The 112,540-nt window shown below is 55.1% G+C and carries 117 protein-coding genes, 3 tRNA genes, 1 other RNA gene and 1 other annotated feature (2 of these 122 only partly in view); of the genes, 57 read left to right on the top strand and 64 right to left on the bottom strand.

Annotated features, from left to right (window positions below):
- Positions 1-166, bottom strand: the 5' end (the start) of a protein-coding gene (cls, locus tag AB1287_RS05875; RefSeq protein ID WP_312625769.1) for a cardiolipin synthase. 1,295 nt of this gene lie to the left of the window's left edge; the window shows 166 of its 1,461 coding nt (coding positions 1-166); it begins with the start codon at positions 164-166; its stop codon lies beyond the left edge, outside the window.
- A gap of 137 nt (positions 167-303) precedes the next feature.
- Here cls and AB1287_RS05880 point away from each other — a divergent pair, with 137 nt between their 5' ends.
- Entirely contained in the window at positions 304-477 is a 174-nt protein-coding gene (locus AB1287_RS05880) for a YciY family protein (RefSeq protein ID WP_312625768.1), read from the top strand.
- A 46-nt stretch (positions 478-523) separates the two neighbouring features.
- Here AB1287_RS05880 and AB1287_RS05885 read toward each other — a convergent pair whose 3' ends face one another.
- Positions 524-820 carry a YciI family protein gene (locus tag AB1287_RS05885; protein WP_312625767.1) on the bottom strand — a complete coding sequence of 99 codons (297 nt, stop codon included), beginning with the start codon at positions 818-820 and terminating at the stop codon, positions 524-526.
- A gap of 221 nt (positions 821-1,041) precedes the next feature.
- On the opposite strand from AB1287_RS05885, the gene tonB reads away from it, so the two are divergent.
- The gene (tonB, locus tag AB1287_RS05890; RefSeq protein WP_435617298.1) at positions 1,042-1,761 is read left to right on the top strand and encodes a TonB system transport protein TonB; all 720 of its coding nucleotides are present in this window, start codon (positions 1,042-1,044) and stop codon (positions 1,759-1,761) included.
- A gap of 45 nt (positions 1,762-1,806) precedes the next feature.
- On the opposite strand, the gene AB1287_RS05895 is transcribed toward tonB, so the two are convergent.
- The 3 genes from AB1287_RS05895 to pfkB all read right to left on the bottom strand — a co-directional run bounded on the left by AB1287_RS05895 (position 1,807) and on the right by pfkB (position 4,076).
- Positions 1,807-2,664 carry a fructosamine kinase family protein gene (locus AB1287_RS05895; RefSeq protein WP_312625766.1) on the bottom strand — a complete coding sequence of 286 codons (858 nt, stop codon included), beginning with the start codon at positions 2,662-2,664 and terminating at the stop codon, positions 1,807-1,809.
- Positions 2,665-2,750: 86 nt separating this feature from the next.
- Complete coding sequence (gene ghoS, locus AB1287_RS05900; RefSeq protein WP_312625765.1) at positions 2,751-3,053, bottom strand: type V toxin-antitoxin system endoribonuclease antitoxin GhoS; 303 nt, start codon at positions 3,051-3,053, stop codon at positions 2,751-2,753.
- A 90-nt stretch (positions 3,054-3,143) separates the two neighbouring features.
- Entirely contained in the window at positions 3,144-4,076 is a 933-nt protein-coding gene (pfkB, locus tag AB1287_RS05905) for a 6-phosphofructokinase II (protein ID WP_435617223.1), read from the bottom strand.
- A gap of 314 nt (positions 4,077-4,390) precedes the next feature.
- Here pfkB and AB1287_RS05910 point away from each other — a divergent pair, with 314 nt between their 5' ends.
- Positions 4,391-5,149 carry a DUF481 domain-containing protein gene (locus tag AB1287_RS05910; RefSeq protein WP_312625761.1) on the top strand — a complete coding sequence of 253 codons (759 nt, stop codon included), beginning with the start codon at positions 4,391-4,393 and terminating at the stop codon, positions 5,147-5,149.
- Positions 5,150-5,189: 40 nt separating this feature from the next.
- On the opposite strand, the gene AB1287_RS05915 is transcribed toward AB1287_RS05910, so the two are convergent.
- Entirely contained in the window at positions 5,190-5,720 is a 531-nt protein-coding gene (locus AB1287_RS05915; RefSeq protein WP_435617224.1) for a DedA family protein, read from the bottom strand.
- An 84-nt stretch (positions 5,721-5,804) separates the two neighbouring features.
- Here AB1287_RS05915 and AB1287_RS05920 point away from each other — a divergent pair, with 84 nt between their 5' ends.
- Positions 5,805-6,581 (top strand): LamB/YcsF family protein, encoded by a 777-nt coding sequence (locus AB1287_RS05920; protein WP_435617225.1) that lies wholly within the window; start codon positions 5,805-5,807, stop codon positions 6,579-6,581.
- A gap of 111 nt (positions 6,582-6,692) precedes the next feature.
- On the opposite strand, the gene AB1287_RS05925 is transcribed toward AB1287_RS05920, so the two are convergent.
- Positions 6,693-7,415 carry a LexA family protein gene (locus AB1287_RS05925; protein WP_435617226.1) on the bottom strand — a complete coding sequence of 241 codons (723 nt, stop codon included), beginning with the start codon at positions 7,413-7,415 and terminating at the stop codon, positions 6,693-6,695.
- Positions 7,416-7,521: 106 nt separating this feature from the next.
- On the opposite strand from AB1287_RS05925, the gene AB1287_RS05930 reads away from it, so the two are divergent.
- From AB1287_RS05930 to selO, 15 genes are all read left to right on the top strand, one after another.
- On the top strand, positions 7,522-7,719 hold the full coding sequence (locus AB1287_RS05930; protein ID WP_435617227.1) for a Cro/CI family transcriptional regulator: 198 nt from the start codon (positions 7,522-7,524) through the stop codon (positions 7,717-7,719).
- A gap of 269 nt (positions 7,720-7,988) precedes the next feature.
- Positions 7,989-9,917, top strand: a complete 1,929-nt coding sequence (gene thrS / locus AB1287_RS05935; protein ID WP_312625757.1) for a threonine--tRNA ligase — start codon at positions 7,989-7,991, stop codon at positions 9,915-9,917.
- A gap of 3 nt (positions 9,918-9,920) precedes the next feature.
- Positions 9,921-10,463 (top strand): translation initiation factor IF-3, encoded by a 543-nt coding sequence (gene infC, locus AB1287_RS05940; RefSeq protein ID WP_071777538.1) that lies wholly within the window; start codon positions 9,921-9,923, stop codon positions 10,461-10,463.
- A 96-nt stretch (positions 10,464-10,559) separates the two neighbouring features.
- On the top strand, positions 10,560-10,757 hold the full coding sequence (rpmI, locus tag AB1287_RS05945) for a 50S ribosomal protein L35 (RefSeq protein ID WP_003030583.1): 198 nt from the start codon (positions 10,560-10,562) through the stop codon (positions 10,755-10,757).
- A 51-nt stretch (positions 10,758-10,808) separates the two neighbouring features.
- Positions 10,809-11,165 (top strand): 50S ribosomal protein L20, encoded by a 357-nt coding sequence (rplT, locus tag AB1287_RS05950; protein ID WP_000124852.1) that lies wholly within the window; start codon positions 10,809-10,811, stop codon positions 11,163-11,165.
- 130 nt (positions 11,166-11,295) lie between these two features.
- Positions 11,296-11,419: a sequence feature (Phe leader region), on the top strand.
- Positions 11,301-11,345, top strand: a complete 45-nt coding sequence (pheM, locus tag AB1287_RS05955) for a pheST operon leader peptide PheM (RefSeq protein ID WP_001386830.1) — start codon at positions 11,301-11,303, stop codon at positions 11,343-11,345. (Overlaps the previous feature by 45 nt.)
- 63 nt (positions 11,420-11,482) lie before the next feature.
- Positions 11,483-12,466 (top strand): phenylalanine--tRNA ligase subunit alpha, encoded by a 984-nt coding sequence (gene pheS, locus AB1287_RS05960; RefSeq protein ID WP_312625754.1) that lies wholly within the window; start codon positions 11,483-11,485, stop codon positions 12,464-12,466.
- A gap of 15 nt (positions 12,467-12,481) precedes the next feature.
- Positions 12,482-14,869, top strand: a complete 2,388-nt coding sequence (gene pheT / locus AB1287_RS05965) for a phenylalanine--tRNA ligase subunit beta (protein ID WP_435617228.1) — start codon at positions 12,482-12,484, stop codon at positions 14,867-14,869.
- A 4-nt stretch (positions 14,870-14,873) separates the two neighbouring features.
- On the top strand, positions 14,874-15,173 hold the full coding sequence (gene ihfA / locus AB1287_RS05970) for an integration host factor subunit alpha (protein ID WP_006820203.1): 300 nt from the start codon (positions 14,874-14,876) through the stop codon (positions 15,171-15,173).
- A 101-nt stretch (positions 15,174-15,274) separates the two neighbouring features.
- Complete coding sequence (btuC, locus tag AB1287_RS05975) at positions 15,275-16,255, top strand: vitamin B12 ABC transporter permease BtuC (RefSeq protein WP_435617229.1); 981 nt, start codon at positions 15,275-15,277, stop codon at positions 16,253-16,255.
- A 28-nt stretch (positions 16,256-16,283) separates the two neighbouring features.
- Positions 16,284-16,835 (top strand): glutathione peroxidase, encoded by a 552-nt coding sequence (locus AB1287_RS05980; protein WP_435617230.1) that lies wholly within the window; start codon positions 16,284-16,286, stop codon positions 16,833-16,835.
- 1 nt (position 16,836) lies between these two features.
- Entirely contained in the window at positions 16,837-17,583 is a 747-nt protein-coding gene (btuD, locus tag AB1287_RS05985; protein ID WP_435617231.1) for a vitamin B12 ABC transporter ATP-binding protein BtuD, read from the top strand.
- Between the two features lie 77 nt (positions 17,584-17,660).
- Entirely contained in the window at positions 17,661-18,125 is a 465-nt protein-coding gene (locus AB1287_RS05990; protein ID WP_312625747.1) for an NlpC/P60 family protein, read from the top strand.
- A 277-nt stretch (positions 18,126-18,402) separates the two neighbouring features.
- A complete protein-coding gene (locus tag AB1287_RS05995; protein WP_435617232.1) occupies positions 18,403-19,116 on the top strand; it encodes an EAL domain-containing protein in 714 nt (237 codons plus the stop codon).
- Positions 19,117-19,177: 61 nt separating this feature from the next.
- A complete protein-coding gene (gene selO, locus AB1287_RS06000; protein ID WP_435617233.1) occupies positions 19,178-20,620 on the top strand; it encodes a protein adenylyltransferase SelO in 1,443 nt (480 codons plus the stop codon).
- A gap of 2 nt (positions 20,621-20,622) precedes the next feature.
- Here selO and AB1287_RS06005 read toward each other — a convergent pair whose 3' ends face one another.
- The 8 genes from AB1287_RS06005 to ppsR all read right to left on the bottom strand — a co-directional run bounded on the left by AB1287_RS06005 (position 20,623) and on the right by ppsR (position 28,773).
- Positions 20,623-21,390, bottom strand: a complete 768-nt coding sequence (locus tag AB1287_RS06005) for a heme ABC transporter ATP-binding protein (RefSeq protein WP_435617234.1) — start codon at positions 21,388-21,390, stop codon at positions 20,623-20,625.
- Positions 21,383-22,372, bottom strand: coding sequence for a FecCD family ABC transporter permease (locus AB1287_RS06010; protein ID WP_435617235.1), 990 nt, complete (start codon positions 22,370-22,372; stop codon positions 21,383-21,385). The genes AB1287_RS06005 and AB1287_RS06010 overlap by 8 nt, the downstream gene beginning before the upstream one ends.
- Positions 22,372-23,190, bottom strand: a complete 819-nt coding sequence (locus AB1287_RS06015; RefSeq protein WP_435617236.1) for a hemin ABC transporter substrate-binding protein — start codon at positions 23,188-23,190, stop codon at positions 22,372-22,374. Before AB1287_RS06015 ends, AB1287_RS06010 begins: the two co-directional genes overlap by 1 nt.
- On the bottom strand, positions 23,187-24,215 hold the full coding sequence (locus tag AB1287_RS06020) for a hemin-degrading factor (RefSeq protein WP_435617237.1): 1,029 nt from the start codon (positions 24,213-24,215) through the stop codon (positions 23,187-23,189). Before AB1287_RS06020 ends, AB1287_RS06015 begins: the two co-directional genes overlap by 4 nt.
- A gap of 47 nt (positions 24,216-24,262) precedes the next feature.
- Positions 24,263-26,242 carry a TonB-dependent hemoglobin/transferrin/lactoferrin family receptor gene (locus tag AB1287_RS06025; protein WP_435617238.1) on the bottom strand — a complete coding sequence of 660 codons (1,980 nt, stop codon included), beginning with the start codon at positions 26,240-26,242 and terminating at the stop codon, positions 24,263-24,265.
- Positions 26,243-26,323: 81 nt separating this feature from the next.
- The gene (hemP, locus tag AB1287_RS06030; protein ID WP_435617239.1) at positions 26,324-26,548 is read right to left on the bottom strand and encodes a hemin uptake protein HemP; all 225 of its coding nucleotides are present in this window, start codon (positions 26,546-26,548) and stop codon (positions 26,324-26,326) included.
- Between the two features lie 191 nt (positions 26,549-26,739).
- A complete protein-coding gene (gene aroH / locus AB1287_RS06035; protein WP_435617240.1) occupies positions 26,740-27,786 on the bottom strand; it encodes a 3-deoxy-7-phosphoheptulonate synthase AroH in 1,047 nt (348 codons plus the stop codon).
- Positions 27,787-27,939: 153 nt separating this feature from the next.
- A complete protein-coding gene (ppsR, locus tag AB1287_RS06040) occupies positions 27,940-28,773 on the bottom strand; it encodes a posphoenolpyruvate synthetase regulatory kinase/phosphorylase PpsR (protein WP_312625734.1) in 834 nt (277 codons plus the stop codon).
- A gap of 340 nt (positions 28,774-29,113) precedes the next feature.
- Between ppsR and ppsA the strand changes: the two genes are divergently transcribed.
- On the top strand, positions 29,114-31,483 hold the full coding sequence (gene ppsA / locus AB1287_RS06045) for a phosphoenolpyruvate synthase (protein ID WP_435617241.1): 2,370 nt from the start codon (positions 29,114-29,116) through the stop codon (positions 31,481-31,483).
- A gap of 148 nt (positions 31,484-31,631) precedes the next feature.
- Here ppsA and rprA read toward each other — a convergent pair.
- An RNA gene (rprA, locus tag AB1287_RS06050) (antisense sRNA RprA) lies at positions 31,632-31,739 on the bottom strand.
- Positions 31,740-31,931: 192 nt separating this feature from the next.
- Positions 31,932-33,056 carry an AI-2E family transporter YdiK gene (gene ydiK / locus AB1287_RS06055; RefSeq protein WP_435617242.1) on the bottom strand — a complete coding sequence of 375 codons (1,125 nt, stop codon included), beginning with the start codon at positions 33,054-33,056 and terminating at the stop codon, positions 31,932-31,934.
- Positions 33,057-33,284: 228 nt separating this feature from the next.
- Here ydiK and AB1287_RS06060 point away from each other — a divergent pair, with 228 nt between their 5' ends.
- The 10 genes from AB1287_RS06060 (at position 33,285) to ldtE (ending at position 45,042) form a co-directional block, all read left to right on the top strand.
- Entirely contained in the window at positions 33,285-36,341 is a 3,057-nt protein-coding gene (locus AB1287_RS06060) for a D-2-hydroxyglutarate dehydrogenase YdiJ (RefSeq protein ID WP_435617243.1), read from the top strand.
- Positions 36,338-36,748 carry a 1,4-dihydroxy-2-naphthoyl-CoA hydrolase gene (gene menI, locus AB1287_RS06065; protein WP_312625729.1) on the top strand — a complete coding sequence of 137 codons (411 nt, stop codon included), beginning with the start codon at positions 36,338-36,340 and terminating at the stop codon, positions 36,746-36,748. Before AB1287_RS06060 ends, menI begins: the two co-directional genes overlap by 4 nt.
- A 419-nt stretch (positions 36,749-37,167) precedes the next feature.
- Entirely contained in the window at positions 37,168-38,082 is a 915-nt protein-coding gene (gene lpxP, locus AB1287_RS06070; RefSeq protein ID WP_312625728.1) for a kdo(2)-lipid IV(A) palmitoleoyltransferase, read from the top strand.
- 333 nt (positions 38,083-38,415) lie between these two features.
- On the top strand, positions 38,416-38,790 hold the full coding sequence (gene sufA / locus AB1287_RS06075) for a Fe-S cluster assembly scaffold SufA (RefSeq protein ID WP_312625727.1): 375 nt from the start codon (positions 38,416-38,418) through the stop codon (positions 38,788-38,790).
- 2 nt (positions 38,791-38,792) lie between these two features.
- Positions 38,793-40,280 (top strand): Fe-S cluster assembly protein SufB, encoded by a 1,488-nt coding sequence (gene sufB, locus AB1287_RS06080; protein WP_435617244.1) that lies wholly within the window; start codon positions 38,793-38,795, stop codon positions 40,278-40,280.
- 16 nt (positions 40,281-40,296) lie between these two features.
- On the top strand, positions 40,297-41,043 hold the full coding sequence (gene sufC / locus AB1287_RS06085; RefSeq protein ID WP_312625724.1) for a Fe-S cluster assembly ATPase SufC: 747 nt from the start codon (positions 40,297-40,299) through the stop codon (positions 41,041-41,043).
- A complete protein-coding gene (sufD, locus tag AB1287_RS06090; RefSeq protein ID WP_435617245.1) occupies positions 41,018-42,289 on the top strand; it encodes a Fe-S cluster assembly protein SufD in 1,272 nt (423 codons plus the stop codon). The genes sufC and sufD overlap by 26 nt, the downstream gene beginning before the upstream one ends.
- A complete protein-coding gene (sufS, locus tag AB1287_RS06095) occupies positions 42,286-43,506 on the top strand; it encodes a cysteine desulfurase SufS (RefSeq protein ID WP_435617246.1) in 1,221 nt (406 codons plus the stop codon). The genes sufD and sufS overlap by 4 nt, the downstream gene beginning before the upstream one ends.
- Positions 43,507-43,518: 12 nt before the next feature.
- On the top strand, positions 43,519-43,935 hold the full coding sequence (sufE, locus tag AB1287_RS06100) for a cysteine desulfuration protein SufE (protein WP_435617247.1): 417 nt from the start codon (positions 43,519-43,521) through the stop codon (positions 43,933-43,935).
- Between the two features lie 102 nt (positions 43,936-44,037).
- Positions 44,038-45,042 carry a L,D-transpeptidase LdtE gene (ldtE, locus tag AB1287_RS06105; protein WP_312625720.1) on the top strand — a complete coding sequence of 335 codons (1,005 nt, stop codon included), beginning with the start codon at positions 44,038-44,040 and terminating at the stop codon, positions 45,040-45,042.
- Between the two features lie 99 nt (positions 45,043-45,141).
- Here ldtE and lpp read toward each other — a convergent pair whose 3' ends face one another.
- The 3 genes from lpp to ynhH all read right to left on the bottom strand — a co-directional run bounded on the left by lpp (position 45,142) and on the right by ynhH (position 47,337).
- Positions 45,142-45,378 carry a murein lipoprotein Lpp gene (lpp, locus tag AB1287_RS06110; protein WP_003029373.1) on the bottom strand — a complete coding sequence of 79 codons (237 nt, stop codon included), beginning with the start codon at positions 45,376-45,378 and terminating at the stop codon, positions 45,142-45,144.
- Between the two features lie 308 nt (positions 45,379-45,686).
- Positions 45,687-47,099 (bottom strand): pyruvate kinase PykF, encoded by a 1,413-nt coding sequence (gene pykF, locus AB1287_RS06115; protein WP_312625719.1) that lies wholly within the window; start codon positions 47,097-47,099, stop codon positions 45,687-45,689.
- Between the two features lie 7 nt (positions 47,100-47,106).
- Positions 47,107-47,337: a protein YnhH gene (ynhH, locus tag AB1287_RS22460; protein WP_436799822.1), complete on the bottom strand. Its 231-nt coding sequence runs from the start codon at positions 47,335-47,337 to the stop codon at positions 47,107-47,109.
- A gap of 179 nt (positions 47,338-47,516) precedes the next feature.
- On the opposite strand from ynhH, the gene fumD reads away from it, so the two are divergent.
- On the top strand, positions 47,517-47,729 hold the full coding sequence (fumD, locus tag AB1287_RS06120) for a fumarate hydratase FumD (RefSeq protein WP_312625718.1): 213 nt from the start codon (positions 47,517-47,519) through the stop codon (positions 47,727-47,729).
- Here the strand turns inward: fumD and AB1287_RS06125 are convergent.
- Positions 47,692-48,450: an AraC family transcriptional regulator gene (locus tag AB1287_RS06125; RefSeq protein ID WP_435617248.1), complete on the bottom strand. Its 759-nt coding sequence runs from the start codon at positions 48,448-48,450 to the stop codon at positions 47,692-47,694. The two genes, fumD and AB1287_RS06125, sit on opposite strands and share 38 nt — an antisense overlap.
- Before the next feature lie 103 nt (positions 48,451-48,553).
- On the opposite strand from AB1287_RS06125, the gene AB1287_RS06130 reads away from it, so the two are divergent.
- Complete coding sequence (locus AB1287_RS06130) at positions 48,554-48,943, top strand: nuclear transport factor 2 family protein (RefSeq protein ID WP_312625715.1); 390 nt, start codon at positions 48,554-48,556, stop codon at positions 48,941-48,943.
- Positions 48,944-49,099: 156 nt separating this feature from the next.
- A complete protein-coding gene (locus AB1287_RS06135) occupies positions 49,100-49,825 on the top strand; it encodes a substrate-binding domain-containing protein (protein ID WP_435617249.1) in 726 nt (241 codons plus the stop codon).
- On the opposite strand, the gene AB1287_RS06140 is transcribed toward AB1287_RS06135, so the two are convergent.
- The 3 genes from AB1287_RS06140 to AB1287_RS06150 are packed head-to-tail and all read right to left on the bottom strand — an operon-like array spanning position 49,805 to position 52,612.
- Positions 49,805-50,554 (bottom strand): ABC transporter ATP-binding protein, encoded by a 750-nt coding sequence (locus AB1287_RS06140; RefSeq protein ID WP_435617299.1) that lies wholly within the window; start codon positions 50,552-50,554, stop codon positions 49,805-49,807. The genes AB1287_RS06135 and AB1287_RS06140 overlap by 21 nt on opposite strands.
- Positions 50,554-51,558: a FecCD family ABC transporter permease gene (locus AB1287_RS06145; protein WP_435617250.1), complete on the bottom strand. Its 1,005-nt coding sequence runs from the start codon at positions 51,556-51,558 to the stop codon at positions 50,554-50,556. The genes AB1287_RS06140 and AB1287_RS06145 overlap by 1 nt, the downstream gene beginning before the upstream one ends.
- Complete coding sequence (locus AB1287_RS06150) at positions 51,548-52,612, bottom strand: ABC transporter substrate-binding protein (RefSeq protein ID WP_312625712.1); 1,065 nt, start codon at positions 52,610-52,612, stop codon at positions 51,548-51,550. Before AB1287_RS06150 ends, AB1287_RS06145 begins: the two co-directional genes overlap by 11 nt.
- Before the next feature lie 232 nt (positions 52,613-52,844).
- Between AB1287_RS06150 and AB1287_RS06155 the strand changes: the two genes are divergently transcribed.
- The 6 genes from AB1287_RS06155 (at position 52,845) to AB1287_RS06180 (ending at position 57,414) form a co-directional block, all read left to right on the top strand.
- On the top strand, positions 52,845-53,612 hold the full coding sequence (locus AB1287_RS06155) for a basic amino acid ABC transporter substrate-binding protein (protein WP_312625711.1): 768 nt from the start codon (positions 52,845-52,847) through the stop codon (positions 53,610-53,612).
- 62 nt (positions 53,613-53,674) lie between these two features.
- The gene (locus AB1287_RS06160; RefSeq protein ID WP_312625709.1) at positions 53,675-54,439 is read left to right on the top strand and encodes an amino acid ABC transporter permease; all 765 of its coding nucleotides are present in this window, start codon (positions 53,675-53,677) and stop codon (positions 54,437-54,439) included.
- Positions 54,426-55,148, top strand: coding sequence for an amino acid ABC transporter ATP-binding protein (locus AB1287_RS06165; protein WP_435617300.1), 723 nt, complete (start codon positions 54,426-54,428; stop codon positions 55,146-55,148). The genes AB1287_RS06160 and AB1287_RS06165 overlap by 14 nt, the downstream gene beginning before the upstream one ends.
- Before the next feature lie 88 nt (positions 55,149-55,236).
- Entirely contained in the window at positions 55,237-55,959 is a 723-nt protein-coding gene (pgeF, locus tag AB1287_RS06170) for a peptidoglycan editing factor PgeF (RefSeq protein WP_435617251.1), read from the top strand.
- A 200-nt stretch (positions 55,960-56,159) separates the two neighbouring features.
- Entirely contained in the window at positions 56,160-56,819 is a 660-nt protein-coding gene (locus AB1287_RS06175) for a helix-turn-helix transcriptional regulator (protein WP_312625705.1), read from the top strand.
- Positions 56,806-57,414, top strand: coding sequence for a LuxR C-terminal-related transcriptional regulator (locus AB1287_RS06180; RefSeq protein ID WP_435617252.1), 609 nt, complete (start codon positions 56,806-56,808; stop codon positions 57,412-57,414). The genes AB1287_RS06175 and AB1287_RS06180 overlap by 14 nt, the downstream gene beginning before the upstream one ends.
- 102 nt (positions 57,415-57,516) lie before the next feature.
- Here AB1287_RS06180 and AB1287_RS06185 read toward each other — a convergent pair.
- From AB1287_RS06185 to mdtK, 4 genes are all read right to left on the bottom strand, one after another.
- Positions 57,517-57,593 (bottom strand) — tRNA-Val (locus tag AB1287_RS06185).
- A 16-nt stretch (positions 57,594-57,609) separates the two neighbouring features.
- Positions 57,610-57,686: transfer RNA gene (locus tag AB1287_RS06190), tRNA-Val, on the bottom strand.
- A gap of 2 nt (positions 57,687-57,688) precedes the next feature.
- Positions 57,689-57,765 (bottom strand) — tRNA-Val (locus tag AB1287_RS06195).
- A 138-nt stretch (positions 57,766-57,903) separates the two neighbouring features.
- A complete protein-coding gene (mdtK, locus tag AB1287_RS06200) occupies positions 57,904-59,277 on the bottom strand; it encodes an MdtK family multidrug efflux MATE transporter (RefSeq protein WP_312629656.1) in 1,374 nt (457 codons plus the stop codon).
- A gap of 235 nt (positions 59,278-59,512) precedes the next feature.
- Between mdtK and AB1287_RS06205 the strand changes: the two genes are divergently transcribed.
- Complete coding sequence (locus AB1287_RS06205; RefSeq protein ID WP_435617253.1) at positions 59,513-60,154, top strand: riboflavin synthase subunit alpha; 642 nt, start codon at positions 59,513-59,515, stop codon at positions 60,152-60,154.
- A gap of 32 nt (positions 60,155-60,186) precedes the next feature.
- Here the strand turns inward: AB1287_RS06205 and cfa are convergent, their stop codons facing one another.
- Together cfa and punC are read right to left on the bottom strand one after the other, a co-directional pair.
- The gene (gene cfa, locus AB1287_RS06210; RefSeq protein ID WP_435617254.1) at positions 60,187-61,335 is read right to left on the bottom strand and encodes a cyclopropane fatty acyl phospholipid synthase; all 1,149 of its coding nucleotides are present in this window, start codon (positions 61,333-61,335) and stop codon (positions 60,187-60,189) included.
- Positions 61,336-61,634: 299 nt separating this feature from the next.
- Positions 61,635-62,819, bottom strand: coding sequence for a purine nucleoside transporter PunC (gene punC, locus AB1287_RS06215; RefSeq protein WP_435617255.1), 1,185 nt, complete (start codon positions 62,817-62,819; stop codon positions 61,635-61,637).
- Between the two features lie 110 nt (positions 62,820-62,929).
- Here punC and punR point away from each other — a divergent pair, with 110 nt between their 5' ends.
- Positions 62,930-63,841, top strand: a complete 912-nt coding sequence (gene punR / locus AB1287_RS06220) for a DNA-binding transcriptional activator PunR (RefSeq protein ID WP_435617256.1) — start codon at positions 62,930-62,932, stop codon at positions 63,839-63,841.
- 17 nt (positions 63,842-63,858) lie between these two features.
- On the opposite strand, the gene purR is transcribed toward punR, so the two are convergent.
- Entirely contained in the window at positions 63,859-64,884 is a 1,026-nt protein-coding gene (gene purR, locus AB1287_RS06225; RefSeq protein WP_312629662.1) for an HTH-type transcriptional repressor PurR, read from the bottom strand.
- Between the two features lie 293 nt (positions 64,885-65,177).
- Between purR and AB1287_RS06230 the strand changes: the two genes are divergently transcribed.
- A complete protein-coding gene (locus AB1287_RS06230; RefSeq protein WP_312629663.1) occupies positions 65,178-65,267 on the top strand; it encodes a YnhF family membrane protein in 90 nt (29 codons plus the stop codon).
- Positions 65,268-65,437: 170 nt separating this feature from the next.
- Positions 65,438-66,604 carry an MFS transporter gene (locus AB1287_RS06235; RefSeq protein ID WP_435617257.1) on the top strand — a complete coding sequence of 389 codons (1,167 nt, stop codon included), beginning with the start codon at positions 65,438-65,440 and terminating at the stop codon, positions 66,602-66,604.
- Between the two features lie 36 nt (positions 66,605-66,640).
- Here the strand turns inward: AB1287_RS06235 and sodB are convergent, their stop codons facing one another.
- On the bottom strand, positions 66,641-67,222 hold the full coding sequence (sodB, locus tag AB1287_RS06240) for a superoxide dismutase [Fe] (protein ID WP_435617258.1): 582 nt from the start codon (positions 67,220-67,222) through the stop codon (positions 66,641-66,643).
- A gap of 121 nt (positions 67,223-67,343) precedes the next feature.
- Positions 67,344-68,144: a C40 family peptidase gene (locus AB1287_RS06245; protein WP_312629666.1), complete on the bottom strand. Its 801-nt coding sequence runs from the start codon at positions 68,142-68,144 to the stop codon at positions 67,344-67,346.
- 340 nt (positions 68,145-68,484) lie between these two features.
- Between AB1287_RS06245 and AB1287_RS06250 the strand changes: the two genes are divergently transcribed.
- Complete coding sequence (locus AB1287_RS06250; RefSeq protein WP_097163917.1) at positions 68,485-68,832, top strand: Grx4 family monothiol glutaredoxin; 348 nt, start codon at positions 68,485-68,487, stop codon at positions 68,830-68,832.
- A 47-nt stretch (positions 68,833-68,879) separates the two neighbouring features.
- Here AB1287_RS06250 and rnt read toward each other — a convergent pair whose 3' ends face one another.
- The 4 genes from rnt to AB1287_RS06270 all read right to left on the bottom strand — a co-directional run bounded on the left by rnt (position 68,880) and on the right by AB1287_RS06270 (position 71,933).
- Positions 68,880-69,527, bottom strand: a complete 648-nt coding sequence (rnt, locus tag AB1287_RS06255; protein WP_312629668.1) for a ribonuclease T — start codon at positions 69,525-69,527, stop codon at positions 68,880-68,882.
- 105 nt (positions 69,528-69,632) lie between these two features.
- On the bottom strand, positions 69,633-70,040 hold the full coding sequence (gene gloA, locus AB1287_RS06260; protein ID WP_435617259.1) for a lactoylglutathione lyase: 408 nt from the start codon (positions 70,038-70,040) through the stop codon (positions 69,633-69,635).
- Between the two features lie 77 nt (positions 70,041-70,117).
- Complete coding sequence (locus AB1287_RS06265; protein ID WP_312629672.1) at positions 70,118-71,215, bottom strand: alkene reductase; 1,098 nt, start codon at positions 71,213-71,215, stop codon at positions 70,118-70,120.
- A 118-nt stretch (positions 71,216-71,333) separates the two neighbouring features.
- On the bottom strand, positions 71,334-71,933 hold the full coding sequence (locus AB1287_RS06270) for a TetR/AcrR family transcriptional regulator (RefSeq protein ID WP_435617260.1): 600 nt from the start codon (positions 71,931-71,933) through the stop codon (positions 71,334-71,336).
- 79 nt (positions 71,934-72,012) lie between these two features.
- On the opposite strand from AB1287_RS06270, the gene AB1287_RS06275 reads away from it, so the two are divergent.
- The 3 genes from AB1287_RS06275 to sodC all read left to right on the top strand — a co-directional run bounded on the left by AB1287_RS06275 (position 72,013) and on the right by sodC (position 73,830).
- Positions 72,013-72,282, top strand: coding sequence for a DUF1289 domain-containing protein (locus tag AB1287_RS06275; RefSeq protein ID WP_435617261.1), 270 nt, complete (start codon positions 72,013-72,015; stop codon positions 72,280-72,282).
- A gap of 49 nt (positions 72,283-72,331) precedes the next feature.
- Positions 72,332-73,228 (top strand): aldo/keto reductase, encoded by an 897-nt coding sequence (locus tag AB1287_RS06280; RefSeq protein WP_312629678.1) that lies wholly within the window; start codon positions 72,332-72,334, stop codon positions 73,226-73,228.
- Positions 73,229-73,308: 80 nt separating this feature from the next.
- Entirely contained in the window at positions 73,309-73,830 is a 522-nt protein-coding gene (gene sodC, locus AB1287_RS06285) for a superoxide dismutase [Cu-Zn] SodC (RefSeq protein WP_435617262.1), read from the top strand.
- Here sodC and AB1287_RS06290 read toward each other — a convergent pair.
- The 3 genes from AB1287_RS06290 to AB1287_RS06300 are packed head-to-tail and all read right to left on the bottom strand — an operon-like array spanning position 73,823 to position 77,031.
- Complete coding sequence (locus AB1287_RS06290; RefSeq protein WP_312629682.1) at positions 73,823-75,847, bottom strand: FUSC family protein; 2,025 nt, start codon at positions 75,845-75,847, stop codon at positions 73,823-73,825. The genes sodC and AB1287_RS06290 overlap by 8 nt on opposite strands.
- On the bottom strand, positions 75,847-76,785 hold the full coding sequence (locus tag AB1287_RS06295) for an HlyD family efflux transporter periplasmic adaptor subunit (RefSeq protein ID WP_435617263.1): 939 nt from the start codon (positions 76,783-76,785) through the stop codon (positions 75,847-75,849). The genes AB1287_RS06290 and AB1287_RS06295 overlap by 1 nt, the downstream gene beginning before the upstream one ends.
- A gap of 9 nt (positions 76,786-76,794) precedes the next feature.
- Positions 76,795-77,031: a DUF1656 domain-containing protein gene (locus AB1287_RS06300; protein ID WP_312629686.1), complete on the bottom strand. Its 237-nt coding sequence runs from the start codon at positions 77,029-77,031 to the stop codon at positions 76,795-76,797.
- A gap of 178 nt (positions 77,032-77,209) precedes the next feature.
- Between AB1287_RS06300 and slyA the strand changes: the two genes are divergently transcribed.
- Positions 77,210-77,650: a transcriptional regulator SlyA gene (gene slyA / locus AB1287_RS06305; protein ID WP_312629688.1), complete on the top strand. Its 441-nt coding sequence runs from the start codon at positions 77,210-77,212 to the stop codon at positions 77,648-77,650.
- Positions 77,651-77,698: 48 nt separating this feature from the next.
- Here slyA and AB1287_RS06310 read toward each other — a convergent pair whose 3' ends face one another.
- Complete coding sequence (locus AB1287_RS06310; RefSeq protein ID WP_436799823.1) at positions 77,699-79,066, bottom strand: MASE4 domain-containing protein; 1,368 nt, start codon at positions 79,064-79,066, stop codon at positions 77,699-77,701.
- A gap of 241 nt (positions 79,067-79,307) precedes the next feature.
- Positions 79,308-79,775 carry an outer membrane lipoprotein SlyB gene (gene slyB / locus AB1287_RS06315; RefSeq protein WP_312629692.1) on the bottom strand — a complete coding sequence of 156 codons (468 nt, stop codon included), beginning with the start codon at positions 79,773-79,775 and terminating at the stop codon, positions 79,308-79,310.
- A 279-nt stretch (positions 79,776-80,054) separates the two neighbouring features.
- Between slyB and anmK the strand changes: the two genes are divergently transcribed.
- The 4 genes from anmK to tyrS all read left to right on the top strand — a co-directional run bounded on the left by anmK (position 80,055) and on the right by tyrS (position 83,719).
- Complete coding sequence (gene anmK, locus AB1287_RS06320) at positions 80,055-81,179, top strand: anhydro-N-acetylmuramic acid kinase (RefSeq protein WP_435617265.1); 1,125 nt, start codon at positions 80,055-80,057, stop codon at positions 81,177-81,179.
- A gap of 91 nt (positions 81,180-81,270) precedes the next feature.
- Positions 81,271-81,606, top strand: a complete 336-nt coding sequence (gene mliC, locus AB1287_RS06325) for a C-type lysozyme inhibitor (RefSeq protein ID WP_435617266.1) — start codon at positions 81,271-81,273, stop codon at positions 81,604-81,606.
- A gap of 56 nt (positions 81,607-81,662) precedes the next feature.
- On the top strand, positions 81,663-82,319 hold the full coding sequence (gene pdxH / locus AB1287_RS06330) for a pyridoxamine 5'-phosphate oxidase (protein WP_312629698.1): 657 nt from the start codon (positions 81,663-81,665) through the stop codon (positions 82,317-82,319).
- A 125-nt stretch (positions 82,320-82,444) separates the two neighbouring features.
- Entirely contained in the window at positions 82,445-83,719 is a 1,275-nt protein-coding gene (tyrS, locus tag AB1287_RS06335; protein ID WP_312629700.1) for a tyrosine--tRNA ligase, read from the top strand.
- 138 nt (positions 83,720-83,857) lie between these two features.
- Here tyrS and gstA read toward each other — a convergent pair whose 3' ends face one another.
- From gstA to blr, 13 genes are all read right to left on the bottom strand, one after another.
- A complete protein-coding gene (gene gstA / locus AB1287_RS06340) occupies positions 83,858-84,463 on the bottom strand; it encodes a glutathione transferase GstA (protein ID WP_312629702.1) in 606 nt (201 codons plus the stop codon).
- 140 nt (positions 84,464-84,603) lie between these two features.
- Positions 84,604-86,115: a dipeptide/tripeptide permease DtpA gene (gene dtpA / locus AB1287_RS06345; protein ID WP_312629704.1), complete on the bottom strand. Its 1,512-nt coding sequence runs from the start codon at positions 86,113-86,115 to the stop codon at positions 84,604-84,606.
- A 575-nt stretch (positions 86,116-86,690) separates the two neighbouring features.
- A complete protein-coding gene (nth, locus tag AB1287_RS06350; RefSeq protein ID WP_435617267.1) occupies positions 86,691-87,326 on the bottom strand; it encodes an endonuclease III in 636 nt (211 codons plus the stop codon).
- Entirely contained in the window at positions 87,326-88,030 is a 705-nt protein-coding gene (locus tag AB1287_RS06355) for an electron transport complex subunit E (protein WP_312629706.1), read from the bottom strand. Before AB1287_RS06355 ends, nth begins: the two co-directional genes overlap by 1 nt.
- A 3-nt stretch (positions 88,031-88,033) precedes the next feature.
- Positions 88,034-88,654 carry an electron transport complex subunit RsxG gene (rsxG, locus tag AB1287_RS06360; RefSeq protein WP_435617268.1) on the bottom strand — a complete coding sequence of 207 codons (621 nt, stop codon included), beginning with the start codon at positions 88,652-88,654 and terminating at the stop codon, positions 88,034-88,036.
- Between the two features lie 8 nt (positions 88,655-88,662).
- On the bottom strand, positions 88,663-89,715 hold the full coding sequence (gene rsxD, locus AB1287_RS06365; RefSeq protein ID WP_312629710.1) for an electron transport complex subunit RsxD: 1,053 nt from the start codon (positions 89,713-89,715) through the stop codon (positions 88,663-88,665).
- The gene (gene rsxC / locus AB1287_RS06370; RefSeq protein ID WP_435617269.1) at positions 89,716-91,770 is read right to left on the bottom strand and encodes an electron transport complex subunit RsxC; all 2,055 of its coding nucleotides are present in this window, start codon (positions 91,768-91,770) and stop codon (positions 89,716-89,718) included.
- The gene (rsxB, locus tag AB1287_RS06375; RefSeq protein WP_435617270.1) at positions 91,763-92,341 is read right to left on the bottom strand and encodes an electron transport complex subunit RsxB; all 579 of its coding nucleotides are present in this window, start codon (positions 92,339-92,341) and stop codon (positions 91,763-91,765) included. The genes rsxC and rsxB overlap by 8 nt, the downstream gene beginning before the upstream one ends.
- On the bottom strand, positions 92,341-92,922 hold the full coding sequence (rsxA, locus tag AB1287_RS06380) for an electron transport complex subunit RsxA (RefSeq protein WP_312629716.1): 582 nt from the start codon (positions 92,920-92,922) through the stop codon (positions 92,341-92,343). Before rsxA ends, rsxB begins: the two co-directional genes overlap by 1 nt.
- A gap of 77 nt (positions 92,923-92,999) precedes the next feature.
- Positions 93,000-93,428, bottom strand: a complete 429-nt coding sequence (locus tag AB1287_RS06385) for a DUF2569 domain-containing protein (RefSeq protein WP_312629717.1) — start codon at positions 93,426-93,428, stop codon at positions 93,000-93,002.
- A gap of 78 nt (positions 93,429-93,506) precedes the next feature.
- Positions 93,507-93,722, bottom strand: a complete 216-nt coding sequence (gene ydgT / locus AB1287_RS06390) for a transcription modulator YdgT (protein ID WP_312629719.1) — start codon at positions 93,720-93,722, stop codon at positions 93,507-93,509.
- Positions 93,723-93,946: 224 nt separating this feature from the next.
- Positions 93,947-95,347, bottom strand: coding sequence for a GH1 family beta-glucosidase (locus AB1287_RS06395; RefSeq protein ID WP_435617271.1), 1,401 nt, complete (start codon positions 95,345-95,347; stop codon positions 93,947-93,949).
- Positions 95,348-95,457: 110 nt separating this feature from the next.
- Complete coding sequence (gene blr, locus AB1287_RS06400) at positions 95,458-95,601, bottom strand: division septum protein Blr (RefSeq protein WP_312629722.1); 144 nt, start codon at positions 95,599-95,601, stop codon at positions 95,458-95,460.
- Between the two features lie 203 nt (positions 95,602-95,804).
- Between blr and AB1287_RS06405 the strand changes: the two genes are divergently transcribed.
- Positions 95,805-96,845, top strand: a complete 1,041-nt coding sequence (locus AB1287_RS06405; protein WP_435617272.1) for an oxidoreductase — start codon at positions 95,805-95,807, stop codon at positions 96,843-96,845.
- Positions 96,846-97,005: 160 nt separating this feature from the next.
- Here AB1287_RS06405 and add read toward each other — a convergent pair whose 3' ends face one another.
- The 3 genes from add to malX all read right to left on the bottom strand — a co-directional run bounded on the left by add (position 97,006) and on the right by malX (position 100,938).
- A complete protein-coding gene (gene add, locus AB1287_RS06410; RefSeq protein WP_435617273.1) occupies positions 97,006-98,004 on the bottom strand; it encodes an adenosine deaminase in 999 nt (332 codons plus the stop codon).
- Between the two features lie 98 nt (positions 98,005-98,102).
- The gene (locus tag AB1287_RS06415; RefSeq protein WP_435617274.1) at positions 98,103-99,275 is read right to left on the bottom strand and encodes a MalY/PatB family protein; all 1,173 of its coding nucleotides are present in this window, start codon (positions 99,273-99,275) and stop codon (positions 98,103-98,105) included.
- A gap of 70 nt (positions 99,276-99,345) precedes the next feature.
- Entirely contained in the window at positions 99,346-100,938 is a 1,593-nt protein-coding gene (malX, locus tag AB1287_RS06420) for a maltose/glucose-specific PTS transporter subunit IIBC (protein ID WP_312626283.1), read from the bottom strand.
- Positions 100,939-101,110: 172 nt separating this feature from the next.
- On the opposite strand from malX, the gene malI reads away from it, so the two are divergent.
- On the top strand, positions 101,111-102,136 hold the full coding sequence (gene malI, locus AB1287_RS06425; protein ID WP_435617275.1) for a Mal regulon transcriptional regulator MalI: 1,026 nt from the start codon (positions 101,111-101,113) through the stop codon (positions 102,134-102,136).
- Positions 102,137-102,206: 70 nt separating this feature from the next.
- Here malI and AB1287_RS06430 read toward each other — a convergent pair whose 3' ends face one another.
- Positions 102,207-103,742, bottom strand: coding sequence for a YdgA family protein (locus AB1287_RS06430; protein WP_435617276.1), 1,536 nt, complete (start codon positions 103,740-103,742; stop codon positions 102,207-102,209).
- 96 nt (positions 103,743-103,838) lie between these two features.
- Positions 103,839-105,017, bottom strand: coding sequence for a mannose-6-phosphate isomerase (manA, locus tag AB1287_RS06435; protein WP_312626286.1), 1,179 nt, complete (start codon positions 105,015-105,017; stop codon positions 103,839-103,841).
- Between the two features lie 201 nt (positions 105,018-105,218).
- On the opposite strand from manA, the gene fumA reads away from it, so the two are divergent.
- Both fumA and fumC read left to right on the top strand, forming a co-directional pair.
- The gene (gene fumA / locus AB1287_RS06440) at positions 105,219-106,865 is read left to right on the top strand and encodes a class I fumarate hydratase FumA (RefSeq protein WP_435617277.1); all 1,647 of its coding nucleotides are present in this window, start codon (positions 105,219-105,221) and stop codon (positions 106,863-106,865) included.
- Between the two features lie 204 nt (positions 106,866-107,069).
- A complete protein-coding gene (gene fumC / locus AB1287_RS06445) occupies positions 107,070-108,473 on the top strand; it encodes a class II fumarate hydratase (RefSeq protein WP_435617278.1) in 1,404 nt (467 codons plus the stop codon).
- On the opposite strand, the gene tus is transcribed toward fumC, so the two are convergent.
- From tus to rstA, 3 genes are all read right to left on the bottom strand, one after another.
- Positions 108,463-109,395 (bottom strand): DNA replication terminus site-binding protein, encoded by a 933-nt coding sequence (gene tus / locus AB1287_RS06450; protein ID WP_435617279.1) that lies wholly within the window; start codon positions 109,393-109,395, stop codon positions 108,463-108,465. The two genes, fumC and tus, sit on opposite strands and share 11 nt — an antisense overlap.
- A 72-nt stretch (positions 109,396-109,467) precedes the next feature.
- Positions 109,468-110,772 (bottom strand): two-component system sensor histidine kinase RstB, encoded by a 1,305-nt coding sequence (gene rstB / locus AB1287_RS06455; RefSeq protein ID WP_312626290.1) that lies wholly within the window; start codon positions 110,770-110,772, stop codon positions 109,468-109,470.
- 23 nt (positions 110,773-110,795) lie between these two features.
- Positions 110,796-111,515: a two-component system response regulator RstA gene (gene rstA / locus AB1287_RS06460; RefSeq protein WP_312626292.1), complete on the bottom strand. Its 720-nt coding sequence runs from the start codon at positions 111,513-111,515 to the stop codon at positions 110,796-110,798.
- Positions 111,516-111,640: 125 nt separating this feature from the next.
- Here rstA and AB1287_RS06465 point away from each other — a divergent pair, with 125 nt between their 5' ends.
- Positions 111,641-111,976 (top strand): GlpM family protein, encoded by a 336-nt coding sequence (locus AB1287_RS06465; protein WP_312626293.1) that lies wholly within the window; start codon positions 111,641-111,643, stop codon positions 111,974-111,976.
- Here AB1287_RS06465 and folM read toward each other — a convergent pair.
- Positions 111,973-112,540: the 3' portion of a dihydromonapterin reductase gene (folM, locus tag AB1287_RS06470; RefSeq protein ID WP_435617280.1), read on the bottom strand. The gene runs 155 nt beyond the window's last position; the window shows 568 of its 723 coding nt (coding positions 156-723); its start codon lies off the right edge, out of view; it ends in the stop codon at positions 111,973-111,975. The genes AB1287_RS06465 and folM overlap by 4 nt on opposite strands.

Below are 112,540 nucleotides of genomic sequence, written 5' to 3' on the forward strand. Positions count from 1 at the left end.
GATAAGCGATGATCCCGACCAAAGGCAGAATATAAATGATCAGCAACCATGCCATCGCTGAAGGTACCGCGCGTCGTTTCATCAGGATGCGTAACGTCACCCCCGCGATTAACAACCAGTACCCCAGAATGACCAGCCAACTCACCACGGTGTAGAAGGTTGTCATAAAAAATCCTTTTGAAAGCCTGTTGTTAAGAGTGTACGCGGAAGGCCTCATCTGGCAAACAAAAACAGGGGCAAAACCGCTGGTCACCCGGACGCAAGGGTTTATAATGTGCGCTCTTTCATCTCAGAGATGTGGAAATGAAGCGTAGCAGAAACGAAGTGGGGCGTTGGCGGATGCAGCGACAAGCGAGCCGTCGAAAAGCGCGGTGGCTGGAAGCCCAGTCGCGACGCAACATGCGCATCCACGCGATCAGAAAATGTCTGGTGGCCCGGCAGCGAAATTCACTGCTTTTTGCCATCTACGAATTCTGAAAGCAAAAAAAGGCACCGTTCGCGGTGCCTCATGTTTTTTCAGGCTTCAGAAGACTTTTTTGTAGGGGCGTACTTTAACTTCACCATATACACCCGCCGCGACGTACGGGTCTGCTTCTGCCCAGGCCTGCGCCTTTTCCAGCGAAGCAAATTCCGCAATGACCGTTGAACCGCTAAACCCGGCCGCGCCTGGATCGTTACTGTCCACGGCAGGCATTGGACCGGCCGTCAGCAGACGACCTTCATCCTGCAGCAACTGAAGGCGAGCGAGGTGGGCAGGGCGAACCGATAACCGTTTTTCAAGAGAGTCGGCGACATCTTCAGCATAAATCACGTAAAGCACGGGCACAGCTCCTTATTCATCAATTGTCGAAACACGGTATTTCAAAGCGTCGGCGACTGCAATGCAAAGATTTACCCACTGCGTAACCTGTCGCACAGCTGTACTTATTTTGCCCAACAGCCACAGAAAGTTGACCGAAGATAAGATGGCTTATTGAATATGATTGCTATTTGCATTTAAAATCGGACCATCATTTTTCAACTGCAACGATTATGACTTCAATGACCCTCGATTTACCTCGCCGTTTTCCGTGGCCCACATTGCTCTCTGTGGCTATTCACGGTGCCGTAGTGGCAGGTCTGCTTTATACCTCGGTACATCAGGTTATTGAACTGCCGGCACCCGCACAGCCGATCACGGTAACAATGGTCTCACCTGCGGATCTGGAGCCACCTCAGGCCGTACAGCCACCGCCGCAGCCGGTCGTTGAGCCCGAACCGGAGCCGGAAGTGGTTCCTGAACCCCCGAAAGAAGCCCCGGTGGTTATCCATAAGCCCGAACCGAAACCCAAACCGAAGCCAAAACCAAAGCCGGTGAAAAAGGTGGAAGAGCCTAAGCGCGAACCGAAACCTGTTGAACCGCGCCCGGCGTCGCCGTTTGAGAATTCAACGTCGCAGAGCCGCCCGGCCACCAATACTGCACCTGCCCCCAGCAAACCGGCGGTGACGGCACCAACCGGTCCGCGCGCGCTGAGCCGCGGTGAGCCGCAATATCCGGCACGTGCGCAGGCGTTACGCATCGAAGGTAAGGTGCGGGTGAAATTTGACGTCACGCCGGACGGTCGCGTGGACAATGTCGAAATACTCTCTGCGCAGCCCTCAAACATGTTTGAGCGTGAAGTGAAGACGGCACTGCGCAAATGGCGCTACGAGCCGGGTAAACCGGGCAACGGCATCATCATGAACATTGAGTTCCGCCTGAAGGGCGTGTCCATCAACTAACTTGATGACGGATAAGGAAGAAGCCCCGAATTAACGGGGCTTTTTTTATGCGGCGAGCACGCGATCCAGCGCTTTCTGCGCGGTGACCAGATGCTGACCTCCAAACAGAATCGCGCGGTTCAGGAGCGTATAGAGCTGGTAAATCGGCTGGCGCTCAAGGAAACCCGCTGGCAGCGGGGAAACGGACTGATAGCCATCGTAGATTTGCGGCGGCTGTTCCGGATGCAGCGGGAGCATCGCCAGGTCGCACTCCCGGTCACCCCAGTAGCAGGCAGGGTCAAAGATATAGGGCCCAGAGGGCCCCAGCGCGCAGTTACCTGACCACAGGTCGCCGTGAAGCAAAGAGGGCTGTGGCTGATGTGAGCTCAGGCGCTGGTGAATGTGTTCGACAATGCCGTCTATATTACCGAACGCCAGCCCTTTTTCTGCCGCCAGCTCCAGCTGCCAGCCGATGCGCTGCTCGGCGAAGAACGTTGACCAGCGACGCTGCCAGGCGTTGGGCTGCGGCGTAGTGGAGAGATCGTTATCAAAGTCGAGGCCAAACTGCGGCTGGTCGCTCCACTGATGAAGATGTGCAAGCTGCTGGCCGAGTAAAAAAGCGTTGTGTGCATCAAGCGGGCGGGGCGGCAGAAACTCCATCACCACAAAGCTGTAATCACGGTCGCTGCCGACGGCGTACACCTCGGGTACGGCAACGGTCTCACTTCGGGAAAGCAGCTCAAGCTGATCGGCCTCCGCGGTGAAGATGGGCAGCATTTCCCGCTCATCGCATTTGACGAAATAATCCTGGCCGCTGATACGCAAATGCCATGCGGCGTGGATCTCACCGCCGGGCAGTTCGTTACGCAGCTCAATTTCGCCGTCTCCGTGCTCTTCCAACAGGCTACAGATCGCTTGCCACATGCTCTCTCTCCCCATGTTTTCTGCCAGATCATAAGGTTAGTGCAAAAATGCGGTGGAAAACTCGAACTGACGCACAACTGCGCGTTTTAACTCGCCGTATCGGTAGTACTGGACTGAAGCCATTGCTCAAACGTCGTCACGCTGACGTCGGGCTTTTGCTTGATAGCCGCCTCTGCAAGGGCGAGGGTCAGGGCCTGAACGTCATCTTCACTTTGCGGGCTGACCAGACCAAACGTGTTGGTGCCAAGGTCATGCACTTTGCCCTCATCGTCTGCCAGCGTCAGGGTAAATCCGGCGCGGGTCAGGTGATTATTGAGCTCGTTGATTTCGGTCAGCGCTTGTTCATGAAACTTTACCGCTACCACGTAACGCGTGATATCACCGCTCATCGGGAACCTCTTTGTTAAGCATGGAGTTTTGATAGCATAGCCGATTACTGCTATTTTTCGACTCCTGCCACGTGGGTGGCGGGAAAACGGCTAAGCCCGGCACAAATAGTCGTAAATAGTGCGGGTATTTTCCAGGGAGCATAAGCGGGTACCCTGGTTAAGCGTGGCGGCACTACCTGCAGCGACCCCAAAGCGGACCATTTCTCCAAGTGAAGCTTGTTCCGCCAGCTTTATCACCATCGCGCCCACCATGCTGTCGCCTGCGCCAACGGTGCTCTGGCTTTTGACCGGTGGGGGAACCACCTGCACGCAACCGGTGGCATCAACACCCAACGCCCCTTGCGGGCCAAGTGAAACCACGACGCGTTTTGCTTTTCCACTCTGAACAATCTCTTCAGCGGCTTTTCGTACGTCGTCTGGCAGCGTCAGTTCCCGTTGCACCAGGGCGCTCAGCTCTTTCTGATTAGGTTTAACCAGTTCGATGTTTCCGACATCGAGCGCGGCGCAGAGCGCTTCACCGGAGCTGTCTATTACGCAGCGAATCCCCTGCTGCTGTGCGGCGCGAATCAGGCCGACCAATGTTGTGACGCTGACACCCGGTGGCAGGCTGCCGCTGATGACCAGAAGCGTTCCCGCAGTAAGGCGTAAAACTTGCTGTTCAAGCAGGTGGAATTCCGGAGCGGAAAGCGCGGCACCGGGCATTACAAAGCGGTACTGCTCGCCGCTACTTTCTACATGAACGTGAAGATTCTGCCGCGTCCAGTCACTGGCCTGAACGGTTTGCACGGGGATGTTTTCCTCCGCAAGCAGGGAAATCAGATGCTCGCCGGTTGCGCCTCCTGCCGGAAAGAGGGCGGTGGCTTTCCCGCCCAGAAAGGTAATTGCGCGGGCGACGTTGATGCCCCCTCCGCCGGGTTCAAAGACGGGTGCGCTGCAGCGCAGCTTGCCTTCAGGATAGATTTGCGGGGTGACCGTGGCGCTATCAAGGGATGGCGCCAGAGTAAGCGTACAGATATTAACCATTCGATTACCTCCATTCATGAGCCTGTTGGGCCGTTTCCAGGATGGCCAAGGCTAAGCCTGGCACTTCGGGTGTGTAGAATAAAGTTCAACGATCTGATTTTTCGCATATTTACAATCGCAAATGACGCCTCAGCTATATGAAATAAAACGCCTTTTGAGATCCTTCTTATTCAAAAAATGAAATAAGAATTCATTGCTATGTTATTCACGCCTTTTTATAATTTGTTACCTTTCTTTGGACCGCAATCGTTGCTCCTCGCGAAAGTTTCCGGGACCGTAATGGTCTCTTTTTTTGTTGTACGGACTCTTAATAAATGAAGCTTTTCAAGACAGTACCCGCAGTAGTTGTGCTGGCGGGGGGCCTTTTTGCGTCGCTGCACGCGATGGCCGATAATACCGTTTTTACTGTCATGGATGACCCATCCACTGCGAAGAAACCGTTTGAAGGTAAAATTAACGGGGGTTATCTGGCGCAGTCTGGCAATACAAAAAGTTCTTCCCTGACCGCCGATTCCACGCTGACCTGGTATGGCGACACCACTGCCTGGTCGCTGTGGGGCAACGCCAGTAATACCTCTTCAAACGACGAGCGCTCTTCTGAAACCTATCAGGTCGGCGGGCGCTCTCGTTACAACATGACTGACTATGATTATCTGTTTGGTCAGGCAAGCTGGCTCACCGACCGCTTTAACGGCTACCGCCAGCGCGATGTGTTCACCGCCGGTTACGGTCGCCAGATCCTCAATGGACCGGTGCACAGCCTGCGTTTTGAATTCGGTCCAGGTGTGCGTTACGACGAGTACACCAACGGTGATACCAAAACTCAGCCGCTGGGTTACGCTTCTGGCACCTACGCCTGGCAGATGACGGACACCACCAAATTCACCCAGGGTCTGTCTGTGTTCGGCGCAGATGACACCACAATCAACTCAGAAACCGCGCTGGACGTTGCTATCAACGACAGCTTCGGCCTGAAAGTGGCTTACAATGTGACCTGGAACTCCGAACCGCCGTCATCGGCACCGGAGCACACCGATCGCCGCACAACGGTAACGCTGGGCTACAAGATGTAATGATGCAGGCCGGAGTAATCCGGCCTGGTTGTTTTCAGGCTCACGAAAACAGCGCGGCCAGCTTCGGTATCCCCAATGCGCCAGGCGCCAGAATACCAAAGGCCCACACTGCCGCTGATGCGGCATTCGCTAACTGGAATTTTCCGGAAGGCATTCTGCAAATCCCGGCGACGAGCGGCACAACGGCTCTTAATGGGCCAAAAAATCGTCCGATAAATACTCCCCATGATCCCCAGCGCTCGAAGAAAAGGTGTCCACGCTGTAGCAGCTGTGGCTTCCGCGATAGCGGCCAGAGCGTTGTGATTCGATAGCTGTAGTGATACCCCAACCACCAGGATAGCCAGTTGCCAGCGAATGCACCCGCGGCAGCAGCCAGCCAGACCGGCATGAACCGCAGTTCGCTTTCACCAATCAACGCCCCGGTTGCCAGCAAAATCACCGTGGCGGGCAGAAGCAGAGAAATAAACGCCAGGGATTTGCCAAACGCGAGTAGCGCTATCACGCCCAGCGCAAGCTTTGGGTGAGAGCTGATAAAATCCGTCACGGTCTGAATCAGTGCCGTAAAGTCCATTTTGTCTCCTTCATGGTAAAACGGGTAAAACAGTGATACACCGAAAGAGATTAACGAAAGGCTAACGGCCAGGAGATTTGCATCATGTCGGTTGCGCCATGCATTGATTTAAATAGTGATTCAGGCGAAAGCTTCGGGCAGTGGACGATGGGCGATGACGCCGCGATTCTACCGCTCATCAGCAGCGCCAACGTGGCCTGCGGATTTCATGCGGGTTCACCCGCGGGTATTTTCACGACGCTACGCGCGGCGCAACGGTTGGGTGTCGCCGTTGGGGCACATGTGTCGTATCCGGATCTGGTTGGGTTTGGGCGCCGCAACATGGATGTGGCCAGTGACGAACTGACGGCGGATGTCATTTACCAGATTGGCGCGTTGCAGGGGCTGGCAACGGCGGCAGGCACACGGGTGAGTTACGTGAAACCCCATGGCGCTCTGTATAACACGATTGCGCATGATAAACGCCAGGCGATGGCGGTATTGGCCGCGATTCAGTCCGTTGATGCGTCTTTACCATTAGTCGCGTTGGCTGGCTCGGCGCTGATTGCGTGGGCGAGGGAAGCGGGCATTTGTACAGTGGTGGAGGCATTTGCGGATCGTGCCTACCATCAGGACGGCTCTCTGGTCTCGCGGCGTGAGACGGGGGCAGTGATTCATGACCCTGAGGTGGTCGCGCAGCGAGTGGTTCAGATGATTTTAGAAGGCGGTGTGACCTCCGTGGAAGGTGAGTTCGTTACAATCGAAGCACAGTCTGTATGTGTACATGGCGACAGCCCGGATGCGGTTGAAATGACGCGCTGTATCCGTCAGCGGCTGGAGGCTGAAGGTATCTCAGTCCGGGCTTTTATCCAGGCTGTATAGCATGCCGTGAACCGACCATCAGGCAAGCGCCGGCGGGCGATGCTCCACTCAAAATTGGGTATGTCTGCCAACCTGAAGGTCGTTTGAAGGTTTCTGCATGCACCAGCAGCGTTATGTCTGGAGTAGTCTGAGCCGGGTTTCCAGAGCCACGCCAATCAGCCGACAATCGTCATCAATCGGCACCAGGGGCCATTGAGGATTGAGTCCGGCCAGGTACATTTGACCGCCGTCGACGATCAGCTTTTTAAATGTGACTTCGCTGGCTCCAGGAAGCGTGGCAAGTACCAGGCTGTTATTAACCGGGTCGCGACCGGTGTCAAACAGTACAAAATAACCCTCCGGAACGCTCAGCCCCGTCGGCGCCGTCATCGAATTTCCCTCCATTCTTAGCCAGAAGGCTTCACCGAGAATCTCAATATCGGCGTCCAGCCAGAGCTCAACGTCCCGCGCATCATAGATTTCTGAAATCTCATGCCAGGCTGTCACCGGAAGAGTACGAAGAACAGGATATTTTTTACCGGGGGCAGAGTTAACTCGATATGGCGCAGTGGGATCGTTGACGCTCACCACGCCCATGCCAGCCAGCTCTTTTGCAAGGGCTGGACTGAACGCTTCTACATCCACTTTCAGCAGTCGCGCAAAAACCGAGGCTACAGCCGGATTCAACGGATTACGTCCATTCAGATAATGACCTACCGCGCCCTGGGTAATATCCAGTTCATCAGCAATCGACTGCTGGGTGATTCCGAGCAGCTTTTTCTTTGCCTCATAAAGCGTTTTAAGGCGCCTGGCGGCATCTGCCTGGGCAGGGGTAAGCACTTTTTTCTTTTCCATATTCAAATAGTAATACCCAGGTTATTAAAATAAAAATACCGCCGGTATTGTTTATTTCAATACACATAGTATTGTTGCTTCGGGCCATGCCACGGAGGCACAGAACATGAAAATTTCCCTTGCTCAATACGTCAGCGAAGTCGGTCAGGCAAAAGCAGCAGCAGCCATTGGCGTTCATCAGACGGCGATCAGCAAAGCGGTTCGCATAGGGCGACAGATTTATATCCTCAAGCTGCCAGACGGAGAGGTTAAGGCCGTTGAATATCGCGATTTTCCTCACCGCCGAAAGCCAATTGTCAGGTAGGTGGCCCGGGAACGCTTTTCTGCTCTGAAAGATGAATGCAACGTTATGGCGACATCAATTTACGCCATCCTTTAATAACCACACAATGACGTGTACCATGTACGTTCGTTATCAGCAGGCGAAGGCAGGCGTTACTGGTTTTGTCCATCCATGCGCTCGCGGTTTGCAGAGTGAAGCAAATAAAACCTTCTAACTTGTTGATATGAATAAACTAATCAATTTTGTATGTGCTCTTTCGTGTGGGGCACCACTGCAAATAAGGATATAAAATGCCTGTAATTACTCTTCCTGATGGCAGCCAACGCCATTTCGATCATGCTGTGACTCCAATGGATGTTGCCCTGGATATCGGTCCGGGTCTGGCGAAAGCTACTATTGCTGGTCGCGTAGACGGTGAGCTGGTTGACGCATCCGACCTCATTGAACAGGACGCTAAGCTTTCGCTCATCACCGCGAAGGACGAAGAGGGCCTGGAGATCATTCGCCACTCCTGTGCGCACCTGTTGGGGCACGCTATCAAGCAGCTGTGGCCGAACACCAAAATGGCTATTGGTCCGGTCATTGATAACGGCTTCTACTATGACGTTGATCTTGACCACACCCTGACCCAGGAAGATATCGACGCCCTCGAAAAGCGGATGCACGAGCTGGCGGAGAAAAACTACGATGTCATCAAGAAGAAAGTGAGCTGGCACGAAGCCCGCGACACCTTTGTGAAGCGCGGCGAGAGCTATAAAGTTTCCATCCTTGATGAAAATATCGCTCATGATGACAAGCCTGGCTTGTATCATCACGAAGAATACGTCGACATGTGCCGCGGTCCGCACGTGCCGAACATGCGTTTCTGTCATCACTTTAAGTTGATGAAAACTGCAGGCGCCTACTGGCGTGGCGACAGCAACAATAAGATGCTGCAGCGCATCTACGGCACCGCATGGGCCGATAAAAAAGCGCTGAATGCTTACCTGCAGCGCCTGGAAGAAGCGTCTAAGCGTGACCACCGTAAAATCGGCAAACAGCTCGACCTGTATCATATGCAGGAAGAAGCGCCGGGCATGGTGTTCTGGCATAACGACGGCTGGACTATCTTCCGTGAACTGGAAACTTTTGTGCGCTCTAAGCTGAAAGAGTACCAGTATCAGGAAGTAAAAGGCCCGTTCATGATGGACCGTGTGCTGTGGGAAAGAACCGGCCACTGGGACAACTACAAAGATGCGATGTTCACTACCTCCTCTGAGAACCGTGAGTACTGCATCAAGCCGATGAACTGTCCGGGTCACGTACAGATCTTCAATCAGGGTCTGAAATCTTACCGCGATCTGCCGTTGCGTATGGCGGAGTTCGGTAGCTGCCACCGTAACGAGCCGTCAGGCGCGCTGCATGGCCTGATGCGCGTCCGTGGCTTCACTCAGGATGATGCGCATATCTTCTGTACCGAAGAGCAGGTGCGTGATGAAGTTAACGCCTGTATTCGTATGGTCTACGATATGTACAGCACCTTTGGCTTCGAGAAAATCGTCGTCAAGCTGTCTACACGTCCTGAAAAACGTATTGGCAGCGATGAGATGTGGGATCGTGCGGAAGCCGATCTGGCCGTGGCTCTGGAAGAGAACAATATCCCGTTTGAGTATCAACTGGGTGAAGGTGCCTTCTACGGCCCGAAAATTGAATTTACCCTGTATGACTGCCTCGATCGTGCATGGCAGTGCGGAACGGTACAGCTGGACTTCTCCCTGCCGCAGCGTCTGAACGCCTCTTACGTAGGCGAAAGCAACGAGCGTCAGGTGCCGGTGATGATTCACCGCGCCATTCTGGGTTCTATCGAACGCTTCATCGGTATTCTTACCGAAGAGTTCGCCGGATTCTTCCCAACATGGCTTGCACCGGTGCAGGTGGTGGTAATGAATATCACCGATTCACAGTCTGAATACGTTAACGAATTGACGCGTAAACTACAAAATGCGGGCATTCGAGTAAAAGCAGACTTGAGAAATGAGAAGATTGGCTTTAAAATCCGCGAGCACACTTTACGTCGTGTCCCTTATATGCTGGTTTGTGGCGACAAAGAGGTTGAAGCAGGCAAAGTTGCCGTGCGCACCCGTCGTGGCAAAGACCTTGGGAGCATGGGCGTAGAGGAAGTGATTGAGAAGCTGCTACTGGAAATTCGTAGCCGCAGTCTTCAACAACTGGAGGAATAAGGTATTAAAGGCGGAAAACGAGTTCAAACGGCACGTCCGAATCGTATCAATGGCGAGATTCGCGCCCAGGAAGTTCGCTTAACGGGTCTCGAAGGCGAACAGCTGGGTATTGTGAGTCTGAGAGAAGCTATCGAGAAAGCTGAAGAAGCTGGCGTCGATTTAGTTGAAATCAGCCCTAACGCCGAGCCGCCAGTTTGTCGTATCATGGACTACGGCAAGTTCCTTTATGAGAAGAGTAAGTCTACGAAGGAACAGAAGAAGAAACAAAAAGTTATCCAGGTTAAGGAAATTAAGTTCCGTCCTGGTACCGATGATGGCGATTATCAGGTAAAACTCCGCAGCCTGATTCGCTTTCTTGAAGATGGCGATAAGGCCAAAATCACGCTGCGTTTCCGCGGTCGTGAGATGGCCCACCAACAGATTGGTATGGAAGTGCTGACGCGCGTCCGTGACGATCTGAGTGAACTGGCAGTAGTCGAATCCTTCCCAACGAAGATCGAAGGCCGCCAGATGATCATGGTGCTCGCTCCTAAGAAGAAACAGTAAGGCCTTCAAGTAACAATCGCTGTGGGGCTTTCGGGCCTCACAGATTTTGTTCGCCTACGTTTCGTTTATTAACAATGCGAAGTGGAAGTTATTAAAATGCCAAAAATTAAGACCGTACGCGGTGCTGCTAAGCGCTTCAAAAAAACCGGTGGTGGTGGATTTAAGCGTAAGCACGCAAACCTGCGTCATATTCTGACCAAAAAATCGACTAAGCGTAAACGTCACCTGCGTCCAAAAGGCCTTGTTTCTAAAGGCGATCTGGGTCTGGTAATCGCGTGCCTGCCGTACGCATAAGCCGTTAACGTTTAATTTTTTCATTAAGAATATAGATACAGGAGAGCACATATGGCTCGCGTAAAACGTGGTGTAATTGCACGTGCACGTCACAAGAAAATTTTGAAACAAGCTAAAGGCTACTACGGTGCGCGTTCACGCGTTTACCGCGTTGCCTTCCAGGCTGTTATCAAAGCAGGTCAGTACGCTTACCGTGACCGTCGTCAGCGTAAGCGTCAGTTCCGTCAACTGTGGATTGCGCGTATCAACGCAGCAGCACGTCAGAACGGTATTTCTTACAGCAAATTCATCAACGGCCTGAAAAAAGCCTCTGTTGAAATTGACCGTAAGATCCTGGCTGACATCGCCGTATTCGACAAAGTAGCGTTCACCGCTCTGGTCGAAAAAGCGAAATCAGCACTGGCATAAGCCAGTTGAAGAGGGAGGCTTGCCTCCCTCTTTTCGTTTTAGATTGACCTGTAACACCAGCAATACGTTGACTTTTCAGGGTGAAGACTTTTCAATAAGCACTTCACAGACCTTTTCAGACAAGGTAACGCAAGCATGAATGCTGCTATTTTCCGCTTCTTTTTTTACTTTAGCACCTGACTTCAGGAGGCTAGCGCGTGAAAGACGAAACGGAAAACAGCGCCAGAAAGCCTCCCCAGGGAGGCTTTTTTCGTATATAGATTTCAAGTTATTACGTCCGCAAACGGGTGTTTGCATAGACATTATTGAGGAAAACCATGTCACATCTCGCAGAGCTGGTTGCCAGTGCAAAGGCAGCCATTAACGACTCGCACGATGTCGCCGCACTGGATAATGTGCGCGTCGAATATCTGGGCAAGAAAGGGCACCTGACCCTTCAGATGACAACCCTGCGTGAACTGCCGGCGGAAGAGCGCCCGGCCGCGGGTGCCGTTATCAATGAAGCGAAGGAGCAGGTCCAGCAGGCGTTAAACGAGCGTAAAGCTGCCCTGGAAGGCGCAGCACTGAACGCCCGCCTTGCCGCTGAAACCATCGATGTTTCACTGCCGGGTCGTCGCATTGAAACCGGCGGTCTGCACCCGGTCACCCGCACCATCGATCGTATTGAAAGTTTCTTCGGTGAGCTCGGCTTTACCGTGGCGACTGGCCCGGAAATCGAAGATGACTACCATAACTTCGATGCGCTGAATATTCCTGGCCACCACCCGGCACGTGCTGACCACGACACTTTCTGGTTTGATGCTACCCGTCTGCTGCGTACCCAGACTTCCGGCGTGCAAATCCGTACCATGAAAAACCAGCAGCCGCCTATCCGTATTATCGCGCCGGGCCGCGTCTATCGTAACGATTACGATCAGACGCATACCCCAATGTTCCATCAGATGGAAGGTCTGATCGTTGATACCAACATCAGCTTCACCAACCTGAAAGGCACGCTGCACGATTTCCTGCGTAACTTCTTTGAGGAAGATTTGCAGATTCGCTTCCGCCCTTCCTATTTCCCGTTCACCGAACCTTCTGCGGAAGTGGACGTGATGGGTAAAAACGGCAAATGGCTGGAAGTGCTGGGCTGCGGCATGGTGCATCCGAACGTGCTGCGCAACGTTGGCATCGATCCGGAAGTCTACTCCGGCTTTGCCTTCGGTATGGGCATGGAACGTCTGACGATGCTGCGCTATGGCGTGACCGATCTGCGTGCGTTCTTCGAAAACGATCTGCGTTTCCTCAAACAGTTTAAATAAGGGCAGGACAGAACAATGAAATTCAGTGAACTGTGGTTACGCGAATGGGTTAACCCGGCGATTGACAGCGAAGCACTGTCGGGCCAAATCACCATGGCAGGCCTGGAAGTGGACGGCGTTGAGCCGGTCGCTGGCGTGTTCAACGGCGTTGTTGTCGGGGAAGTGGTCGAGTGCGGCCAGCACCCGAATGCGGACAAACTGCGCGTCACCAAAATTAACGTCGGTGGCGATCGCCTGCTGGACATCGTTTGCGGCGCGCCAAACTGCCGTCAGGGCCTGAAAGTAGCCGTGGCGACTATCGGTGCGGTGCTGCCGGGCGATTTCAAAATCAAAGCGGCGAAGCTGCGCGGCGAGCCTTCTGAAGGGATGCTGTGCTCCTTCTCTGAGCTGGGTATTTCCGACGATCACAGCGGTATTATTGAGCTGCCTGCTGATGCCCCGCTGGGAACCGACATCCGCGAATACCTGAAGCTTGACGACAACACCATTGAAATCAGCGTGACCCCAAACCGCGCTGATTGTCTGGGCATCATCGGCGTGGCTCGTGACGTTGCGGTACTGAACAAGCAGCCGCTGAACGTGCCGGAAATGGCGCCTGTTGCTGCCGCCATCAGCGATACTTTCCCAATCAAGGTTGAAGCCACCGAAGCTTGTCCGCGCTACCTTGGCCGAGTGGTCAAAGGCATCGATGTGAAAGCCGCCACGCCGCTGTGGATGAAAGAGAAGCTGCGCCGCTGTGGCATTCGTTCCATCGACGCCGTCGTGGACGTGACCAACTACGTTCTGCTGGAGCTGGGTCAGCCGATGCATGCGTTTGACCTCGATCGTATCGAGGGCGGCATTGTTGTGCGCATGGCGGAAGAGGGGGAAACCCTGGTTCTGCTGGACGGTAGCGAAGCCAAACTGAATGCCGATACCCTGGTGATTGCAGACCATAACAAAGCGCTGGCTATGGGCGGCATCTTTGGTGGTGAGCATTCCGGCGTGAATGGCGAAACGCAGAATGTCTTGCTGGAATGCGCCTTCTTCAATCCGCTGTCCATCACCGGTCGCGCACGTCGTCACGGACTGCACACGGATGCTTCTCACCGCTATGAGCGCGGCGTGGATCCTGCACTGCAATACAAAGCGATGGAACGTGCCACGCGTCTGCTGATTGATATCTGCGGCGGCGAAGCGGGTCCGGTTATCGACGTGACCAACGAAACCACTCTGCCGAAGCGTGCCACCATCACGCTGCGCCGCAGTAAGCTGGATCGTCTGATTGGTCACCACATTGCCGACGAACAGGTGAGCGACATTCTGCGCCGTCTGGGCTGTGAAGTGATCGAAGGTCAGGACGAATGGCAGGCCGTTGCGCCAAGCTGGCGTTTCGATATGGAAATCGAAGAAGATCTGGTTGAAGAAGTCGCGCGCATCTACGGCTACAACAATATCCCGGATGCGCCAGTGCAGGCGGGTCTGATCATGGGATCTCACAAGGAAGCGAACCTGTCACTCAAGCGTGTGAAAACCATGCTTAATGACAAAGGCTACCAGGAAGTGATCACCTACAGCTTCGTCGACCCGAAAGTTCAGCAACTGATTCATCCTGGTGAAGAGGCGCTGATTTTGCCAAGCCCAATCTCAAGTGAAATGTCCGCCATGCGTTTGTCGCTGTGGACAGGTCTTCTTGGCACCGTGGTCTACAACCAGAACCGTCAGCAGAGCCGCGTGCGCATTTTCGAAAGCGGACTGCGCTTTGTACCTGATACGCAAGCTCCGCTGGGCATTCGTCAGGACGTTATGCTGAGCGGCGTTATTTGCGGTAACCGCTACGAAGAGCACTGGAACCTGGCGAAAGAGACAGTTGATTTCTATGATTTAAAAGGCGATCTCGAATCCGTACTGGATCTGACCGGTAAATTGGGTGATATCCAGTTCAGGGTCGAAGCGAATCCGGCACTGCATCCGGGCCAGTCTGCGGCGATTTATCTGAAAGGCGAACGCATTGGTTTCATTGGGGTTGTTCATCCGGAGCTGGAACGTAAGCTGGATCTGAACGGTCGCACGATGGTGTTCGAGCTGGAGTGGAACAAGCTCGCAGACCGCGTGGTGCCTCAGGCGAAGGAGGTTTCTCGCTTCCCGGCAAACCGTCGTGATATCGCGGTGGTGGTGGCAGAAAACGTCCCTGCAGCCGATATTCTCGCAGAGTGCAAGAAAGTTGGCGTAAATCATGTAGTTGGCGTAAACTTGTTTGACGTGTACCGCGGTAAGGGTGTGGCGGAGGGGCACAAGAGCCTCGCCATCAGCCTGATCCTTCAGGATACCAGCCGTACACTCGAAGAAGAGGATATTGCCGCTACCGTTGCCAAATGCGTAGAGGCATTAAAAGAGCGATTCCAGGCATCATTGAGGGATTGAACCTATGGCGCTTACAAAAGCTGAAATGTCAGAATATCTGTTTGATAAGCTTGGGCTTAGCAAACGGGATGCCAAGGAACTGGTAGAGCTGTTTTTCGAAGAGATCCGTCGCGCTCTTGAAAACGGTGAGCAGGTAAAACTCTCCGGTTTTGGTAATTTCGATTTGCGCGATAAAAATCAACGCCCCGGGCGCAACCCGAAGACGGGCGAAGATATTCCCATTACAGCCCGGCGCGTGGTGACCTTCAGACCCGGACAGAAGTTGAAAAGCCGTGTCGAAAACGCTTCGCCCAAAGCAGAATAATTTCTGATTAACCAAAAAGGCCGCTTTTGCGGCCTTTTTTCTTTCCTGTTATTTGAAGGGACAATAAAATCAGCCACTTCACCTCACGATTTCAGGACACCATGCAACCACTTGCCCAACGCCAGCACCAACGAAACCAGCGATGGCTGGGAGGATTTCTGTTGCTGTTGCTGACGGCGATTTTCGTCAGCCTGTGCGCGGGCGAACAGTGGATAGCGCCGGGCGAATGGTTTACGGCGCGTGGTGAGCTGTTTGTCTGGCAGATTCGCCTGCCGCGTACGGTTGCTGTGGTGCTTGTCGGCGCATCTCTGGCGGTCTCCGGGGCAATCATGCAGGCGTTGTTTGACAATCCGCTGGCAGAACCTGGGCTGCTTGGCGTCTCCAATGGGGCTGGCATCGGGCTGATCGCGGCCGTCTTGCTGGGTAAAGGTCTGTTGCCGGGCTGGGCGCTGGGGCTGTGTGCGATTGCCGGGGCGCTGGTTATCACGGTTATCCTGCTACGTTTTGCTCGTCGACATTTGTCTACCAGCCGCCTGCTGCTGGCGGGTGTCGCGCTTGGCATTATTTGCAGTGCCGCAATGACCTGGGCGGTCTATTTCTCAACCTCCTTTGACCTGCGCCAATTGATGTACTGGATGATGGGCGGCTTTGGTGGCGTTGACTGGCATCAGGGCTGGCTGATGGTGGCGCTGCTGCCGGTGCTGACCTGGATTTGCCTGCAGTCACGACCGCTAAATTTGCTGTCGCTGGGCGAAACGTCAGCCCGCCAGCTTGGCCTACCGCTCTGGCTCTGGCGTCGTCTGTTGGTGCTGGCCACGGGGTGGCTGGTGGGCGTTAGCGTGGCGCTGTCCGGGGCCATCGGCTTTATCGGGCTTGTGGTTCCGCATATTCTGCGCTTATGCGGCCTGAGCGATCACCGCGTCATGCTGCCTGCCTGCGTGCTGGCAGGCGGTTCGGCGCTGTTGTTCGCCGATATTGTGGCGCGCCTGGCGCTGGCCTCGGCAGAGCTGCCGATTGGCGTCGTTACCGCAACCCTCGGCGCACCTGTTTTTATCTGGCTATTATTAAGGGCTGGCCGCTGAGCGCCGGCCGATAACCAAAGAGGACGCTATGCAAGACACTATTCTCAACACAACGGTCACCACTATCGACGGTGAAAACATCAGTCTGGAAAAATACAAAGGTAACGTGCTGCTGGTGGTTAACGTCGCCTCCCAGTGCGGACTCACGCCGCAGTATGAGCAACTGGAAAATATCCAGGAAGCGTGGGGCAAACAGGGCTTCGACGTGCTCGGCTTCCCGTGTAACCAGTTCCTGGGTCAGGAGCCGGGCAGCGAGGAGGAGATCAAAACCTTCTGCAGCACGACCTACGGTGTGACGTTCCCGATGTTCAGCAAAATTGATGTTAACGGCGAGCACCGTCATCCGCTGTACCAGAAGCTCACGACTGCTGCGCCTGTTGCCGTTGCCCCGGAAAGCAGCGGCTTCTACGAGCGCATGGCAAGCAAAGGGCGTGCGCCTAAAGTGCAGGGCGATATCCTGTGGAACTTCGAAAAGTTTCTGATTGGTCGTGACGGCGAAGTGATTCAGCGCTTCTCCCCGGACATGACGCCGGAAGATCCGATTGTGATGGAAGCTATCAAGCTGGCGCTGGCGAAATAACATGCCGCTGATGCAGCTGCAGGAAGTGGAGGAGGCTGGTCGGCTGCGCCTGCTTAACGCGGAAGTCCGACAAGGAGAGTTAGTTCACCTTGTCGGGCCGAACGGAGCCGGGAAGAGCACGCTGCTGGCGAGAATGGCGGGTCTGACGAGTGGGAAAGGGCAGATTGCCCTGAACGGGCAATGTCTGTCAGACTGGCCCGCGGCGGAGCTGGCCCGACATCGTGCGTATCTCACACAGCATCAGACACCACCTTTTGCCATGCCTGTATGGCACTACCTGACGCTGCATCAGCCTGATAAAACGCGGCACGCTTTGCAACAGGGGATTGCTGAGCAGCTGGGGCTGGAAGACAAACTCGAACGGCCGGTAAATCATCTCTCTGGCGGCGAGTGGCAGCGTGTTCGCCTGGCGGCGGTAGTGCTGCAAATCCATCCAAAGGGGAACCCGCAGGGGCAGCTTTTGTTGCTGGATGAGCCAATGAATAGCCTGGATGTGGCGCAGCAGGCGGCTCTGGACAGGCTGCTGGCAGAGCTGAGAGCGGCTGGCGTCACGATTGTCATGAGTAGCCATGACCTTAACCACACTTTGCGCTTTGCGAGCAATACGTGGCTGATGCGGCGTGGGGCATTGATCGCCAGCGGTGATACGGCGCACGTTTTGACGATCGAAAATCTGGCGGCTGCGTATGATATGCCGTTTAAAATGCTGCATGCGGATGGCGTTCAGATGCTGGTTTCTGCGCTGTAACAGGAAGGTTGCTTGCAACTTTGCAAATTCGCGGGCTAAATTATTTCTATAAAAAAATAGCAGAGGAACGCCAGGTTATGCGTCTCTTATTTATTTTCGTGGCCGCATTAATTTTAGCAGGGTGCAGTAGCCATCGTGCGCCGCCACCAAATCCAAGGCTTTCTGATTCCATTACCGTTATCGCTAACCTTAACGACCAGCTTGCAAACTGGCGCGGCACGCCTTATCGCTATGGTGGTTCCGGCCGCGGTGGCGTTGACTGTTCCGCCTTCGTGATGATGACATTCCGCGATAAATTCGATTTACAGCTTCCGCGTGATACCGAGCGGCAGTCGCAAATCGGCACCGAAATAGATAAAGACGACTTATTACCGGGCGATTTGGTGTTCTTCAATACCGGCTCAGGCGGCAGTGGGCTGCATGTCGGCATCTATGACACCGACAATCAATTCATCCACGCGTCCACCAGCCAGGGCGTCACCCGCTCATCGCTGGATAATGTCTACTGGCGAAAGCACTTCTGGCAAGCCAGACGAATTTAACCGGAAAATCAAAAAGGGCTATGGCCCTTTTTTTCTGGGTAAATTAAAAAGTATGCCTTTTTCGAAATAATTACCGTTTCTCATTTTCCCTGCGTAATGGAGCGCCGGATTGTGCGGCTGCCCGAATATGGATTACAATCATTCGAATGATAACGCAAAGGAATGCCTGAATTACAAAGGAACGAATGAAATTAATCTTTTTAAAATCAAAGATTTTGTTTTCTACTGGGATCATGCAGCAACGACCAGGGATGTCCCTTGAGACGAGGGGGACGCAATGATAGTGACGCTGGACAAAGCCTGGAAGACAGAATTGTTATTCCTCCCCGCGAAAAATGGGGAAGGGAAACTGATCGGGCTTGAAATAATCGCTAACTTTGTCGGTTCAGACGATAATGTTCGCACGCCTACGTCTCTGGTGACCTCACGCCTGAATGGCGAACAGGAAGTCGCACTGTTTCGTGAAAAACTGGCATTGCTCGAAAACTGTCAGATCTTTTTTATTCAGCAGCAGTTAATCGCCTGGATTAATATTACCCCTGCTATTTCTGATGCATTGTTAACACAAAAAATGCTGGCCGAAGAAGCCGGACGATTTTCTTTTCTCGAACTGACCGTCGAGGAAAACTTTCCTGGGTTGAACACGCTGGATAAAGATCACCCTCTCGTCCAGCTGGCGACTCTTTTTCCCCTGGTACTGGCCAATTTTGGTGCCGGCGATGCCTCATCGCATGCCGTATTTTCCGGGTTGTTTAAACGCGTAGTGCTCGATAAAAACTTTATTCAGCAGCAGGCGTTATTATTATCGTTCGATCCCTTTATGCGGGCGATAACGGCTCAGCTGGCACCCTCGTGCGAGTCAATGATGGCCGCTGGGGTTGATAACCCGCAGATCTTGGAACGTCTGTTACCCTGGGGTTTCAGTGCTTTCGTTGGGGCTATATGGCCTGCGGTGGAAATGGCCTCGCTCACGCGCCTGATGCAGGAATAACCCTGCATCCCGCCCGTATTTATCTCTTCCCACAGGCACTACACTACAGACAGGAGGATCTATGACCCTGTCTTTTACCCATCACTGGCGCGATGAGCTGCCAGGTTTTTATACCGAACTGTCACCGACGCCGCTCACCAATGCCCGTCTTATCTGGCATAACGCACCGCTGGCTGAAAGCCTTGCGCTACCCGGCTCATTATTCAGCCCGGAAAACGGCGCTGGCGTCTGGAGCGGTGAAGCGCTGCTGCCTGGCATGCTTCCACTGGCGCAGGTTTACAGCGGCCATCAGTTTGGCGTCTGGGCCGGGCAGCTCGGCGACGGGCGCGGCATCTTACTCGGCGAGCAGCAGCTGGCCGACGGGCGTCGCTATGACTGGCATCTGAAAGGCGCAGGCCTGACGCCGTATTCCCGAATGGGCGACGGGCGTGCCGTACTGCGTTCCACGCTGCGTGAAAGCCTGGCTTCAGAGGCAATGTTCGCGCTGGGCATTCCCACTACGCGCGCGCTGTCGGTGGTCACCAGCGATACGCCCGTTTACCGCGAAACAGTTGAGCAGGGTGCCATGCTGATGCGTCTGGCGGAAAGCCATCTGCGGTTTGGGCATTTTGAACACTTCTATTATCGCCGGCAGCCGGAAAAAGTTCGTGAACTGGCGGATTACGCCATTCGCCATCACTGGGCAAATCTTGAGGGCGAAGCTGACGTCTACAGCCTCTGGTTCCGTGACGTTGTCACCAAAACGGCACAGATGATTGCCCGCTGGCAGGCCGTCGGCTTCTGCCATGGAGTCATGAACACCGACAACATGTCACTTCTCGGGCTGACGATGGACTACGGCCCGTTCGGTTTCCTCGACGATTATCAGCCCAATTTTATCTGCAATCACTCGGATCCTCAGGGCCGCTACAGCTATGATAATCAGCCTGCTGCGGCGCTGTGGAATCTCCAGCGGCTGGCTCAGTCGCTTTCTCCGTTCATCGCGGTGGACACGCTCAACAATGCGCTTGACGGTTATCAGGAAGCGCTGCTGGTGGAGTACGGCAAGCTGATGCGCCGCAAGCTGGGATTGTTCACCGAGCAGAAAGGGGACAATGAGCTGTTAAATTCGTTGTTCAGCCAGATGGCGCGTGAGGGCAGCGATTACACGCGCACCTTCCGTATGCTGAGTGAAACTGAACAGCACAGTGTGGCATCACCTCTGAGGGATGAGTTTATCGACCGGGCCGGATTTGATGCCTGGTTCAGCGGGTATCGCGCCCGGCTTCAGGATGAACAGGTGGATGACGTTACGCGCCAGCAAAGCATGAAGCAGATGAACCCGGCAATTGTCCTGCGTAACTGGCTCGCGCAGCGGGCGATAGAGCAGGCAGAACGCGGTGAGTACGAGGAGTTTGCGCGTCTGCATGAGGTATTGCGCGATCCGTTTGCCGATCGTCATGATGATTACGCCAGCCGCCCACCCGAATGGGGCAAGCGGCTTGAAGTCAGCTGTTCAAGCTGAGGCTAGGGGGCAAGAAACACCTGCGGTGCAGATGCGTCGGGATGCTCTCCGATGCGCACCTCGGCGCCATACCAGCGGCTCAGCGTCTGCGCTTGCAGCACCTGCCGGGCGTTCCCCTGGGCGACGATCTCTCCCTGGTGCAATAGCACCAGCCTGTCGGCCCACAGCGCCGCCAGGTTGAGGTCGTGAAGCACAACGCACACGTGCAGCTGCCCGGCGCGGGTCAGCTTTTTCAGCAGACGCAGCAAATGCTGCTGATGGTACAGATCCAGCGCCGAAGTGGGTTCGTCCAGAAACAGCCAGCCCTGCGGCCTGTCATCAACCCATAGCTGCGCCAGCACGCGTGCCAGCTGTACGCGCTGCTGTTCGCCCCCGGAAAGGGCATTGTATTTCCGTCCCGATAGCGGCAAACAGCCTGTCAATGCCATCACTTCGCGAACGATCCTGTGGCTGCCGGTCTGTTCCCACGGCGCGCGGCCCATCGCCACCACATCTTCTACCGGCCAGTCGAAGCCGAGCTGGGTCTGCTGGCGCATCACAGCGCGGTGGCGGGACAAAGCCTGCGGCGACCACTCAGCCAGCGCTTTCCCTTTCAGAGAACATGTCCCGCTGTCCGGCGGCAAATAGCCGGTCAGCGCGCGCAGCAGCGTCGATTTTCCCGCGCCATTGGGGCCGATCAAAGCCACCAGCTCACCGGGCGCGAGCGTCAGGCTGATATTGCGTAAGACGGGGGAATAGCCGAGGTTTACGGCCTGTAAACAGTCAGACATGCTGGCCTCCCCGACGGAAAATCATCCATAAAAACCACGGTGCACCAAGCAGGCTCGTCAATAATCCCACCGGCATTTCTGCGGGGGCCACCAGCGTGCGGGCAACCGTATCCGCCACCAGCAACAGCATTGCGCCCACCAGCACGGAGCCGGGAATAACCGCCCGGTGATCTGCCCCGAGCCACATACGCAGCAGGTGCGGCACCACCAGCCCGATAAAGCCAATCACGCCGCTGACCGCCACTGCACTCGCCACCAGCAGGGCGCTACACATCAGCAGGCGGCGCTGGACTTGCTTCACGTTCACGCCGAGGTAGTGCGCTTCTTCGTCGCCAAGCTGCAGCAAATTCAGCTGTTTCGCCAGCCGCCAGATGATGGCCACCGTCGGCAGCATCAGGGACGCCGTGGCAAACAGCGTTGACCACTGCGCCTGGCCAAGACTGCCCATCCCCCAGAGCGAGAGCTGGCGTAGCTGCGCATCGTTGCTGAGCCACGACAGGACGCCCACGGCGGCGCCGCAGAGCGCATTGATGGCGATGCCGACCAGCAGCAGGCGCGAAAGCGCGTTGTCGTGGCGCTGGCTAAGCACAAAAATGACCATTGTTACTGTCAGGCTGCCGAGAAAGGCCGCCAGCATGGGGGCGTAGAGCATCAGCACCAGCGGGAGCGAGAAGGGCAACACCACCCACAGTGCTACCGCCAGAGCCGCACCGCTGCTGATCCCAAGCAGGCCAGGATCGGCCAGCGGATTGCGAAAAAGGCCCTGCATCACGCAGCCTGCCAGCGCCAGTGAGCCGCCAACGGTCAACGCCAGCAGCACGCGCGGCAGGCGAATGGTGAACCAGATCTGTCGCAGCGTGCCGTCACCGTGCCAGAGCACGTCCAGCGGCAGCTTCATCGCGCCAAAAGTGGTTGCTGCGAGCGTCAGGAGCGTTAACAGCCCGAGCAAAGACCATAGCGAACGGGAAACCCACGGTATCATCAGGGCGTCTGCTCCGCTTTGTTACGTAGCTGGCGTAGCGCGTCGGGTGTACGAATGCTGAAGCCCAGCAGCGCCATATCATCGACCAACAGCACCTGTTTATTGCGCCCGGCGGGGGTTTGCGCGAGCCCCGGTAGCTTCCATAATCCGGCTTCACCACCCATGCTCTGTACGCCATCGGCAGAGATCACCACCAGATCCGGCTGGCTGGCAATCACGCCTTCCTGTGAAAGAGGCTGATAGCGATTGAAGCCCTGCATCGCATTTTGCAGGCCTGCCGCACGAATGGCTGCATCGGCACCGGTTTGCTGTCCGGCCGCCATTGCGGTCATGCCGCCATGGCTCAGGATAAACAGCACTCGCTTGTTCAGCGGGGTTTTTGGCAAGGTCGCTAACGCCTGTTTCATGCTGAGGCGGAGGTTTTTACCTTCGGTTTCTTTATGCAGCGCGGAGGCGACGATCCTGATTTTGTCGTCAATTATCGTCACGTCATTGCTGCCAGGAACGGTGATGACGGTAACGCCGTTTTGTTCAACCTGACTCAGCGCCAGCGACGGCTGTGCCTGAACGCTTGCCAGCACCGTGGTGGGGTGCGTGGCGAGAATGCCCTCCGCGTTCAGCTGCCGCAGGTAGCCGACATCCGGAAGCCTTAACGCTTCCGGAGGCCACATGCTCGTGCTGTCACGGGCAACGAGGGCGCTTTGCGCCCCCAGTGCATAGACAATCTCCGTCACGTCGCCACCAAGCGTCACCACTTTTTGTGCCGCCGCACCGGCAAACAGAGGCAGGGCGGCGATTAACGCGACGACGACTTTCATGCAGCCAGCCCTCTGGCGGTCAGCGCTTCCACTTGAGTGCGCCATTGGGTCTGCTCCGGCTTACCTTCGGTGCGCTGGCCGTATAGCTGCGCAATCTGCGTGCCGTCAGCGGCAAACAGCTCGAGGCTGGTTACGTGCCCGTCGGCAGTCGGTTTGCGGGTGACCCAGGTTTCCGCAATGGTGTCTTCGCGCAGATGCAGGGTAAACGCCGGGTTGAAGATATTCAGCCAGCCCTTCATCGGCACCACTTTCTCGATAGCGCCGGTGAAAATCTGCACGCAGCCGCGGTTGCCGACGAAGATCATGATTTCGTTGGCGTCCTGGTGGGCATTTGCCAGCAGGCGCGCAACGGCATCGTTGTCGACCTGGCAGGCCAGATCGTCACCGACAAGGCGGAAAGTTTGCTGACGGCTAAGGTTATGGCGCTTCAGCAGGGTGAAGAACTGATGGACATCGGTCATCGCGCGCCATTCGGCATCCACAGCTTTGCCGTCGACGGTTGAGTCAGCCGTGGGGGCATCAGCGGCTTTCAGCTCAAGAGCAGGGTTTTCCGCGTGAATGAAACGGGTCAGAATGTCGGCCCATGCGCTCATGTCGGTGGTATCGGTGGTGTAAACCTTCAGTAGCGCATCACCCTGATGGTCGAAAAATTGAATACTCTGGCGTTCGCCGCGAGCGCTGGCTTCGCTGATATGAAACACGCTCGCCCACTGATTGAGGAACAGGCGCAGATCCAGCGCTCGTGGGTTCAGCACCAGCCCGGCGTGGCCGCTCAGATGCTGGTTGGTAAAGGTCCCGACCTGCTCATGAACCGCGTATTCATTACGACAGATGCATTTCACATCGCCCGCAGACTCCAGTGCCGCCAGAACGTCACGGCTTTCTCCCTGCAGGCGCCAGGCGTCGTGCCCCACGCGCGCCCAGGTCAGTTCGGCCTCGCTGATGTGCATCATTGCGGCGATATCACGAGCGTACTTGCCCGGGTTTTCTTCTTTTAGCGCCAGCCAGCGTGTGTAGTGATTCATGGTCTCTTCCTTCCAGATAAAGGCCCCGGTGAACCGGGGCAGGGTGATTACCACTGATAGCTTACGAAAATCTTGCCGTTCTGACCGTCCTGCGGAATACCCTGCGGCGAGTAGTACTCTTTGTCGAAGGCGTTGCCGAACACCAGCGTCGTGGTCAGGCCGCTGAAGGCCTGCTGGCCTTTATAGCTGACGTAAAAGTCATTGACGCCATACCCCGCCTGAGGCGTCGCGCTGATGCTTTTCGTATTGTCAGCGAAGGTACCAATCCAGCCCACGGAGAAGCCCGTTTGCGCCAGCGGCACGTCCAGACGGGAGGTAACGGTGTCCGGGTTAATGGACGTCAGCCACACGTCGGTATCGGTATCCTTTCCGCGTGTGCGGTTGTAGGCCACGTCGAGGCTGAACAGGTCGGTGGTGTATTTGCTCATCACGTCCCAGCCCCAGATTTTGGCATTGGGCACGTTGACGGAGGTCGTGGTTGCCGCCGCGAAATCCACGGAGGTGGTGATGTAATCCTTTGCGTTGGTATCGAAGTAGCTTGCCTTGAACTCAAGGCCGTCGTTCGCCATCAGCAGATCGTCAAAGCGCAGGCCGAAACCGTATTCCTGCGTTTCGTTGGTTTCCGGACGCAGGTTCGGGTTAGGGACCCAGTAGTTGGTGTAGAAGCTGCCAATCGAGAAGTGTTTGGCATCGTTATACATTTCGCCCATGGTCGGCGCGCGGAAGGCCTGCGCGTAGGAGCCAAACAGCATCAGCCAGTCGGTTGGGCTGACGGTCAGGCCTGCGCGAGAGGACCACTTATCGGCATCAACGTCGTCATAACCTTTGCTGCTGCCACGATAGTTGTCATAGCGCGTGCCGCCAAGGATCGTCACCGGCAGATCGCGAAGGGTGATTTCATCCTGCAGCCAGCCGGAGCTGAAATTGATGCGGGCGTCCGGGAAGCCGGTGGTCGTACCGCCAGGATTTTGCTCCTGACGATAGTACTCGCCACCATAGGTCAGAAGGTGAGAGGCAAAGCTGTCTGTAAACAGACGAGTGCGGTTTTCCACTTTGCCGCCTTTGGTGGTTTGCTTGCGGAATTCACCTGTGTCATCGAGGTTTTGCGCATTGATACGCACTTCGGACCAGTAGCCTTTGACGTCGGCGTTAAGCCAGTCATTGCCTTCTGGCGCGAGGGTGTAAGTCACCTGGGCGTCACGCTGGATGGTCGAGCGGTCGGTCATCGGGTTGCTGCCGCTGGAGGCGTCCGGCGTCTGAGGATTTTTTGGCTCCTGGGCGGCGTTGTTGTAATAACGCAGGGAGCCGCTCAGTTTCTGTGCCGGGTCGATTTTCCAGCTGCCTTTGGCAAGGAAGTTGCTGATGCTTTCATCGTTCGGTGCGGTGAATCCGTCGCTTTGTTTCAGATCGCCACGATCGCGGCTGGACCAGGAGATGATCCCGTCCAGCGTATCGGTACGACCGAAGGCGCTGGCACCCATGCCGAGGCTGCTGTCGCCGGTCCCGCCCGTGCCGAATACGCGATAGCCGCTGTTCTGACCCGCATTCAGCAAATCAGCTGCGTCAACCGTATCGTAAGAAATTACACCACCTAATGCGCCGCTGCCGTACAGCAAGGCCGCCGGGCCGCGCACGACTTCGATTCGTTTAATCAGGGCAGGATCGAGAAAGGTGCTGTTGAGGTGGCCGGTGTCAGTGCCCTGACGAATGCCATCGACCAGCACCAGCACGCCGCGGCGATCGTAGCCGCGCAGGTTAACGTCCTGACCGTTAGTGCGGCCCGTTCCGTCAACGGTGAGGCCAGGAACCTGGCGCAGCATGTCGGCGGCGCTGTTCGCCGTCTGACCTTCAGGGGTGTTGGCATCAACCACGGTCACCATCATCGGAGCTTCAAACGCACTGCGCTCGTTGCCGGTGGCGGTGACGGTCATTTGTTCAGGAGCGGCAAGCGCCGGATGGGTGATAGCGCCGAAAACAGCGAGGGCGACCAGGGTTGGGCGCAGTGATGCGGAATGCAGGTGTAGCATGCAACTCTCCATAGGAAGTGAAAAGCGCTGGCTGCCTCGGCATTGGGTCCTGGGTGGCTGGCGAAAAGTTATGTGGCGAAATTATTTTGTCAGGATCAGTTTTCCGGCATGGGTCTGGCGCAGCAGGTAGTGCTGGCCGTCATGCTCGATAATGACCCGGCCTTCCGGGCCCAGCAGACTTTTGCTGCTGATACGGCGATCGTTGGGCTGCGGGTGCGGTTTAGGCGGCGTGCCGTCCGTTGCGGCGATGTTGTCCAGGGATGTCATAGTGTTAAAAATAGTTATCAATGTAACAATGATAATCATTATCAATAAATCAAAAGGCTCAGCAACCCTTTTTGTGAAAAATAGGTGAATGGATCAAAAAAGAGAGGTTACGCAAGGGATTATGGATTTTGTATTACCGGGCTGTACTGCGGTTGCCCGGCCTGGAGGCGTTTTAGGATGAGGTGGACGTTTGTAGGTCAGGTAAGCATAGCGCCACCTGACGACAAAAATTAAAAACGGGTATCAACCGCCGAAGCCAGTTTTTCCAGCAGAAGCTCACTGTCTTCCCAGCTCAGGCAAGGATCGGTAATCGACTGACCGTACACCAGAGGCTGCCCTGAAACGATTTTTTGCGTGCCTTCGCGCAGGAAGCTTTCTGCCATGATCCCGGCAATGGCCGTCGAACCGTTGCAGATCTGCTGGCAGATATCGTCACACACCTCCAGCTGACGGCGGTGCTGCTTCTGGCAGTTGCCGTGGCTGAAATCGACCACCAGATGCTCCGGCAAATCGAACTCGTGCAGCGTATCGCAGGCGGTGGCGATATCTGCCGCATGATAGTTCGGTTTTTTGCCGCCGCGCATGATGATGTGCCCGTACGGGTTGCCGCTGGTCTGGTAAATCGTCATCTGACCGTTTTTATCCGGCGAGAGGAACATATGGCTGGCGCGTGCGGCACGGATGGCATCGACTGCGATACGCGTATTGCCGTCGGTGCCATTTTTGAATCCAACCGGACAGGAGAGCGCCGAGGCCATTTCACGGTGGATTTGGCTTTCGGTGGTGCGCGCACCAATCGCGCCCCAGCTGATGAGATCGGCGATAAACTGACCGGTCACCATATCAAGAAATTCGGTCGCCGTTGGTACGCCAAGCTCGTTAACCTGCAGCAGCAGCTTGCGTGCCTGTTCGATGCCGTGATTCACGCGGTAGCTGCCGTTGAGGTCCGGATCGGAAATCAGGCCTTTCCAGCCCACCACGGTGCGCGGTTTTTCAAAATAGGTGCGCATGACGATTTCGAGGCGTGACTGGTGCTTTTCGCGCAGGGCCTGCAAACGACGGGCATAGTCCATCGCCGCATCCAGGTCGTGAATCGAGCAGGGGCCGATCACGACTAACAGGCGTTTATCTTCGCCGTTGAGTATTTTTTCGATGCGACGGCGGGAAGCGGTCACATGGTTTGCGACTTCAGCGGATACAGGATGGCGCTGTGCCAGTTCGGCAGGCGTGACCAGGCTGTCGATGCGCGCCGAACGCAGTTCATCAGTTTTGTTCATTGGGACTCTCAGAATTGGGTTACTTTCGCGGCCGAAGTGCCGGAAGTGATGCGCATCACGATAAACCAATCCCTGTTTTATTCAAGGCAGAATGTGACGCACATCTAATTACGCGGCTAATATTATCGCATTTTGCTACTTTGTACTAGTGTATTAGTACATGCGGCGGCTGAGTCCCATAATGTCGAGGATTTTGGTGGCGATCTCTTCCACCGAGTAGTTGGTGCTGTTGAGCCACGGAATCTGGTTCTTGCGGTACAGCGCTTCAACCTCGGTGACCTCCATCCGACACTGGCGCATCGAGGCGTAGCGGCTGTTTTCGCGGCGCTCTTCGCGAATGGCGGCAAGGCGTTCAGGGTTGATGGTGAGCCCAAACAGCTTGTGCTGCAAAGGCTTCAGCGCAGCAGGCAGCACGAGGTTATCCATATCGTCGGCGATGAAAGGATAGTTGGCGGCTCGAATGCCAAACTGCATCGCCAGATAGAGGCTGGTGGGGGTTTTGCCGCAGCGCGATACACCGAGCAAAATCACCTGCGCCTGATCGAGATTGCGCAGCGAAATGCCGTCATCATGCGCTAACGTGTAGTCAATGGCGGCGATTCGGGCATCATATTTCGCGAGGTTGCCCGATGTCAGACCATGGGTACGATGGGCAACGGGCGTCGGATCCAGCTTGAGCTCCTGCTGCAGCGGCGCCACCAGCGCCTGCACGATGTCCTGGCAGAAGCCTTCACTTTGCAAAATGATGGTGCGGATTTCCGGTAGCACGATGGAGTAGAACACCAGCGGGCGCACGCCTGACTGCTGGTAAATGGCGTCTATTTGCTCTTTGACCGCCTTCGCCCGGCTTTCGGTTTCGACAAACGGCAGGGTGATGCTGTTCACCGACACCGGAAACTGCGACATCACCGCGTGGCCGAGGACCTCGGCGGTGATGGCGGTGCCGTCAGAAATGTAAAAAACCTGGCGATCGACATTATTATCCATTTTGACCATCCGGTAAAAGTAAGTTAATTCGCTGAAGCATCTGTTTATTTTAATCACAAGTGCCTCAGGCGTGTCTCATAAATAATAATGAAAGTATGTTTTTATTTTTAGTGAAATGGGGTGTTCATTTTTATAAATCCGGGTTATAGACCGCTATTTTATGTGGGATTTTAAATGAATCATAGAGTTACATTGCTGGGGGGGATCTGTCCGAAAAACAGGAAAAATTAATTTGCTTGAACGATTCACCGTTTTTTCAACACGGTTAATTATGGCAGGATAATTAACGACGCCAGTGATGTTTCTGGCACTTTTCTTAATTAATGAAAGGATTGTTTCGATGTCTGACAATGCTCTGGTGCTCTGGTACAACCAACTCGGCATGAATGATGTAGACAGCGTCGGGGGTAAAAATGCCTCCCTGGGTGAAATGATTACTAATCTGTCCGATTTGGGCGTTTCGGTGCCTAACGGTTTTGCCACTACGGCCTGGGCTTTCAATCAGTTTCTTGACCAGAGCGGTGTGAACCAGCGGATTTATCAGCTGCTGGATGAAACCGACATGGACGACGTGACCGCACTGGCGAAAGCCGGGGCGCAGATCCGTCAGTGGATCATCGACACTCCTTTTACCCCTGAACTGGAAAAAGCCGTTCATCAGGCCTATGACCAGCTTTCATCCGACGATGCAGAAGCGTCATTTGCCGTGCGCTCCTCCGCCACCGCGGAAGATATGCCTGATGCCTCCTTCGCCGGACAGCAGGAAACTTTCCTTAACGTTCAGGGTTACGATGCCGTGCTGGTTGCCATCAAGCACGTATTTGCCTCTCTGTTTAACGATCGCGCCATCTCCTACCGCGTGCATCAGGGCTATGATCATCGCGGCGTAGCGCTCTCGGCCGGCGTGCAGCGCATGGTACGTTCCGACCTTGCGTCGTCCGGTGTGATGTTCTCCATCGACACCGAATCCGGATTCGATCAGGTGGTGTTTATCACCTCCGCTTTTGGCCTTGGCGAAATGGTGGTGCAGGGCGCGGTGAACCCGGATGAATTCTACGTTCACAAACCGACTCTTGCGGCAAATCGCCCGGCGATTGTGCGTCGCACAATGGGCTCGAAAAAAATTCGCATGGTCTATGCGCCAACCCAGGAGCACGGCAAGCAGGTTCGCATTGAAGATGTGCCGCAGGCCGACCGCGATCGTTTCTCTTTGACCGACGCGGAAGTGCAGGAACTGGCGAAACAAGCTGTGCAGATCGAAAAACACTACGGCCGTCCGATGGATATCGAATGGGCGAAAGACGGGCATACCGGCAAGCTGTTTATCGTGCAGGCTCGCCCCGAAACCGTACGCTCCCGCGGCCAGGTAATGGAGCGCTATACGCTGCATTCTCAGGGTAAAATCATTGCTGAAGGCCGCGCTATCGGCCATCGCATTGGTGCGGGCCCGGTGAAAGTGATCCACGATATCAGCGAAATGAACCGCATTGAGCCGGGCGATGTGCTGGTGACCGACATGACTGATCCGGACTGGGAACCGATCATGAAGAAAGCAGCGGCCATCGTCACGAACCGTGGCGGCCGAACCTGCCATGCGGCGATTATCGCCCGCGAGCTCGGCATTCCAGCGGTGGTTGGCTGTGGCGATGCCACTGAGCGCATGAAGGACGATGAGAAAGTGACGGTCTCCTGCGCTGAAGGTGATACCGGCTACGTCTACGCCGAAATGCTCGACTTCAGCGTGAAAAGCTCAAGCGTTGACACCATGCCGGATCTGCCGCTGAAAATCATGATGAACGTCGGCAACCCGGATCGCGCCTTTGACTTCGCCTGCCTGCCGAACGAAGGCGTGGGGCTGGCGCGTCTGGAATTTATCATCAACCGCATGATTGGCGTTCACCCGCGCGCGCTGCTGGAGTTCGACGACCAGGACGCGAAGCTGCAAAACGAAATCCGCGAAATGATGAAAGGCTACGATTCGCCGAAAGAGTTCTACGTTGGTCGTCTGACCGAAGGGATCGCTACCCTGGGCGCGGCATTTTATCCAAAACGCGTGATTGTGCGCCTCTCGGACTTCAAGTCCAATGAATACGCCAACCTCGTCGGCGGTGAGCGCTACGAACCGGAAGAAGAGAACCCGATGCTCGGCTTCCGCGGTGCGGGACGCTACGTGGCTGACAGCTTCCGCGACTGCTTCGCGCTGGAGTGTGACGCCGTTAAGCGCGTGCGTAACGAAATGGGCCTCACTAACGTGGAGATTATGATCCCGTTTGTGCGTACCGTTGACCAGGCGAAAGCGGTCATTGACGAGCTTGCGCGTCAGGGACTCAAGCGCGGCGAGAACGGCCTGAAGGTGATCATGATGTGCGAGATCCCATCCAATGCGCTGCTGGCGGAGCAGTTCCTTGAACACTTCGACGGTTTCTCTATCGGCTCGAACGACATGACTCAGCTGGCGCTTGGCCTGGATCGCGACTCCGGCGTGGTTTCTGAGCTGTTCGATGAACGCAACGAGGCGGTGAAAGCGCTATTGTCGATGTCGATTCGTGCAGCGAAGAAGCAGGGCAAGTACGTGGGCATCTGCGGTCAGGGTCCGTCGGACCACGAAGATTTTGCCGCCTGGCTGATGGAGGAGGGCATCGACAGTCTGTCCCTGAACCCTGACACGGTCGTGCAGACCTGGCTCAGCCTCGCTGAACTGAAGAAGTAATATCCCCAATCTATCCCCAATCCCCGGCTTGCCGGGGATTTTTTTGCCTGCTGCTCAGCGATTGTTCCTTACGCCAGCCTGCAACGCACGTAGCTCTCCGTGGGCCCGGTACGCAAATCACCGCTGGGCAATGAACGCTGAAATTTGGATAAAAAAAAGCCCATCGTGGGAGATGGGCAAAGACTACACACAGCAATTCGTTGTTTCACTCAGGGGATTTCCATGCTTATAAATCAAGGTGTTGATTTATAACCGTGACCTAATAGTAGGCATGGACAATTTTTGCGTCGATCGGATTGCTCTTAATCGTTAAAAAAAGGTAAAGAATTTGCGAGCAGGATACGGCCAATGTGCGCGGATTAAAGCTGAATAGCGCTGCTGCAGGGGATTAACAATAAGCAATGCTTAAGTATTGGCCCGGCATAGCGTTTCTGCCGGGCCAGAGTCATCAGCTGTCCAGCTTTTCGTGGCTGGATTCGAGAACCTCGAGTTCCTCAAGTACTTCTTCAGGATCGTTTGACGGCGGCGGTACTTCGCGCACCCAGGCGTCAAACAGTCGCCAGGAGACGGCGAGCAGCACCGGGCCGATAAACAGGCCAATCATGCCGAAGGCAATCAACCCACCGATAACGCCGGTGAGGATCAGCACCATGGGTAAATCGGCGCCCATACGAATCAGCAGCGGCCGGATAAAGTTATCCATCGTGCCGACAACGCAGCTCCACACCAGCAGCACGGTGCCCCAGGTAGTATCCCCGGTCCAGTAGAGCCAGATGATGCAGGGGATGAGCACGATCAGCGGGCCAAGCTGTACCAGGCAAGAGAAAATCATCACCACGGTCAGCAGCGTCGCGTAAGGTACGCCGGAAATGGCGAGGCCAATACCGCCCAGCACCGCCTGCACCAGCGCCGTGACGACCACGCCCAGCGCGACGGCCCGGATGGCCTGGCCTGCCAGCAACACCGCGGCATCGCCGCGTTTGGCTGCCAGACGCGTGGCGAAATAGCGAACGCCCCAGGCGACTTTTTCACCCTGCCAGTACAACAACGCGCTGAACAGCAGCATCAGACCGCAGTGCATCATAAAGCGACCAATGTGCGCAGCCTGGCCCACGAACCAGGTGGTGGTGGTGCCAATATACGGACGTACTTTTGCCATAATAGCGGTGCCGCCCATGTCCAGCAGGCTGTGCCAGCCGGAGTAAAGCTTCGCGCCTACCAGCGGAATACTGTTAAGCCAGGTAAGATCCGGCAGCGTCAGATTGCCGGAGGAGATGGCATGAACCAGCGGCGTGCTACCGTCAACCAGGCTGTTAATCAGCAACGCAATCGGAATGACGAACAGTAAAAACAGCAGCAGAGTCATGGCCAGCACCGCCAGTGAACGGCGGCCGAACAGGATGCGCTGAAGCTTAATCAGCACCGGCCAGGTGGCAATCACAATGGTTGCCGCCCAGGCAAATCCAAGCACAAAGGGCCGCACTATCCACAAACAGGCCACAATCATAAGCGTTAAAAACAGCACCGACAGCAGGATCTGCGGTATATCACGGGGCCGATGAAGGGTTGTCATACGTTTTGTACCTTTAAAAATGCACCCAATTGGGCGCAGAGGATAAATCCGTTTACTGATAATAATATCAACAATTTCGCGAACATGATCGCCATGAAATCCGATAAGCGTATAAGTAAAAAATGTGATACAACGATGAGGCGACACGCAAACGATAAAACAGAAACTAAAGCGTTGTTCAACACACCATCATCTTCAACACAACATAGTCAGGCAGGGTCGAGCGTCATGATCCCACAAATTTCTCAGGCACCCGGCGAAGTCCCGCTGGTGCTGAATTTTTTGCAGGCACTGGAGCAGCAAGGATTTACCGGCGACACCGCCACGCGTTATGCCGACAGGCTGACGATGGCGACGGATAACAGCATTTATCAGCTTCTCCCCGATGCGGTCGTTTTCCCTCGTTCCACCGCCGATGTGGCGCTTCTGTCGCGCATTGCTGACGAAGAGCGCTTTCGAACGCTGGTGTTCACCCCGCGCGGTGGCGGCACAGGCACCAACGGCCAGGCCCTGAATCAGGGCATTATTATCGATTTATCCCGCTATATGAACCGCATCATTGAGATCAACCCTGAAGAGGGCTGGGTGCGCGTTGAAGCCGGGGTCATCAAAGATCAGCTTAATCAATTCCTCAAACCTTACGGCTATTTCTTTGCGCCGGAGCTGTCAACCAGCAACCGCGCCACGCTTGGCGGGATGATCAACACCGATGCATCCGGGCAGGGCTCGCTGGTGTATGGCAAAACGTCTGACCACGTGCTTGGCGTGCGGGCCGTCCTGCTGGGCGGCGATATTCTTGATACTCAGCCAGTGCCGGTGATGCTGGCAGAAACGCTGGCAAAAGAGCAGTCGGCGAGCGGTCGGATTTACCGCACCGTCTATGAACGCTGCAAAGAAAACCGCCAGCTGATTATCGATAACTTCCCCAAACTGAACCGCTTTCTGACCGGTTACGATCTGCGTCATGTGTTCAACGATGAGATGACCGAGTTTGACCTCACGCGCGTGCTCACCGGTTCTGAAGGCACGCTGGCGTTCATTACCGAAGCGCGGCTGGACATCACACGGCTGCCAAAAGTGCGCCGTCTGGTGAACGTGAAGTATGACTCTTTCGACTCCGCGCTGCGCAACGCGCCGTTCATGGTGGAGGCTCGCGCACTGTCGGTGGAAACCGTCGATTCCAAAGTGCTGAATCTGGCGCGGGAAGATATCGTCTGGCACTCGGTGAGTGAACTGATTACGGACGTGCCGGACAAAGAGATGCTTGGCCTGAACATCGTGGAATTTGCGGGCGACGATGAGGCACTGATTGCGGGTCAGGTGAGTTCGCTGTGCCAGCGGCTGGATGCGCTGATAACCGCGGGCGAGGGCGGCGTAATCGGCTGGCAGCTTTGTGACGATCTGGACGGCATTGAACGCATCTACGCGATGCGTAAAAAAGCCGTGGGGCTGCTTGGCAATGCTAAAGGGGCGGCGAAGCCTATCCCGTTTGCCGAAGACACCTGCGTGCCGCCGGAGCATCTGGCTGATTATATCGTTGAGTTTCGTGCGCTGCTCGACGGCCACGGCCTGAGCTACGGTATGTTCGGCCACGTTGATGCCGGGGTGTTACACGTTCGCCCTGCGCTGGATATGTGCGATCCGCAGCAGGAAATCTTGATGAAGCAGATTTCCGATCAGGTTGTGGCGCTGACGGCCAAATACGGCGGCCTGCTGTGGGGTGAGCACGGCAAAGGCTTCCGCGCAGAATACAGTCCGGCGTTCTTTGGTGACGTACTCTACGGTGAGCTGCGCAAAGTGAAGGCCGCGTTTGACCCTGACAATCGCCTCAATCCGGGGAAAATTTGCCCCCCTGAAGGCCTTGACGCGCCGATGATGAAAGTGGATGCCGTGAAGCGCGGCACCTTTGATCGCCAGATCCCGATTGCAGTTCGCTCGTCCTGGCGCGGTGCTATGGAGTGTAACGGCAACGGCCTGTGCTTCAATTTCGACGCTAAAAGTCCAATGTGCCCGTCGATGAAAATCACCAGCAACCGTATGCATTCGCCAAAAGGTCGGGCGACGCTGGTACGAGAATGGCTGCGCCTGTTGGCCGATCGCGGTGTCGATCCGCTCAGGCTTGAGAAAGCCTTACCGGAAACACGCGCGAGCCTGCGCTCGCTGATTGAACGCACGCGCAACAGCTGGCATGCGAAGAAAGGCGAGTATGATTTTTCTCATGAAGTGAAAGAGGCAATGTCCGGCTGCCTGGCCTGTAAAGCCTGTTCCACCCAGTGCCCGATTAAAATCGACGTTCCGGATTTCCGCTCGCGCTTCCTTCAGCTTTATCACACCCGTTATTTACGCCCGCTGCGCGATCATGTTGTGGCGACAGTTGAAAGTTACGCACCGCTGATGGCCCGCGCACCTAAAACCTTCAACTTTTTCATCAGCCAGCCATGGGTCAAAAATCTGTCGAAAAAGCATATCGGCATGGTGGATCTGCCGTTATTGTCCTCGCCGTCGCTTCAGCAGCAGATGGTAGGACACCGTTCGGCGAACATGACGCTTGAGCAGCTGGAGGCACTGAGTCCGGAGCAAAAAGCGAAAACGGTGCTGGTGGTGCAGGATCCGTTTACCAGCTATTACGACGCGCAGGTGGTGGCTGATTTTATTCGGCTGGTGGAGCGCGTGGGCTATCAGCCTGTCGTGCTGCCTTTCTCACCGAACGGCAAGGCGCAGCATATTAAAGGCTTCCTGATGCGCTTTGCGAAAACTGCACAGAAAACGGCGGACTTTCTCAACCGTATGGCGCAGCTTGGCATGCCGATGGTTGGCGTCGATCCAGCGCTGGTGCTCTGCTATCGCGATGAATACAAACAGGTATTGGGAGAAAGTCGCGGTGAATTCCAGGTGCAGCTGGTACACGAATGGCTACCGGAGGCGCTGAAAAACACTGAAACCCGCGACGTCGGCGGTGAGGCATGGTATCTGTTCGGGCACTGCACTGAAGTGACGGCTTTACCGATGGCACCGAAACAGTGGGCGTCGATTTTTGCGCGTTTTGGGGCAAAACTGGAAAGCGTCAGCGTCGGCTGCTGCGGCATGGCGGGCACCTACGGCCATGAAGTCACCAACTACGCCAATTCGCTGGGAATATACGAACTATCATGGCAGCAGGCGATGCAGCGTCTGCCGCGTAACCGCTGTCTGGCAACGGGCTACTCCTGCCGCAGTCAGGTGAAGCGCATAGAAGGCAGCGGCGTTCGCCATCCGTTGCAGGCATTACTGGAGATTATCGGATGATCTGGAAACGACAAGCCACTCTTGATGCGCTTAACGCGATGGGTGAGGGCAATATGGTGGGTCTGCTGGATATTCGCTTTGAGCGACTGACCGGCGACACGCTGGAGGCAACGATGCCGGTAGATCACCGCACGTACCAGCCTTTTGGCCTGCTGCACGGTGGTGCATCCGTGGTGTTGGCAGAAACACTGGGTTCGGTGGCGGGGTATCTCTGTACCGAAGGTGATGAAAAAGTCGTGGGCGTGGAGGTCAACGCCAATCATATTCGTTCCGTCCGTAGCGGGCGCGTGCGAGGCGTGTGCAAAGCGCTTCACGCCGGGCGTCGTCATCAGGTCTGGCAGATAGAGATTTTCGATGAGCAGGATAGATTGTGCTGCACGTCGAGGCTGACCACCGCGGTGGTTTAGAATAACTGAACAATAAAGAAGCGCCCAATCTTCCGAATTGTGGCGCTTTTCTTCACTGTTTCTGCCAAATTGTCTTATTTAACAGCACGCCGGGAATTAATTATCGTTTCTGCGGTAATAAATGGTGCTATCACATCGGATTGCTCCCGATTTATTCGTGAGCACTTAAGGTAAGCTTCAGATTAATTCACTATCTTTTTTTCTACAGATGTAGCATTCTTGATTGCGAAATCTCCCCTGCCCGCAGACCAGCCTTTCTGGCTATAACAATGGACTCAAGGGTCGCGCAGGTTTTTAGACGTTTAAGTTAAAATGGTTTTTAACTCACGTGAAGTTTCACCACGTATCGCTTAATGATTGATGAATTGCTTCGTTTTTTCCTTACGCGCTACAGGTATACACGTACACAGGAATCAACGATGGCAAAAGCCTTCGACACATCTTTACTGCACCCTCGTAACTGGTTGACCTGGTTTGGTTTAGGCGTGCTGTGGCTGATGGTCCAACTCCCTTATCCTCTGCTTTATATTCTCGGTTCTTCATTAGGGCGCGCCTCTCGTCCTTTTCTGAAAAGAAGAGAAAAGATAGCGTCAAGAAATATTACGCTTTGTTTTCCGGATATGAATGATTGTGAAAAAGAGAAATTAATCGAACAGAATTTTATTTCTCTCGGAATGGGCTTAATTGAAACGGGGATGGCCTGGTTCTGGAGCGATGCGCGGGTAAAAAAATGGTTTGACGTGGAAGGTTATGAACACCTGGCCAAAGCGCTGGAAGATAACAAAGGCGTGATGGTGGTCGGGGTACATTTCATGTCGCTGGAGCTAGGCGGCAGGGCAATGGGTCTTTGCCGTCCAATGATGGCGACATACCGACCGCACAACAGCAAGATGATGGAGTGGGTGCAAACCAAAGGTCGTCTGCGTTCGAACAAAGCGATGATCGACCGCCGCAACCTGCGCGGGCTGGTTAGCGCGTTAAAAAGTGGTGAAGCCGTCTGGTTCGCGCCAGACCAGGATTACGGCCCGAAAGGCAGCACCTTCGCACCTTTCTTCAACGTTTCTCAGGCCGCGACCACTAACGGTACCTTCGTGCTTTCCCGCTTGTCTGGTTCGCGCATGCTGACCGTTACCATGGTGCGTAAAGCCTCAAACCGGGGCTACAGCCTGCATATCAGCAAAACCATGTCGGACTATCCGGTCGAAGATGAATTCCAGGCTGCGAGCTACATGAATAAGGTCATCGAGAAAGAGATTCTGCGCGCGCCGGAGCAGTATCTCTGGGTGCATCGTCGCTTTAAAACGCGTCCGGCAGGTCAGGCCTCGCTGTACTGATACGACTCAAAGCGCTAAAGCCTCGAGTGAATCATCCACGAGGCTTTTTCATTTTTCCGATCGCCGCAAATCCTATCTCATAAATAGATATTTTCGATACATCTTTTCTTTACCGCCTTTTCTGCGAACTTCTTCTGCTAAAGCATCTATTTTTCAATGCATTGAACAATTTCAGGTGTGACTGTTCACCTTGCGCATAGGGTCTATGCTTAGTGAAAGCGCCTTAAAAGGTCGTTTCCGCTGAAAGCCCCTGCTGATAAGGGGTTGAAGTGATAATCATTATCACTACCATAGAGGGATGCCCTGGTGGCTTTAACTCAATAAGGTGGACCTATGGAATTGCATTCAGAAACCTTCAATCCTGCCGATTTTGCCTGGCGTGGCATCAGCATGACGCCGGAGGCCGCGGCGCACGTTCGGGAGCTGGCAGACAAACAGCACGTGCTGGGGATTCGACTCGGAGTCAAAACGTCAGGCTGTGCAGGCTTTGCGTACGTGCTGGATACCGTGAGCGAACCTAAACCCGACGATCTGCTGTTTGAGTCCGACGGCGCGAAGCTGTGGGTGCCGCTTCAGGCGATGCCGTTTATCGACGGAACGGAGGTCGACTATGTGCGCGAAGGCCTGAATCAGATCTTTAAGTTTCATAACCCGAAAGCGCAGCACGAGTGCGGCTGTGGCGAAAGTTTTGGGGTGCAGGCGGAGTAATTATGTCACGTAATACTGAAGCAACTGACGATGTCAAAATGTGGAGCTGTGGGCAGCTCAATTATAAAGAAGGGTTCTTCACCCAACTGCAAACCGATGAGCTGGCAAAAGGAATCAGCGAGGATGTGGTGCGCGCCATCTCGGCGAAGCGCAATGAGCCGGAGTGGATGCTGGAATTTCGCCTGAACGCTTATAAAGCGTGGGTAGAGATGGAAGAGCCGCACTGGCTTAAGGCCCATTACGACAAGCTCAACTACCAGGATTACAGCTATTACTCCGCACCTTCGTGCGGAAACTGCGACGAGACCTGCGCGTCTGAACCCGGCGCGGTGCAGCAAACCGGGGCGAACGCCTTTTTGAGCCAGGAAGTAGAAGAAGCCTTCAATCAGCTTGGGGTGCCGGTGCGCGAAGGTCGCGAAGTGGCGGTCGATGCGATTTTTGACTCCGTATCCGTCGCGACGACCTACCGTGAAAAGCTGGCGGAGCAGGGCATCATTTTTTGCTCCTTCGGCGAAGCCATCCACGATCATCCTGAGCTGGTGCAGAAATACCTCGGTACCGTGGTCCCCGGTAACGACAATTTCTTTGCCGCGCTGAACGCGGCGGTTGCCTCTGACGGCACCTTCATCTATGTGCCCAAAGGCGTCCGCTGCCCGATGGAGCTTTCCACCTACTTCCGCATTAATGCCGAAAAAACCGGCCAGTTCGAGCGCACCATTCTGGTTGCGGATGAGGGCAGCTATGTCAGCTATATCGAAGGGTGTTCGGCCCCGGTACGAGACAGTTACCAGCTCCACGCTGCGGTGGTGGAAGTGATCATCCACAAAGATGCTGAAGTGAAATATTCGACGGTGCAGAACTGGTTCCCGGGCGATAACAACACCGGCGGCATCCTGAACTTCGTTACCAAGCGTGCGCTGTGCGAAGGCGAGAACAGCAAAATGTCGTGGACGCAGTCGGAAACCGGATCGGCAATCACCTGGAAATACCCAAGCTGCATTCTGCGCGGCGATAACTCCATCGGGGAATTCTTCTCCGTCGCGCTGACCAGCGGGCATCAGCAGGCCGACACCGGCACCAAAATGATCCACATCGGTAAGAACACGAAATCGACGATCATCTCCAAAGGGATCTCTGCCGGGCACAGCCAGAACAGCTATCGCGGCCTGGTGAAAATCATGCCGACCGCCACCAACGCACGTAATTTTACCCAGTGCGATTCGATGCTGATTGGCCCGGACAGCGGGGCGCACACCTTCCCGTACGTGGAGTGTCGCAACAATACCGCGCAGCTTGAACACGAGGCGACGACTTCGCGCATCGGGGAAGATCAGCTGTTCTACTGTTTACAGCGCGGCATCAGCGAAGACGATGCTATCTCGATGATTGTGAACGGTTTCTGTAAGGACGTTTTCTCAGAACTGCCGCTGGAGTTTGCGGTTGAAGCGCAAAAACTGCTGGCGATAAGCCTCGAACACAGCGTTGGTTAAGGATTAAGGGACACACATGTTAAGCATTAAAGATTTGCAGGTTGCGGTAGAAGACAAAGAGATCCTGCGCGGGCTGAACCTTGAGATTCGCCCGGGTGAAGTGCATGCCATTATGGGGCCGAACGGCTCCGGGAAGAGTACGCTTTCCGCGACGCTTGCCGGGCGCGAAGATTATGAAGTCACCGGTGGGTCAGTGGCGTTTAAGGGCAAAGATTTGCTCGAGCTGGCGCCGGAAGATCGTGCGGGCGAAGGTATTTTTATGGCGTTCCAGTATCCGGTGGAAATTCCGGGCGTCAGTAACCAGTTTTTCCTGCAAACGGCGCTCAACGCCGTGCGTGAATATCGTGGCCAGGAAACGCTCGACCGTTTTGATTTTCAGGATCTGATGGAAGAGAAAATTAAACTGCTGAAGATGCCGGAAGATTTGCTGACCCGTTCGGTCAACGTTGGCTTCTCCGGCGGCGAGAAGAAGCGGAACGATATTCTCCAGATGGCGGTGCTGGAGCCAGAGCTGTGCATTCTTGATGAATCGGATTCCGGTCTTGATATCGACGCCCTGAAAATCGTCTCCGACGGCGTGAACGCGCTGCGCGATGGCAAGCGGGCGTTTATTATCGTCACCCACTACCAGCGTATCCTGGACTACATCAAGCCGGACTTTGTCCATGTGCTGTATCAGGGGCGAATTGTGAAGTCCGGCGATTTTACGCTGGTGAAACAGCTGGAGGAGCAGGGCTATGGCTGGCTTACCGAACAGCAGTAACGCGCTACAGCAGTGGCATCATCTTTTTGAAGCCCGTGGCGAGGCGCGCACGCCGCATTCGGAGCAGCATCTGCAACAGATGCTGCGGCTTGGACTGCCGACGCGCAAGCAGGAAAACTGGAAGTACACGCCGCTCGACGGCCTGCTGAACAGCCAGTTTGTTAACTCTGAAGCGACGATCAACGAAGCGCAGCGTGATGCGCTGGCGCTGCCCGTTGCGGCGCTGCGGCTGGTGTTCGTCAATGGACAATACAGCGAAGCGCTGAGCGACAGTCTGGACGGCACCGGTTTCCGGATTGTTGTCGACAATGTGCGCGAAGCGCTGCCAGCACCCGTTCAGCCTGAAGTGTTCCTGCATCTTACCGAAAGCCTGGCTCAAACGGTGACGCATATTCAGGTGGCGCGAAACCAGCGGCCGACGAAGCCGTTGCTGCTGATGCACCTGACTCAGGGCGTGGCGGGTGAGGAGATGAATACCTCGCACTACCGGCATCATCTGGAGCTGGCGCAGGGTGCGGAAGCGACGGTGATTGAGCATTACGTCAGCCTGAACGACGCACGGCACTTTACCGGCTCGCGGTTGACGATGCAGGTGGCGGACAATGCGCATCTCCACCATATTAAGCTCGCGTTTGAGAATCCTGTCTGCTACCACTTTGCGCACAACGATATTCAGCTGGGCCAGGATGCCAGCGCCGTTAGCCACAGTTTCCTGCTGGGCGGTGCGGTGTTGCGCCACAATACCAGCACGCAGCTGAAGGGTGAAAACACCACGCTTCGCATCAACAGCCTGGCGATGCCGGTGAAAACGGAAGTGTGTGACACCCGCACCTGGCTCGAGCATAACAAAGGCTTCTGCAACAGCCGCCAGCTGCATAAAACCATCGTCAGCGATAAAGGCCGGGCTGTGTTCAACGGGCTAATTAACGTGGCTCAGCACGCCATTAAAACCGACGGGCAGATGACTAATAACAACCTGCTGCTCGGGCGGCTGGCGGAAGTGGATACCAAACCGCAGCTCGAAATCTATGCCGATGACGTGAAGTGCAGCCATGGCGCGACGATTGGTCGTATCGACGACGAACAGCTGTTTTATCTGCGTTCGCGCGGGATTTCGCAGCAGGCCGCGCAGCAGATGATCATCTACGCCTTTGCTGCGGAGCTGACGGAAGCTATCGACGATGAAATCCTCAGGCATGAAATACTGGCGCGCATCGGCCAGCGTCTACCGGGAGGCGGGGTATGACATTTTCAATTGATCGGGTGCGCGCAGATTTTCCGCTGCTTGCCCGTGAGGTCAACGGCCAGCCTCTGGCCTATCTCGACAGTGCGGCCAGCGCGCAAAAGCCCAATGCGGTAATTGATGCGGAAGCGGAATTTTATCGCCACGGTTATGCGGCGGTGCATCGGGGGATCCACACTTTAAGCGCTGAAGCGACAGCGCGAATGGAGCAGGTGCGCCAGCAGGCGGCCACTTTCCTCAATGCCCGTTCAGCTGAAGAGCTGGTGTTTGTGCGGGGCACCACCGAAGGCATTAACCTGGTGGCGAACAGCTGGGGCGGCAGCAACGTCGGCAAGGGCGATAACATCGTCATCAGCCAGATGGAGCATCACGCCAACATCGTACCGTGGCAAATGCTGTGCCAGCGCACCGGAGCCGAGCTGCGGGTGATTCCGCTGAATGCGGATGGCACATTGCAGCTGGATGCCGTACCGGGCCTGTTTGACGCCCGGACTAAGCTTCTCGCAATCACTCAGGTATCGAACGTACTGGGTACGGAAAACCCGGTGCAGGCGCTGATCGAACTGGCACATCAGCACGGCGCGAAAGTGCTGGTGGATGGCGCGCAGGCGGTGATGCATCACACCGTAGACGTGCAGGCGCTGGACTGTGATTTCTACGTTTTCTCAGCGCATAAGCTATATGGTCCGACGGGCATTGGCGTGCTGTATACCAAAGAAGACATTTTGCAGGATATGCCGCCGTGGGAAGGCGGCGGTTCGATGATCGCTACCGTCAGCCTGACCGAGGGAACCACCTGGGCTAAGGCTCCCTGGCGCTTTGAGGCGGGCACGCCGAATACGGGGGGAATAATCGCATTTGGTGCAGCGCTGGACTATGTCTCCCACCTTGGGCTTGAGAGCATCGCTGAATACGAGCAAACCCTGATGCACTACGCGCTGGTTGAGCTGGCGACCGTGCCGGATCTGACGCTCTATGGTCCTGCGAACAGGCTCGGCGTTATCGCGTTTAATCTCGGAAAGCACCATGCCTACGACGTCGGCAGTTTCCTCGATAACTATGGCGTGGCGGTCCGCACCGGGCATCACTGCGCAATGCCGTTGATGGCGTATTATAACGTTCCGGCGATGTGTCGTGCTTCGCTGGCAATGTACAACACCGTTGAAGAGGTGGATCGTCTGGTGGCAGGATTAAAACGCATTCACCGTTTGCTGGGCTGACAGGGAGGCTCCATGGCCGCATTACCGGATAAAGACAAGCTGTTGCGCAACTTCACGCGCTGCGCTAACTGGGAAGAAAAATATCTCTACATTATTGAGCTTGGTCAGCGCTTACCACCGCTTAACGATGAAGCCCATACGCCTGACAACCTGATTCAGGGCTGCCAGAGTCAGGTCTGGATAGTGATGACGCGCAACGCGGAAGGGCGTATTGAACTGCAGGGTGACAGCGACGCCGCTATCGTTAAGGGGCTGATTGCTGTCGTGTTTATTCTTTATGACCAGATGACGGCTCAGGACATTATTGCCTTTGATGTGCGTCCCTGGTTTGAACAAATGGCGCTCACCCAACACCTCACGCCCTCGCGTTCGCAGGGGCTCGAAGCCATGATCCGCGCAATTCGCGCGCAGGCGCTCAGTTTTAGCTAAACTAAAAGTACAGCTTTCATTCTGTTACGCGAGGTGGTGTTTCCGCCTCGCGGGTGGCTCAGCTTTCTGACGGCCTGTCAGTGAATAAAAGGGAAACTCAGTATGAAACGCGCGTCCTTACTCACTCTTATGCTTTTAGGTGCTCTCGGCGCGTCTCAGGCCGCCAGAGCGGTCGAATATACCTTACCGGCAAACGGTAGCCGTCTGGTGGGGCAGAATCAGACCTATACGGTGCAGGCGGGGGATAACAGCCTGCAAACTATCGCCCGGCGTTTTGACACGGCGGCGATGATCCTGCTTGAAGCCAATAATACCGTTGCACCTGTACCACAGCCGGGAACGCAAATGCTGATTCCGCTTCAGCTCCTGCTGCCGGACGTGCCGCGGGAAGGGATTGTGGTGAACCTGGCTGAGCTGCGGCTTTACTATTTCCCACCGGATGGCAATACGGTGCAGGTCTATCCGTTAGGCATCGGGCAGCTGGGTCTTGAAACGCCTGAGATGACGACCCGTGTGGGCCAGAAAATCCCGAATCCGACCTGGACGCCAACCGCGGGGATTCGTCAACGCTCGCTGGAAAAAGGCATTACGCTGCCGCCCGTGGTCCCGGCCGGGCCGAATAACCCGCTTGGCCGCTTTGCGCTGCGTTTAGCCTACGGCAACGGTGAGTATCTTATTCACGGCACTAACGCGCAGAACAGCGTCGGCCTGCGGGTAAGCTCTGGCTGTATGCGGATGTTTACCGATGATATCAAAGCGCTGTTTGCGCAGGTACGTGTCGGTACGCCAGTCAGGGTTATCAATCAGCCGGTGAAATACTCAATCGAACCGAACGGCATGCGCTACATGGAAGTGCATCGTCCGATGACCCAAAGTGAAACGCAGAATCCGCAGACCATTGCTTACGTCCTGCCGGAAGGCTATGCGCAGTTTGCTAATGATAAAGGCACGGATAAGGCTGTAGCGGAAAAAGCGATGCATCGGCGTATGGGGGTTCCGGTAGCAGTTTCTGCCGGAGCGACGCCTGACGTCAGCGGTGCGAATCCGGTGCAGTCCGTATTGAACGGAACGCCTTCATCGGCGACGGAAACTCAGGTAACGCAGTAGAGAATAAGTAACGCAGTAGAGAATAAACAGAGAAGGGAATAACAGGCAAAAAAATGGCGCACAATGTGCGCCATTTTTACAACACAGCTACAAATACTATTACTTACGGTATTTGGTAGCAGCGTTGTCCAGGCGCTGGTTAGCGCGTGCTGCGTCGTCTTTAGCAGCCTGAACGTCGGAACGCATTGCGTTCACGTCGTTGCTCAGCTGGTCAACTTTAGCGTTCAGAGTCTGAACGTCAGAAGACAGCTGATCGATTTTAGCATTGCTGGAGCAACCTGCCAGCAGAGTAGAACCCAAGATTACCGCGCCCAGTACCAGTTTAGTACGATTCATTATTAATACCCTCTAGATTGAGTTAATCTCCATGTAGCGTTACAAGTATTACACAAACTTTTTTATGTTGAGAATATTTTTTTGATGAGAAGACGCTTATTTTTGATCGTTCGCTCAAAGAAGCATCGAAGTGGGCCTGAAGGGGCAAAAATGCTGTGAAAACAGCGCAGTTTAATCGGATTCATCTTAAATAATCTTAAGTTAAATAGTGAATTCCGATTTGATTTTTAAAACGACTCACGGCAAACAAGAATAAAAAAAGCGCCACGAAGGCGCTTTTTTAACATATCTGAACTTAAGTGAAATAATTACAGGACGTGAACAGATGCTGTGTTGGTGGTACCGCTTGGTACCAGAGCACCGGAAACCATCACTACCACGTCACCTTTCTGCGCCAGGCCACTCTGCACAGCAACTTCTTTGCCCAGACGGTAGAAATCATCGGTAGAGGAGATCTCTTTCACCAGCTGCGCGGTAACGCCTTTAGACAGTACCAGCTGACGGGCGGTCAGTTCATTGGTGGTCAGCGCCAGAATGGTCGCGTCCGGGAAGTATTTACGGATAGCGCGAGCAGATTTACCACCCTGAGTCGCCACGACGATCAGCGGAGCTTCCAGTTTCTCAGCTGTTTCTACTGCACCACGGCACACGGCTTCGGTGATGCGCAGCTTGCGGCTGTCGTTGTTGAAGTCCAGACGGCTGGTCATCACGCGGTCAGTACGCTCACAGATGGTTGCCATGATGGTAACGGCTTCCAGCGGGTATTTACCTTTTGCGGATTCGCCGGAAAGCATCACAGCATCGGTGCCGTCAAGGATGGCGTTCGCTACGTCACCGGCTTCTGCGCGGGTTGGACGTGGGTTTTTGATCATGGAATCCAGCATCTGAGTCGCGGTGATAACGACCTTACGTGCGCGGATACATTTTTCGATGATCATCTTCTGCGCGAAGATAACTTCTTCAACCGGGATTTCAACGCCCATGTCGCCACGAGCAACCATAATGCCGTCAGACGCTTCGAGGATTTCGTCGAAGTTGTTCAGGCCTTCCTGGTTTTCGATTTTGGAGATGATCTGGATGTGCTCGCCGCCGTGTGCTTTCAGGTGCTCACGAATTTCCAGCACGTCGGAACGCTTACGGATGAAGGAAGCAGCAACGAAGTCAACGCCTTGCTCGCAGCCGAAGATCAGATCCTGTTTGTCTTTCTCAGCCAGTGCTGGCAGCGCGATGGACACGCCCGGCAGGTTAACGCCTTTGTTTTCGCCCAGGTCGCCGTTGTTCAGCACTTTACAGATAACTTTATTGCCTTCGATGGCGGTTACTTCCATGCCGATCAGGCCGTCGTCAACCAGAATGGTGTTGCCGACGCTCAGATCGCTGGTGAAGCCTTCGTAGGTCACAGCAACGGTTTCGCTGTTGCCGACAACGGTTTTGTCCGTGGTGAAAGTGAAGGTCTGACCTGCTTTCAGGGAGACGTCGTTGCCGCCTTCCAGCTTAATAGTACGAATTTCCGGACCTTTGGTGTCCAGCAGGATAGCGGCTTTCTTGCCGGTTTTGCTCATCACGTTGCGCAGGTTCTGGATACGCTGGCCGTGTTCGGCGTAGTCACCGTGAGAGAAGTTCAGACGCATAACGTTCATGCCAGCGTCCAGCATTTTGGTCAGCATCTCTTCGGATTCGGTTTTTGGACCGATGGTGCAAACAATTTTGGTCTTTTTCATGACAGTCTTAGTCTTTAAGTTGAGAAGGATAGGGGAATCTGTGTTCGTGGGCGCACTGCCACGACGTCAAGCCTGTGTTACGAAAGTTGCTATGCCACGAGTTAAGAATAGGTGACATCAAAAAAGCGTGCAGAGGAAAGTGAGCCTGGTTTACAGCTACGTGGGAAGGATGACATTTTGGGTTGTTTTTTATGCAGTCCAATGCGCTGAAACCATTCAAGAAAGAATCGGGGCGCATTATACGAGGTTACGGGTAAAAAAGAAAATGAAAACGCCGTTTCAGAACAAGACGATAGCGCTTAACAAAATCCCTACGCTTTGATCTTTTCGTTGTAACAGAATCCGGCGCGAAAAGGGCACCGATTCGCGCTATTATCTCTAATGATTTGAAAATTAATGCGTTATCAGGAGCGGGAAATGGGCAATCAAAGTAAAGATGAAGCGCTGTACCAGGAGATGTGCCGCGTGGTGGGGAAAGTCGTCCTCGAAATGCGCGATCTTGGTCAGGAGCCAAAGCATATCGTGATCGCCGGCGTGCTGCGTACCTCGCTTGCCAATCAGAAAATCAAACGCGCTGAGCTGACTCGCGAAGCTATGGAGCGAGTGATAGCCGCGTTGGCGGGTCAGTAAACGTTCTTTCCTGCATGCGGCCGGGCGTCACCCCAAAGCGCAGTCGGAATGCCGCAATAAAAGCGCTGGTATTATCATAACCACAGCGCCAGGCCACTTCACCTACGGGAAGACCTTTATCCAACAGAGAAAGTGACGTAATCAGCCGGGACTGCTGCCGCCATTGGCTGAAGCGCATCCCTGTTTCCTGCGAGAAAAGACGGCTGAGCGTGCGAGGGCTAATCCCCCATTGCTGCGCCAGTTCGGGCTGAGAAAGGCGACAGCCTTCGGGGTTGAATAGCGTATCTGCAATGTTACGCAACCGCCTGTCCGTCGGGAGCGGCAGATGCAGCGGTAAAGTGGGCGTCAGCGCAAGCTCATCGAACAGCAGCGTCATCAGGTGCGAATGATAGTTTTCAGGCTGCGCAGGAGCAGGCGAAGCCAGTCGCAAAAGCAGGGCCCTCAGGAAATCGTTTGCTGCGAAAACTGCGGCAGTGGCAGGAAAATTTGCGCCATCAAGATAAAAGTTCATCCCTTTAACCGACGACGGTACGCGAGCAGCATGGTCTGTACCCGGCGGAAACCAGCCCAGCGTGCCGGGCATTACCGCCCATTGTTGCTCACGCGTTTCCACAAGAATCATTCCCTGTTCAACCACATAAAGCTGAGCTTCAGGATGCTGATGCCAGGGCGTGTTGTGCGCGTGCTGATGCTGAAGCGGCTGGGTATGAAAGCGGATCACAATGGCTGATTATCCGTATTGAATGGCTGAATGTGGATATTATACCTGCCACAGAGCGCAGTATCCTTGTTTTCATCAAACACGGAAAACCCGGAGACCTAAGATGACGGCAACACAGCGTATTGAACAGGCCCTGCTGCAAATAGTTTGCCAACCAGAGCATGATGAATCCCGGATTGCAGACTACTTTTCGCCCCATTATGCGCAGTGGGTTGATGGGAAAATGCTGGACTATGCCGGATTTGTGCAGCATATGGCGGTGGTGAAAGCGGCGACAAGCCGCATCCATATTGACATACAGGCCATTGCCGAAAACGGCAATGAAGTGTTGACCCATCATCGGGTGAGCGTTGTCAAACCCGACAGAAGTGAGGCGGTAATAGATGTATTTGCACGCTTCACCCTCTGCGAGGGAATGATCGTCCGCTGTCAGGAGCTGACCTGGCCGCTCAGCGGCGCGAAAGAAGACCGGGATTTAGGGAGCCGACGCTAGATCAGACAATCCCGCTTTGGTGCGCCACCCGTTGCGGATTGCCAATGAGTTGGAGACGGGGTAAAAGCTGAGGCCATTGAGGTGTAACGCCGGGTAAGGCTGGCATTCCCGGCTGCGGGAGTTAAGATACGCCTTTGATGGATTTGAGGTTTTCATATGAGCATGCCACTGCATATTCTTGCCGCCGGAAGCCTGAAGCGGGCGTTTATTCCTTTATGTCAGCAGTTCAGCGCATCAACCGGTATCCCCGCCAGGGTTGATTTTGGCCCGGCAGGTCTGCTGCGTGAACGCATAGAGGCCGGAGAGCGCTGCGATTTATTTGCATCGGCTAATACACTGCATCCGCAAACGCTGCTAAACAGCGGAAGAGCGCAGGCGGTAGAGACGTTTGCGTTCAATCGCCTCAATCTGACGGCACGAAAAACGACACAGACCGAAAATGCCGACTGGCTGGCGCTGCTGACGAACACGGCGTTGCGTCTGGGCACCTCAACGCCCGGTAGCGATCCGTCCGGGGATTACACCTGGCAGTTGTTCACGCGGCTTGAAGCTCGTTACCCGTCGCTGACGCTAAAAGCCAGGGCGAAAATGCTGGTTGGCGGGAGGGAATCCCTTACTGTTCCGACAGGCGAAATGGCCAGCGCGTGGCTGATTCGTCAAAACCTCACCGATCTGTTTATCGGCTACGCGCATTATGCGCAGGCGCTGGAAAAAACTGACGATCTGCGTATCCTCGCGATCCCGGACGAATTCCAGACGCGCTGCGAGTACCAGCTGGCGCTGATGAATGCGGACGCTGAACCATTGGCGCAGTTCATCGTCGGCCCTGACGGACAGGCATTTTTGCGTGAGGCAGGTTTTCTAACGCTCGATGGCGAATAAAGGTGCTACCACCTGGCGCGGATAATCCTCCAGCGTCAGGGTGCGAACCGGTACGCCGTAGGCGTCCAGCAGATGTTTTTCCGTTACGATTTCCGCCGTTTCCCCGGCCAGCCATTCGCCGTCTGGCAATAGCAGCAGAGTATGGCTTGCTACCTGCAATGCATGCGTCGGATCGTGAGTGGTGAAAATGACGCTGCGCTGCTGGCGATGCGCCAGATGGCTGATGAGCTGCAACACCACCTGCTGGTTTGACAGATCGAGCGCGGAGCAGGGCTCATCGAGCAAAATATTCTGACTGCCGCTGACCAGTGCGCGGGCGATCATCACCAGCTGCTGCTGGCCGCCGGAGAGTGCACCAAACGTCCTGCCCGCCAGTGAACCGATACTGAGCTGTTCCAGGGCAAACATGACCTGCCGTTTATCTTCCACCGTTGGCTGAGAAAAGAGCCCAACGTGACGGGCGCGGCCCATCAGTACGATATCCTGAACCTGCCAGGCAAAGGCCGGATGGAACGACTGCGGGACGATGCTCACTCCACCTTCCACCGTCAGATTGCCACCCAGCGCGGGCAGAGCCCCGGTAAACGTCTCCAGCAACGTGCTTTTCCCGCGCCCGTTAGCACCAAGCACGGCCCAGATATCTCCGGGCTGGCAGGTAAAACTCAGCGGTGAAAATAGCGGGCTGCCGTGGCCGTACAGCAGTTCGCTGACGGATAAAGAGGCGGCGATCATCGTGCACTCCTGCGGTTGCTGTAGATGAGCAAAAAGGTGAACACCGGCGCGCCAACCAGTGCGGTGATGATGCCGATCGGGATTTCTGCGGCGGTCAGCGTGCGGGCCAGGTCGTCTGCCGCCACCATAAACGCGCCGCCGAGCCAGAAGGCGGTCGGCAGCAGGCGACGATGATCGGCCCCCACGAATAATCGCGCCAGATGCGGGATCACCAGCCCGGTCCAGGCAATGCTGCCGCTGACGGCGACCTGAGCGGCGACCAGCAACGCGCAGCAAATCAGCACGACCCGCCGTAATGGCCTGACCGACACGCCAAGCGCGCGGGCATCCTTCTCATCCAGCGACAGCAGATTGATGCGCCAGCGCAGGGCGAACAAAACGCCACCGGTGAGCAGGACCGGTGCCACGATCAGTGAGATTTTATGCCAGTTGGCGGTCGCGAAGCTGCCGAGCAGCCAGAAGACGATATTTGGCAGGACTTCTTCGGTATCCGCCATGTACTGCATCAGGCTCACCAGCGCGGCGAAAAAACCGCTGAGAATAATGCCGGAGAGGATCAGCACCAGCGTGCTTTCACGCCCCTGGAGCGTGGCTATCAGATACACCAGCCCGAGCGCCGTGAGGCCGAAACCAAAGGTAGAGCCCATCATCAGCAAGGGGCTCAGCCCCAGAAGGATCGCCAGCGTGCCGCCGAAAGCGGCTCCGGACGTCACGCCGATAATGTGCGGATCAACCAGCGGATTGCGAAACACGCCCTGCAAAGTGGCGCCACTGAGCCCCAGCGCGGCGCCGCACATAAATGCCATCACTACACGCGGCAGACGTACCGACCAGACGATCTGACTGGCGATGTCCGGTTGTTGCTGGGAATGAAGCAGGCGTGAAATCACTTTGCTCAACGGCAGGTGATACTGACCGAGACAGAGGGAAATCAATGCCAGCAGCAGCGTGAGGAGGATCAGCGCAGATTGCAGGCCGCGAAAGCGGGCTTCACTGAGCATCCGCTTTCCAGTTCACGCGATAAAAGCGCTGATAGTAATCCTGTGCCTGTTTATCCACATCGACGGTGTTGTAGCGTTCCGGATAGAGCTTTTTCGCCATCCACAGTTCGCCAATCGCCAGCGCTTCGGGCATTGGATAGCCCCACGCTTTGGCGTATTCCGGCATAAGCCAGACACGATGATTTTTGACGGCATCAATGGCCTGCCACTGTGGATCGCTTTCAATCTGCTTCACTACCTGCGGATAGCGGTCCTGTACGAAAATCACCTGAGGATTCCACTGCAAAACCTGCTCCAGTGAAACCTGGCGCGCGCCTTTCACCGTGGCTGCCGCGACGTTCAGCGCTCCGGCGTGCTCCATCATCAGGCCGGTATATTTTCCGGAGCCGTAGGTGTTAAGGTCCGGGTTCGCCATATAGACGCGGACTTTTTTATCCTGCGGAATATCTGCCACCGGGGCATTGGCTTTTGCCCGCGCGGTGAAGGTGTAGTTAATCAGCTGTTCGGCTTCTTTTGGACGTTCCACCACGTCACCGATCAGGCGAATCCCCTGTTTCAGTCCGTCGTTGTAGGCCTGCTCTTCGTTCGCCATCGTCGGGTTCATTTTGTTCTTTTCGCCAGCAGCGTCTTCACGCAGAGAAACGGCCACCACCGGAATACCGGCATTCTGAATCTGCTGAATCATTTCTGTCGGGGCGTAGTTTGCGACAAAAACTACCTGCGGATGCAGCGCCAGCAGGCTCTCGATATTGGCCTGGGTCAGATCGCCGGGCATCGGCAGGGTAGCTATCTTCGGCATAAAGCGGGCGAACTGCGGGCCAAGCTGTTTCTTCCAACTGCTCAGTACGCCAACCACGTCATCCTGAGCATTGAGCTGCACCAGAAGGTTCAGCGTCTGATGCTGAAGCACCACCACGCGATTGACATGATCGGGCAGCGTGACCTGGCGACCCAGCTGGTCGGTAACGGTGCGATCGGCGTGCGCCACATTGACGGTGAATAGCGTGCCAAAGGCAAGGGCAGTACAAAGAGAAAGGCGGTGTAGTCTGGACATAAATGTGCTCTGAGAAGGGAAATAATCGCTATGCATTAAATTATATAGCGATGCGGAGTGCAAACCTTTCGGGCCGAATACCCCTTCTGGATCAACAGAACATAACGATTTGTCGGTGATGGCAGAAAAAGCTGAACCATAATTACCCGGCGTTATTACCCGCTGCGCATGTTGCATAAGGCCAATAACTTATGTATTTTTATGCAAATTAAATGCATAAAAAGGTAATGATATGATCGGTAAATGGATGAAAGCCTGCTGCCTCACGGCGGCCCTCGCGGTCAGCGCACACGCGGCAGCAGAAACCTATGTAGTGGGCGCGGGCGGAACCTATCGCCCGTTTGAGTTTGAAAATAATCAGAAGCAGCTGGAAGGTTTTGATATCGATCTGATTAAGGCTATCGCGAAAGCCGAAAATTTCGATATCAAACTGGTCAATACGCCGTGGGAGGGGATTTTCGCGACCCTGAACTCCGGCGATCGCGACATCATCATTTCTGGTATTACCATCACCGACAAGCGTAAGCAGATGGTCGATTTCTCGGCACCGTACTTCCCGGCAGAACAGTCCATTGTGGTGCCAAAGGATTCGAAAGTGGGCTCGCTGGCAGACCTGAAAGATCAGAAAGTCGGCGTCGTGAATTCCAGCACCGGCGATATCGTGGTATCTGACGTGCTCGGCAAAAACAGTACCGCCATCAAACGCTTCGACAATACGCCGCTGATGTTGCAGGAGCTGTTTGAAGACGGCGTGAGCGCCGCGGTGGGCGACGTCGGCGTGGTGAAGTACTACATCAAACAGCACCCGGAGAAACAGTTCAAACTGGTGCCGGACGCTAAATTCGAGCGCCAGTATTTTGGTATCGCAGTGGCTAAAGGCAACGCTGAGCTGCTCAACAAGCTGAACGCCGGGCTGAAGAAAATCGTTGCCGACGGCACCTACGCGAAAATCTATCAGACCTGGTTTGATGCCGACGTACCTGCGTTACCGGCGCAGTAATCATTCGTAATGTTACGGCGATCGCCTCTGTGGACGGTCGCCGTTTTTTTCAGGGATAAACTATGACGGGATTCCGTTGGGAAATTATTGAGGAGTATGGCCCGCTGTTCGTGGATGGCGCGATAATGACCCTCAAATGCACCATTATCTGCGTGATCCTCGGCACGCTGTGGGGGCTGACGCTCGGGCTTGGGCGAATGGCGAAAGCAGAGCATGGACCGTGGAAATATGTGCTTCGCTACCTGGTGCAGTTTCCGGTGCGCTTTTACGTCAGCGCATTTCGTGGCACGCCGCTGTTTGTGCAGATCATGGTGGTGCACTTTGCGCTGGTGCCGTTGTTCATCAACCCGCGTGATGGGTTACTGGTGACAAGCGGCGTGATGAGCAGCGATTTTGCCCGCGAGCTGCGCTCGAACTACGGCGCATTTTTGTCATGTATCGTCGCCATTACGCTCAATGCGGGCGCTTATGTTTCCGAAATTTTCCGTGCGGGCATCCAGTCGATCGATAAAGGACAGATGGAAGCCTCACGCGCGCTCGGTATGCCGTGGTGGAAAACCATGCGCAAGGTGATCCTCCCGCAGGCTTTCCGCCGCATCCTGCCGCCGCTGGGTAATAACGCAATTGCCATCGTCAAAGATTCCTCGCTGGCTTCGGCGATAGGGCTTGCCGATCTGGCCTACGCCGCGCGTACGGTGTCGGGGGCCTATGCCACCTACTGGGAACCCTACCTGACCATTTCCCTGGTGTACTGGGTCATAACGTTCGTGCTGGCGCAGCTGGTTAACCGTCTGGAAAAGAGGTTTGGCAAAAGTGATTCACATTAAAAATCTGCATAAGCATTTCGGTGACAGCCACGTGCTCCGCGGCATCGACTGCGAGATTCAACCGCAGGAAGTGGTCTGCGTGATAGGCCCGTCCGGCTCCGGGAAAAGCACATTTCTTCGCTGCATGAACGCGCTGGAAAGCGTAACGGAAGGCGAAGTGGTGGTGAACGGTTTTGCCGTGCACGATAAGAGCACCGATCTCAATAAGCTGCGTGAAAGCGTGGGCATGGTCTTCCAGCGTTTTAACCTGTTCCCGCACATGACGGTGCTGGAAAATCTGCTGATGGCGCCGATGTTGCTGCGCGGCATGACGCGCAATGATGCGATTATCTTTGCCGAAGAGCTGCTGGCAAAGGTCGGACTCAGCGATAAACGCGATGCCTGGCCATCGAGCCTTTCAGGCGGGCAGCAGCAGCGGGTGGCAATTGCCCGCGCGCTGGCGATGCGACCCTCAATCATGCTCTTTGATGAGCCGACTTCCGCGCTCGACCCTGAACTGGTGGGCGATGTACTTGAAGTGATGAAGAATTTGGCCAGGGAAGGGATGACGATGGTCATCGTGACCCACGAGATGGGGTTTGCCCGGGAAGTGGCTGACAGGGTGATTTTTATTGACCAGGGCATTATTCAGGAGCAGGGTACGCCAGAACGGATTTTCAGCGCGCCGCAAAACCCACGTACGGCGGCTTTCCTCAGTAAGGTACTGTAAGTAAACGTGTCCAGCGATGCCAGCTGACTTGTCGGAATGGCATCGCTGGATTACGCTTTAACGCTCACCTCTCAGCAAATTGATCTTTATGGCCTGGTTCTCACGCTTACTGGCGGACATCCCCGGCATTCGCCATGCCTTCCTCGACGTTCACGAATCTGCCGTTTTCGACAAATCCCGACTGGTGGATATCAAACAGGTTCACGGGGCTGATATTCTTCATTTGCCTGAAACGCCTGCACAAAGACCGCAGGTGGACGGAGTACTGACTTCCCTCACTGGCCAGTCGATCGGTATCGTGACTGCCGACTGTATACCCGTGCTGATGGCGTCCCGGGACGGGCGTTGGATTGCCGGGCTGCATGCCGGATGGCGCGGGGCAGCGCAAGGCATTTTGCAGGAAAGCGTCAGGCGATTCAGTGCCCATGGCGTTGCTGCTGAAGATATTTTAGTGGCCACCGGGCCACATATTCGTGCCTGTTGTTATGAAGTCTCTGGCGCGTTTCGTCAGACGTTGCTGGAAACGCCGGCGGGCTATCTGGTGCGTGACTATGCTGAGCAATTATTCTCCTCATGGCCGAAAACCCCCAATCCGAACAGCCCGGCAGCACGTGAAGAGAGCAGCCTGTGGTTTGACTTATTGGCATTTTGCCAGCTGCAGTTGCTGGATGCTGGCATAAGCAGAAAACATATCGATTGTCTGGCAGCCTGTACTTATTGTCATCCTGAGATACTGGGTTCCTACCGGCGGCGGACTCATCAACCTGCAACCAAAACGCAGCAGATCTCATGGATTGAGCGTATTGGCTAATTGCAGGCAGAGCAGCGGCCCTGTTTCAGCTTGAGAAGAAGCCTGATACCACTCTGCTAATTAATTAAAATTTAACGACAATATTTCTCAGGATTTGTTTTTCAGAATTTTCGAGCCCGATATTAGACTATTTCATCTGTTTTAAATGACGCTGTTTATATTATTCTGTGTGCGGTAATCATTTTCTGAACATGGAATGTATGAATCAAGGAAGAAAAATTCGGCCCACGCTCTATCTCTTTGAGCCACGTATGTTGCTGCGTTCCGTTATCAGCAGCGTTCTCGAGCAGCAACGCTGCAACTTTCATTCATCGCAGACGCTGGCTTATTTAATGGAAAATGTCTGTGGCGATAAGGCAAATAGCAAAATAATACTCGCGGGCGTTGCTGGTGCGGGGCCTGCTTTACCCGATCTGCTGCGGTTTATCCGCAATGCTAAATCATTAAAAATAAAAACCGTCCTCTGGGTTCCTGCCGGATATCCGTGGATGTTCAGAGTGTTACGCGCTTTACATGCGGTAAAGGTGCTGTCGGAAGAAAATGTTGTTGATGAACTTATACCGATGCTCAACGCTATTGATGGCGTAAATCCTTTGTTGAGCAGAAATGCTGAGTCGCCTGCTCGCTCCCGCCGTATTACGCTCACCGAACTTGAGATTTTGCTGCAATTTGCCGCCGGACTGTCGTCTAAAGAAATGGCCGATTCCCGTCAATGTAGCTACAAAACGATTTTTTCGTGGAAGCATAATATCTGTGAGGCATTAAATATCGACACTCACGCTCAATGGCTGGAAATGCTGACTGAGATTGTGCAACTATCTTCATTGTATCAGGCAGAAGAACATTATGGCGCATTATAATATTTTATCCCTTTCTCAACCCTCTCTTTGGTATATGGGCCTTGAGCAGGGCTTTATGCAGCTGGCACGGACTAACCCCGGCTGGACGTTTTCAATGACCAGCAAAGCGGTGGAGAGCGACTCAAAGCCAAATCTTTATCTGCTGGATTTGACCACTGAACAAGAGGGGGTCCCGGAGTCTGTTCACCTTTCAGGCACGCGAGTACTGGCGTTGGTGCATGCGTCACAGCGCCGGATGATAAAAACGCTGCTCCAGACAAGCCGCTGTTCGGTTCTCTGTGTGGATGAATACCACTGTAATTTCCGCGAGATTGTGGAGGCCAGCGCACGAAATAAGCGCTTCCTGAGCCCGCTTATTCGCGAAATTTCGCGCCTGGCGCCTGCGCCTGCAAGCACGGTGGCTCTGACCGAGACGGAAAGCAAGATCCTCGACTATATCCGCGAAGGGAAAAATGGGGTGGAAATATCCCAGGCTCTGTTCCGTAGTCAGAAGACTATCAGCAGCCACAAGCGCAATATTATGCGCAAGTTCGGCGTCAGAAACGACCTGGCGCTCAGGCAAAAATTACGGCGTCTGTCCGAGGAAGCGGCATAAGACTTAAATCGTCAACACTGCGAAGTTTTTATTGGCGTTAGATCAGGAGCAAACGGAACTGGAAGGACAAAAATCCAGGGAGAGAAGAGATGTCATACAGAATGGTGCGTCCGAGTGGACTCGAACCACCGACCCCCACCATGTCAAGGTGGTGCTCTAACCAACTGAGCTACGGACGCACATAGAGAAAAGCAATGGTGCGTTCAATTGGACTCGAACCAACGACCCCCACCATGTCAAGGTGGTGCTCTAACCAACTGAGCTATGAACGCAATGGTGCGTCCGAGTGGACTCGAACCACCGACCCCCACCATGTCAAGGTGGTGCTCTAACCAACTGAGCTACGGACGCACAACGGGGACGAATATTAGCGGCAGGGAGGGGAAGTGGCAAGAGGCAATTGCCACTTTTCTTTCTGATTTCACGCGATTGCGGAAACAGTGCGCAAACTGTCGAGAAAGCAGCCGCCGTGAGGCGGCTGAGAGAGGATTAGCGTGCGGCGCGCGCCAGAATGATTGCCGAAGGCTGGCGCTGGAGGAAGCGCATCCGCAGCATCATTAACACAGCCGCTGAGGTCAGGCCGATAATAAAGCCCATCCAGAAACCGGCAGGGCCCAGCCGGGGCACGACGATATCCGTCAGCGCCAGCACATAGCCGCTCGGCAGGCCGAGTACCCAATAAGCAGTGAAAGTAATGAAGAAGATCGAGCGTGTGTCTTTGTAGCCGCGCAGGATCCCACTGCCAATGACCTGGATGGAGTCTGAAATCTGATACACCGCCGCCAGCAGCATCAGTTGAGAGGCCAGGGTAACAACTTCAGGATTATCGTTGTAGAGCAGGGCGATATGTTCGCGCAGCGTCACCGTGAAGATCGCAGTGATGACAGCCATGCAGACGCCAACGCCAAGCCCGGTACGGGCGGCGGTTTGTGCATCAAGCGTTGAACCCTGACCGAGACGAAAGCCAACACGGATGGTTACGGCGGCGGCCAACGACATCGGCAGAACGAACATTAGCGAGCTGAAGTTGAGGGCGATCTGGTGCCCCGCAACGTCGATAATACCCAAAGGTGAGACCAGAAGCGCGACCACGGCAAACAGCGTCACCTCGAAAAACAGCGCCAGCGCGATAGGCAGGCCGAGCTGCACCAGACGTTTCATTATCGCATAATCTGGTTTACCGAAGCCTTCGTGAGTGCGGATATCGCGCATAGATCGCGCGCGCTTCACGTACGACACCATCGCAAAGAACATCACCCAGTAAACGGAAGCCGTCGCCACGCCGCAGCCGACGCCGCCGAGTTCGGGCATGCCGAAATGACCGTAAATAAAGATATAGTTCACCGGGATGTTCACCAGCAGGCCAATAAAACCCATCACCATGCCCGGTTTTGTTTTCGCCAGTCCTTCGCACTGGTTACGGCAAACCTGGAAGAACAGATAGCCCGGCACGCCCCACAACAACGCACGCAGGTAGCCAACGGCTTTATTCGCCAGTTCAGGATCGATGTTATGCATGGCATGAATGATGTAACCAGCATTCCATAGCACGATCATGACCAGTACGCTGACGAAACCGGCCAGCCAGAACCCCTGACGAACCTGATAGCCGATACGATCGCGGCGGCCGGAACCGTTCAGTTGCGCAATGACGGGCGTCAACGCCAGCAGCAGGCCGTGACCAAACAGAATGGCTGGCAGCCAGATAGAGGTGCCGATGGCGACGGCGGCCATATCGGTAGCACTGTAGCCACCCGCCATGACCGTATCGACGAAGCCCATTGCGGTCTGAGCGACCTGGGCAAGGATGACCGGTATTGCCAGCGCGAGAAGCTGGCGCGCTTCAGTGACGTACTTTTGCACGTGAGTACCTTTTTATATTGTTATTGTTGAAGAGACTAAAAAAGCCGCCGTAACTGGCAGCAAGAAGAAAGAGCAGGGGAATTTTCGAATATATTGTAGCGACTCATAGCCATTAAGCCAGTCAAAAAATGGCAGTAAGTGCCCTCTGACTGGCAAGGCCGAAATGCAACTGTTATTGTGCGGGATATAAAAGGCGGTGATGATTTCCGTCCTCGTAGATACAGGAGCTTAAGGCATGTTTACTGGTATCGTTCAGGGCACAGCGAAAGTGGTGTCCATCGATGAAAAACCAAATTTTCGTACCCATATCGTTGAAATGCCAGCACATATGCTTGATGGCATTGAAACTGGCGCGTCCATTGCCCACAACGGCTGCTGCCTGACGGTTACCGAAATCAACGGTGATCGAATCAGCTTTGACCTGATGAAAGAGACGCTGCGCATTACCAATCTTGGCGAGCTCAAAGAGGGCGATGTGGTGAACGTGGAGCGCGCCGCACGCTTTAATGATGAAATCGGCGGTCATTTAATGTCCGGCCACATCATGACGACCGCGGACGTGGCAAAAATCCTGACCTCTGAGAATAACCGTCAGATCTGGTTTAAGGTTCAGGACTCGTCTCTGATGAAATATATTCTCTATAAAGGGTTTATTGGTATCGATGGCATCAGCCTGACGGTGGGTGAAGTGACATCCACACGCTTCTGCGTTCACCTGATCCCGGAAACGCTTCAACGCACAACGCTTGGCAAGAAGAAGCTGGGCGAGAAGGTCAATATTGAGATTGACCCGCAAACTCAGGCGGTCGTCGATACGGTTGAACGGGTGCTGGCGGCGAAAGAGGCCGCAGCGAAACCAGCAGTCAGCGCAGAATAATAAAAGAAAACCCCGGCGAGCCGGGGTTTATTTTAACGTGCGACGCGTAAACCGCCTTCAGTTCCGCGCGTGAACACCACCTGCCAGAGCTGAATGTCACGGGCGCGAAATGCACCGGCGCAGGCGTTCAAATAATACGAGAACATGCGTTTAAATCGCTCTGAATAGTTGTCCGCAATGTCTGGCCAGCTCTTCTGGAAACGATCGTGCCAGGCCATCAGCGTGGTATCGTAGTCGGCACCAAAGTTATGCCAGTCTTCCATTATAAAATGCGGTTCGCTGGCGCAGGCAATCTGGCGTACGGAGGGCAGACAGCCGTTCGGGAAGATATACTTGTTGATCCAGGGATCAACGTTGTTGTCCGTTTTCTTCGAGCCGATTGTATGCAGCAGGAACAGGCCATCCGGCTTCAGGTTTCTGTCAACGACGTCAAAATAGGTGGCGTAGTTTTTTGGTCCGACGTGCTCGAACATGCCGACAGAGACGATGCGGTCGAATTGATCCTGCAAATCCCGATAGTCCTGCAACAGGATTTGCACGTCCAGCCCTTCACAGCGCGCCTGTGCCATTTTCTGCTGCTCCGCAGAAATGGTCACGCCAACCACGCTGACCCCGTAATTTTTCGCCATGTAATACGCCAGCCCACCCCAGCCGCAGCCGATGTCCAGCACCCGCATGCCCGGCTGTAGCTGCAGTTTCTGACAGATAAGATCCAGCTTTGCCTGTTGCGCCTGTTCGAGCGTTTCGGCGTCTTTCCAGTAAGCGCAGGAATACTGCATAAAAGGGTCGAGCATGCGGCTGAATAAATCATTGCCTAAATCGTAATGCTCTTTACCGACTATCCAGGCGCGCTTCTTACTTTGCAGATTGAGCAGGCGGGCGCCTGCGATGCGGAGTGTGTCTTTTAAATGGTGGGGGAGCTGGCTTTCGAGCCCGGCGCGTAACACCTGATGGAAAAACACATCCAGCCGTTCGCATTCCCACCAGCCATCCATATAGCTTTCGCCTAATCCCAGTGACCCTTCCTGCAGCACGCGTTTAAAGAACAGGGGATTATTGACCCGGATGTCTGCGGGTGCGGAACCATTGATCCTGATGCCCGCCCGGCTCAGCAGTTCGCTGACGATACGGGACCAGTCATCATTGGGTACGCTTACTTCTTCTATACACGATGAACTCATAGCTTCTCCATCACGCGGCTTGTGATCAGAACCTTAAAACAGCGTAGACGCTTTTTGGGTTATGTGAGAACTCTCACGAAAGTTCCGTGAGTCTGCTATCCGACGTAGAACAGAGGAAGGGAGATATCCCTTGCCGAAAGGCCTTCCGTGGTGAATGGAGGGAAATCCGTTCCCTCGTTAATCGCTAATTTTTATCGTATTTATGTAATACCGGTCTCAGTATAGGCCGCAAAAATGTCAGGTTCAATAAAAAATGTTAGCAAACTAATGACCGAATTATTACATAATTGCTAACGTCATTATGCGTGAGATTCTTCGGCCACTTTGTCATTCGCCGTGGCCTGCATCCGGTAGCCTAGGGCCGCCAGTACGACCGTCGCAAGCATTACGCTGGTCGTGGTCAACAGCGGAGTGGCAATCAGTGTCGAGACCACCAGGCTTGCGAGGAAGCACAGCCCCAGCTGCAGCGTATTTTGCAGCGCTGCCGCGCGACCAGTCGCCTGCGGGAACGGACGCAACGCCTGCGCCACGACAATCGGATAGATTGCGCCGTTCGCCATCGCCATAAGGCAGAAGGGGATGAGCAAGGCGGTCAGCGAGCTGCCAGCGGTGAGACCGACGGCAAAGGTGCCAGCGACGCTCAGGGCAAAGGCCATCAGCAACCACGGAAGCATCTGCTGACCTTGCCATTTTTGTAGCGCCGCGCGACAGCCATAACCACCTACCAGGAAAGCGATAGTCTGTGGAACGTAGCTCAGGCCGATCACCGTCGGGCCGTAGCCCATTGCATTCAGAATGAACGGTGATCCGGTAAGCCAGGCGAAGAAGCTGGCGGAGCAGGCGGCATAAATGAGTACGTTACCGCGATAATCCTGCGAGCGCAGCAGGGCCATAAAGGTCAGCGGCTTTTCTTCTTGATGGAATTCCCGGGCCGGTTTTTTCAGGCGCAGGGCCGGGATCATCAGCAGGAGCGTAATCCCGAACAGCGTCGCGAAGATGGCCTGCCATTCGAAGTGATGCAGGATCCAACTGCCCAGCAGCGGCGCCAGCGCCGGAGAAAGCCCCACCAGCGGCATGATGGTGGCGAAAATTCGGTTGGTACGCTGGGCTGGGTAATAATCGGTGACCATTGCCTGCCAGGTAACGGCTGCGGCGCATACGCCAACGGCCTGCACAAAGCGCAGCACCAGCAGCAGCGTGGCATCGCGTACCCACAGCATGCCGATACAGCCGACAGCGAAGATGGCAAGGCCGATTAGCAGCACGGGTTTCCGTCCGTAGCGATCGGAAAGCGGCCCCCACAGCAACTGAGCGAAAGCAAAACCGGCCAGGAACAGACTCAGGCTTGCGCTAACGGCGGCTGCAGGGGTTTGTAAATCATTCTGAATCGCGGCAAAAGCGGGCAGATACATGTCGGTTGCCAAAAAACCGAGCACGCTTAAGCCCCCCAGCCAGCATAAAAATCCTTTCCCAGGTTGCATCATCTTTCTCTTTCTCATTGCAGGTGTACCAGGCTGCTGAGTGTAGGGAGTGCAACTTCGCTTGTGAAACGCTAATATTTGTCTGGTGAATTCAAAATTTTTGCAGGCAGAAAATGTGGTCTGAATATTCCCTTGAAGTGGTGGATGCGGTCGCCCGCAACGGAAGCTTTAGCGCGGCAGCGCAGGAGCTGCACCGCGTGCCTTCAGCGGTAAGCTACACCGTGCGTCAGCTCGAAGAATGGCTGGCAGTGCCGCTGTTTGAACGACGTCATCGCGACGTGGAGCTCACCCCCGCTGGCGTCTGGTTTTTGAAGGAAGGGCGGTCTGTTATCAAAAAAATGCAGATCACCCGTCAGCAGTGCCAACAGATCGCTAACGGATGGCGTGGCAATCTGGCCATTGCCGTGGATAACATCGTGCGCCCGGAGCGTACCCGGCAGCTGATTGTCGATTTCTACCGTCATTTCCAGGACGTGGAGCTGTGCGTTTTCCAGGAAGTGTTCAACGGCGTCTGGGATGCACTGTCGGACGGGCGAGTTGAGCTGGCGATCGGGGCAACGCAGGCGATTCCGGTCGGTGGACGCTATGCGTTTCGCGATATGGGCATGCTGAGCTGGAGCTGCGTGGTGTCGAATCAACATCCTCTGGCTCAAATGCCGGGACCGCTGAGCGACGAGGTGTTGCGCAACTGGCCTTCTCTGGTGCGCGAGGATACCTCCCGCTCTTTGCCTAAGCGCATCACCTGGCTGCTGGATAATCAGAAGCGTATCGTGGTGCCGGACTGGGAATCTTCTGCAACGTGCCTTTCGGCAGGGCTGTGCGCCGGAATGGTGCCAACGCATTTTGCACGGCCTTACATCGATAGCGGCGAGTGGGTGGCATTGGATCTTGAGAACCCGTTCCCGGATGCGGCATGCTGCCTGACGTGGCAGCAAAATGATATGTCCCCGGCCCTGAGCTGGCTGCTGGAGTATCTTGGGGACAGCGAAACGCTAAATAAAGAGTGGCTGCAGGAGCCGGATTGACCGGCTCCGCACAGAGATTAGCGGCGGTAATCGCGGAACGGGCCGTCTGCCACTGAACGGCGCTCGATCAGGCGTGGGTGGACCTCAATGGACTGTGACTCTTCGCGCTTGTTGACGATTCGGTCCAGCAGCATATCGAAGGCGGCTTCCCCAAGGGAATCCTTTGGCTGATGGATGGTGGTCAGCGCTGGGGTGAAGAAGCGAGCGTTGCGCACGTTGTCATATCCGATCACCGAAATATCCTGAGGCACGCGAAGGCCGTGTTCATCGGCGGCACAGAGTGCGCCCATCGCCATGATGTCACCGCCACAGAAGACCGCGGTAGGGCGTGGCTGTTGCGCAATCATCTGCTGCATGGCGCGGTAGCCGGATTCCGGTTCAAAGTCGCCCTGAACGATCCAGTTTTCCGGCACGGTAATTTGCGCTTCTTCCATGGCTTTCATGAATCCGGCCAGACGGCCAGCGCCGGTGTTGCGCTCCATTGGGCCTGGGATCACGCCGATATCGCGGTGGCCGCGTTCGACCAGGTAGCGCCCGGCAAGATAGCCGCCCTGGAAAGCGTTATCGATCACCGAGTCGGTGAAGTCGGCTTTGGCTTCACCCCAGTCCATCACGACCATCGGAATATGGCGATACTCTTCCAGCATGTCGAGTACCGGCTGCGGATATTCAGAACACATCACCAACAGGCCATCGACGCGCTTTTGCGCCATCATAGAGAGATAAGCACGCTGTTTTTCCAGGTTGTTCCAGGCGTTGCCAAGAATCAGGGTATAACCCTTTTCGAAACAGTTTTTTTCAACGGCTTCAATGATTTCCGCAAAATAAGCCGCTTCACTGCTGGTGGCCAGCAGGCCAATAGTTTTGGTGTGATTGACCTTCAGGCTGCGCGCTACGGCACTTGGGGAGTAGTGCAGCTCTTTGATTGCCGCCCACACGGCGTTGCGTGTTTCTTCTGCGACAAAACGCGTCTTGTTAATAACATGTGACACGGTTGTAGTGGAAACGTTTGCGCGCTTCGCTACATCTTTAATTGTTGCCATTCGTTCTCACTCCAGACCCTTTCCTTACGCCTGATGACCGGCACGTAAACGTTTGCCTTTACACACCCTTAACACAATTCATTTGAATTGCGGTACGCCGGGATACGACACAGGACGACAGGAGGGGGTCAATGGCTGGTACGCTTTTAAATTAGCGTGGAATTTTGTCTGATTCTGAGGCAAAGGGGAAGAGAAAAATCGCTATGGCTCTAAAACCTGGAAGATTTTCAGCCTGAAGTGTGCAAAAATGAGCAGGCTCACTTTTGTTGTGGGGATAAAAAGGAGAATAATTGATGAGTACCGACCTGAAGCTCTCTCTGATGACCACTGTGATCGCTCTGGCACTCATTGTCGCCGCCGGGCTGACTGCGGTGTTACACTGATTTATCCGGAGGGAGAGTCCTCTTCCTCCATCACCACCCCCGTCTGATTGTTACCAAATTAGCAAAAATCTTTTGCCATTTTGTTTACTTCTGTTTTTTTGTGATTGATGTCATGCTTTTGACTTCTGTTGTCGTGCCCTTTACTGGAAAGGGTTAACCGGAGTCGTAACATGAAAATCAATTTTCCACTGCTGGCGTTGGCAATCGGCGCATTTGCTATCGGCACTACCGAGTTCTCGCCCATGGGGCTATTGCCCGTTATCGCTAAAGGCGTGGATGTTTCGATTCCCGTAGCAGGCATGCTGATCAGCGCTTACGCAATCGGTGTGATGGTTGGCGCGCCGTTAATGACTCTGCTGCTGTCACATCGCGCTCGCCGCAATGCGCTTATCTTTCTGATGGCGATTTTTACGCTCGGCAACGTGCTGTCGGCTATTGCACCGGACTACACCACATTATTGCTCTCTCGCATCATCACCAGCCTTAACCACGGTGCTTTCTTTGGTCTGGGATCTGTTGTGGCCGCGAGCGTGGTGCCCAAACACAAGCAGGCGAGCGCGGTGGCAACCATGTTTATGGGGCTGACGATTGCCAATATCGGCGGTGTACCGGCAGCGACCTGGCTGGGTGAAACCATCGGCTGGCGTATGTCATTCCTGGCAACGACCGGTCTGGGCGTGGTGGCGATGATGAGCCTGTGGTTCTCATTACCAAAAGGCACCGGTGGTGAACGTCCGAATGTGAAGCAGGAAATGTCCGTGCTGATGCGTCCCCAGGTTTTATCTGCGCTGTTAACCACCGTTCTGGGCGCTGGCGCGATGTTTACGCTTTACACTTATATCGCACCGGTGCTGCACAACATTACCTCAGCGTCGCCGCTGTTTGTTACGGCAATGCTGGTGCTGATTGGCGTTGGGTTCTCCATCGGTAACTATCTGGGTGGTAAGTTTGCTGACCGCTCGGTGACCGGCACGCTGAAAGGTTTTTTACTGCTGCTGATTGCCGTGATGGTGGCGATTCCGTGGGTAGCGCAGAACGAAATCGGTGCAGCGATAAGCATGGTTGTCTGGGGTGCTGCGACGTTCGCCGTGGTTCCACCTTTACAAATGCGCGTTATGCGCGTGGCGCACGAAGCTCCGGGGCTATCGTCCTCGGTCAATATCGGGGCATTTAATCTGGGCAATGCGCTGGGCGCGGCTGCTGGCGGAGCGGTTATTTCCGGTGGTCTGGGCTACAGTTTTGTGCCAGTGATGGGCGCGGTTATCGCGGGTGTGGCGCTGCTGGTGGTGCTGTTCAGCGGCCGTCGCCAGCCTGAAGAAGCGTATTCCAGCCACTGATAATATGCCCGGCGGCAGGCACCGCCGGGCCAGGCATTATGCCGCCAGGTTCTTCGCGACAAATTCCCAGTTTACCAGCGCCCAGAAGTGCTCGAGATAGTTCGGACGGGCGTTACGGTAGTCGATATAATAGGCGTGCTCCCACACATCTACGGTCAGCAGCGGTTTTGCATCCGTCGTCAGCGGCGTGCCTGCGTTCGAGGTGGAAACGATAGCCAGTTTGCCGTCCGCTTTTTTCACAAGCCAGGTCCAGCCTGCACCGAAGTTTTTGACGGCTGCATCGGTAAACTGCGCTTTGAAATCCGCAAAGCTGCCGAAGCTTTCGTTGATGGCCGCAGCGACAGCGCCTGCAGGTTCGCCGCCGGCGTTGGGTGCCAGGCAGTGCCAGTAGAAGGTGTGGTTCCACACCTGAGCGGCGTTGTTGAACACGCCCGCTTCAGAAGTGCGAACAATATCCTCCAGCGTTTTGCCTTCAAAAGCCGTGCCTTTGATCAGATTGTTGAGGTTGGTGATGTAGGTCTGGTGGTGTTTTCCGTAATGGTATTCCAGCGTTTCAGCAGAAATGTGCGGCGCGAGAGCGTCTTTTGCATACGGTAATGCAGGTAATTCGAATGACATTGCTTATTCTCCCTATTATTTTAAGACTCAATAACCCTGTATTGAGTATGGATAGGGTAGCAAATTAAAAGATGTGGCTAAAGAGGAACTTACCCCGACGCTGAAACGACGGGGCAGGGGATCAACGAATGGTTTTCGGCGTCATTACGCGGCGAGCACCAACGTAGTGGTTGGCCCAGTAGTCTTCACTGAGGGAGGTAATCTGGATATCTCGCCCGGTACGTGGAGACTGAATAAATTTCCCGCCGCCAACATACACGCCAACATGATCGGCAGTGCCGCGACCACGAGTGCGGAAGAAGACCAGATCGCCACTTTCCAGTTCACCACGTTCAACGGCCCGGGCATCACGCAGGTGATACATCTCATTCGCGGTGCGAGGAATGCGGAACTTGACCAAATCTTTATACGCATAATAGACCAGACCGCTGCAGTCGAAACCGGTGCGCGGCGACGTACCACCCCAACGGTATGGCTTACCAATCTGGCCCATCAGTTTATTCATTGCGGTTTTCTGCGCTTTTTGCACGCGGACTTTATGCGCATCGGCAATGGTCAGCGGTTTGACTTCCTCGGTCACGCATTTCTTTTTATGCCCCTTGCGAACGCTGCATTTCTGCACCATTTTTGCCGAAGCGGTTTTCAGGGCGGGGCTGTGGGTTTTGCGCGTGGAGGTCTTTTTGCTGGCGGAAATAGCAGGTTTGCTCTTGAGCGTGGTTTTCTTTTTGCTGGTTGTTTTTGTTTTCGCAGTGGTTTTGCTTTTGTTGCCGCTGGTTCGTTTTTTACGGTCCGTCTTGGCCTGATGCGATTTCTGGGATGCGGAAGACCGCGCCTGTTCAGACGCATGAGACAAAGGCGTAATCGACAACGATGTAAACAGTAAAGCACAGAGCGTGATCGAGATTTTATTTATCCGCGCCACTGAGCATTCCTCTGTTAGGCAGGCAAACAGTCATGCCTGGGTATGATTGACAAAACGCATCAATTCTAATGCATAAAAACCTTGGTTGTTAATACACTTTTTCTATTGAATGATCCATTTCGTTAGCAACTGCAAAAAATTACATCAATTCGGACATAAGGCGCACGAAAAACGCTCAAGTTGTTCTCGGAGTTTGCCGATAAACACATATTTTTAAGGCAACTTTACGGCGTCAGAGGTAAAATGCATTTGCGTGAACAAAATGTTATTTCTGACGGCTGCCGTTGGCGTTACACTTAGCAGCTACAGTCATAAAAAAGAAGTTTGAGGAAGCAAGACAATGAGCACGACTCTTGAGAAAATCCAGACCCAAATCGCCGAAAACCCAATCCTTCTGTACATGAAGGGGTCTCCGAAGCTGCCGAGCTGCGGTTTCTCTGCTCAGGCGGTTCAGGCGCTGTCTGCCTGCGGTGAGCGCTTTGCTTACGTAGATATTCTGCAAAACCCGGACATCCGCGCCGAGCTGCCTAAGTACGCAAACTGGCCGACTTTCCCGCAGCTTTGGGTTGACGGTGAGCTGGTTGGCGGCTGCGACATCCTGATCGAAATGTATCAGCGCGGTGAACTGCAGCAGCTGATCAAAGAGACGGCTGCGAAGTATAAAGACGACGAGCAGGCGGCAGAGTAATCCTGCTGGCAGCATAAAAAAAAGCGACCTTCAGGTCGCTTTTTTTATTACGCATTTTCAGCGACAGGCAACGGCCAGCCGCCGAGACGTTTCCACCGGTTGACGATTTCACAAAATAGCTGCGCGGTCTGTTCAGTGTCGTACAGCGCCGAATGCGCCTGAGTACCGTCAAATTCCATCCCTGCCGTGATACACGCTTTTGACAGCACGGTCTGACCCAGTGCAAGGCCGCTCAGCGCTGCGGTATCAAAGGTCACGAACGGGTGGAAAGGGTTACGCTTAAGCCCGGCTCGCTCGGCGGCGGCCATCATAAAGCTGTGATCGAACGTGGCGTTGTGGGCGACCATAATGGCGCGGTTGCACTCCTGATCCTTCATGCCCTTGCGTACTTCTTTAAAAATGGCGTGCAGCGCATCGTATTCGCTGACCGCGCCGCGTTCCGGGTCATTCGGATCAATGCCGTTAAACGCCAGCGCTTCAGGCACCAGGTTTGCGCCTTCGAACGGTTCAACGTGAAAATGCAGTGTGCTGTCCGGCATCAGCCAGCCTTCCTCGTCCATTTTTAACGTCACGGCGGCGACTTCCAGCAGCGCATCCGTTTTAGCGTTAAAGCCCGCGGTTTCTACATCGATAACGACAGGATAAAAACCACGGAAGCGGTCGCACAGAGCATTACGTTGAGCGTTGTCGGACATCTGGATCTCTTAAGCATACAAAAAAGTAGCGCGCATTATGGCAAATTTTGCCAGCAGTTGCAGCAAAGGTGGGCGTAAAAAAGGGTGCCTGAGCACCCCTGAACCTTAGTTGCCAAGACCCTTACCGGCGTCTTTTGCTTCGATCAGTTCAATTTTATAGCCATCGGGATCTTCCACGAAGGCGATGATGGTCGAACCACCTTTGACCGGGCCCGCTTCGCGGGTAACGTTGCCGCCGTTGTTGCGAATGCGTTCGCAGGCTTCTGCCGCATTGTCCACGCTCAGCGCGATATGGCCGTATGCCGTGCCGATGTCGTAGCTATCGACGCCCCAGTTATAGGTCAGTTCGATAACGGCTTCTTCGCTTTCCGGGCCGTAGCCAACGAAGGCGAGGGAGTATTTATATTCCGGGTTTTCGCTGGTGCGCAGCAGCGTCATGCCCAGCACGTTGGTGTAAAACTCGATTGAACGTTGCAGATTGCCAACACGCAGCATGGTGTGAAGCAGGCGCATACTCTTCCCCTTAAAGTGTTGTTTGTACATCAGGAATATCAGTATAGCGGCGCTTATGCGCCGCTATCAATGCAGGATTAGAGGGCAGGGTAATCGGTGTAACCTTCCGCTCCGCCGCCGTAGAAACTTTCCGGGCGCTGTGGGTTCAGCTCAGCTTTGCGTTCCAGACGCGCAACCAGATCCGGGTTGGCAATATAGGCGCGGCCAAAGGCGACGGCGTCTATCAGGCCTTTTTCAATCAGATCTTCGGCTTTCTCCGGCGTGTAAGCGCCAGCGCCAATGATTGGGCCATGGAAGCGCTCGCGCACCTTACGACGGAATTCTTCGGTGTAGGGCTGACCGCCAGCCCAGTCCGGCTCGGACATATGCAGATAGGCAATCCCGCGTTTACCGAGTTCTTCAATCAGGTACAGCGCATCGGCTTCTTCGTTCGGACCGTTGTCGGTGTTCTGGAAAGAACCGATTGGCGATACGCGGATACCGATACGATCAGCGCTCCACTCTTTGCTGACGGCATCGACCACTTCCAGCACCAGGCGGGCGCGGTTTTCGATGCTGCCGCCATACTGATCGGTACGATGGTTAGCAGACGGTGACAGGAACTGGTGTAGCAGATAACCGTGTGCAGAGTGCAGCTCAACCAGATCGAAACCGGCTTCGCGAGCGTTAGCGACAGCCTGACGGAAATCGTTCACGATACCCGGGATTTCATCCAGTTCGAGCGCGCGTGGCAGAGAAGTATCTTCACGGGTTGCGTTGCCGTTGGCATCACGCAGAGAAGTACGCGTGCCTGCGCTCAGTGCGGAAGGGGCCACTGGCGCCTTGCCTCCGGGCTGGAGGCTGGTGTGGGAGATGCGGCCGGTGTGCCACAGCTGAACCGCCATATGACCGTGCTCGGCATGGACGCCCGCGGTAATTTTTTTCCACGCGGCAATCTGTTCCTCGCTATGAAGACCTGGAGCACCGGCGTAGCCTTTCGCCTGGGCAGAAATCTGCGTAGCTTCAGAGATGATAAGCCCTGAGCTTGCGCGCTGGCGGTAGTACTCGCCCATCAGCGGCGTCGGGATATCACCCGGCTCGATGCTGCGCAGACGCGTCAGCGGCGCCATCAGTACGCGGTTAGGCAGAGTAACTGCGCCAACCTTGAGCGGGGTAAACAGTTTGGATCGTGACATGGTGACTCCTGAGTAGACCGGTCGTCTGGTGATTCGATAAAAAAAGAAAATCAACGTGCTGATTTTCCGTTAGTCGTTGTTAAGCCGGGAAAGGCCTGCTTAACCTGCCGTATGTGGACTACAGCCCCGGTGCGGCAATCATCGTTTTCGCATGTTCGAGCGCGCTTTCCAGCGGCGTCGCACTGCGGGATATCTTGGCCTGCAGATTCGCGCCCAGCCATAAGGAGTAGAGCACTTCCGCCTGGGTATGCGCATCGCCCTGGAAAGTCAGGCAGCCTTCTTTGCGGCCTTCATCCAGCGCGTGGGTCAACAGCACGATAATCTGGCTGGCTCCTTTGTTCATCTCCGTGCGCATGACTTCCGAAAGATCGCAAACTTCGGCGGAGAGTTTGACCGTCAGACAACCGCTGATGATGCCCTGCTGGCAAAACTGGTTGAGCGTGTGCTGATAGTAAGCCAGCAGCCTGTCGCGGTAGTTGCCTTCACCGTGCGCAAAATGTTCAGCCAGGCGACGGTGATAGTCGGCATAGTGTCGCTCAAGCATCGCCACGCCAAACGCTTCTTTAGAGCGGAAATAGTGATAGAACGAACCCTTCGGCACTTCCGCCGTTTTCAGGAGCTCGCTCAGGCCCATTCCGGTAAAGCCGCGATGCATGCACAGGCTCTCGCCGGTGGCGAGGATGTGTTCGCGGGTGTCGTGTTCGATTGGTCTGTTCATGGCGCTCAATGTAGTAGACCGATCGGTCTAATGCAAGTGAAAAGTGAGAAGGTTGCAGGATGCGCATTATCAGGCTTCAATGAAAGTAAGCGGAAAACAGGGGGGCGATGTGGCAGAGCAGCTGGAGTTTTTCCCGGTTCAAAGTCCTTGCCGGGGTATTTGTCAGTCTGATGAGCGTGGCTATTGCCGCGGCTGCCTGCGTAGCCGCGAAGAGCGCTTCAACTGGCAGCAGTTCACCGATGCTCAGAAACAGGAGGTGCTACGCCTGTGTCGCCAGCGTCTTCTGCGCAAAATCCGCGCAAACAAACCCACAATACCTGAAGAACCCGATCAGCCCTCACTGTTTTAGCGCTGAATGTGCGTATACTCGATGAAATTTTTCTGTTGAGGAAGCATTTATGGTTCAGCGTATTACCCTCGCGCCAAACGGCCCGGAATTCTCCCGCTTTGTAATGGGCTACTGGCGCCTGATGGACTGGAACATGTCCCCGCAGCAGCTGGTCAGCTTTATTGAAGAACATCTGGATCTGGGTGTTACCACGGTCGATCACGCAGATATTTACGGCGGCTACCTGTGCGAAGCGGCCTTTGGTGAAGCCCTGAAGCTGGCTCCGCACCTGCGTTCCCGTATGGAAGTGGTCAGCAAGTGTGGTATCGCGACTACCGCGAATCCGGAAAACGTCATTGGCCACTACATTACCGATCGCGACCATATCGTGCGCAGTGCGGAGCAGTCGCTGAAAAATCTGGCGACGGATCACCTCGATTTACTGCTGATCCACCGTCCGGATCCGCTGATGGATGCCGACGAAGTCGCGGAAGCGTTTACTGAACTGCACCAGAGCGGCAAGGTGCGCCACTTTGGCGTCTCAAACTTCACGCCTGCGCAGTTCTCTCTGTTGCAGTCGCGCCTGCCGTTTACGCTTGCCACTAATCAGGTTGAGCTTTCGCCGGTGCACCAGCCGCTGTTGCTGGACGGCACGCTCGATCAGCTGCAGCAGTTGCGCGTGCGTCCGATGGCGTGGTCCTGCCTCGGCGGCGGTAGCCTGTTCAATGACGACAAATATCAGCCGCTGCGCGATGAGCTGGCTCAGGTAGCGAAAGAACTGAATGCAGAAAGCATTGAGCAGGTGGTCTACGCCTGGGTGATGCGCTTACCGTCTCAGCCATTGCCTATCATTGGCTCAGGTAAAATTGAACGCGTGCGTTCCGCCATTGCGGCAGAGCATCTGGAGATGACCCGCCAACAGTGGTTCCGCATTCGTAAAGCCGCGCTCGGCTACGACGTACCTTAATTCCGCTTTACGCTCTGGTTCCGTCCAAAAAAGTGTCCCTGGTATAGACTTATCAGGGACACTTTCTTTTTGGAGGTTCTATGCAACGAGTCACTCTCACGTTAATTGCGATGGTCATTTCCACGGGCGCGTACGCGGCCAGTACGGATGTGGAGATGAATCTGGTCACTTCCCAGGGCGTTGGGCAATCCATTGGCGAGGTGAAAATTACCGAGACGGATAAAGGGCTGGAATTTGCGCCCGACCTCAAGGCCTTGCCGCCGGGAGAACATGGTTTTCACGTTCACGCCAAAGGGAGCTGTCAACCCGCAATGAAAGAGGGTAAAGCCAGCGCTGCCGAAGCGGCAGGCGGGCATCTGGATCCCGACCATTCGGGTAAGCATGAAGGACCAAACGGCATGGGGCATCTCGGCGATTTGCCGGTGCTGGTGGTCAACAATGACGGTAAGGCTACTCAGCCGGTTCTTGCTCCTCGCCTGAAAAAACTGGATGAAATCAAAGGCAAAGCGCTAATGATCCACGTTGGTGGCGATAATATGTCCGATCAACCCAAACCGCTGGGCGGTGGAGGCGCACGCTATGCCTGCGGCGTTATCAAGTAGCGCTTTCTACGAGCGTGCCTTCCGGCGGAGCCTGTTCCAGCTGGAGTAACGAACAGTACAGGCGCCAGACAATCGACGCCAGTTCGCGAGCTGCGGGCTGGTGGTGGTGGCCGAGCGTTTCATAAATTCGCTGTAGTTCCGTCAGCGCAGAGGCCAGTGGGCGCTGCTGGACGCCACGCTCGCTCATCACATCCCGCAGCAGGCTGATACACAGATCCCGCACCTGAACCAGCGGGTCGGAACGCGTTTCCCAGTCGCGAAGCTGCCAGACAACATGGGAACAGTTCAGCAGCACTACGCCCCAGCGCAGTAGCCAGCGGCGGGCGAGGAGGTCCTGGCTGTTGCTAAGTTGACTGATGTAGTGATAAACCAGCGATTCAAATTCGTGCTCGCTGTGCTGCGGATGGCGGCTGAGCTGATCGACAAAGTGACGCCGTAACGCCCGGATGTGTCGGCGGCTTTTACGCGCATCCGAGCCCGGTTTCAGCACGGCGAAAGCCAGCCACGCCATACCTACGCCGATAATTTTTGCCAGATTGTCGTTCAGAAAACCACCGAAATCATAGACTGGCGGATTCGTCACTGAGATAAACGACCCCATAAATACAATCAGTTGCCCCCACAGCCCCGCATATTTCGGCATCTGTAACTTGAACAGCTGCATCGTAATGATGAGGGGGAACAGAAACAGCAGGAACTGCCACAGATCGCTTATCTGAACCATCAGGCCAAACTTCACCGCAAAGCTGAACAGCGAAAGCCACAGCAGGGTGCGCAACAGCAACGTCAGCGAGTTGAAGGGCGAAGGTGAAACGGAGTACAGGACGCAGCAGATGGCCGCCAGCGTCAGCGCGGCCGGACCTGAAGACCACTGCGTATTGATGGCCCATGCGCCTACGGCAACCAGCGCACAAAAGGTGCGAATACCATTCCATAGCGCTTCGGCGTGGTCGGTCCGGCGGGCGAGCGCAGGCGCTGCCGGTACGTCAAATTCAGTGATGGCCGAGGCGTTTTCCAGCCGCAGGATCCAGCGGTTGGTGCTCAGATAGATACGGCAAAAATAACGCAGCCTTTGCCAGAATGCACGATGGCGGAAATCCTGAGGGTCGTGCGGTGCCAGCGGAGCAATGATCCGTGCCACCGTGTAAGCATCCGCGTTGGGGCGCGCCAGTTCGACAAACAGGTTCTCAAGGACCTCGCGGATGTTCTTCGGAGAATCGGGCCAGTTGACCAGCATACGACGAAGGCTGGAAATCACGCTGGTCAGACGGAGCTGCTGGTGAAGGAGCGCGTTCAGCAGGCTGTTCTGACGACGAAAGCGATAATGGCTCCAGAAGGCCTGAATGCGCAGCAGGTTCATCGTCAGAATTTGGCCGATCATGCTTTCATGGGCGGTGCGAACGGCATCGCTGTTTTCCGGCTGCCACAGCAGGCTGGCATGTTCGAGAATGCGGGCGTGCATTTTTTTCAGCGCCGTCAGTAGCGCCGTCCCGTCGGAGGTGCTGGGCATGATCATCATCATCATCGCGCCGCACAGAATCCCAAGTATGACCTCGCATACGCGGGCCTGAGCAATGTCCCAGATATGGGTGGCATCTACCACGTTGACCATGGGAAACGCGATGATCGCGCAGGTATATCCCGCAAGCTGGAAGGCGTAGGCGACATTATTCATGTACATCGCGCAGGTCCAGGTGCAGAACGCAATCCACGCTGACAGGCCTAAGAGGAACAGCCACGGATCGGTCAGGGTATGACCGGCAATCAGAATGGCGGCGCAGGCGCCAAGCAGACTTCCGGCGATGCGGCCAAGACTTTTACTGATTACCCCGCCGACGGTCGGAAAGCTGACGACGGCAGCAGAGGTCATCGCCCAGTAGGGCTGATCGAGATTGATATAGTAGGCAAAGCTCAGGGCCAGGCACATCGCAATGCCGTTGCGCAGGGCGTAGCGCCACTGCGGGCGCGTTGCTTTTACCCAGGGGAGTGATTGCCAGGAGAACGCCGGAAAATTCATTACTCACCGCCGAGTGAGACGGTACAGGTGGTGCCGGAAACCAGAACGATATCCTGAGGCTGATTATCGAACTCAATTCGCACCGGCACGCGCTGCGCCAGCCTTACCCACGGAATGGTGGGTTTAACGTCAGCCACGAGACTGCCGTCAGCGCCAACGCTTTGATCCGTAATTGCCCGGCCAATGCTGGCTACGTGACCCTGTAACGTTTGTCCGTTGCTGTAAAGCGTGACGTTTGCCGGTACGCCAGGCTGGATATGGCGCAGTTTTGTTTCCTCGAAATAACCGAGCACGTAAAACGAGTGGCTGTCGATCAACGCAAAGACAGGGCGGCCAACGGAGGCGTAATCCCCCGTTCGGGTGGACATATTGGTGACCCAGCCGTCCACAGGTGCCTTGACGTCGGTTTGTGAGAGCTGCCAGTTGGCATGTTCAAGCTCTGCGCTGGCTGCATCCGCACTGGCTTTCGCGGCGGCGACGCTGGCTGCGGCGGCCTCTGCATTGGCTTTTGCCGTTTGCAGCGCAATGTTCACCGTATCGAGATCTTCTGCAGAGATGAAGTTTTTCGGCAGATCACGGCGGCGATCCGCTTCGTGACGAGCCTTCGCCATATCCGCCAGTGCTTTGTCCCGATCGGCCTGCGCTTTTGCCATATCCGACACCGCTTTTGCCTGCTGCGCTTTTGCGTTCATCACCGCAATGCGGAAGGGGGTGGCATCCAGCCTGAACAGCACATCGCCAGCTTTGACCTGCTGGTTATCGCGCACGTTCAGCTCGGTAATACTGCCGGAAACCTGCGGCGTGATGCTGACCTGCTCGGCGCGAATTTTCCCGTCGCGCGTCCAGGGCGATTGCATGTAGTAGTTCCAGACCAGCCAGACGGCAATCAGAGCCAGCGCCGCAACGAGGAGCGTGGAGAAATATTTTAGTTTTTTCATCAGGTTATTTTACCACGCAACGATCAGCATCAGCGCCGTGCAAACCGCCAGCGCGAACAGGGAGAGATCCATTAAGAGCGGATGCCAGACGTCACCTGCGTACATCCAGTCGCGCAGCAGCCGATGGGCGATAAGCCAGATCGGGAAACCGAGCAGCACCGCTTTAAACAAGGGAGGGAAATAGATGGACGCGCCGACGATTAAATCCTGTAGCGGGAATCCGGGTGTGTTAAAGGTTAGCTCCACGAACAAAATCCTTTGCAAATGTGCCATTACCGCAAACCTGTGGTGACAGGTCGGAATAGTAAACAGTGTAAATCATTGTGTCAGCCTGCGGATGAGGCGATACATTTGTTTTGGTCATTTAAATGCTGCACACTAGTCTAAAATCAGTATAATAACTTAGCAAGCTAATTATAAGGAGATGAAATTGGAATCGCCACTGGGTTCTGATCTGGCACGACTGGTGCGCATTTGGCGTGCTCTGATTGACCATCGCCTGAAACCTCTGGAATTAACGCAGACGCACTGGGTCACGCTGCATAATATTCATCAGCTACCGCCAGAACAGTCGCAAATTCAACTGGCTAAGGCTATCGGCATTGAGCAGCCTTCTCTGGTTCGTACGCTGGATCAGCTGGAAGAGAAAGGTCTGATTTCGCGTCAAACCTGCGCTAATGACCGCCGTGCCAAACGTATCAAGCTGACGGAGAAAGCCGAGCCGCTGATTGAAGATATGGAAGCGGTGATCCGGAAAACGCGGGGAGAAATTCTTTCCGGGATTTCGCCTGAAGAGCTCGACCTTCTGCTTGGGCTCATTCGTAAGCTGGAGCAGAACATCAATGAGCTACAGGCCAGAGATTAAGCGCCAGCTCATCGAATACACAAGGCCCTGCACAGCAGGGCCTTTTTCTTAATTCAGCCAGACAACCACCCGGTTGCGGCCCTGTTCTTTGGCCTGATACATCGCTTCATCTGCGCGCTGAACGCAAACCTCCTGTTCAGCTTCTTTTTGTGTGGCAGTAAACAGACCCATGCTGATAGTGATTTTCTCCGGAAGATGGCCGTTGCTGCTTACTTCATCATGCTGATAGACCGTCTGACGGATCCGCTCGGCAATTTGCAGTGCGTCACTGGTATCGGTGTCCGTCAGCAGCAGGGCAAACTCTTCACCGCCGATACGGGCCGCAACGTCCTGTTTCCGGGTTGTACCCTGTAAAATTCCAGCGACAAACTGAATCACCTTATCTCCCTGCAGGTGGCCATAGTTGTCATTGATGCGCTTGAAGTGGTCCAGATCGCAGACGATAACCGACACAGGCTTTTCCTGTGAAACTTCAGCCATATGGCGCTTCAGGCTGTCATAGAAGAAGCTGCGATTAAACAGGCGCGTCATCGGGTCACGGATGGAGTTTTGGTAAGAGTCTTCATACTTGCTGTTAGATTCTTTATACAAAGTAAATACGTCACAGAGCAGAACGAAAATAAGGAACAGCGTTGCGGTTGTTTCAAACAGACGCGACTGATACCAGGAATACCCTTCAGTGGAGACGGCAGGCAGCAGCAGGAAGAGCATGAATATATAAAACGTGCAAAACAGATAGCCGCTGTACCAGAAAATATTTCGCAGGCGGGTCATCGCCAACATAATGATTAACGTCAGACACCAAAGCGCAACCATTCCGCCAATCAGATAGTTATGCCATAGCGGTGTAAATATTTTAGTCAATTTATCAACAAGTTCAAGACTCATTCCCTCTGAACGACTTGAATATAACCAGGAAAGAATCAACGTTATGACGGTAAAGCCGATAAGTCCGGTAAGAATAAGGATATGATTACGGCGAGTATGAATATCACTATGGCGATATTTGTACAGAAATGTTGAAGTGGTGAACAATATTGCCATCATGACGTTACGGAAAAAATAATAGATGAGAGCGTCATTGACATTCACGCTTGAAACGGATGCGCAGAGCAGCCAGTCAGCGTAGCTGCTGAGGGTGCCGAGCATCAGCACCGACGAGCCGCCAAAGGCGCAGGCAATCGCCATCAGGTATAAACGGTGCTTATCGCACAGGTATTTCATCAGCATAAAGCTGGCAATGAGAATGTGGAACACCATCAGGAAAATGGTCATCACCGGGAAAAGTGCCGGAGTCATCGTAGGAATACGATAAATGACCTGGCTTGAAATAAGATGTAATAAACCGATAAGGAAAATGGTTGCGCCAAAGAAAACCATTAACCGCCTAAACGGGAAGAATTTATTGCCAAGCATATTAAAAATCTCAACGTGCGGTATTGCAAAGAGCAGCACCAATAAAAGCAGGCATTGGCCTGGAACAGATGAAGTGTAAAATATTCACGAGAGGTAAATATTGCGCAGGCGCAAGTCTGCTTTCAGAAAAATAATAAGCTATATGTCGTAGTGTAAGTTTGATGCAGAAAATGTGAATAAAAGAAGATGAGATGCGTGGAGGTAAATAAAAGCGTGTGGCTATACGCCACACGCCGGATAATTAGCGTGGTGAAACGGTCACCTGGCTGCCATTGCTTGCCATCACGACGCGCTGACCTGCGGAGAAACGGGTATCGCCCTGTTTCTGCACAACCATGATGGTGTTGCCATCGTCTTTGCGGATTTCCAGCTCAACGCCCTGGGTTTTGTTCACCGCCCCCTGGACACCCTGGCCCGCGACGCCGCCTGCTACAGCACCCGCTGCGGTTGCCAGTGACCGGCCTGTACCGCCCCCGATGGTATTACCGAGGAAGCCACCCAGTACCGCACCGCCAATTGCGCCGATGACGTTAGAATCATCACCGCCCTGAATTTGCACCGGACGCGTGTGGACAATCGTCCCGTAGGTGACATTCTGAACCTGCTTGGCTTCGGATGCAGAATACACGTCCCCGGAGAGGCCGCTGCTGCTGACACAACCTGCAAGCGTGAAACCAATCATTGAAACGGCCAAAACACGTAACATCATTTATGAATCTCCTGTTCACCAAGAAACGCTCTTGAGAGCATCCGTACACCGCAATTATATGGCAATTCTGCGTCGCAGATCATATGTTCTGCGATGATCTGTTTAAAATTGTACACGCTTTGTGCTTAACCAAGGTTAAACCACCGTTGCACCACCAGGCGCAGACGCCTGATTGACGCTGACAGAAGGCCCAATTGTGAAATTTTGTTATTGGATCATGGCATTAAGAAAGTGTTTATGTTTCATTGATGGCTCTCAGTCACGAACTAAGGAAGGCGTATGAAATCGGGTCGCTATATAGGTGTGATGTCGGGGACCAGCCTTGACGGTGTCGATGTGGTGCTGGCGGCAATGGACGATAACATGGTTGCACAACAGGCCAGCCTGTCGTACCCCATACCCATTGCGCTGAAAGAAGCCATTCTGGCAATCTGTCAGGGGCAGCAGCTGACGCTGTCGCAGTATGGGCAACTGGACACACGCCTTGGCCACTTGTTCGCCGATGCCGTGCTGGCTTTGATGGCACAGGAAAACCTTAAAGCAAGCGACGTGATAGCCATTGGCTGCCACGGTCAGACGGTCTGGCATGAGCCCGACGGCGAGGCGCCGCATACGCTGCAAATTGGTGACAACAACATTGTTGCCGCTCGTACTGGCGTCACGGTAGTGGGGGATTTCCGCCGCCGCGATATTGCGCTGGGCGGGCAGGGGGCGCCGCTGGTGCCCGCCTTTCACCACGCGCTTCTTGCTGACCCGCAGGAGCGGCGCATTGTGCTGAATATCGGCGGCATCGCGAATCTGTCCATGCTGTGCCCTGGTCTGCCGGTAAAAGGGCACGATACCGGGCCGGGTAATATGCTGATGGATGCCTGGATTTGGCGTCAGTGCGGCAAGCCTTACGACAAAGACGCCGAGTGGGCAAGCTCAGGGAAGGTGATCCTTCCGCTGCTCCAGGAGATGCTGAGCGATCCGTGGTTTGCACTACCGGCGCCGAAAAGCACCGGGCGTGAATATTTCAACTATGGGTGGCTGGAACGCCAGCTGGCGAAGCACCCAGGGCTGGCGGCTAAAGACGTGATGACTACACTGACGGAGCTCACTGCCGTAACCATTAGCGAACAGGTGCTGCTGAGCGGCGGCTGCGAACGTTTACTGGTGTGCGGTGGCGGAAGCCGTAATCCGCTGCTGATGGCGCGTCTGGCAGGGCTGTTGCCGGGAACGGAAGTGTCGACAACCGACGAAGCAGGCGTCAGCGGCGATGATATGGAAGGGCTGGCGTTTGCCTGGCTTGCCTGGCGTACGCTGAACGGCCTGCCGGGGAATTTACCTTCCGTAACAGGCGCCAGCGAGCCGACGGTACTGGGCGCTATTTTCCCTGCCAACCCGGTGCAGAATCAGAGTTAACTGACTGAGTCGTTTTCACATTGCCGATACAATAGCCGTGTAATGGGAGGGCATCAGCCCTCCGGGACCGGGAAAGTCTTAAGGCAAGCCAATGAAAAAAATACCCCTCGCTGTAGTCACGCTGATATTACCCCTGATGCTCTCCGGATGTAGCTACTACAACCAGTTTGTGGAGCGAATGAACACAGATACCCTCGAATATAAGTGTGACGAAAAGCCGCTTACCGTTCACCTGAACAACACTCGCCAGCAGGTGAGTTTCATCTATGATAATCAGCAGCAAACGCTGACGCAGGGCATTTCTGCCTCCGGTGCGCGATACACCGACGGTATCTATGTCTTCTGGTCGAAGGGCGACAGTGTGACGGTCTACAAACGTGACCGTATCGTACTGAATAACTGCCAGTTGCAAAATCCGAAGCGTTGAGATTTTACTGAGGGCGGCGCACAATAGCGCCACCTGAAGACAACATCGAAAACGCCATGTCTGACAACGACGATCTGCAGCAAATCGCGCATCTGCGCCGTGAGTATACCCGTGGCGGCCTGCGCCGCCGCGATCTTCCCGCTGAACCTCTGGCGCTGTTTGAGCGCTGGCTGGGCCAGGCCTGCGAGGCCAGGCTGGCCGATCCGACTGCAATGGTGGTAGCCACTGTCGACGAAAACGGTCAGCCTTATCAGCGTATTGTGCTGCTCAAGCACTACGACGAAAAAGGGCTGGTGTTCTATACCAACCTGGGCAGCCGTAAAGCGCATCATCTCGAACAAAATCCGCGCATCAGCCTGTTGTTCCCCTGGCATATGCTGGAGCGTCAGGTGATGGTAACCGGCAAAGCCGAGCGTCTGTCGACAATTGAGGTAGTGAAATACTTCCACAGCCGCCCACGCGACAGCCAGATCGGTGCCTGGGTGTCGAAGCAGTCCAGCCGTATTTCGGCGCGCGGGATCCTCGAAAGCAAATTCCTTGAGCTTAAGCAAAAGTTCCAGCAGGGCGAAGTGCCGCTGCCGAGCTTCTGGGGCGGATACCGCATCAGCATTGAATCGATGGAGTTCTGGCAGGGCGGTGAACACCGTCTGCACGATCGATTTATGTATCAGCGCGAAGGCGACGCCTGGAAAATTGACCGCCTGGCGCCGTGATCCCATATTTGTTGCGTTAAGCGCTGGCACAACACGGGCTGGCGTTTTATTCTATGGGCCTTTCGCAAATGGCGAAACGTCGTGTACCGGCTAAGGTGCAGTCTGTTTTATACATGGAGACTTTGATGGCGAGCAGTAACTTGATTAAACAATTGCAAGAGCGGGGCCTTGTGGCTCAGGTGACGGACGAGGATGCGTTAGCAGAGCGACTGGCGCAGGGCCCGATCGCGCTCTATTGCGGCTTCGATCCTACCGCTGACAGCTTGCATTTGGGGCATCTTGTTCCCCTGTTATGCCTGAAACGCTTCCAGGAAGCGGGCCACAAGCCTGTGGCGCTGGTCGGTGGAGCTACTGGTCTTATCGGCGATCCAAGCTTCAAGGCCGCAGAGCGTAAGCTGAACACCGAAGACACCGTTCAGGAATGGGTGGAGAAAATCCGTAAGCAGGTGGCGCCTTTCCTTGATTTCGACTGCGGCAGCAACTCCGCCATTGCGGCGAACAACTACGACTGGTTCGGTGGCATGAACGTGCTGACCTTCCTGCGCGACATCGGTAAACACTTTTCCGTTAACCAGATGATCAACAAGGAAGCGGTGAAGCAGCGTCTGAACCGTGACGATCAGGGGATCTCCTTTACCGAATTCTCCTACAACCTGCTGCAGGGCTACGACTTCGCCTGCCTGAATAACCTGCACGGCGTGGCGCTGCAAATCGGTGGCTCCGACCAGTGGGGTAACATCACCTCCGGCATCGATCTGACCCGTCGTCTGCACCAGAATCAGGTGTTTGGCCTGACCGTGCCGCTGATCACCAAAGCCGACGGCACCAAATTCGGCAAAACCGAAGGTGGTGCGGTATGGCTGGATCCGAAGAAAACCAGCCCGTACAAATTCTACCAGTTCTGGATCAACACCGCAGATGCGGACGTGTATCGCTTCCTGAAGTTCTTCACCTTCATGGACATTGCTGAAATCAATGCCCTGGAAGAAGAAGACAAAAACAGCGGCAAAGCGCCGCGTGCCCAGTATGTACTGGCAGAGCAGGTGACGCGCCTGGTTCACGGCGAAGAAGGCCTGGAAGCAGCGAAACGCATCACCGCAAGCCTGTTCAACGGTACGCTGAGCGACCTAAGCGAAGCGGACTTCGAGCAGCTGGCACAGGACGGCGTGCCGATGGTCGAAATGGAAAAAGGTGCCGACCTGATGCAGGCGCTGGTGGATTCCGAACTTCAGCCATCCCGTGGTCAGGCACGTAAAACTATCGCCTCCAACGCGGTCACCATCAACGGTGAAAAGCAGACTGACCCGGAATACACCTTCGCCGACAGCGATCGCCTCTTCGGACGTTACACGCTGCTGCGTCGCGGTAAGAAAAACTACTGCCTGGTGTGCTGGAAATAATCCAGAAGCCCGGCAGCGTGGGCTTACCGGGCCTACTAAAAGCGTTATATTCGTAGGCCTGTCTAAGCGAAGCGCCGTCAGGCAACCAGCCAAACAAAAGGCCGCATAAGCGGCCTTTTTTACGTCTGTCTGAAACGATCAGCTTAGCCCTTCAGCCGCCAAAGCCGCCGTCACGCCCGGGCGAGCAGCCACGCGAGCCATATAGGCTTCAATGTTTTTCAGGCCGCTCATGTCGAGTTTAACGGCACGGGCCCAGCGCAGAACGGTAAACAGGTAACCATCGGCAATGGTAAAGCGATTTCCACTAATCCACTCGTTGTCGCGCAGTGAGTCGTTCACGTAGCTCAGTTTCTTCTCAAGCAGGGCGCGGACGGTCGGTTTGAAGTCTTCCGGAGTATCAGGACGGAACAGCGGCGTAAAGCCTTTGTGCAGCTCTGTCGCGATGTAGTTGAGCCACTCCAGCGTCTTATAGCGCGCAATGCTGCCCGCAGGGGCCAGCAGCTGGCGGTCTGCTTTGGTGTCGGCGATATACTGCATAATCGCCACGCCCTCGGTCAGCAGCGTGTTGTCATCCAGCAGCAGGGCTGGCACCTGACCTTTTGGGTTGACCTGCCAAAAATCTTCCCCGTTTTCCAGCTGCTTTTTCGCAAGATCAACGCCTACCAGCGAGAAGTCCATGCCGCTTTCACGCAAAGCGATGTGAGAAGCGAGAGAACAGGCACCGGGCTTGTAGAACAATTTCATGACGAACTCCTTTGGACACAGATGTGCTCTCTATCCTGATGTGGCGACAGGTAAAAAACAAGGTTCATCGCACTTTAGCGCGAACAAAAAAAAGCCGCTGAACGTGTCAGCGGCTGAATTTTTCGTTTTCCGGATGAGGCTTACGCCGTTGCGGTCTCGCGCGCTTTTGCGGTAGCAGCATCATCGTCGAGCGTCATGCGGTTCAGCTTCGGTGCGGTCAGCATCATCAGCACCGCGATAACGCCGGTAGCGATACCGATTTTCAGGAACACATCACCGTAGACGTTCAGGGACATCAGCGGATCGGTTACGTTTTCCGGAACAGCCATCAGGTTCGCGATTTTACCTGCGATAATTGCGGCTCCCGCTGTTGTCAGGAACCAGCTACCCATGATGAAGCCCATCAGGCGCTGTGGAACCAGCTGTGCGACCATTGCCAGGCCCAGACCGGAGATCATCAGCTCGCCGATAGACTGCAGCGCATAGCTCAGAATCAGCCAGTTAACGGAAACGATACCCGCGTCGGTGGCGAACTTGGTGCCCAGCGGCAGAACCAGGAACGCACCGGAGCACAGCACCATACCGACGGCAAACTTGTGCGGCATCGGCAGACGGTCGCCCATCTTGTTGTAGATAGCGGCCAGAATTGGGCTACCAATCATGATCCAGAACGGGTTCAGGGCCTGGAACTGCTCCGGCTCGAATGCGATACCCAGAATAGAGTGCTCAACGTTGCGGATAGCAAAGAAGTTCAGAGAGGTTGGCATCTGGCTGTAGAGCACGAAGAAGACAATCGCTTCCAGCATCAGAAGGAAGGCAACAATCATCTTACGACGCGCGGCGCCTTTCATCGCAAAGGCTTCTTTAGCGAAGATGCAGATGATACCCAGAGCAACAACGCCCAGAACCGCACGAGCAACGCCCTGGTTATGCAGCAGCCAGGTTGCGATGGTGACCAGCACCACAACGCCGACGATAGTTGCCAGCAGTTTGCCAACGTGTACCGGTGCGAAGTCAGGTTTAGAACCGTACTGCTTAACCCATTTCTGGCAGAACGCGAAGTTCACCACGGTGATCAGCATACCGACCACGCTCAGGGCAAACGCGGTGCTCCAGCCGTATTTCGCGGCAAGCCACGGGGTCGCCAGCATAGAGAAGAAGGAACCGATGTTCACGGACATGTAGTACATGGTGAATGCACCGTCCAGACGCGGGTCGTTTTTATCGTAGCAGGTAGAGAGCAGGGAAGACGGGTTAGCTTTGAACAGGCCGTTACCGACCGCAATGGTCGCCATACCCATATAAACCACCGCCGCGTCGTGACCGGAGAAAGCCACCAGCGCATAACCGATCGCCAGAACGACGGCACCGAGCATGATAACGCGTTTGGTACCCAGGACTTTATCGCCCAGCCAGCCGCCAACGGCAACCAGACCATAGACCAGAGCACTGAAAGAGGAGAACAGCGTAATAGAGTCCGCTTCTGACATACCCAGTTGTTTTACCAGGTAAACGGCCATAATCCCTTGCAGGCCGTAGAAGCCAAAACGTTCCCAAAGTTCAATGGAGAAAATCAGGTAGAACGCTTTTGGCTGTTTGAAAGCGTTAAGACTCACGCTTTCGTCTGTTGGTTTATTGTTTGCAGTAGACACTTATACCTCTTTTTTACATCCCATATTAACGGGGGTGGTGGGCGTGACGTTCGTTTCGACATCCGCCTTATAGTTATTCTTGGAGGGGAAAACGGCAGGTAATGTTCACTATCCGGGGCGATCGCACAAGGGGTTTGTAATACTCTGTTACACATAACGGAGGCGTTATAATCGTCCGTTCATACAAATGTTATTTAGTGTTTAACTTTGCCGTTTCGCTCCATCCAGATTTTTTCACTAAAAGCGAGCCCGTATCTTCGCCTTGTGGCGATATGTTCTGCTGTTTTGCCTGTGGTGTAGTTATATAGGCCATTAATCCTAAAAATAGTGGTGATATGTCTGGTTAAAAAACGACTAACCCCTGCATCAGCAAAGGCTTGGCTGCGATTTGATAACAAATAAGTAACCTGATGTTATCGTGGTGATCCAGATCACATTTGTATAGAAAATTCAGCTGAGAAAAAAACGATTAACCTGTCCGGACGATTAACCACCGGATTATTCGTTATCATTGCAGGGAGGTATGGGGTAAATGCAGGGGAGAAACGCCGGATTGCGACACGGCGTTAAAGCAGTCAGAAATCGACTTTCTCTTTAAATTCACACAGATCTTCAATCAGGCAGGAGCCGCAGCGTGGCTTGCGGGCGATGCAGGTGTAGCGGCCGTGCAGGATCAACCAGTGATGGCAGTCCACTTTGAATTCGGCAGGAACGACCTTCAGCAGCTTTTCTTCCACCTGCTCAACGTTTTTCCCTGGCGCAAAGTTGGTGCGGTTACAGACGCGGAAAATGTGGGTATCAACGGCAATCGTTGGCCAGCCGAAGGCGGTGTTCAGCACCACGTTTGCCGTTTTGCGCCCGACGCCGGGTAGGGCTTCCAGCGCGGCTCTGTCTTCCGGGACCACGCTGCCGTGCTGTTCAATTAAAATGCGGCAGGTTTTAATCACGTTCTCAGCCTTGCTGTTAAACAGGCCGATGGTTTTGATGTATTCCTTTACGCCGTCTACGCCGAGTGCCAGCATCGCTTCCGGCGTATTCGCTACCGGATAGAGCTTCGCGGTCGCTTTGTTAACGCTGACGTCTGTGGCCTGGGCCGAAAGCAGGACGGCAATCAGCAGTTCAAAAGGCGTGGAGAAATTCAGTTCGGTTGTGGGATGCGGATTGTTGTCACGCAATCGGGTCAGGATTTCATGACGCTTCTCTTTATTCATCAGGCTTTCCCTGTGGTGGTTTTCACGTCCGGTGTCACTTCACAATGGTTACGCACGGTGCTGGCTTTCTGCTTCGCGCGCTGATCGATAAGGTATTTGATCGCCAGCAGCATGCCAAGGCCGATAAATGCGCCCGGCGGCAGCATCGCCAGCAGGAACGGCGTATCGGTATGGAACACTTCGATTCTCAGCGCTTTGGCCCAGCCGCCCAGCAGGCCGTCGGCGCCGTCAAACAGCGTACCGTTACCTAAAATTTCGCGCAGGGATCCCAGCACGAACATCGCGCAGGTTGCTCCCAGGCCGATGGAAAAACCATCCAGCGCCGAAAGCATAGGGCCTTTTTTGGCGGCGAAGGCTTCCGCACGTCCTACCACGATACAGTTGGTCACGATAAGCGGAATAAAAATGCCGAGTGACTGATAGAGCCCAAAGGCATAGGCGTTAATCAGCATCTGCACTGAGCTCACCACCGAGGCAATGATCATCACGTAAATGGGAATGCGGATCTCCGGCGGCGTCCACTTACGCAGCAGGGAGATAAACAGGTTGGTCAGGGTCAGCACCAGGGTGGTCGCCAGTCCCAACCCGAGCGCATTGGTAGCAGTAGATGTGACCGCCAGTAGCGGGCAAAGGCCCAAAAGCTGTACCAGCGAGGAGTTGTTTTTCCATAATCCCTGGACGATGACGTCTTTAATTTCGCTCATGATTTACTCTTCACAAGGGGGGAGTTCGTTTATCTGTGCCGGTAAAGTCTGCGCAAACAGGCCTGCACGTTTCACCGCGTTAACCACCGCGCGCGGCGTGATGGTCGCACCGGTAAACTGATCAAAATCACCGCCGTCTTTTTTCACCGCCCAATGGCTGTCGTCAGCGCCGTGAATGATTTTCCCGGCAAAACGCGTGATCCAGTCGCCGTGCTTCATCTCAATTTTATCACCCAGGCCCGGCGTTTCGTGATGTTCCGTTACACGTGTACCGAGCACGGTGCCGTTGAAATCAGCCCCGACCAGCAGTTGAATTGCGCCGGAATAACCGTCGGGTGCCGTGGCTTCCATTACGACCGCAACCGGTGCGTCGTCTTTACGCGCAATATAGACTTTATGGGTGCCTTTACCGAGCGCCGGATCGTTCAGCAGGTAACAGCTTTTCAGCAGATCGTTATTATAGCTACCCGGCACAATGACCTGGTCGAACAGCGCCATCTGCTGCTTTGCCGCCTGGCTGTCAATGGTGTTTTTGGTCATCTGGTTGATGATGGCAGTCGTTCCGGTAGCGCCGGCGGCGAAGAGAGCCAGCGTGATGCCGTGTTTGCGAATCGTTGTCAGCATGGTCGGTCTCAGCGGTGTCCGTAAACGCGTGGGCGCGTGTAGTAGTCAATCAGCGGAACGGTGATATTGGCGAGCAGGGTGGCGAAGGCCACGCCGTCCGGATAGCCGCCAAAGCTGCGAATCAGCCACACCAGCAGGCCCGCCAGCGCACCGTATACCAGGCGCCCACGGTTGGTCGTCGAGGCCGTCACCGGGTCGGTCAGAATGAAGAAGGCGCCCAGCATGGTGGCGCCGGACAGCATATGCATCTGCGGAGAAGCCAGGCTCTCCGGGGAGAAGATCCAGCCGAGCGTAGAGCAAATCGCCAGCGTCAGCAGGAAACTCACCGGAATGTGCCAGCGAATGGTTCGCTGCCAGATCAGGAACAGACCACCCAGCAGGTATGCCACGTTCACCCACTGCCAGCCAATGCCCGCCAGCGCGCCACGGTAAATGGCTCCGTTGAGGATCTCATTCACGCTGTGACCCGCATGCAGAGACGTTTTGAAGTTGTCGAGCGGCGTCGCCTGGCTGATGCCGTCAACGCCCATGCGCAGGGTATTGATATCGGCACCTGCTGCCGTGTGGCCGCTGAAAATTATCTGCACGACGTCCATAAAGCCTGGCGTATTTGCTGCGATCGCCTGCGGCGGCAGCCAGGAAGTCATCTGCACCGGGAAGGAGATCAGCAGCACGACGTAGCCGATCATTGCCGGGTTAAAGGGATTGTGACCGAGGCCGCCGTAAAGCTGTTTGGCTATGATTACCGCGAACGCCGTGCCGAGCACAATCATCCACCAGGGGGCGGTAGAAGGAATACTGATCGCCAGCAGCAGGCCGGTCAGCAGAGCCGAGTTATCGCTAAGCGTTTGCCCGATACTCTGCTTACGCAGACGCAAAATAGCCGCTTCGGCGCCCCAGGCCGTCACGCTTGCCAGCAGGAGCTGAATCAGCGTGCCCCAGCCGAAAAACCAGGTCTGTACAGCGATGCCTGGAATAGCCGCCAGCAGCACCAGCAGCATAATTCGCGAGGTCTGGCGATGGTTATGGGTATAAGGGGAGCTTGCGATTTTAAAAACCATTTATTCCTCGTTCACTGCCTGTTTTTCTGCTTTACGCGCCTTTGCGCGTGCGATAGCCGCTTCAACGGCGGCTTTGCGCGGGTCAATAGCTTCATCGACAGATTCATTTGCCGCCTGTTGTTCGGCCTTGCGCGCTTTGGCGCGGGCGATAGCTGCTTCAACGGCGGCTTTACGCGGGTCAACGGTTTCCGCGACAGGCTCGGCTGTTGCCTGCTGTTCAGCCTTGCGGGCTTTGGCGCGGGCGATGGCTGCTTCAACGGCGGCTTTACGCGGGTCAACGGTTTTCGCGACAGGCTCGGCTGTTGCCTGCTGTTCAGCCTTGCGTGCTTTAGCCCGGGCAATAGCAGCCTCAACGGCGGCTTTGCGTGGATCTACTGCGTCTGAAAGCTGTTCTGCGATGGCTGCATCAGTCTGCTCGCCAGCAAGGCGTTTTTCGGCCTGAGCTGCGCGGGCCTGTGCTTTACGTGCTTCACGTGCGGCGATGACGGCGCTGTTGTCAGGTTTTTCACCAGCCTGAATGATGACAGGCTGGGTGGCCTGCTGCTGTTTTTCACGAACCCGGCTCAGGGCCGCTTCGATTGCAGCCTGGTCTTTTGCCGCAGGCTGAACGGCGGCCTGTTTGTGTCGCTCCAGACGGGCGGCTTTCTCACGCTCAAGGCGCTCTGCGCGGGCTTCGAAACGGGCTTTCGCTTCGGCGGCGCGTTTTTCTTCCTGGCGAATGGCGGCGATTTCCGCTTTTTCCTGACGGAAGTACTGCACCAGCGGAATGTTGCTTGGGCAGACCCATGCACAGGCCCCACACTCAATACAGTCGGAAAGATTGTGTGCAGTAGCTTTGTCGTGCTGCTGGCCTTTGCTGAACCAGTACAGCTGCTGCGGCAGCAAATCAGCCGGGCAGGAATCGGCACAGGCGCTACAGCGAATGCAGCCTTTCTCTTCCTGCTCTTCGCCCATCTCGCTGGCGGAAGGCGCTAGCAGACAGTTGGTGATTTTTACCACCGGCACGTCCAGCCAGGGCAGGGTGAAGCCCATCAGCGGACCGCCCATAATCACCATCTGTTCAGGCGTGGCGCAGAAGCCAGCATCTTCGAGTAAATGACGAACCGGCGTGCCCAGTCGCGCCCAGACGTTGCCCGGACGGGTAACGGATTCACCGGTGAGTGTCACTACACGTTCGGTTAGCGGCTCACCGTCAATGATGGCACGCTTCACCGCAAACGCCGTGCCGACGTTCTGCATCAGCACGCCAATATCAGATGAGCGACCGCCGTGGGGAACCTGCTTGCCGGTCAGAATTTGCGTCAGCTGCTTTGCGCCACCGGACGGGTATTTGGTCGGGATGACGCGCAGGCTGATGCCATGAACATCAGCGAGTACGGCGCGCATCATCGAAATGGCCTGCGGCTTATTGTCTTCGATGCCGATCAGCACTTCTTTCGGCTGAAGGACGTGCATCAGAATGCGGATACCGTCGACGATCTGGGCCGCGCAATCCTGCATCAGGCGGTCGTCGGCGGTGATATACGGCTCACACTCGGCGGCGTTGATGATAAGCGTGTCGATTTTATCGCCGCCGCCTTTCAGCTTGCTGCCGGTCGGGAAGCCAGCGCCGCCCAGGCCTGCAACGCCAAAATCATGAATGCGCTCAATAAGCTCGTCACGGCTTCGCTGCTGCCAGTCACACCAGCCGTCGCGGTCGATCCAGCGGTCTTCACCGTCGGCCTCGATAATAACGCTCATCTCTGCGAGAGCCGAAGGATGCGCCGTGGAGTGGGGAGCAATCGCGACCACGATACCGGAGGTTGGCGCATGGACGGGAAGCATTCGGCCCCAGCCACGGGTTAACGGCTGGCCGCGCAGAACGCGTTCGCCAACCGTGACGCTGAGTTCGCCTTCGGCACCGATGTGCTGTTTCAGTGGGATGACGTAGCGCTGCGCGAGGGGAACCTGGCGCAGCGGCGTGCCATTGGACTGAGTCTTCATCTCCGGAGGATGGATCCCGCCGTCGAAGTCCCAGATTTTGTCCTTTCTGAACGCGGAGAATAACTTAAGCATGGTGTTCCACTGGAATGATACGAACTGGAATGGCCTGCAGATCCCATTTCCAGCTTTCGGTCGTCTCAGCGACCGGACGTAATTCAATACACTGCGTCGGACAAGGCGCGACGCAAAGGTTACAGCCGGTACACAGGTCGCTTATGACGGTATGCATCGCGCGGGTGGCGCCGACAATGGCATCAACCGGACAGGCCTGAATACACTTGGTGCAGCCGATGCAGTTGGGCTCATCGATCACCGCCAGCATGCGCACCGGCTCAGTAGCCTCTTCCTCGCCGTCTATAGGCTGCGGTTCAACGTTCAGCAGCGTGGCGATTTTCAGCATCACGGCTTCGCCGCCTGGGGCGCAACGGTTAATTTTTTCGCCCTGGCTGCCGACGGCTTCCGCATAGGGACGACAGCCCGGGTAGCCGCACTGGCCGCACTGACTCTGCGGCAGAATTTCATCGATTTTCTCTACCACCGGATCGTCTTCCACCGCAAAACGGCGTGAAGCGTATCCGAGAATGCCGCCAAAAATAAGCCCTAACAGGCTGATGGCCGCAATGGCAATCCACACTAAGGTCATTACAACTTCACCAAACCACTAAAGCCCATAAAGGCCAGAGACATTAACCCTGCGGTGACCAGCGCAATGGCGTTACCCTTAAACGGGGCAGGGACATCGGCGACCACCAGACGTTCGCGAATAGCGGCGAACAGCACCATCACCAGCGAGAAACCCACCGCCGCGGAGAATCCGTACAGCGCCGATTGCAGAAAATTGTGCCCGAGGTTGATATTTAACAGCGCCACGCCAAGCACCGCGCAGTTGGTAGTGATAAGCGGCAGGAAAATCCCGAGCAGGCGATAGAGCGCCGGGCTGGTTTTACGCACAACCATTTCGGTGAACTGCACCACCACCGCGATGACCAGAATAAAGGCCAGCGTGCGCAGGTAAATCAGATTCAGCGGAATGAGGATCCAGGTATCAATCAGCCATGCGCAGACGGAGGCGAGGGTCATCACAAACGTGGTGGCAAGGCCCATCCCCATCGCCGTTTCCAGTTTTTTGGAAACGCCCATAAATGGACACAGCCCGAGAAACTTCACCAGAACGAAGTTATTCACAAGGACGGTGCCAACGAAAAGCAGCAGGTAGTTGGTCATAGTGCGCCTGAAACGAAAAAAAGCCGCCTATTATCGGACAAACCGACGCAGGCGACAACAGATTATCTGTAAGGTTATTACGGCTTAACGAAGGTGCGTTTCACGCGCTCAGAGCGCTTGAAATAGGGCACTAACAGCGCGGTAGCCAGCAGCGGGAAAAGCAGCTGACGTAAGGCTAACGCATCGGATACCGGAGCGAAGGCAAACGTCTTAACGGCAAGCAGGACCATAATAAGCAACCAGATGATGTAATGCTTTGGCACCAGCCTGCGGCGCTTAAAGAAAGCCGCTGTCAGCCAAAGGGTGTAGCACCACATGGCTAGGCCAAAAAGCAGTGAGAAGCCGATTAACACCAGATTTGTGGTACTCAGAACCTTCAGATTCGCGACAAAAAGAACACCGATAAAATTCAGCGTCGTCAGCGTCACGCTTATCAGGGCGACAATAAGCCAGGCCAGCGGGGCAAGCAGCCAGCCGCCAATACGTTCTGTAGGTTCTGTGGTCATGACCTCTCCGAAATCAGCGTCAGTCAGAAATGCGGGGCGAGAAGTATAAGCAACTGACGCGACAGAAAACAGTCTTTATTATTGTACGTAGCGCCACACGGTCTTAGGCACCTGGCCAATATCGTACAAACGACCGCCGGAAACCAGCTCCGCCCGGCGATGATCGGCTGCGCGATACATATTGACGATTTCCTGAGTGTCGCTGAGTGAATAATTCAGGTGATCAAAAAGCTTTTCCAGACTTTCAAGAGAGCTGATTTTGCGAAATTTCAATAAATAATCCAAGACGGTCATGGTAGCGCTTTCCAATTATGCTGTTGTAATTATTAGGTAAATATAACCCGTTAGCGTTCATCATCGGGCCGGTTATTCGGGCTGACGGGTCACAAGATGCGCTTAAATTATTTAGGCTATAAGCACCAAAAACAAGCTCAGAAGAGTATTCTGGCCATGTAAAATTTGAATTAGGAATTTTCCAGGCGGAATGTCAGGCGCCGGAAGGCGCCTGGGAGAGAAGATTAACGTTGTTCGCCGCGGGTAGCAATCACCTTCTGGTACCAGAAATAGCTCTTTTTACGTTTTCGGGCCAGATTCTGATGATGATCAACATAAACGAAGCCGTACTGTTTCTTATAACCGTTCAACCAGCTTAGTAGATCAATAAAGGACCATGGGTAATAGCCGCGCACATCTGCGCCTTGCAGCATTGCATTTTCCATCGCCGTAATATGCATGCTCAAATAATCAATACGCGGGTCATCAACGATTTCACCCTTAATAATAGGGTCTTTTGCGCCCAGGCCATTCTCGGTAATGTACATCGGAATATCACCGTAGCGTTCTTTGATCATCATAATGCCGTCGGTAAGACCCTGCGGCCAGATTTCCCAGTCCCAGTCCGTATAAACACCGTCCGGATTGCGCACGAATTTAAACAGGTCCTTAAAGCCGAATTCATTTCCGCTGTTCGGTTCGCCGTTGTGGTTGCTGGCGGTGCTGGTTTCGCCTGGGTTAGCGACCACGGTTTCGCGGCGATAATAGTTCAGACCGATAAAGTCACAAATATTATCGCGCAGCAGTGCGTCGTCGCCGGATTCGAAGTGTGGAACGCCCCAAAGCGCCTGCGTTTGCGCAAGTAAATCCTCAGGGTAGTGCCCTTTCAGAACCGGATCGTAGAGCCAGTGGGTATGGATAGCATCGGCGATGGCCGTAGCGGCCAGATCTTCCGGGCTGTTGGTTAGCGCCGTATGAGGCTGCAGGACGTTAACGAAGCCAATCTCACCTTGCACGTTCATCTCACGGAAAGCTTTGACCGCCAGCGCGTGGGCAATGAAGACCTGATGACAGGCCTGCACCGCGCGTGCCGGATCTTTTACCGAAGGCGGGTGGCTGCCGGTGATATAGCCGTGGCCAATAAATACGATGGTCTCGTTGAACGTTGCCCACAGTTTTACGCGGTCTCCATAGCGCGAGTAGCACAGACGTGCATACTCCTCGAAGGCTTTTGCCGTAGCGCGGGCTTCCCAGCCGCCTTCATCCTGTAAGGCCTGCGGCAGGTCCCAGTGATAGAGCGTAATCATCGGCACGATGTTGTGAGCCAGCAGGGCGTCGATCAAATCGCTGTAGAATTTGATCCCGGCTTCATTGACTTCACCGCGGCCGTTTGGCAACAGACGTGGCCAGGAAATAGAAAATCGGTAGCTTTGCAGACCCATTTCGGCCATCAGCGCCACGTCTTCCTGCATGCGGTGATAGTGATCGACGGCGACATCACCGTTGGTGTTCTGGTAAGTCGTTCCCGGCAGATGAGAAAACACATCCCAGATGGATAACCCTTTACCGTCTTCGTTATGTGCGCCTTCAACCTGATACGCGGCGGTTGCTGCGCCCCAGAGAAAGTCTTTTGGAAATGCGGCCATGACACGCTCCTTATCGATAAGATAAAAGCAGTGTACGGAGGGGAAATGTAAATCTGCAACCGGTTTCAGAAACCGGTTGCATAGTTGCGACCAGGGTCACTTTCTGACAATCACTTGTGCGGCGTCGTAGCCGTAGTGGGGGCTTCTGGTGTCTGGTAGTTATCAATGTGATGCGCTGCAATCAGCAGCAATACGCAAACCCCAAGCACAATCCAGCCCACCAGCTCGACGATGCGGTTAAATACCATAGTCATAACAATCACTGTCTCCAAAAATCCAGCCAGGAATGTTACCAGGAACACTGCGTTCAGGCCAGGGCGGGAAACGAGCAATCTGCATCATTTTTCACCATCTGTTGAAAGTTTAAGACGCTCGCGAGAGCGAATTGTTAATAAACAGTTGTGAGGTTCTGACAGATGTTGTGAAATGACAGCCATCCACAGATGAGGGCGAAAACATGAGTGACACTATCCGCGTCGGATTAATTGGCTATGGCTACGCGAGTAAAACCTTCCACGCACCGCTGATTAGCGGCACGCCAGGCATGGAGCTGGCGGCGGTTTCCAGCAGTGACGAAGCGAAGGTCAAGGCAGACTGGCCGGGCGTGAAGGTCGTTTCGGAGCCGAAGCATCTGTTTAACGACCCGACCATTGATTTAATTGTCATTCCTACGCCAAACGATACCCACTTCCCGCTGGCGAAAGCCGTACTGGAAGCGGGCAAGCATGTAGTGGTGGATAAACCCTTTACCGTGACACTGTCACAGGCACGTGAGCTGGACGCGCTGGCGCGCGGCCTGGGCCGTCTGCTTTCGGTATTCCACAACCGCCGCTGGGACAGCGATTTCCTGACTGTGAAGCAGCTGATTGCCGAAGGTCAGCTTGGTGAAGTGACCTTTTTTGAATCGCACTTTGACCGCTACCGCCCGGAAGTCCGCAACCGCTGGCGTGAACAGGGCGGCCCGGGGAGCGGTATCTGGTACGACTTAGGCCCGCATCTGCTGGATCAGGCCATCAATCTGTTTGGCCTGCCGGTGAGTCTGACTGTCGATCTGGCGCAGCTCCGTCCGGGCGCACAGTCTACGGACTATTTCCATGCGGTGTTAACCTATCCGCAGCGCCGTGTGGTGCTGCATGGCACGCTGCTGGCCGCGGCAGAATCGGCGCGTTATATCGTACACGGCACCCGTGCGAGCTACGTGAAATACGGTCTTGATCCACAGGAAGAACGTCTGAAAAACGGTGAACGCCTGCCGCAGGAAGACTGGGGCTACGACATGCGTGATGGCGTACTGACCCGCGTGGACGGTGACGATCGCACCGAAGAAACCTGGCTGACGGTGCCGGGCAACTATCCGGCATACTATGCGGGTATTCGCGATGCCCTGAACGGTAACGGTGAAAATCCGGTTCCGGCGAGCCAGGCGATTCAGATTATGGAATTGATTGAGCTGGGCATTGAGTCGGCGAAGCACCGCTCAACGCTGAGCCTGACCTGAGTGCAGCTATTGAGGCGCACGCTGATGCCCTCACCCCAACCCTCTCCCACGGGAGAGGGCGCAAACACTAAAAACGGCAACCGAAGTTGCCGCTTTGCATTTACCTCCGCCACCTGGCAATATGCAGAGCATAAAGAGCCGGGACATTCTCCCGGCTTTTTTACGCCTGTACTTTCTTAATCAGCGCCTGTTTTTCCTGCGCCGAAAGAAACGCGATTTCCAGCCCGTTAATTTGCGCCTGGCGAATTTGTGCCGCCGACAAACCTGCTGCCGGAGCCGCAACCTCATATTCATGAATCAGATCAACGCCCTGAACTGCCGGATCGTCGGTATTCAGCGAGGCCAGCACGCCGTGCTCGAGGAATGTTTTCAGCGGATGACGCGCCAGCTCTGCTACGGTGCTGGTCTGAATGTTGGAGGTCAGGCAGGATTCAATCCCGATGCGCTGTTCAACGAGGAAATCCATCAGGGCAGGATCTTCAACGGCCTTCACGCCGTGACCGATGCGCTCCGCGCCCAGTTCACGAATCGCCTGCCAGATGCTTTCCGGGCCAGCGGCTTCGCCGGCGTGTACGGTAATGCGCCAGCCTGCATCGCGTGCGCGGTTGAAATGATTCAGGAACAGGCTGCCCGGGAAACCGAGTTCATCGCCCGCCAGATCGAGCGCGGTAATGCCATCGCGGTGGGCAAGCAGGGCATTAAGCTCCTGTTCGCAGGCGGCTTCGCCAAAAGTGCGGCTCATGATGCCAATCAGGTTTGCCTTTACCGGGAAATCACGGCAGCCTTCCTGCACGCCGGCGATCACAGCTTCCACCACGCCAGCAACAGGCAGATTGTGGGCCATTGCCATGTAGCGTGGGGAGAAGCGCAGCTCGACGTAATCAATGCCGTTGCGGGCAGCGTCTTCAATGTTTTCCCATGCAACGCGACGACAGGCGTCTAAATCGGCCAGGACTTTGACCCCCCAGTCGAGTTTGCTGAGGAAGCTCACCAGATCGGGTTCAAGGCTGGTAACCTGCACGTGCGGACGCAACGCGTCCAGCGAGTCAGCAGGCAGGGCAATATTATGCTGGCGACCGAGTTCGAGAATGGTTTGTGCGCGAATGTTGCCATCAAGGTGGCGGTGAATGTCTGTCAGGGGCAGGTCTTTATGAATCATGGTCGCACTCTTTTTTTAGGTAAAGTGCGACACATTATAAAGCCAAAACGGCGCTAAAAGCTATTTTGCGCAACGAAAAACTCTGTTGCGCAACAGAATCAGCGGACGGCGTGCAGTGCGTTAATCAGCGCCTGAACGCCTTTCTCAAGTTTGCTGCGTGGGCACCCGGCATTAAGACGTACAAAACCGTTACCTTCTTCTCCGTAGGTATATCCTGGCATGATGGCGACCTTTTGCTGCTCAATCAGTACTTTTTGCAGTAGCTTGTCGTCAACGTGTAGCGGGCGTAAATCAATCCACGCCAGGTAAGTCGACTCTGGCGGCTGCCAGTTGAGTTCCGGGAAAGCGGTATTCAGCTCGTGGGCGATATAGCGCATATTTTCCTGCAAATAATCCCGCAGGGCATCCAGCCAGGATTCACCTTTTCCGTAGGCGGCAATGTGTGCGATAACCGCCGGAATCGATGGCGAGGAGAGCCCGTCACGGCCTTTCAGGGCATTCAGGTATCCGTCGCGGGAGGATTGTTCACCAATCAGCCCGTAAGCTCCGGTAAGGGCTGGAATATTGAAGCTTTTCGAGCCGGAGGTAAACAGTGCCCAGTCGTTCTGCGCCACCTCGCACCAGGGAATATGGCGACGCCCGTTCCAGGTCATATCCATATGAATTTCGTCGCTGATAACCTTCACGCCATGCTTCTGGCACAGGCTGGCAATCGTGCTCAGCTCTTCGCGCGTCCACACTTTGCCGGTCGGGTTATGTGGGCTGCACAGCAGCAGAATTTTGTTGCGTGGTTCTGCAAGGACGCTTTCCAGCAGCGCCATATCGCAGAACCAGCCTTCGCCGGTGTGGTGCAGCGGCACGGCGGCGATAGTGCGCTTATTGCCTTCAATGGCTTTGTAGAAGGCATCGTAAGCGGGGGTATGCACCACGATGCCGTCGCCTTCGTCGGACCACTGACGGATCATCTGCGAAACCATGTAGATAACCGACGGGCCGTACACGATATGGTCGGTATCGATGATGCTGTCGAAACGCTTGCGGAACCAGTGCTGGATTGCACCGAGAAACTCATCGTTTTTCCAGCGGCTGTAGCCGAGCACGCCGTGGCTGAGACGCTGGCTGATGGCCTCCAGCACGCAAGGCGCGGTGGCGAAATCCATGTCGGAGATGGTGAAGGGTAGCAAATCGGCGGTGCCAAAGCGGTCGGCAACGTAATCCCACTGGGTACACCAGGTGCCGTGGCGATCGATAACCGTTGAGAAATCAAACATGGGAAACTCCATTTCGGTCAAACGAGGAATAACACATTTTCCCCCTCCAGGACGAAGGGGGAAAGGGGATTTACGCCTGAACAGGGCTCATCAGTGAGGATAATTCATCTTTTACCGACTGAACCTGCGGCCCAATCACAACCTGCAGGCTGTGCTCGTTGAGCTTAACCACACCGATAGCGCGGTTGGCTTTCAGCGCATCAGCGTCAACTTTGCTCATATCCTCAATGGACAGACGCAGACGGGTCAGGCAGTTGTCGAGGCTGGAAATGTTCTCCGCGCCACCGAGCGCAGCGAGGATCGCCGGGGTGTTGTAGCCGGATTTCCCGGTCACGCCTGCGACCGCTTTTTCTACGCTGGACGCAGTTTCGATATCCCGGCCCGGCGTTTTGATGTTAAAGCGGGTGATGGCGAAGCGGAAGATAACGTAGTAAACCGCAAACCAGATAGCCGCAACAACCGGCACCAGATACCACTTGGTGGCCAGGCCGTGCAGGATCCCGAATACCACGAAATCGATGACGTTGCCGTCAGTGTTACCGATGGTCACACCCAGAACAGCCATCACGGTGAAGCCAAGGCCGGTCAGCAGCGCGTGGATAACAAACAATACCGGAGCCACGAACAGGAACAGGAATTCAATCGGCTCTGTGGTTCCACCCACGACGCAGGCAATCACGCCGGAGATGAGCAGCCCTTTAATTTTGTGACGGTTTTCCGGACGAGCACAGTGGTACATCGCCAGTGCCGCACCCGGCAGGCCGCCGAGGAAGGCAGGCATTTTCCCCTGAGACAGGAAGCGGGTGGCGCTTTCAGAGAAGCCGTGAGTGGTCGGGCAGCTCAGCTGCGCCTGGAAGATAGTCAGCGCGCCGCTAACGGAATGACCGCAGACGTCCATGGTGCCGCCCGCTTCGGTGAAGCGAATCAGGGCAACCAGAATATGCTGCAGACCGAACGGTAACAGCAGGCGTTCACCGGTCCCGAAGATCATTGGCCCGAATTCGCCCGCGCTGTTAATCACATAGCCCAGGCCGTTAATGCCTTTAGCAAAGAAAGGCCAGATAAGCGGGATAGCCAGGCCGACCAGACCGAGTACCAGAGTGGTGATGATGGGGACAAAGCGGGTGCCGCCAAAGAACGCCAGCGCATCCGGCAGACGAATCGTGTGAAAACGCTCGTGCAGCATCCACACAATAACGCCACAAATCACCGCGCCCAGGATACCGGTATCGATGGACTGGATACCAATAATGCTCTGGATGTTGTTGGCTTTCAGGATAGCCGCATCTGTTGTCGGCAGAATACCTTTCGCGGTCAACCAGAAGTTGACCGACAGATTCATGACTGCGTAACCCACAAAGCCCGCAAATGCCGCAACGCCTTTGTTATCGCGCGCCAGCCCCAGCGGGATGGCGATACAGAACATCACCGGCAGGAAGCTGAAGGCGAATGAGCCCATTTTGCTCATCCACATGAAGAGCGCCTGCAGGAACGGAGTGTCCAGCCACGGCAGTAGCGTGGTGACGTCATGGCTGCTCAGCGAGCTGCCGATCCCCATCATGATCCCGCAGAATGAGAGAAGTGCCACTGGCAACATGAAGGTCTTACCCAACTGCTGGAAAAATTCCCAGACGGTGGTCTTAGGTGCTGCTTTCGCCGTCATAAAACGACTCCTTGTCCTGATAAAACTGTTGTAGTTGTAGAATGCAGCGGAAAGATAAAACGTTTTACCTAATTTTAGTGCGAGCAAAATCACATAATCAAACGATAATAAGGTTTATAAATATAACCTATTGATAAAACGTTTTATCGCTACACGGGAGTGGCATCGGCGCATGGCCATTGCAAAAAAAGTCACCATCAACGATGTCGCACAGGCGGCGGGGGTCTCCGTGGCCACCGTATCGCTGGTATTAAGCGGTAAAGGGCGTATCTCGATTGCCACCGGTGAGCGCGTCAACCAGGCGATAGAACAACTTGGCTTTGTGCGTAACCGCCAGGCGGCCTCGCTGCGCGGCGGGCAAACGGGCGTGATTGGGCTTATTGTTGGCGATCTTTGTGCGCCATTTTACGCAGAGCTTGCCGCCGGCATGATTGAGGCGCTGGAGTCCCAGGGCAAAATGGTGTTTCTCACCCAGGGCGGGCGCAAGGGCGAACATATGCTTCAGCGCTTTGACACGCTGGTCTCACAGGGCGTAGACGGTGTGGTGATTGCCGGGGCGGTGGACAGAGGTGCGGAACTGCGCGATAAGGCTGAAGAGAACGGCGTGCCGCTGGTCTTCGCTTCCCGGGCAAGCTATCTCGACGACGTCGATTTAATTCGCCCGGACAACATGCAGGCGGCGCAAATGCTGACCGAACATCTTATTCGCAAAGGCCATCAGCGCATCGCCTGGATTGGCGGGCAAAGTGCGTCGCTGACACGCGCAGAACGCGTTGGCGGCTACTGTGCCACGCTGCTGAAATTCGGTTTGCCGTTCCACAGTGAATGGGTTATCGAGTGTGAAGCCACGCAAAAACAGGCGTCACAGGCGTTGACGACGCTGCTGCGCCATAATCCGACCATTACCGCCGTGGTCTGCTACAACAGCGTAGTGGCGATGGGCGCGTGGCTCGGTTTGATGCGTGCGGGCTGGAAAAGCGGCGATGAAGTTGTCGATTACTACGATAAGCGAATTGCGCTTGCCGCCTTCGCAGAAGTGCCGGAGGCAAGCCTGGACGACGCGCCAATGAGCTGGGCAATTACTCCAGCCAGAGAGATGGGGCAAAGCGTTGCGGAGCGAATGCTGCAGCGTATTGTGGACGGTAAAAGCTCCACGCGAAATCAGATCATGCCGCCGCGGCTGGTGAAGCAGGTATAAAAAAACCGGCTGCATGATGCAGCCGGTTTGCCGTTTATGGGAGCGATCAATCCGGGCTATCTGCCGGCGGTTAAGGCTGTACTGACTGCTCCTGCTGGGCCGGTGCGGCATCTCCCTGCGGGGCAGGTATCGCCACGTCAGGTACGCCAAACATGCCGACAAAATCCGCCAGCGGCATTTTCTGCCCGTTGAGCGTCACCTGGCCGTTGGCATACTGCAGGCTGGTCTGAATGTTGTTGTCCTGCTGAGTGGTGATGCGGAACATCTGGCCCATTGCCGCCAGGCCTTTCACCTGCTGGCTCGCCAGCTTTTCTGCATCGGCCTGCTGATAGCCTTCCAGGCGCGCCACCTGCGTCATAAATTCCGTCGCCATGTCCATCGGGATCACCAGCTTACCGTCGAGCGACTTCACGCTGCGATCGACTTCCTGCGCCAGCGTTTGCGGGGCAACGGTCGCCGTAGACGGATCTTTCAGGAACAGCGAAAGATTAAAGGTGGTTTCGCCTTTGCTGTTTTTCCAGCTCAGCGGCGCGATGGTGATCACCGGTTCGCCTTTCAGCAGCAGCGGCAGGGCGCTGAAGAACGCCTCGGTCACCTTCTGCTGGTACACTTCCGGGTTATCCATCATGCCCGGCTGCGCGAGCAGCGCCTGGACTTCGCCGTTATACTGCTGGCTGAACTGATGCCAGGACTGGCCGTCAATCTGACCGACCTTCAGCGCCAGCTTACTGCTGCCCATGTCCTGCCCCTGCAGCTTCAGGCTGTTGAGGGTGTAATCCAGCGAAGTGTTAATTTTTTTGCCGTCATCAGAAAGTGCGGATTTGCCGTCAAGCGTCATGCCATCAAGCAGCGCCAGCTCTTTACCTTCCACGCCGACCGACACTTTATCGAGGGTGACTTTCTGATTGCCAATGCGCTCAGCAAAAGAGGTGAGCTTGCTGTCGCCTTCGGTCCTGAGGTTGTTAAAGGTGAGCTGGACCTTCTGGTTGTACTCGTTGACCGCGTTAATCACGCCGCTTTCAACGTTACCGTTCAGTGAGAAGACGTTGCCGTCTTTGTCGGCATCGAGTTTGAAGTCACCGCCGCTGAGGGCGACTTTCTCTTCGCCTTTTTCGTAGTTCAGCGGCTTGAGGTTGATGTCTGAACGGGTGTCACCGGCATAGCTAATGCGGGTGCTGATATCGAACGGCGACTGGCCTTTGGCCAAGTCAAACAGCTGTTTGGTGGTGTCGTTGTTCACCAGCTGAGAGTTGACGGTCGCCATTGCTGGCGCAAGGTTGAATGACTTCAGCGAGACCAGCGGGAAGGGGCCGTGAGACACATTTTCATCCAGAACGACGGTCTGCCCCGGCTTCAGCCAGCTGCTTTTCGCGCCGTCAGCGGGCTTCACGACCATCTGTAAGTGACTGCTGAACACGCCGCGCTGGTAGTTCTGATACGCAAGCTGAATACCCGCCTCCGGCGCGGTGCTGGCCAGCTGTGCGTTTGCCTGCGCCACCATATCGGCCAGACGACCTTCCAGTTGTTTACCCGTGTACCAGGAGCCCCCGGTCCATACCACTCCTAAAGCCACAATAATGCCAACTGCAACCAGCGATTTTTTCATAGCGTTTGTCCATAAAATGAAAACAGGCGGAATCAACCGCCTGTGATGTCGTAAGGCAACCTCAAGCTTAGCAAGAGTTCCTCAGATCTTCAGTATTTACTTAAGCTTATTATAAACGCGGGCGACACGACCGACGCCGCTCAGGCGGACCGGTGACTCATTTGCGGCCACAAATGCAGATTCGCCTGGCTTCAGCACCAGCTGCTGTTCGCCTTTGCTTAGCACCGCTTCGCCTTCCAGGCAGAACAGAATTGCCGCGCTCTGCTGAGCCACGTCGGCGCCCTGAGTTGTGAGGTCATGCAAAGAGAAGGCAAAATCGTCGACCGGAATAGGGAAGTCCAGCTCAGCGCCGTGCTTAGTCGGTTGCGTCAGCAGTTCTGCGGCCGGTTTTGGCGTAAACTTCACGTTGGCGACCAGCTCCGGGATATCGATGTATTTCGGCGTCAGGCCCGCGCGCAGAACGTTATCGGAGTTCGCCATCACCTCAAGCGCCACGCCCTGCAAATAGGCATGCGGGGTTTCAGCGAACAGGAACATCGCTTCACCCGGTTTGAGCTTCACGACGTTCAGCAGCAGCGGAGAGAAGAGGCCGCTGTCATCCGGGTAGAATTGGGCGATAAAGCGGATGGTTTCCCACGGCTCGCCCTGCTGGCTGTTCAGTGCCGCTTTCAGCACGGCCAGCGCACGGGATTTCTCTTCGCCCTGCATATTCAGCAGGCTGGCGAACAGCTGGCTCAGGCGTTCGGCGTTGGGCTCCTGTAAGAAATGCGCAATCGAGGCGTGTGCGCCAGAGACGGGCTGCAGCAAGGAAACGATATCGGAAAACTCACGGAAGGCGTTCATCGCAAGGAACGGGGTGAGGGCGAAAACCAGCTCCGGTTTGTGGTTCGGATCTTTGTAGTTACGTTCGGCAGCATCCAGCGGAATACCTGCGGCGTTTTCTTTGGTGAACCCTTCTTCGGAGGCTTTCTTATTTGGGTGCACCTGAATCGACAGCGGGTTGTCGGCGCACAGAACTTTGAACAGGAACGGCAGCTCGCCGAAACGCTCAGCGACGTTACGCCCCAGCAGCGTGGCTTTATCGGCGTCGATCACATCGCGCAGGCTGCGGGTCTGACCGCTGGCATCGGTGATTTTTGAGCTGCTCTTCGGGTGCGCGCCCATCCACAGCTCTGCCATTGGCAGATTGTCCGGATTGGCTATGCCGTAGAGTTCCGTTAACGCAGTATGACTGCCCCAGGCGTAGTTCTGCACTGAGTTGATGAGTTTTTGCATTATCAAGCCCTGTATTCATAAGGAAATTAACTGCCCGTATTAAACCAATAAAACCGCGCAGAAGTCACCTTCTCAGGGAAAAAGTCGTCCTTGTCTCAGTTTTTGTTAAAAAATTGTGTAGGATATGCGGACTCGCTTTTCTCCTGGGCAGAACGGAAAGTTGCCCGATAATAATCAGCCAATGTCGTAAGTGAGAGCACAATGTCGAATAAACCTTTTGTCTGGCAGGATCCTTTTCCACTGAAAAAGGATGACGCTGAATACTATCTCCTCAGCTCAGATCACGTCTCCATGGCCGAATTCGAAGGCCAGCAAATCCTCAAAGTTGACCCGCAGGCGCTGACGCTGCTCGCTAAGCACGCCTTCCACGATGCTTCATTCATGCTGCGCCCGGCGCACCAGCAGCAGGTGGCGGATATTCTCAGCGACCCGCAGGCCAGCGAAAACGATAAATACGTGGCGCTGCAGTTCCTGCGTAACTCGGATATTGCGGCCAAAGGCATTCTGCCGACCTGCCAGGATACCGGCACGGCGATCATCGTCGGTAAAAAAGGCCAGCGCGTCTGGACCGGCGGCGGTGACGAAGCCGCCCTCGCTCGTGGCGTGTATGAAACCTACACCGAAGACAACCTGCGCTATTCGCAGAATGCGCCACTGGATATGTACAAAGAGGTCAACACCGGCACCAACCTGCCGGCGCAGATTGATCTCTACAGCGTGGATGGCGACGAGTACAAATTCCTGTGCATCGCCAAAGGCGGTGGCTCTGCTAACAAAACTTATCTCTACCAGGAAACCAAAGCGCTGATCACCCCGGCGAAGCTGAAAAACTACCTGGTCGAAAAAATGCGTACGCTTGGCACTGCGGCTTGTCCGCCGTACCACGTTGCCTTCGTGATTGGCGGGACTTCCGCAGAAGCTACTCTGAAAACCGTGAAGCTGGCGTCGACCAAATACTACGATGGCCTGCCAACCGAAGGGAACGAGCATGGTCAGGCTTTTCGCGATATTCAGCTTGAGCAGGAGCTGCTGGTGGAAGCGCAGAACCTGGGCCTTGGCGCGCAGTTTGGCGGCAAGTATTTCGCCCACGATATTCGCGTGATCCGCCTGCCGCGCCATGGCGCATCCTGCCCAATTGGCATGGGCGTTTCCTGCTCCGCAGACCGTAACATCAAAGCGAAAATCAACCGCGAAGGCGTGTGGATTGAGAAGCTTGAGCACAATCCGGGGAAATACATCCCCGAAGAATTACGCAACGCAGGCGAGGGCGAGGCTGTACGCATCGATCTGAATCGCCCAATGAAAGAGATCCTGGCGCAGCTTTCTGATTTCCCTGTTTCCACGCGATTGTCGCTGAACGGCACTATTATCGTGGCGCGCGACATTGCCCATGCGAAGCTTAAAGAGCGTATGGACAAAGGTGAAGGGCTGCCGCAGTACGTCAAAGATCACCCTATTTACTACGCGGGCCCGGCGAAAACGCCTGAAGGCTATGCCTCCGGTTCTCTTGGCCCGACAACGGCAGGACGCATGGATTCTTACGTCGATCAGCTGCAGGCTGAAGGCGGCAGCATGATCATGCTGGCTAAAGGCAACCGCAGCCAGCAGGTGACGGACGCATGCCACAAGCACGGCGGCTTCTACCTCGGCAGTATCGGCGGCCCGGCAGCCGTGCTGGCGCAGGGCAGCATCAAGAGCCTGGAGTGCGTCGAGTACCCGGAACTGGGGATGGAAGCTATCTGGAAAATCGAAGTGGAGGATTTCCCGGCGTTCATTCTGGTGGACGATAAGGGGAACGACTTCTTCCAGCAGATTAAATCCGGCCAGTGCTCTGCCTGTGTGAAATAACCCTGTTGCCGGGTGGCGCTAACGCTGACCCGGCCTGCATCAGGTTTTGTAGGCCCGGTAAGGCTGTGCCACCACCGGGCAATCCAGAGACAAATAAAAGAGCGCACAAAGCGCCATGCACGATTCCTGAAGTCATCAATACTTTATTCTTTGAAGCCCTGTGAGCAAGGCCATTCACATCACTGTGTTATCAAGGAGTAAGACATGACTACCCATCGCCGCGAAAGCGATTCCATGGGCGCGATTGAGGTGCCAGCCAACAAACTCTGGGGGGCGCAAACTCAGCGTTCGCTTGAGCATTTCCGCATCTCTACTGAAAAAATGCCCGTCTCGCTGATCGCTGCCCTTGCGCTGACCAAACGCGCCGCCGCCAAGGTGAACCAGGATTTGCAGCTGCTGTCGGATGAAAAGGCCAATGCCATCGTGAGCGCCGCAGATGAGGTGCTCGCCGGAAAGCACGCCGATGAGTTCCCGCTCGCTATCTGGCAGACCGGCTCCGGTACCCAAAGCAATATGAATATGAATGAAGTACTGGCGAACCGTGCGAGCGAGCTGCTCGGCGGCGTGCGCGGAATGGAACGCAAAATTCACCCTAACGACGACGTCAACAAAAGCCAGAGTTCGAACGATGTGTTCCCGACGGCGATGCACGTCGCGGCGGTCATCGCCCTGCGCGAGCATCTCCTTCCACAGCTTCAGGTGCTGAAGAAAACCCTGAGCAATAAATCTCACGCCTTCGCGGACATCGTGAAAATCGGACGTACCCATTTGCAGGACGCCACGCCGCTGACGCTGGGTCAGGAAATTTCAGGCTGGGTGGCGATGCTGGAGCATAACCTGAAGCATATTGAGCTCACGCTGCCGCATCTTAGTGAACTGGCGCTTGGCGGCACGGCGGTCGGGACCGGACTGAACACCCATCCGGAATACGCAAAGCGCGTCGCTGAGGAGCTGGCGGCCATCACCCGTCAGCCGTTTGTGACTGCGCCGAATAAGTTTGAAGCGCTGGCAACCTGCGATGCGCTGGTTCATGCGCATGGCGCGCTGAAAGGGCTGGCGGCATCGATGATGAAAATTGCCAATGACGTTCGCTGGCTGGCTTCGGGGCCGCGCTGTGGTATTGGTGAACTGTCGATTCCGGAAAATGAGCCGGGTAGCTCGATCATGCCGGGGAAAGTGAATCCGACGCAGTGCGAAGCGATGACCATGTTGTGCTGTCAGGTAATGGGTAATGACGTGGCGGTGAACATGGGCGGCGCGTCCGGTAACTTTGAACTGAACGTTTATCGCCCGATGGTGATTCATAATTTCCTCCAGTCTGTGCGCCTGCTGGCGGACGGTATGGAGAGTTTCAATGAGCACTGCGCGGTAGGCATCGAGCCGAACCGGGCGCGTATCGAGCAGCTGCTTAATGAATCACTGATGCTGGTGACGGCGCTCAATACCCATATTGGCTACGATAAGGCGGCAGAAATTGCCAAAAAGGCGCATAAGGAAGGGCTGACGCTGAAGGCCTCGGCTTTAAAGCTTGGCTACCTGACGGAAGCCGAATTTGACGAATGGGTGCGCCCGGAAGCGATGGTCGGCAGCATGAAGCTCAGTCACTAGCCACGTACAGGTGCAGACGCGGAATAATGAGTTCCAGCGACTGCGCCTCGGGTTTGTAGCGATGCTGGATTTTATCTTCGTCGTAATTCAGTAATTCCCCGACTTCCGGCACGCTGACGCCCCGCGTGCCGGATATCAGCGCGATCATCGGACCGGAACAGGCGTACTGCACCTGCTTCTGCTGTCCGGCATACCACACGCGGGCGATCGGCTGCACCTTCACCGGCCGCTTAATTTTTAGCTTCGCTTTCTGCGGCAGCGCAGCGACATCCTGATATTCCCGCTCGAGCTTCGCCTGCCACTGCTCGCGCGTGAACGGTGGCACTGAACGCGGCGAACGCAGGCTGTTTTCCAGCTGCTTAAGCACGTCATCGCGAGTCAGGTTCTTAATGATATGTTTGTTTGCCCAGCCGAAGCGGATCGTCGCCGGATCGCGCAGCAGCGTCAGTGAGCGATAGGCACTGAGCGTCATCAGGCCGGGAAGATGGTGATGCACCCATTCAAAACGGGCGGCAGAAGGCAGGCCCGATTCAACGGTCACCATATGCTCAAATGCCGCCTTCAGCGCGTTGATGCTACCGATCCTGCTCTCCAGCGCCGCAAGCTGGTCTGTACCGGGTTGTAAACAAATTACGCCAGGCAGGCGCACGGCGGCCTTGCTGCTGCGGTGCTCCGACTGCTGCTGAATAAACAGGTGGCTGAAGTGTCTGAGCGCCATCTGCCGTGCGGTTTCTCCCAGGTGCTGGGTGACCGCAATGTTCGACAGCGGATCGTGTTCCTTCTCTTTACTCACTTCCGGCAGCTCAAACACCCGGGCGGTAAGCAGATGGCTGTCGGCCAGCATCTGCTGCAGTTCCAGCAGCTCGTGTTCCATCTGGCGAAAGGTGGTGGTCAGGCGCTCAATCAGATCGTAATCGGCCATGGCGCTCTCATTAGTTACAACATCCTAATTGTTTTAACTGTAGCGCCGTATCGGGCATTGTGCAACGTTCGGTCAGGCAGCGGCGATGGTGGTGCTGACCTGATGGCATACCGGCCAGCTGAAGCAAAAACGCGCACCGCCGAGTGGGCTTGCGTCGCAGGTGACTTCGCCGGACATCGCAAGGCCAATGGAGTGCACAATCGCCAGGCCCAGACCGCAGCCTCCAGTGGCACGATCGCGGCTAGGGTCGAGGCGCACAAACGGCTCGAACACGCGTTCGCGTTCATCTGGAGCAATGCCAGGACCGTCGTCATCCACTATCAGCGTGGCGCGCCCGGCGAGCAGGGAAAGACTTACCTGTATTTGCTGACGACTGTAGCGCATGGCGTTGTTCACCAGGTTATCCAGCACGCGTTCCATCAGACGCATGTCCAGCGCGCCGTAATCGCCCCGTGTCAGCTGCACCAGCGTCACGTCGCGCTGAGGGTTGACGGTCTGAATGTCATCAACGTGGGACGTTATCCATGCGGGCAGATCCGGCGTGGTCAGAATCAGTTCGTTCTGCGGACGATCGAGGCGTGCGTAGGTCAGCAGTTCTTCAATCAGCGCTTCAAGCTGGCCGATATCGCGGTTCAGCGCCTGAGATTCGGCATCCGTCAGATTCTCACTCATTTCAAGCCGATAGCGCAGGCGCACCAGCGGCGTGCGCAGCTCGTGGGCAATGCCGTCCGTCAGCTGTTTTTTACTGGCAATCAGGGCATTAATGTTATCGGCCATCTGATTGAATACCACGCCGAGCCGCTCGAAGCTCGACATGCTGTCAAAGTGAATACGTTCGGTCAGGTGGCCCTCGCCAAAGCGCTGAGCTGCCGTTTCGAGGCGTAGCATGTCCTGCCAGTGCGGACGCATCCAGATAAACACCGGGAAGGCGAGCGAGACGGCGATAAACGCCAGCAGCGCTACGTCCAATAGCCGCATCTCGTGCAGATAGTAGAGATACGGCACGGGGCCGACGGCGAGCACGTAGTGGCTGCGCGGAATGCGCTGGATAAAGGTGTACTGATCGTCGAGCGCGACAATATCGCCGCGGCGCAAATGCTCCATGGAGCTTTCCGCCAGCTGGAATTTGTTCAGCGGCTCAATGCGCAGATCGAAGGAGAGATTGAGGTCGAGCTCTTTGAGCGTCTTGCTCCAGTCGCGGGGTGGAATTTCTCGCAGTTCGCTGCGCATCAGGTACAGCGAACTCTTCATCAGGTCGTCAAGGGACTGTCGGCCTGCGCGTTCGGCAGTGAACTTATACACCAGCCCGACCAGCATGGTCATGACCAGAAAGCAGACAAACAGCAGCAGATAAAACTGCACGAACAACTTTTTCATTTCTGGCCCCGTGACGGCAAAAATCAGTTATCCCAGGCGTGGGGCGCGAAAAGGTAGCCCTTGTTACGCACGGTTTTTATACGGTATGGCTCGGTAGCGCTGTCGAGCAGCTTTTTGCGCAGGCGAGAAATGGCAACGTCCACGCTGCGATCCATACCGTCGTAGGTTACGCCGCGCAGATTTTTCAGCAGCGCGTCGCGGTCCATGATTTGCCCGGCGTGGGTAGCCAGCTCCCACAGCAGGTCAAAATCAGCCGTCGAGAGCGTAACGTTGGTGCCGCTCAGCTGAACCTGACGGTTAACGGGGTCGATGGAAAGCGAGCCAAAACGAATGGCTTTGTGGGGCGTAAGGCCGGAAGCAGATTTTTCACTCATCGGCGCGACAACGTGCTGGCGCAAATGCAGGCGCAGACGGGCGAGCAGTACCGCCGGCGGCGTGGTCTTGAGAATATAATCGCTTGCGCCCATTTCCAGTGACAGAATGTGGTTCATATCGCTGTCGAGCGAGGTCAGCAGTACGATAGGCCCTTGCCACTGGGCACGCAGATCGCGGCAAATGGTCATCCCGTCTTTACCGGGCAGCATGATGTCCAGCAGCACCAGATCGGGCTGTTCACGCAGCACCACTTCTTCGGCGCGATCCCCTCTGGGTTCAACGATAACGTCCATATCATGTTTGCCGAGATAAGCGGCAATCAGCGATCCGACTTCCGGATCGTCTTCCACAAAAACGATCTTATTCATAACCATTCAGCGCGACGAAAAAAGCTAAAATACACCGCCGTTCTGTAGGGTGCTATTAATCTTTCATAAACAATGTAACTTCCGTTATCCTCAACGCATTCATGAGATAAATTTCAGGCTGAGTCATGGGGTTACTGATTAAAGCGGTGCTGGGTGCGCTGGTGGTGTTACTGATCGGCGTACTGGCAAAAACGAAGAATTATTATATTGCCGGACTGATTCCTTTATTTCCGACTTTTGCTCTGATTGCCCATTATATTGTCGCCAGTGAGCGGGGCACTGAGGCGCTGCGCACGACTATCGTATTTGGGATGTGGTCAATCATTCCTTATTTTCTCTATCTGCTTTCGCTCTGGTATTTCACCGGATTTCTGCGCCTGCCGTTGGCGCTGGCGGGCGCAGTGGTGTGCTGGAGTCTCAGCGCCTGGCTGCTGATTGCGCTCTGGAGCCGGTTTCACTAGCGCAGAGGGCGACCACCGTCGACGCCAAACGAGCGTCCGGTGACGTAACAGCTGGTGAGCAGGTAATCCACCAGATCGAGGATCTCTTTCTCGCCGGGCGCAACCTTCATCAGCGATTTATTCAGCGCGTTCTGGCGGTATTCAGCGTTATCCGTTTCGTTGAACAGGATCAGCGCAGGCGCAATCGCATTCACTTTCACTTCCGGCGCAAGCTTGCGGGCAAATGAGCGGGTCATATTATCGAGCGCGGCTTTGCTGGCAGCATAGGCGATGTGCTTGTCGCTGCCTTTTTCGACTACGTAATCGGTGAAGTGAATGATATCGCTTGCCGCATGGCCATGGCCGCGTAAGAGCGGTTCCAGCGCGTGGTTCAGCAGATAGGGCGCGTTAACGTGGATCTGTATCATTTGCTGCATGACGTTGCTCAGGGAGATGCCCGGTTTTTCGGCAATCCAGGCGCTGGCGTTATGGATAATTGCCCGCAGTCCGTCGGTATGAGATTTGACGGCGTCAGCGAAAGCAAGAATGCCTTCATCGGTTGAGAAGTCGGCAGCGATGCACCGT

Source organism: Scandinavium sp. UTDF21-P1B (assembly GCF_040750395.1).
Taxonomy (GTDB): Bacteria; Pseudomonadota; Gammaproteobacteria; order Enterobacterales; family Enterobacteriaceae; genus Scandinavium.

Bases quoted from the DNA above. Each gene is read 5' to 3' on its own strand.
- AB1287_RS05880 (WP_312625768.1), top strand. From the start codon at position 304: ATGAAGCGTAGCAGAAACGAAGTGGGGCGTTGGCGGATGCAGCGACAA.
- tonB (WP_435617298.1), top strand. From the start codon at position 1,042: ATGACCCTCGATTTACCTCGCCGTTTTCCGTGGCCCACATTGCTCTCT.
- AB1287_RS05895 (WP_312625766.1), bottom strand. From the start codon at position 2,664: ATGTGGCAAGCGATCTGTAGCCTGTTGGAAGAGCACGGAGACGGCGAA.
- ghoS (WP_312625765.1), bottom strand. From the start codon at position 3,053: ATGAGCGGTGATATCACGCGTTACGTGGTAGCGGTAAAGTTTCATGAA.
- pfkB (WP_435617223.1), bottom strand. From the start codon at position 4,076: ATGGTTAATATCTGTACGCTTACTCTGGCGCCATCCCTTGATAGCGCC.
- AB1287_RS05910 (WP_312625761.1), top strand. From the start codon at position 4,391: ATGAAGCTTTTCAAGACAGTACCCGCAGTAGTTGTGCTGGCGGGGGGC.
- AB1287_RS05915 (WP_435617224.1), bottom strand. From the start codon at position 5,720: ATGGACTTTACGGCACTGATTCAGACCGTGACGGATTTTATCAGCTCT.
- AB1287_RS05920 (WP_435617225.1), top strand. From the start codon at position 5,805: ATGTCGGTTGCGCCATGCATTGATTTAAATAGTGATTCAGGCGAAAGC.
- AB1287_RS05925 (WP_435617226.1), bottom strand. From the start codon at position 7,415: ATGGAAAAGAAAAAAGTGCTTACCCCTGCCCAGGCAGATGCCGCCAGG.
- AB1287_RS05930 (WP_435617227.1), top strand. From the start codon at position 7,522: ATGAAAATTTCCCTTGCTCAATACGTCAGCGAAGTCGGTCAGGCAAAA.
- thrS (WP_312625757.1), top strand. From the start codon at position 7,989: ATGCCTGTAATTACTCTTCCTGATGGCAGCCAACGCCATTTCGATCAT.
- rpmI (WP_003030583.1), top strand. From the start codon at position 10,560: ATGCCAAAAATTAAGACCGTACGCGGTGCTGCTAAGCGCTTCAAAAAA.
- rplT (WP_000124852.1), top strand. From the start codon at position 10,809: ATGGCTCGCGTAAAACGTGGTGTAATTGCACGTGCACGTCACAAGAAA.
- pheS (WP_312625754.1), top strand. From the start codon at position 11,483: ATGTCACATCTCGCAGAGCTGGTTGCCAGTGCAAAGGCAGCCATTAAC.
- pheT (WP_435617228.1), top strand. From the start codon at position 12,482: ATGAAATTCAGTGAACTGTGGTTACGCGAATGGGTTAACCCGGCGATT.
- ihfA (WP_006820203.1), top strand. From the start codon at position 14,874: ATGGCGCTTACAAAAGCTGAAATGTCAGAATATCTGTTTGATAAGCTT.
- btuC (WP_435617229.1), top strand. From the start codon at position 15,275: ATGCAACCACTTGCCCAACGCCAGCACCAACGAAACCAGCGATGGCTG.
- AB1287_RS05980 (WP_435617230.1), top strand. From the start codon at position 16,284: ATGCAAGACACTATTCTCAACACAACGGTCACCACTATCGACGGTGAA.
- btuD (WP_435617231.1), top strand. From the start codon at position 16,837: ATGCCGCTGATGCAGCTGCAGGAAGTGGAGGAGGCTGGTCGGCTGCGC.
- AB1287_RS05990 (WP_312625747.1), top strand. From the start codon at position 17,661: ATGCGTCTCTTATTTATTTTCGTGGCCGCATTAATTTTAGCAGGGTGC.
- AB1287_RS05995 (WP_435617232.1), top strand. From the start codon at position 18,403: ATGATAGTGACGCTGGACAAAGCCTGGAAGACAGAATTGTTATTCCTC.
- selO (WP_435617233.1), top strand. From the start codon at position 19,178: ATGACCCTGTCTTTTACCCATCACTGGCGCGATGAGCTGCCAGGTTTT.
- AB1287_RS06005 (WP_435617234.1), bottom strand. From the start codon at position 21,390: ATGTCTGACTGTTTACAGGCCGTAAACCTCGGCTATTCCCCCGTCTTA.
- AB1287_RS06010 (WP_435617235.1), bottom strand. From the start codon at position 22,372: ATGATACCGTGGGTTTCCCGTTCGCTATGGTCTTTGCTCGGGCTGTTA.
- AB1287_RS06015 (WP_435617236.1), bottom strand. From the start codon at position 23,190: ATGAAAGTCGTCGTCGCGTTAATCGCCGCCCTGCCTCTGTTTGCCGGT.
- AB1287_RS06020 (WP_435617237.1), bottom strand. From the start codon at position 24,215: ATGAATCACTACACACGCTGGCTGGCGCTAAAAGAAGAAAACCCGGGC.
- AB1287_RS06025 (WP_435617238.1), bottom strand. From the start codon at position 26,242: ATGCTACACCTGCATTCCGCATCACTGCGCCCAACCCTGGTCGCCCTC.
- hemP (WP_435617239.1), bottom strand. From the start codon at position 26,548: ATGATTATCATTGTTACATTGATAACTATTTTTAACACTATGACATCC.
- aroH (WP_435617240.1), bottom strand. From the start codon at position 27,786: ATGAACAAAACTGATGAACTGCGTTCGGCGCGCATCGACAGCCTGGTC.
- ppsR (WP_312625734.1), bottom strand. From the start codon at position 28,773: ATGGATAATAATGTCGATCGCCAGGTTTTTTACATTTCTGACGGCACC.
- ppsA (WP_435617241.1), top strand. From the start codon at position 29,114: ATGTCTGACAATGCTCTGGTGCTCTGGTACAACCAACTCGGCATGAAT.
- ydiK (WP_435617242.1), bottom strand. From the start codon at position 33,056: ATGACAACCCTTCATCGGCCCCGTGATATACCGCAGATCCTGCTGTCG.
- AB1287_RS06060 (WP_435617243.1), top strand. From the start codon at position 33,285: ATGATCCCACAAATTTCTCAGGCACCCGGCGAAGTCCCGCTGGTGCTG.
- menI (WP_312625729.1), top strand. From the start codon at position 36,338: ATGATCTGGAAACGACAAGCCACTCTTGATGCGCTTAACGCGATGGGT.
- lpxP (WP_312625728.1), top strand. From the start codon at position 37,168: ATGGCAAAAGCCTTCGACACATCTTTACTGCACCCTCGTAACTGGTTG.
- sufA (WP_312625727.1), top strand. From the start codon at position 38,416: ATGGAATTGCATTCAGAAACCTTCAATCCTGCCGATTTTGCCTGGCGT.
- sufB (WP_435617244.1), top strand. From the start codon at position 38,793: ATGTCACGTAATACTGAAGCAACTGACGATGTCAAAATGTGGAGCTGT.
- sufC (WP_312625724.1), top strand. From the start codon at position 40,297: ATGTTAAGCATTAAAGATTTGCAGGTTGCGGTAGAAGACAAAGAGATC.
- sufD (WP_435617245.1), top strand. From the start codon at position 41,018: ATGGCTGGCTTACCGAACAGCAGTAACGCGCTACAGCAGTGGCATCAT.
- sufS (WP_435617246.1), top strand. From the start codon at position 42,286: ATGACATTTTCAATTGATCGGGTGCGCGCAGATTTTCCGCTGCTTGCC.
- sufE (WP_435617247.1), top strand. From the start codon at position 43,519: ATGGCCGCATTACCGGATAAAGACAAGCTGTTGCGCAACTTCACGCGC.
- ldtE (WP_312625720.1), top strand. From the start codon at position 44,038: ATGAAACGCGCGTCCTTACTCACTCTTATGCTTTTAGGTGCTCTCGGC.
- lpp (WP_003029373.1), bottom strand. From the start codon at position 45,378: ATGAATCGTACTAAACTGGTACTGGGCGCGGTAATCTTGGGTTCTACT.
- pykF (WP_312625719.1), bottom strand. From the start codon at position 47,099: ATGAAAAAGACCAAAATTGTTTGCACCATCGGTCCAAAAACCGAATCC.
- ynhH (WP_436799822.1), bottom strand. From the start codon at position 47,337: ATGCGCCCCGATTCTTTCTTGAATGGTTTCAGCGCATTGGACTGCATA.
- fumD (WP_312625718.1), top strand. From the start codon at position 47,517: ATGGGCAATCAAAGTAAAGATGAAGCGCTGTACCAGGAGATGTGCCGC.
- AB1287_RS06130 (WP_312625715.1), top strand. From the start codon at position 48,554: ATGACGGCAACACAGCGTATTGAACAGGCCCTGCTGCAAATAGTTTGC.
- AB1287_RS06135 (WP_435617249.1), top strand. From the start codon at position 49,100: ATGAGCATGCCACTGCATATTCTTGCCGCCGGAAGCCTGAAGCGGGCG.
- AB1287_RS06145 (WP_435617250.1), bottom strand. From the start codon at position 51,558: ATGCTCAGTGAAGCCCGCTTTCGCGGCCTGCAATCTGCGCTGATCCTC.
- AB1287_RS06150 (WP_312625712.1), bottom strand. From the start codon at position 52,612: ATGTCCAGACTACACCGCCTTTCTCTTTGTACTGCCCTTGCCTTTGGC.
- AB1287_RS06155 (WP_312625711.1), top strand. From the start codon at position 52,845: ATGATCGGTAAATGGATGAAAGCCTGCTGCCTCACGGCGGCCCTCGCG.
- AB1287_RS06160 (WP_312625709.1), top strand. From the start codon at position 53,675: ATGACGGGATTCCGTTGGGAAATTATTGAGGAGTATGGCCCGCTGTTC.
- pgeF (WP_435617251.1), top strand. From the start codon at position 55,237: ATGGCCTGGTTCTCACGCTTACTGGCGGACATCCCCGGCATTCGCCAT.
- AB1287_RS06175 (WP_312625705.1), top strand. From the start codon at position 56,160: ATGAATCAAGGAAGAAAAATTCGGCCCACGCTCTATCTCTTTGAGCCA.
- AB1287_RS06180 (WP_435617252.1), top strand. From the start codon at position 56,806: ATGGCGCATTATAATATTTTATCCCTTTCTCAACCCTCTCTTTGGTAT.
- AB1287_RS06205 (WP_435617253.1), top strand. From the start codon at position 59,513: ATGTTTACTGGTATCGTTCAGGGCACAGCGAAAGTGGTGTCCATCGAT.
- cfa (WP_435617254.1), bottom strand. From the start codon at position 61,335: ATGAGTTCATCGTGTATAGAAGAAGTAAGCGTACCCAATGATGACTGG.
- punC (WP_435617255.1), bottom strand. From the start codon at position 62,819: ATGATGCAACCTGGGAAAGGATTTTTATGCTGGCTGGGGGGCTTAAGC.
- punR (WP_435617256.1), top strand. From the start codon at position 62,930: ATGTGGTCTGAATATTCCCTTGAAGTGGTGGATGCGGTCGCCCGCAAC.
- purR (WP_312629662.1), bottom strand. From the start codon at position 64,884: ATGGCAACAATTAAAGATGTAGCGAAGCGCGCAAACGTTTCCACTACA.
- AB1287_RS06230 (WP_312629663.1), top strand. From the start codon at position 65,178: ATGAGTACCGACCTGAAGCTCTCTCTGATGACCACTGTGATCGCTCTG.
- AB1287_RS06235 (WP_435617257.1), top strand. From the start codon at position 65,438: ATGAAAATCAATTTTCCACTGCTGGCGTTGGCAATCGGCGCATTTGCT.
- sodB (WP_435617258.1), bottom strand. From the start codon at position 67,222: ATGTCATTCGAATTACCTGCATTACCGTATGCAAAAGACGCTCTCGCG.
- AB1287_RS06250 (WP_097163917.1), top strand. From the start codon at position 68,485: ATGAGCACGACTCTTGAGAAAATCCAGACCCAAATCGCCGAAAACCCA.
- rnt (WP_312629668.1), bottom strand. From the start codon at position 69,527: ATGTCCGACAACGCTCAACGTAATGCTCTGTGCGACCGCTTCCGTGGT.
- gloA (WP_435617259.1), bottom strand. From the start codon at position 70,040: ATGCGCCTGCTTCACACCATGCTGCGTGTTGGCAATCTGCAACGTTCA.
- AB1287_RS06265 (WP_312629672.1), bottom strand. From the start codon at position 71,215: ATGTCACGATCCAAACTGTTTACCCCGCTCAAGGTTGGCGCAGTTACT.
- AB1287_RS06270 (WP_435617260.1), bottom strand. From the start codon at position 71,933: ATGAACAGACCAATCGAACACGACACCCGCGAACACATCCTCGCCACC.
- AB1287_RS06275 (WP_435617261.1), top strand. From the start codon at position 72,013: ATGAAAGTAAGCGGAAAACAGGGGGGCGATGTGGCAGAGCAGCTGGAG.
- AB1287_RS06280 (WP_312629678.1), top strand. From the start codon at position 72,332: ATGGTTCAGCGTATTACCCTCGCGCCAAACGGCCCGGAATTCTCCCGC.
- sodC (WP_435617262.1), top strand. From the start codon at position 73,309: ATGCAACGAGTCACTCTCACGTTAATTGCGATGGTCATTTCCACGGGC.
- AB1287_RS06290 (WP_312629682.1), bottom strand. From the start codon at position 75,847: ATGAATTTTCCGGCGTTCTCCTGGCAATCACTCCCCTGGGTAAAAGCA.
- AB1287_RS06295 (WP_435617263.1), bottom strand. From the start codon at position 76,785: ATGAAAAAACTAAAATATTTCTCCACGCTCCTCGTTGCGGCGCTGGCT.
- slyA (WP_312629688.1), top strand. From the start codon at position 77,210: ATGAAATTGGAATCGCCACTGGGTTCTGATCTGGCACGACTGGTGCGC.
- AB1287_RS06310 (WP_436799823.1), bottom strand. From the start codon at position 79,066: ATGCTTGGCAATAAATTCTTCCCGTTTAGGCGGTTAATGGTTTTCTTT.
- slyB (WP_312629692.1), bottom strand. From the start codon at position 79,775: ATGATGTTACGTGTTTTGGCCGTTTCAATGATTGGTTTCACGCTTGCA.
- anmK (WP_435617265.1), top strand. From the start codon at position 80,055: ATGAAATCGGGTCGCTATATAGGTGTGATGTCGGGGACCAGCCTTGAC.
- mliC (WP_435617266.1), top strand. From the start codon at position 81,271: ATGAAAAAAATACCCCTCGCTGTAGTCACGCTGATATTACCCCTGATG.
- pdxH (WP_312629698.1), top strand. From the start codon at position 81,663: ATGTCTGACAACGACGATCTGCAGCAAATCGCGCATCTGCGCCGTGAG.
- tyrS (WP_312629700.1), top strand. From the start codon at position 82,445: ATGGCGAGCAGTAACTTGATTAAACAATTGCAAGAGCGGGGCCTTGTG.
- gstA (WP_312629702.1), bottom strand. From the start codon at position 84,463: ATGAAATTGTTCTACAAGCCCGGTGCCTGTTCTCTCGCTTCTCACATC.
- nth (WP_435617267.1), bottom strand. From the start codon at position 87,326: ATGAATAAAGAGAAGCGTCATGAAATCCTGACCCGATTGCGTGACAAC.
- AB1287_RS06355 (WP_312629706.1), bottom strand. From the start codon at position 88,030: ATGAGCGAAATTAAAGACGTCATCGTCCAGGGATTATGGAAAAACAAC.
- rsxG (WP_435617268.1), bottom strand. From the start codon at position 88,654: ATGCTGACAACGATTCGCAAACACGGCATCACGCTGGCTCTCTTCGCC.
- rsxD (WP_312629710.1), bottom strand. From the start codon at position 89,715: ATGGTTTTTAAAATCGCAAGCTCCCCTTATACCCATAACCATCGCCAG.
- rsxC (WP_435617269.1), bottom strand. From the start codon at position 91,770: ATGCTTAAGTTATTCTCCGCGTTCAGAAAGGACAAAATCTGGGACTTC.
- rsxB (WP_435617270.1), bottom strand. From the start codon at position 92,341: ATGACCTTAGTGTGGATTGCCATTGCGGCCATCAGCCTGTTAGGGCTT.
- rsxA (WP_312629716.1), bottom strand. From the start codon at position 92,922: ATGACCAACTACCTGCTGCTTTTCGTTGGCACCGTCCTTGTGAATAAC.
- AB1287_RS06385 (WP_312629717.1), bottom strand. From the start codon at position 93,428: ATGACCACAGAACCTACAGAACGTATTGGCGGCTGGCTGCTTGCCCCG.
- ydgT (WP_312629719.1), bottom strand. From the start codon at position 93,722: ATGACCGTCTTGGATTATTTATTGAAATTTCGCAAAATCAGCTCTCTT.
- AB1287_RS06395 (WP_435617271.1), bottom strand. From the start codon at position 95,347: ATGGCCGCATTTCCAAAAGACTTTCTCTGGGGCGCAGCAACCGCCGCG.
- blr (WP_312629722.1), bottom strand. From the start codon at position 95,601: ATGACTATGGTATTTAACCGCATCGTCGAGCTGGTGGGCTGGATTGTG.
- AB1287_RS06405 (WP_435617272.1), top strand. From the start codon at position 95,805: ATGAGTGACACTATCCGCGTCGGATTAATTGGCTATGGCTACGCGAGT.
- add (WP_435617273.1), bottom strand. From the start codon at position 98,004: ATGATTCATAAAGACCTGCCCCTGACAGACATTCACCGCCACCTTGAT.
- AB1287_RS06415 (WP_435617274.1), bottom strand. From the start codon at position 99,275: ATGTTTGATTTCTCAACGGTTATCGATCGCCACGGCACCTGGTGTACC.
- malX (WP_312626283.1), bottom strand. From the start codon at position 100,938: ATGACGGCGAAAGCAGCACCTAAGACCACCGTCTGGGAATTTTTCCAG.
- malI (WP_435617275.1), top strand. From the start codon at position 101,111: ATGGCCATTGCAAAAAAAGTCACCATCAACGATGTCGCACAGGCGGCG.
- AB1287_RS06430 (WP_435617276.1), bottom strand. From the start codon at position 103,742: ATGAAAAAATCGCTGGTTGCAGTTGGCATTATTGTGGCTTTAGGAGTG.
- manA (WP_312626286.1), bottom strand. From the start codon at position 105,017: ATGCAAAAACTCATCAACTCAGTGCAGAACTACGCCTGGGGCAGTCAT.
- fumA (WP_435617277.1), top strand. From the start codon at position 105,219: ATGTCGAATAAACCTTTTGTCTGGCAGGATCCTTTTCCACTGAAAAAG.
- fumC (WP_435617278.1), top strand. From the start codon at position 107,070: ATGACTACCCATCGCCGCGAAAGCGATTCCATGGGCGCGATTGAGGTG.
- tus (WP_435617279.1), bottom strand. From the start codon at position 109,395: ATGGCCGATTACGATCTGATTGAGCGCCTGACCACCACCTTTCGCCAG.
- rstB (WP_312626290.1), bottom strand. From the start codon at position 110,772: ATGAAAAAGTTGTTCGTGCAGTTTTATCTGCTGCTGTTTGTCTGCTTT.
- rstA (WP_312626292.1), bottom strand. From the start codon at position 111,515: ATGAATAAGATCGTTTTTGTGGAAGACGATCCGGAAGTCGGATCGCTG.
- AB1287_RS06465 (WP_312626293.1), top strand. From the start codon at position 111,641: ATGGGGTTACTGATTAAAGCGGTGCTGGGTGCGCTGGTGGTGTTACTG.